The 115343-nt window shown below is 36.7% G+C and carries 105 protein-coding genes and 1 riboswitch; of the genes, 35 read left to right on the top strand and 70 right to left on the bottom strand.

All coding sequences use genetic code 11. The annotated features are described in order from the left end of the window. The first annotated feature begins 166 nt into the window (after positions 1-166). Complete coding sequence (yhfH, locus tag AC6CHV_RS12805; RefSeq protein WP_341332437.1) at positions 167-295, top strand: protein YhfH; 129 nt, start codon at positions 167-169, stop codon at positions 293-295. A gap of 30 nt (positions 296-325) precedes the next feature. Here the strand turns inward: yhfH and hemY are convergent, their stop codons facing one another. The 4 genes from hemY to AC6CHV_RS12785 all read right to left on the bottom strand — a co-directional run bounded on the left by hemY (position 326) and on the right by AC6CHV_RS12785 (position 6473). Beyond that, positions 326-1756: a protoporphyrinogen oxidase gene (hemY, locus tag AC6CHV_RS12800; protein ID WP_440274290.1), complete on the bottom strand. Its 1431-nt coding sequence runs from the start codon at positions 1754-1756 to the stop codon at positions 326-328. Between the two features lie 379 nt (positions 1757-2135). Further along, entirely contained in the window at positions 2136-3068 is a 933-nt protein-coding gene (gene hemH, locus AC6CHV_RS12795) for a ferrochelatase (protein ID WP_498078998.1), read from the bottom strand. A 17-nt stretch (positions 3069-3085) separates the two neighbouring features. Further along, entirely contained in the window at positions 3086-4129 is a 1044-nt protein-coding gene (hemE, locus tag AC6CHV_RS12790; RefSeq protein WP_440274287.1) for a uroporphyrinogen decarboxylase, read from the bottom strand. 205 nt (positions 4130-4334) lie between these two features. Continuing rightward, positions 4335-6473, bottom strand: a complete 2139-nt coding sequence (locus AC6CHV_RS12785) for a PBP1A family penicillin-binding protein (RefSeq protein WP_498078997.1) — start codon at positions 6471-6473, stop codon at positions 4335-4337. 359 nt (positions 6474-6832) lie between these two features. On the opposite strand from AC6CHV_RS12785, the gene AC6CHV_RS12780 reads away from it, so the two are divergent. The 6 genes from AC6CHV_RS12780 to AC6CHV_RS12755 all read left to right on the top strand — a co-directional run bounded on the left by AC6CHV_RS12780 (position 6833) and on the right by AC6CHV_RS12755 (position 13550). After that, positions 6833-7339, top strand: coding sequence for an antibiotic biosynthesis monooxygenase family protein (locus AC6CHV_RS12780; protein ID WP_341332442.1), 507 nt, complete (start codon positions 6833-6835; stop codon positions 7337-7339). A gap of 113 nt (positions 7340-7452) precedes the next feature. Continuing rightward, on the top strand, positions 7453-8871 hold the full coding sequence (locus AC6CHV_RS12775; RefSeq protein WP_341332443.1) for a hypothetical protein: 1419 nt from the start codon (positions 7453-7455) through the stop codon (positions 8869-8871). A 169-nt stretch (positions 8872-9040) separates the two neighbouring features. Continuing rightward, positions 9041-10648, top strand: a complete 1608-nt coding sequence (locus AC6CHV_RS12770; protein WP_440274285.1) for an ATP-binding protein — start codon at positions 9041-9043, stop codon at positions 10646-10648. Then, positions 10648-11331 (top strand): response regulator, encoded by a 684-nt coding sequence (locus AC6CHV_RS12765; protein ID WP_498078996.1) that lies wholly within the window; start codon positions 10648-10650, stop codon positions 11329-11331. The genes AC6CHV_RS12770 and AC6CHV_RS12765 overlap by 1 nt, the downstream gene beginning before the upstream one ends. 245 nt (positions 11332-11576) lie before the next feature. Then, on the top strand, positions 11577-12026 hold the full coding sequence (locus AC6CHV_RS12760) for a tripartite tricarboxylate transporter TctB family protein (RefSeq protein WP_341332446.1): 450 nt from the start codon (positions 11577-11579) through the stop codon (positions 12024-12026). A gap of 15 nt (positions 12027-12041) precedes the next feature. Beyond that, the gene (locus AC6CHV_RS12755) at positions 12042-13550 is read left to right on the top strand and encodes a tripartite tricarboxylate transporter permease (RefSeq protein WP_498078995.1); all 1509 of its coding nucleotides are present in this window, start codon (positions 12042-12044) and stop codon (positions 13548-13550) included. Between the two features lie 64 nt (positions 13551-13614). Here AC6CHV_RS12755 and acnA read toward each other — a convergent pair whose 3' ends face one another. The 5 genes from acnA to AC6CHV_RS12730 form a co-directional block, all read right to left on the bottom strand. Then, the gene (acnA, locus tag AC6CHV_RS12750; protein ID WP_498078994.1) at positions 13615-16305 is read right to left on the bottom strand and encodes an aconitate hydratase AcnA; all 2691 of its coding nucleotides are present in this window, start codon (positions 16303-16305) and stop codon (positions 13615-13617) included. A gap of 81 nt (positions 16306-16386) precedes the next feature. Next, the gene (locus AC6CHV_RS12745; protein ID WP_498078993.1) at positions 16387-17526 is read right to left on the bottom strand and encodes a PrpF domain-containing protein; all 1140 of its coding nucleotides are present in this window, start codon (positions 17524-17526) and stop codon (positions 16387-16389) included. Positions 17527-17538: 12 nt separating this feature from the next. Continuing rightward, entirely contained in the window at positions 17539-18447 is a 909-nt protein-coding gene (gene prpB / locus AC6CHV_RS12740) for a methylisocitrate lyase (protein ID WP_121447051.1), read from the bottom strand. A gap of 88 nt (positions 18448-18535) precedes the next feature. Then, positions 18536-19516, bottom strand: coding sequence for a tripartite tricarboxylate transporter substrate binding protein (locus AC6CHV_RS12735; protein ID WP_440273660.1), 981 nt, complete (start codon positions 19514-19516; stop codon positions 18536-18538). 124 nt (positions 19517-19640) lie between these two features. Further along, positions 19641-20510: a LysR family transcriptional regulator gene (locus AC6CHV_RS12730; RefSeq protein WP_341332452.1), complete on the bottom strand. Its 870-nt coding sequence runs from the start codon at positions 20508-20510 to the stop codon at positions 19641-19643. A 134-nt stretch (positions 20511-20644) separates the two neighbouring features. Here AC6CHV_RS12730 and AC6CHV_RS12725 point away from each other — a divergent pair, with 134 nt between their 5' ends. Then, positions 20645-21787 (top strand): MFS transporter, encoded by a 1143-nt coding sequence (locus AC6CHV_RS12725; protein ID WP_498078992.1) that lies wholly within the window; start codon positions 20645-20647, stop codon positions 21785-21787. Positions 21788-22069: 282 nt separating this feature from the next. Here the strand turns inward: AC6CHV_RS12725 and AC6CHV_RS12720 are convergent, their stop codons facing one another. Further along, positions 22070-23491, bottom strand: coding sequence for an aldehyde dehydrogenase family protein (locus tag AC6CHV_RS12720; RefSeq protein ID WP_341332454.1), 1422 nt, complete (start codon positions 23489-23491; stop codon positions 22070-22072). Positions 23492-23654: 163 nt separating this feature from the next. Between AC6CHV_RS12720 and AC6CHV_RS12715 the strand changes: the two genes are divergently transcribed. Together AC6CHV_RS12715 and AC6CHV_RS12710 are read left to right on the top strand one after the other, a co-directional pair. Continuing rightward, complete coding sequence (locus tag AC6CHV_RS12715) at positions 23655-25736, top strand: transglycosylase domain-containing protein (RefSeq protein WP_341333565.1); 2082 nt, start codon at positions 23655-23657, stop codon at positions 25734-25736. Positions 25737-26230: 494 nt separating this feature from the next. Then, positions 26231-27133, top strand: coding sequence for a COX15/CtaA family protein (locus tag AC6CHV_RS12710; RefSeq protein WP_440273663.1), 903 nt, complete (start codon positions 26231-26233; stop codon positions 27131-27133). 14 nt (positions 27134-27147) lie between these two features. On the opposite strand, the gene AC6CHV_RS12705 is transcribed toward AC6CHV_RS12710, so the two are convergent. The 3 genes from AC6CHV_RS12705 to trhO all read right to left on the bottom strand — a co-directional run bounded on the left by AC6CHV_RS12705 (position 27148) and on the right by trhO (position 29115). Beyond that, positions 27148-27774 (bottom strand): NUDIX hydrolase, encoded by a 627-nt coding sequence (locus tag AC6CHV_RS12705; RefSeq protein WP_440273664.1) that lies wholly within the window; start codon positions 27772-27774, stop codon positions 27148-27150. Positions 27775-27794: 20 nt separating this feature from the next. Then, positions 27795-28061 (bottom strand): hypothetical protein, encoded by a 267-nt coding sequence (locus AC6CHV_RS12700; RefSeq protein ID WP_341332456.1) that lies wholly within the window; start codon positions 28059-28061, stop codon positions 27795-27797. A gap of 85 nt (positions 28062-28146) precedes the next feature. Next, complete coding sequence (trhO, locus tag AC6CHV_RS12695; RefSeq protein WP_341332457.1) at positions 28147-29115, bottom strand: oxygen-dependent tRNA uridine(34) hydroxylase TrhO; 969 nt, start codon at positions 29113-29115, stop codon at positions 28147-28149. Positions 29116-29339: 224 nt separating this feature from the next. Between trhO and AC6CHV_RS12690 the strand changes: the two genes are divergently transcribed. Next, complete coding sequence (locus tag AC6CHV_RS12690; protein ID WP_341332458.1) at positions 29340-30155, top strand: bifunctional hydroxymethylpyrimidine kinase/phosphomethylpyrimidine kinase; 816 nt, start codon at positions 29340-29342, stop codon at positions 30153-30155. Positions 30156-30455: 300 nt separating this feature from the next. Further along, complete coding sequence (locus AC6CHV_RS12685) at positions 30456-30701, top strand: helix-turn-helix domain-containing protein (protein ID WP_341332459.1); 246 nt, start codon at positions 30456-30458, stop codon at positions 30699-30701. Between the two features lie 79 nt (positions 30702-30780). Here AC6CHV_RS12685 and modA read toward each other — a convergent pair whose 3' ends face one another. The 8 genes from modA to AC6CHV_RS12645 all read right to left on the bottom strand — a co-directional run bounded on the left by modA (position 30781) and on the right by AC6CHV_RS12645 (position 38778). Further along, positions 30781-31557 carry a molybdate ABC transporter substrate-binding protein gene (gene modA / locus AC6CHV_RS12680; protein WP_341332460.1) on the bottom strand — a complete coding sequence of 259 codons (777 nt, stop codon included), beginning with the start codon at positions 31555-31557 and terminating at the stop codon, positions 30781-30783. 61 nt (positions 31558-31618) lie between these two features. Then, positions 31619-33112 (bottom strand): tagaturonate epimerase family protein, encoded by a 1494-nt coding sequence (locus AC6CHV_RS12675; RefSeq protein WP_498078991.1) that lies wholly within the window; start codon positions 33110-33112, stop codon positions 31619-31621. 75 nt (positions 33113-33187) lie between these two features. After that, the gene (locus AC6CHV_RS12670; RefSeq protein WP_341332462.1) at positions 33188-33832 is read right to left on the bottom strand and encodes a hypothetical protein; all 645 of its coding nucleotides are present in this window, start codon (positions 33830-33832) and stop codon (positions 33188-33190) included. Between the two features lie 56 nt (positions 33833-33888). After that, positions 33889-34725, bottom strand: coding sequence for a TIM barrel protein (locus tag AC6CHV_RS12665; RefSeq protein WP_498079029.1), 837 nt, complete (start codon positions 34723-34725; stop codon positions 33889-33891). A gap of 17 nt (positions 34726-34742) precedes the next feature. Then, positions 34743-35420, bottom strand: coding sequence for a GDSL-type esterase/lipase family protein (locus AC6CHV_RS12660; RefSeq protein ID WP_498078990.1), 678 nt, complete (start codon positions 35418-35420; stop codon positions 34743-34745). Between the two features lie 19 nt (positions 35421-35439). Continuing rightward, on the bottom strand, positions 35440-36102 hold the full coding sequence (locus AC6CHV_RS12655) for a YesL family protein (RefSeq protein ID WP_341332464.1): 663 nt from the start codon (positions 36100-36102) through the stop codon (positions 35440-35442). 255 nt (positions 36103-36357) lie between these two features. Continuing rightward, positions 36358-37659, bottom strand: coding sequence for a Gfo/Idh/MocA family protein (locus tag AC6CHV_RS12650; protein WP_341332465.1), 1302 nt, complete (start codon positions 37657-37659; stop codon positions 36358-36360). A gap of 3 nt (positions 37660-37662) precedes the next feature. Then, positions 37663-38778, bottom strand: a complete 1116-nt coding sequence (locus AC6CHV_RS12645) for a glycoside hydrolase family 88 protein (protein ID WP_498078989.1) — start codon at positions 38776-38778, stop codon at positions 37663-37665. Positions 38779-39074: 296 nt separating this feature from the next. Here AC6CHV_RS12645 and AC6CHV_RS12640 point away from each other — a divergent pair, with 296 nt between their 5' ends. Next, positions 39075-41378, top strand: a complete 2304-nt coding sequence (locus AC6CHV_RS12640) for a helix-turn-helix domain-containing protein (protein WP_341332467.1) — start codon at positions 39075-39077, stop codon at positions 41376-41378. A gap of 16 nt (positions 41379-41394) precedes the next feature. After that, positions 41395-42294 carry a pectinesterase family protein gene (locus AC6CHV_RS12635; RefSeq protein WP_440273667.1) on the top strand — a complete coding sequence of 300 codons (900 nt, stop codon included), beginning with the start codon at positions 41395-41397 and terminating at the stop codon, positions 42292-42294. Positions 42295-42322: 28 nt separating this feature from the next. On the opposite strand, the gene AC6CHV_RS12630 is transcribed toward AC6CHV_RS12635, so the two are convergent. The 13 genes from AC6CHV_RS12630 to AC6CHV_RS12570 form a co-directional block, all read right to left on the bottom strand. Beyond that, positions 42323-43879, bottom strand: a complete 1557-nt coding sequence (locus AC6CHV_RS12630; RefSeq protein ID WP_498078988.1) for a family 43 glycosylhydrolase — start codon at positions 43877-43879, stop codon at positions 42323-42325. Positions 43880-43927: 48 nt separating this feature from the next. Beyond that, positions 43928-45481 (bottom strand): family 43 glycosylhydrolase, encoded by a 1554-nt coding sequence (locus AC6CHV_RS12625; RefSeq protein ID WP_498078987.1) that lies wholly within the window; start codon positions 45479-45481, stop codon positions 43928-43930. 38 nt (positions 45482-45519) lie between these two features. Next, a complete protein-coding gene (locus AC6CHV_RS12620; RefSeq protein WP_341332471.1) occupies positions 45520-46533 on the bottom strand; it encodes an alpha/beta hydrolase family protein in 1014 nt (337 codons plus the stop codon). A gap of 33 nt (positions 46534-46566) precedes the next feature. Next, positions 46567-48099, bottom strand: coding sequence for a glycosyl hydrolase family 28 protein (locus AC6CHV_RS12615; RefSeq protein WP_498078986.1), 1533 nt, complete (start codon positions 48097-48099; stop codon positions 46567-46569). A 23-nt stretch (positions 48100-48122) separates the two neighbouring features. Then, positions 48123-49235 carry a prenyltransferase/squalene oxidase repeat-containing protein gene (locus AC6CHV_RS12610; RefSeq protein WP_341332473.1) on the bottom strand — a complete coding sequence of 371 codons (1113 nt, stop codon included), beginning with the start codon at positions 49233-49235 and terminating at the stop codon, positions 48123-48125. A 36-nt stretch (positions 49236-49271) separates the two neighbouring features. Then, a complete protein-coding gene (locus AC6CHV_RS12605) occupies positions 49272-50147 on the bottom strand; it encodes a carbohydrate ABC transporter permease (RefSeq protein ID WP_341332474.1) in 876 nt (291 codons plus the stop codon). Positions 50148-50165: 18 nt separating this feature from the next. Continuing rightward, positions 50166-51173: an ABC transporter permease subunit gene (locus AC6CHV_RS12600; RefSeq protein WP_498078985.1), complete on the bottom strand. Its 1008-nt coding sequence runs from the start codon at positions 51171-51173 to the stop codon at positions 50166-50168. Between the two features lie 204 nt (positions 51174-51377). Continuing rightward, positions 51378-52622: an MFS transporter gene (locus tag AC6CHV_RS12595; protein WP_498078984.1), complete on the bottom strand. Its 1245-nt coding sequence runs from the start codon at positions 52620-52622 to the stop codon at positions 51378-51380. A 132-nt stretch (positions 52623-52754) separates the two neighbouring features. Further along, entirely contained in the window at positions 52755-54236 is a 1482-nt protein-coding gene (locus AC6CHV_RS12590; protein ID WP_341333568.1) for an extracellular solute-binding protein, read from the bottom strand. Between the two features lie 272 nt (positions 54237-54508). After that, positions 54509-55975, bottom strand: a complete 1467-nt coding sequence (locus tag AC6CHV_RS12585; RefSeq protein WP_341333569.1) for an extracellular solute-binding protein — start codon at positions 55973-55975, stop codon at positions 54509-54511. 293 nt (positions 55976-56268) lie between these two features. Further along, positions 56269-57429 carry an acyl-CoA dehydrogenase family protein gene (locus AC6CHV_RS12580; RefSeq protein WP_498078983.1) on the bottom strand — a complete coding sequence of 387 codons (1161 nt, stop codon included), beginning with the start codon at positions 57427-57429 and terminating at the stop codon, positions 56269-56271. 181 nt (positions 57430-57610) lie between these two features. Further along, positions 57611-57958: a DUF2680 domain-containing protein gene (locus AC6CHV_RS12575; RefSeq protein ID WP_121447078.1), complete on the bottom strand. Its 348-nt coding sequence runs from the start codon at positions 57956-57958 to the stop codon at positions 57611-57613. 113 nt (positions 57959-58071) lie between these two features. Further along, on the bottom strand, positions 58072-58764 hold the full coding sequence (locus AC6CHV_RS12570) for a YjbE family putative metal transport protein (protein WP_121447079.1): 693 nt from the start codon (positions 58762-58764) through the stop codon (positions 58072-58074). Positions 58765-58931: 167 nt separating this feature from the next. On the opposite strand from AC6CHV_RS12570, the gene AC6CHV_RS12565 reads away from it, so the two are divergent. Together AC6CHV_RS12565 and AC6CHV_RS12560 are read left to right on the top strand one after the other, a co-directional pair. Next, on the top strand, positions 58932-61067 hold the full coding sequence (locus AC6CHV_RS12565; RefSeq protein WP_498078982.1) for a GDYXXLXY domain-containing protein: 2136 nt from the start codon (positions 58932-58934) through the stop codon (positions 61065-61067). A 100-nt stretch (positions 61068-61167) separates the two neighbouring features. Further along, positions 61168-62367, top strand: a complete 1200-nt coding sequence (locus AC6CHV_RS12560) for a M20 family metallopeptidase (protein WP_440274797.1) — start codon at positions 61168-61170, stop codon at positions 62365-62367. 47 nt (positions 62368-62414) lie between these two features. Here the strand turns inward: AC6CHV_RS12560 and AC6CHV_RS12555 are convergent, their stop codons facing one another. From AC6CHV_RS12555 to AC6CHV_RS12545, 3 genes are all read right to left on the bottom strand, one after another. Next, complete coding sequence (locus AC6CHV_RS12555) at positions 62415-63125, bottom strand: EcsC family protein (RefSeq protein WP_341332480.1); 711 nt, start codon at positions 63123-63125, stop codon at positions 62415-62417. A gap of 65 nt (positions 63126-63190) precedes the next feature. Beyond that, on the bottom strand, positions 63191-64420 hold the full coding sequence (locus AC6CHV_RS12550; protein WP_498078981.1) for an ABC transporter permease: 1230 nt from the start codon (positions 64418-64420) through the stop codon (positions 63191-63193). Beyond that, a complete protein-coding gene (locus AC6CHV_RS12545) occupies positions 64413-65153 on the bottom strand; it encodes an ABC transporter ATP-binding protein (protein WP_341332482.1) in 741 nt (246 codons plus the stop codon). Before AC6CHV_RS12545 ends, AC6CHV_RS12550 begins: the two co-directional genes overlap by 8 nt. 735 nt (positions 65154-65888) lie before the next feature. Between AC6CHV_RS12545 and AC6CHV_RS12540 the strand changes: the two genes are divergently transcribed. From AC6CHV_RS12540 to AC6CHV_RS12525, 4 genes are all read left to right on the top strand, one after another. Further along, positions 65889-66317: an HIT family protein gene (locus AC6CHV_RS12540; RefSeq protein ID WP_341332483.1), complete on the top strand. Its 429-nt coding sequence runs from the start codon at positions 65889-65891 to the stop codon at positions 66315-66317. Positions 66318-66467: 150 nt separating this feature from the next. Then, on the top strand, positions 66468-67550 hold the full coding sequence (serC, locus tag AC6CHV_RS12535) for a 3-phosphoserine/phosphohydroxythreonine transaminase (RefSeq protein WP_341332484.1): 1083 nt from the start codon (positions 66468-66470) through the stop codon (positions 67548-67550). A 118-nt stretch (positions 67551-67668) separates the two neighbouring features. Continuing rightward, the gene (locus tag AC6CHV_RS12530) at positions 67669-68187 is read left to right on the top strand and encodes a tryptophan transporter (protein ID WP_099353390.1); all 519 of its coding nucleotides are present in this window, start codon (positions 67669-67671) and stop codon (positions 68185-68187) included. Between the two features lie 257 nt (positions 68188-68444). Then, positions 68445-68642, top strand: coding sequence for a sporulation YhaL family protein (locus AC6CHV_RS12525; protein WP_121447087.1), 198 nt, complete (start codon positions 68445-68447; stop codon positions 68640-68642). 226 nt (positions 68643-68868) lie between these two features. Here AC6CHV_RS12525 and AC6CHV_RS12520 read toward each other — a convergent pair whose 3' ends face one another. Continuing rightward, positions 68869-69723 carry a peptidylprolyl isomerase gene (locus tag AC6CHV_RS12520; RefSeq protein ID WP_498078980.1) on the bottom strand — a complete coding sequence of 285 codons (855 nt, stop codon included), beginning with the start codon at positions 69721-69723 and terminating at the stop codon, positions 68869-68871. A gap of 304 nt (positions 69724-70027) precedes the next feature. On the opposite strand from AC6CHV_RS12520, the gene AC6CHV_RS12515 reads away from it, so the two are divergent. Further along, complete coding sequence (locus AC6CHV_RS12515) at positions 70028-70111, top strand: YjcZ family sporulation protein (protein ID WP_121447089.1); 84 nt, start codon at positions 70028-70030, stop codon at positions 70109-70111. 292 nt (positions 70112-70403) lie between these two features. Here the strand turns inward: AC6CHV_RS12515 and AC6CHV_RS12510 are convergent, their stop codons facing one another. Together AC6CHV_RS12510 and AC6CHV_RS12505 are read right to left on the bottom strand one after the other, a co-directional pair. Further along, a complete protein-coding gene (locus tag AC6CHV_RS12510; protein ID WP_099362463.1) occupies positions 70404-70583 on the bottom strand; it encodes a hypothetical protein in 180 nt (59 codons plus the stop codon). Between the two features lie 130 nt (positions 70584-70713). Further along, on the bottom strand, positions 70714-71253 hold the full coding sequence (locus AC6CHV_RS12505; protein WP_341332485.1) for a DUF3267 domain-containing protein: 540 nt from the start codon (positions 71251-71253) through the stop codon (positions 70714-70716). A gap of 249 nt (positions 71254-71502) precedes the next feature. On the opposite strand from AC6CHV_RS12505, the gene AC6CHV_RS12500 reads away from it, so the two are divergent. Continuing rightward, a complete protein-coding gene (locus tag AC6CHV_RS12500; RefSeq protein WP_341332486.1) occupies positions 71503-71844 on the top strand; it encodes a DUF1878 family protein in 342 nt (113 codons plus the stop codon). A 7-nt stretch (positions 71845-71851) separates the two neighbouring features. Here the strand turns inward: AC6CHV_RS12500 and AC6CHV_RS12495 are convergent, their stop codons facing one another. From AC6CHV_RS12495 to AC6CHV_RS12460, 8 genes are all read right to left on the bottom strand, one after another. Beyond that, the gene (locus tag AC6CHV_RS12495) at positions 71852-72430 is read right to left on the bottom strand and encodes an HTH-type transcriptional regulator Hpr (RefSeq protein ID WP_180271217.1); all 579 of its coding nucleotides are present in this window, start codon (positions 72428-72430) and stop codon (positions 71852-71854) included. 109 nt (positions 72431-72539) lie between these two features. Then, positions 72540-72899 carry a YtxH domain-containing protein gene (locus tag AC6CHV_RS12490; protein ID WP_498078979.1) on the bottom strand — a complete coding sequence of 120 codons (360 nt, stop codon included), beginning with the start codon at positions 72897-72899 and terminating at the stop codon, positions 72540-72542. A gap of 86 nt (positions 72900-72985) precedes the next feature. Continuing rightward, positions 72986-73828 (bottom strand): hypothetical protein, encoded by an 843-nt coding sequence (locus AC6CHV_RS12485; RefSeq protein WP_498078978.1) that lies wholly within the window; start codon positions 73826-73828, stop codon positions 72986-72988. 102 nt (positions 73829-73930) lie between these two features. After that, positions 73931-74875, bottom strand: coding sequence for a 3'-5' exoribonuclease YhaM (gene yhaM, locus AC6CHV_RS12480; RefSeq protein WP_440274782.1), 945 nt, complete (start codon positions 74873-74875; stop codon positions 73931-73933). A gap of 78 nt (positions 74876-74953) precedes the next feature. Further along, positions 74954-77971 (bottom strand): AAA family ATPase, encoded by a 3018-nt coding sequence (locus AC6CHV_RS12475; protein WP_498078977.1) that lies wholly within the window; start codon positions 77969-77971, stop codon positions 74954-74956. Positions 77972-77975: 4 nt separating this feature from the next. After that, the gene (locus AC6CHV_RS12470) at positions 77976-79208 is read right to left on the bottom strand and encodes a metallophosphoesterase (protein ID WP_498078976.1); all 1233 of its coding nucleotides are present in this window, start codon (positions 79206-79208) and stop codon (positions 77976-77978) included. Between the two features lie 149 nt (positions 79209-79357). After that, positions 79358-80611 carry an ABC transporter permease gene (locus AC6CHV_RS12465; RefSeq protein WP_440274816.1) on the bottom strand — a complete coding sequence of 418 codons (1254 nt, stop codon included), beginning with the start codon at positions 80609-80611 and terminating at the stop codon, positions 79358-79360. Beyond that, complete coding sequence (locus tag AC6CHV_RS12460; RefSeq protein ID WP_341332493.1) at positions 80604-81503, bottom strand: ABC transporter ATP-binding protein; 900 nt, start codon at positions 81501-81503, stop codon at positions 80604-80606. Before AC6CHV_RS12460 ends, AC6CHV_RS12465 begins: the two co-directional genes overlap by 8 nt. Positions 81504-81662: 159 nt before the next feature. Here AC6CHV_RS12460 and AC6CHV_RS12455 point away from each other — a divergent pair, with 159 nt between their 5' ends. Next, positions 81663-81845 (top strand): YhzD family protein, encoded by a 183-nt coding sequence (locus AC6CHV_RS12455; protein WP_341332494.1) that lies wholly within the window; start codon positions 81663-81665, stop codon positions 81843-81845. Between the two features lie 73 nt (positions 81846-81918). On the opposite strand, the gene AC6CHV_RS12450 is transcribed toward AC6CHV_RS12455, so the two are convergent. The 7 genes from AC6CHV_RS12450 to AC6CHV_RS12420 all read right to left on the bottom strand — a co-directional run bounded on the left by AC6CHV_RS12450 (position 81919) and on the right by AC6CHV_RS12420 (position 90547). Further along, positions 81919-82707, bottom strand: a complete 789-nt coding sequence (locus AC6CHV_RS12450) for an enoyl-CoA hydratase (RefSeq protein WP_498078975.1) — start codon at positions 82705-82707, stop codon at positions 81919-81921. Positions 82708-83164: 457 nt separating this feature from the next. Beyond that, positions 83165-84784 carry a long-chain-fatty-acid--CoA ligase gene (locus AC6CHV_RS12445; protein ID WP_498078974.1) on the bottom strand — a complete coding sequence of 540 codons (1620 nt, stop codon included), beginning with the start codon at positions 84782-84784 and terminating at the stop codon, positions 83165-83167. A 54-nt stretch (positions 84785-84838) separates the two neighbouring features. Next, positions 84839-85978: an acyl-CoA dehydrogenase family protein gene (locus AC6CHV_RS12440; RefSeq protein ID WP_498078973.1), complete on the bottom strand. Its 1140-nt coding sequence runs from the start codon at positions 85976-85978 to the stop codon at positions 84839-84841. Positions 85979-86206: 228 nt separating this feature from the next. Continuing rightward, a complete protein-coding gene (locus AC6CHV_RS12435) occupies positions 86207-87721 on the bottom strand; it encodes a coproporphyrinogen III oxidase (RefSeq protein WP_498078972.1) in 1515 nt (504 codons plus the stop codon). A 143-nt stretch (positions 87722-87864) separates the two neighbouring features. After that, a complete protein-coding gene (locus AC6CHV_RS12430) occupies positions 87865-88728 on the bottom strand; it encodes a Cof-type HAD-IIB family hydrolase (RefSeq protein ID WP_440274082.1) in 864 nt (287 codons plus the stop codon). A 178-nt stretch (positions 88729-88906) separates the two neighbouring features. Next, on the bottom strand, positions 88907-89263 hold the full coding sequence (locus AC6CHV_RS12425) for a YlbF/YmcA family competence regulator (protein ID WP_341332509.1): 357 nt from the start codon (positions 89261-89263) through the stop codon (positions 88907-88909). 147 nt (positions 89264-89410) lie between these two features. Continuing rightward, positions 89411-90547: a DUF445 domain-containing protein gene (locus AC6CHV_RS12420; RefSeq protein ID WP_341332510.1), complete on the bottom strand. Its 1137-nt coding sequence runs from the start codon at positions 90545-90547 to the stop codon at positions 89411-89413. Between the two features lie 406 nt (positions 90548-90953). Between AC6CHV_RS12420 and AC6CHV_RS12415 the strand changes: the two genes are divergently transcribed. The 8 genes from AC6CHV_RS12415 to AC6CHV_RS12380 all read left to right on the top strand — a co-directional run bounded on the left by AC6CHV_RS12415 (position 90954) and on the right by AC6CHV_RS12380 (position 99107). Next, entirely contained in the window at positions 90954-92330 is a 1377-nt protein-coding gene (locus tag AC6CHV_RS12415; RefSeq protein ID WP_341332511.1) for a YheC/YheD family endospore coat-associated protein, read from the top strand. A gap of 18 nt (positions 92331-92348) precedes the next feature. Continuing rightward, a complete protein-coding gene (locus tag AC6CHV_RS12410) occupies positions 92349-93410 on the top strand; it encodes a YheC/YheD family endospore coat-associated protein (protein ID WP_341332512.1) in 1062 nt (353 codons plus the stop codon). A gap of 139 nt (positions 93411-93549) precedes the next feature. After that, positions 93550-94908, top strand: coding sequence for a YheC/YheD family endospore coat-associated protein (locus AC6CHV_RS12405; protein WP_341332513.1), 1359 nt, complete (start codon positions 93550-93552; stop codon positions 94906-94908). Then, positions 94905-96089: a YheC/YheD family endospore coat-associated protein gene (locus AC6CHV_RS12400; protein WP_440274083.1), complete on the top strand. Its 1185-nt coding sequence runs from the start codon at positions 94905-94907 to the stop codon at positions 96087-96089. The genes AC6CHV_RS12405 and AC6CHV_RS12400 overlap by 4 nt, the downstream gene beginning before the upstream one ends. A 55-nt stretch (positions 96090-96144) precedes the next feature. Then, positions 96145-96357 (top strand): DUF5342 family protein, encoded by a 213-nt coding sequence (locus tag AC6CHV_RS12395; RefSeq protein WP_121447110.1) that lies wholly within the window; start codon positions 96145-96147, stop codon positions 96355-96357. A 375-nt stretch (positions 96358-96732) separates the two neighbouring features. Next, the gene (locus AC6CHV_RS12390) at positions 96733-96918 is read left to right on the top strand and encodes a hypothetical protein (RefSeq protein WP_341332515.1); all 186 of its coding nucleotides are present in this window, start codon (positions 96733-96735) and stop codon (positions 96916-96918) included. Between the two features lie 73 nt (positions 96919-96991). Then, positions 96992-97900 carry a PucR family transcriptional regulator gene (locus tag AC6CHV_RS12385; protein WP_440274084.1) on the top strand — a complete coding sequence of 303 codons (909 nt, stop codon included), beginning with the start codon at positions 96992-96994 and terminating at the stop codon, positions 97898-97900. Between the two features lie 109 nt (positions 97901-98009). Further along, complete coding sequence (locus AC6CHV_RS12380) at positions 98010-99107, top strand: sn-glycerol-3-phosphate ABC transporter ATP-binding protein UgpC (protein ID WP_121447113.1); 1098 nt, start codon at positions 98010-98012, stop codon at positions 99105-99107. A gap of 56 nt (positions 99108-99163) precedes the next feature. On the opposite strand, the gene AC6CHV_RS12375 is transcribed toward AC6CHV_RS12380, so the two are convergent. Next, entirely contained in the window at positions 99164-99406 is a 243-nt protein-coding gene (locus AC6CHV_RS12375) for a hypothetical protein (RefSeq protein ID WP_440274085.1), read from the bottom strand. 289 nt (positions 99407-99695) lie between these two features. Here AC6CHV_RS12375 and AC6CHV_RS12370 point away from each other — a divergent pair, with 289 nt between their 5' ends. The 3 genes from AC6CHV_RS12370 to AC6CHV_RS12360 all read left to right on the top strand — a co-directional run bounded on the left by AC6CHV_RS12370 (position 99696) and on the right by AC6CHV_RS12360 (position 100688). Further along, complete coding sequence (locus AC6CHV_RS12370) at positions 99696-99905, top strand: alpha/beta-type small acid-soluble spore protein (RefSeq protein ID WP_010283556.1); 210 nt, start codon at positions 99696-99698, stop codon at positions 99903-99905. Between the two features lie 144 nt (positions 99906-100049). Continuing rightward, a complete protein-coding gene (locus tag AC6CHV_RS12365) occupies positions 100050-100268 on the top strand; it encodes a DUF4025 domain-containing protein (protein WP_121447115.1) in 219 nt (72 codons plus the stop codon). Between the two features lie 30 nt (positions 100269-100298). Further along, the gene (locus tag AC6CHV_RS12360; protein ID WP_341332518.1) at positions 100299-100688 is read left to right on the top strand and encodes a hypothetical protein; all 390 of its coding nucleotides are present in this window, start codon (positions 100299-100301) and stop codon (positions 100686-100688) included. Positions 100689-100755: 67 nt separating this feature from the next. Here the strand turns inward: AC6CHV_RS12360 and AC6CHV_RS12355 are convergent, their stop codons facing one another. Beyond that, positions 100756-102024 (bottom strand): hemolysin family protein, encoded by a 1269-nt coding sequence (locus AC6CHV_RS12355; RefSeq protein WP_341332519.1) that lies wholly within the window; start codon positions 102022-102024, stop codon positions 100756-100758. A gap of 573 nt (positions 102025-102597) precedes the next feature. Between AC6CHV_RS12355 and AC6CHV_RS12350 the strand changes: the two genes are divergently transcribed. Then, positions 102598-102981, top strand: a complete 384-nt coding sequence (locus AC6CHV_RS12350) for a globin domain-containing protein (RefSeq protein WP_341332520.1) — start codon at positions 102598-102600, stop codon at positions 102979-102981. Positions 102982-103289: 308 nt separating this feature from the next. On the opposite strand, the gene AC6CHV_RS12345 is transcribed toward AC6CHV_RS12350, so the two are convergent. The 13 genes from AC6CHV_RS12345 to sigY form a co-directional block, all read right to left on the bottom strand. Next, positions 103290-105305 (bottom strand): ABC transporter transmembrane domain-containing protein, encoded by a 2016-nt coding sequence (locus AC6CHV_RS12345; RefSeq protein WP_498078971.1) that lies wholly within the window; start codon positions 105303-105305, stop codon positions 103290-103292. Next, entirely contained in the window at positions 105302-107059 is a 1758-nt protein-coding gene (locus AC6CHV_RS12340) for an ABC transporter transmembrane domain-containing protein (RefSeq protein WP_498078970.1), read from the bottom strand. Before AC6CHV_RS12340 ends, AC6CHV_RS12345 begins: the two co-directional genes overlap by 4 nt. A gap of 30 nt (positions 107060-107089) precedes the next feature. Then, positions 107090-107266, bottom strand: a complete 177-nt coding sequence (locus tag AC6CHV_RS12335) for a hypothetical protein (RefSeq protein ID WP_341332523.1) — start codon at positions 107264-107266, stop codon at positions 107090-107092. A gap of 534 nt (positions 107267-107800) precedes the next feature. Further along, the gene (locus AC6CHV_RS12330; protein WP_341332524.1) at positions 107801-108820 is read right to left on the bottom strand and encodes a thiazole biosynthesis adenylyltransferase ThiF; all 1020 of its coding nucleotides are present in this window, start codon (positions 108818-108820) and stop codon (positions 107801-107803) included. A gap of 105 nt (positions 108821-108925) precedes the next feature. After that, complete coding sequence (locus AC6CHV_RS12325) at positions 108926-109696, bottom strand: energy-coupling factor transporter transmembrane component T family protein (RefSeq protein WP_341332525.1); 771 nt, start codon at positions 109694-109696, stop codon at positions 108926-108928. Positions 109697-109716: 20 nt separating this feature from the next. Continuing rightward, a complete protein-coding gene (locus tag AC6CHV_RS12320; protein WP_341332526.1) occupies positions 109717-111180 on the bottom strand; it encodes an ABC transporter ATP-binding protein in 1464 nt (487 codons plus the stop codon). 13 nt (positions 111181-111193) lie between these two features. Beyond that, complete coding sequence (locus tag AC6CHV_RS12315; protein ID WP_341332527.1) at positions 111194-111778, bottom strand: ECF transporter S component; 585 nt, start codon at positions 111776-111778, stop codon at positions 111194-111196. Positions 111779-111803: 25 nt separating this feature from the next. Further along, positions 111804-112484: a thiaminase II gene (gene tenA / locus AC6CHV_RS12310; protein ID WP_341332528.1), complete on the bottom strand. Its 681-nt coding sequence runs from the start codon at positions 112482-112484 to the stop codon at positions 111804-111806. A 99-nt stretch (positions 112485-112583) separates the two neighbouring features. After that, positions 112584-112747: riboswitch (TPP riboswitch) on the bottom strand. 78 nt (positions 112748-112825) lie between these two features. Then, complete coding sequence (locus AC6CHV_RS12305) at positions 112826-113140, bottom strand: heavy metal-binding domain-containing protein (protein ID WP_121447125.1); 315 nt, start codon at positions 113138-113140, stop codon at positions 112826-112828. Further along, a complete protein-coding gene (locus AC6CHV_RS12300; protein ID WP_257215761.1) occupies positions 113121-113330 on the bottom strand; it encodes a hypothetical protein in 210 nt (69 codons plus the stop codon). Before AC6CHV_RS12300 ends, AC6CHV_RS12305 begins: the two co-directional genes overlap by 20 nt. Next, on the bottom strand, positions 113327-113530 hold the full coding sequence (locus AC6CHV_RS12295) for a sigmaY antisigma factor component (protein ID WP_121447126.1): 204 nt from the start codon (positions 113528-113530) through the stop codon (positions 113327-113329). The genes AC6CHV_RS12300 and AC6CHV_RS12295 overlap by 4 nt, the downstream gene beginning before the upstream one ends. After that, the gene (locus AC6CHV_RS12290; protein WP_341332529.1) at positions 113517-113876 is read right to left on the bottom strand and encodes a YxlC family protein; all 360 of its coding nucleotides are present in this window, start codon (positions 113874-113876) and stop codon (positions 113517-113519) included. The genes AC6CHV_RS12295 and AC6CHV_RS12290 overlap by 14 nt, the downstream gene beginning before the upstream one ends. After that, positions 113830-114390, bottom strand: coding sequence for an RNA polymerase sigma factor SigY (gene sigY / locus AC6CHV_RS12285; protein ID WP_341332530.1), 561 nt, complete (start codon positions 114388-114390; stop codon positions 113830-113832). Before sigY ends, AC6CHV_RS12290 begins: the two co-directional genes overlap by 47 nt. Between the last annotated feature and the right edge of the window lie 953 nt (positions 114391-115343).

The following is a 115343-nucleotide window of genomic DNA, read 5'->3' as shown; positions in this document are numbered from 1 at the left end:
CTCTCCCTTAAAATATCTACTCTTCAATGGTTTACCCTACCCACTACCACTATAATCGATACAAAAAAAAATTTCACTTTTTAAATAAATTGTTACAAAACAGTTATTGACACATTTGAAACTGTTATAGTACACTATAAATAACAAAGAAACGGAGGGGTTGTAAATGTTAGTAAATAGTACAGAGTTTTTTAAAAACTTACCACCAAAAAAATGTGTAGAGTGTGGCCATGATATCGAAGAGCAGCATGAGTGCTACGGCAACAAATGCGACCACTGTAACGAGATTAAATAACAAAAGGAAGGCCGAGGCCTTCCTTTTCTTTTACACTAAAACTGGTGTAGTTTCTTTTAAATATTCCATTACCTTGATAACCGCCTCTTCTCCTTGGTCAATACAGTCAGGCAGTCCTAGACCCTCATAAGAGCTTCCCGCTAAAAAGACACCAGGTAGTTGATCAGCGACATTTTTCTTAACTGATTCAATCCTGTCCTTATGCCCTACTGTATATTGCGGCATTGCATCTTTCCATCTTGTTACAATAGAAAATTCAGGTTGGTCTGTAATATTCATTGTTTTGTTTAAATCATCAAGAACTACTTTGACAATCTCTTCATCTGATTGATCAACGATTGCTTCGTCTCCCGCTTTACCAACATAGCAACGAAGGAGTACTTTACCTTCTGGGGTCGTATGCGGCCATTTTTTATGGGTCCAAGTAACTGCCGTAATAATATAATCATTATTCCGTGATACAACAAAGCCCGTTCCATCAATATCTTTTTTTATAGCTTCTTCAGGGAAAGCCATTGCTACAGTAGCTACTGATGTAGATGGCATTTCCTTAAAGGAATCAAAAAATGAGTATTGATTAAAAATGGATTGTGTTACATGATGTGGTGTAGCAACAACTACACTATCCGCGGTTATCTCTTTCCCATTGTTCAGTTTAATAACGTAATGGCTACTTTGTTTTTCAATACCTTCAACCTTAATCCCCTTAAAAACGGTACCAGGCTCAAGTTTTGCTTCAATTGCATCAATAAATGACTGTAATCCAGAAGTTACAGTTAAGAACTGTCCCTTTGGAGCCGAATTTGTTTCCCCACTTGGCTTTGGTTTTGGTGGTGTTGTTTGCTTCATTCCTAAGATTAAGCTACGGTATTTTTGCTCAACTTGATAGAATTGAGGGAAAGTCGACATTAAGCTTAGTTGGTCAATATCTCCAGCATATATCCCTGATAGCAATGGCTCAATAAGGTTTTCAACGACCTCATCACCAAGTCTTCTTCTAAAAAATTGACCAAGTGATTGATCGCCTTCTCCAGGTGTACGAGGTAACACAAAATCCATTGCAGCACGAAGTTTACCAAACGGGGTAAACAAACCTGTAGTGATGAATGGTCCAATTTGAGTTGGTATTCCCATGATGGAACCACCTGGCATTGGATGAAGCTTTCCGTTCACAAGAACATATGATTTACCAGCAGTATTGTTAACCAATTTATCCCCTAGACCAACCTCATTGACAAGCCGGGAGGCACTCTTTTTCCTAGCTAAAAAAGAATCTGGACCTCTTTCAATGACAAAACCATCACGTTCCACGGTTTGTACTTTTCCACCAAGTCGATGGCTTGCTTCTAAAAGGGTACAGTTTATGTCTAAGCCCTTCTCTCTTGCCTCTTTTTGGAGATAATAAGCTGCTGTTAAACCAGTAATCCCGCCACCTATTACAACTACCTTTTGATTACTCACTTAACATCGCCTTCTTTCAATAGGATGTCAAAAAATCGGATGAAAATGACACATCGATATCAGAGCTTCGACTAAGTGCCGACACGTCCTGTGTCGAAAGTCGAAGCACCACATCGTGTGGAAGCTCGTTGGCTTGCTTTTCCGTTCCTTGGAAAGGAAAAACACCCTTTCCGGCTTGCGAAGGGGATTCACTGAAGCAATTGCTTATGCTGACGTATTAATTGCATACGTACCGCTACTCAAAGCTGCACCGCCTCGAACTTTCAACGCACAGGACGTGCTAGTGTCGACAATGCCACAGGAAGTGGCGTTTTTGTCGACGCGGTCCTTTTCATCCTCCTTTTGAACACTCATTTAAATGTAAAAATTCAGTGACAATTTATTTTTTAAGTTCTTTTAATACAACTGTTGCCAAACAATCGATAAATTCTGGCTTTGAGTTTGGCATTTCAGGACGGTAATAACTGACACCTAGTTCTTTTGTAACAACTTTACATTCGTAATCATTGTCATAGAGAACCTCTAAGTGTTCTGCTACAAATCCAACTGGAATATAGACAAAAGCTTTGTAGCCTTTTTCATTGTAAAGGTCTCTAGTTAGGTCTTGAACATCCGGCCCCAACCATGGTTCAGGTGTATTTCCTGCACTTTGCCAGCCTATCTCATAATTCTTGATACCTGCTGCTTCAGCAATTAAATCAGCAGTTTCTTGTAACTGACTAGGATAAGGATCACCAGCAGCAATGATTTTTTCAGGAAGGCTATGTGCTGAAACGATTAATACTGCATTCTCACGTTCTTCTTCTGGCATTGAAGCAAAGACTTGCTTCACCTGTTTTGCCCAGTAATCAATGAACTTAGGCTCTTTATACCAACTTTCTACAGATGTAATTGTTGGGCCCCCAAGCTTTTCTGCCTCTTCTTTCGCACGTCCATTATAAGCTTTTACACTAAAAGTTGAAAAATGAGGTGCGAGAACTAGACTCACAGCTTCCTCAATTCCATCCTCATTCATCTGAGCTACTGCATCTTCAATGAATGGCTCGATATGCTTTAAACCTTGATAAAATTTAAACTCAATTTCATCTTGTATTTGATTTAAATGCTCTTCAAGTCTTTCACCTTGTTCTGTTGTGATTTTAGCAAGTGGTGAAATTCCGCCAATTGCTTCATAACGACTACGTAGGTCCTCTAAGCTTTCTGGTGAAGGCTTACGTCCATGACGTATATGCGTATAATAACGTTCAATATCTTCTTCTTTATATGGAGTACCGTATGCCATTACGAGTAGTCCCATTTTCTTTCTTGTCATTTAAAACACCTCAGAAGCTAGATTAGTTTTTCTTTCGAATATTCATGGATAAATGTAGTTAGACGCTTTAGTGTCTCTGGTTTAACATCTGGGAAAACGCCATGTCCAAGGTTGAAAATATAACCCGGTTGTTGCATTCCCTGGTCTAGAATTTCTTTTGCTTTTTCTTCGATGACTTCCCAAGGAGCTAGTAAAATGGCTGGATCAAGATTTCCTTGAACTGCTTTTGTAATTCCAAGTTCTCTTGCATTCATGATTGGCAAGCGCCAATCGAGTCCAACAACATCTAGTGGTAAATCATGCCATTCTAATGCTAAATGGCTTGCTCCAACTCCGAACATGATAAGTGGTACATTCTCTTCACGAAGTGCAGAAAAGATACGATGCATGACTGGTTTAATGAAATGACGGTAGTCTGCCACATTTAATGCACCTACCCAAGAGTCAAAAATTTGTACAGCTTTTGCACCTGCAGCTATTTGTGATTTCACATAGGTAATCGTCATTTCAGCTAGTTTATCCATTAAGGCAAACCATGCTTCAGGTTGGGCATACATGAAAGCCTTCGTTTTATTATAGTTTTTTGAAGGTCCACCTTCAATCATATAGCTTGCTAATGTAAATGGCGCTCCTGCAAACCCAATCAATGGAACGGAGAGCTGTTCAGTCGTTAATAGTTTAATTGTATCAAGAACATATGGAACATCTGCTTCAGGATGAATTTCACCAAGCTTTTCAACGTCCTTAACTGAACGGATTGGGTTACTGATAACAGGTCCAACTCCTGCTTTGATTTCAACATCTATCCCGAGAGCTGGGAGTGGAGACATAATGTCTTTATATAGAATTGCTGCGTCCACATCATATTGCTCAACTGGAAGTCTTGTCACATATGCACATAACTCAGGCTGATGTGTAATTTCAAACAGTCCGTATTTTTCTTTAATTTTTCGGTACTCTGGCTGGGATCTTCCCGCTTGGCGCATATACCAAACAGGCACATGTTCAGTTTTTTCACCCCTAGCCGCTCTTAACAATGTATCATTAAAACCCTTTTGCATATGTATTTACCTTCCTTTCAATATCTTCAAACAATAGTCTCTATAATAGCATAGGTAAGTATTATATATTAAATAGAACATATCCTCACTTTATCACTATAATTGTTTCTACTATCCTTGTATACAAAACCGGGGCAAATGTCAAAAATTTGACGAACATTAACGGCTAAAGGGTGGTGAAATGAACACCACCCTTAAACATGTTTTATTTACTAGAGAAAAAGGTAGGCTTAACAGCTTGAGATTTTGTTCCCTCTTCTTTCGTCTGGGAGTTAAAAGGTACTACAAAATAAGATGGTATCGAAAATATATTTACATTTTCAATCTCAAAGTCCCCACTCCCTCTAACAGAACCGACATATTTAACAGACTTTGTGTTCTCCTCATAAATTCGATATTCAACACGTTCATCTTCTGACGGTTTCCATTTTAGGGAAACCGTAAATAATCCAAGAGGTTTAAAGGTCAAGTCAGCTTTAACATCATCAATTTCTGTGAGCCGTATTGGTGGCTCAAGTTCCTCTACGTCCTTTGGAGCAGAAAAGGCAGTTACTTTCTTTAGTTCAGATTGATCAAGTATTTTTTTAAAGAGTCTCGTCGGTGAGCCACTTCCACCTTTTAAATAATGCATGGCATCTGTAGAATCATAACCCATCCAAATTGCCCCTACTACTGATGGTGTGAATCCGACAAACCAAGCATCCTTGATTCCATTCTCTACACCAGGTAAATTGGTTGTCCCAGTTTTCCCTGCAAGTGCACCCTGATAAGTTCCCACCCTTGCAGTACCATTATCCACAACGCCTTCAAGCATTCTTGTCATATACCATGCCGTTTGTTTTGAAAAAGCTTCCGTCTCATGTGTCGATGCCTCTCCAATCACTTTTCCTTCACGGTTTACTATTTTGTTAATGACATGTGGTTCAATCACTTTTCCTCCACGGGCAAATGCGCGATAGGCTTTTGCCATTGCAATAGGAGAAATGCCTTCTTTAAGTCCACCTAAAGCGATTGATAAGCCTTGATCTGGAATTGTGATACCTGCTTTTGTTAAATATTTTTTAGCTGTATCAATACCAACTCTATCAAGCATCCAGACCGCTGGAGCATTTGATGACTCGACTAAAGCATCATACATAGATATTTCACCTTTATAAATACCTGAATAATTGCTTGGTTTATATTCACCATAGGATAATTTTTTATCAACTAACATGGAATAGGGTTCAAATTCATCTTCTTCCAATGCCGGGCCGTAAACTGCCAATGGTTTAATCGTTGATCCTGGCTGTCGTTTAATTACAACGCGATTAATGCCTCGACTTACATAGCGTCTACCGCCAATGCTAGCTAAAACACCACCTGTATCATTATCTAACAGTACAAATGCACCTTCTACATTTTCATCAACACCCGGAAAATTCTTTTGATCCTTAAATAGCTCGAAAGCTGTTTTTTGAATCTCCAGGTGAAGAGGAACAGTAATTGTATAGCCACCTCTAAGCAATTCCTCATTTGATAATTGATAGCGAGTCTTCGCTTCATCAAATACCATATCGATATAGGTTAATAATGCGGGATCCCTCTCTACTTCATGGACATTTAGAGAAAGAGTCTTTCCCTGAACTCTAACAGCTTCCTCTGGCTGTAAAAACCCTCTCTTCTCCATTAAATTAATGACCAAGTCCCGTCTTTGTTTACTTTTTTCAGGATTTAGGATTGGTGAATAAGTTGATGGTGCTTTCGGTATGGCTGCAAGTAGTGCACCTTCTTCAACCGATAATTCACTTACATTTTTGTTAAAATAAAATTTTGATGCAGATTGAATTCCGTATGCACCGTGACCAAAATAAATTTGATTTAAATACATTTCTAAAAGCTCTTGTTTGCTGTACTCTTCTTCTAAATTAATAGCTATTATCAATTCTTTCGTTTTTCGCAAGAATGTTTTTTCATTCGTAAGGAAAACATTCTTGGCGAGCTGCTGCGTAATGGTACTTCCACCTTCTACCTTTCCACCGGCAATAATATCTTTATATATTGCTCTAGCAATTGCTTGAAGATCAATACCATGATGTTGATAAAACCGTGTATCTTCTACTGCAACAAATGCCTGCTGTACATATTCCGGAATTTCCTTAATCCGTACAATATCCCGATTCTCATAATATAATTTTGTAATAAACTGTCCATCTTCATCAACAAGTTTTGTTGCTGAGTTCATAACAAGTTTTTTGTCATCAATGACATAGTCACCTGCATATAAGATAAGCAAATACCCACACAATCCAAGGACAAACGAACCTATAATAACAAACAATGAGAGGAATAATTTTCTTTTCATACTGTGACCTCCTTGGAATAATTAGAAGCGGAAGCGACTCAGTCAACCCCGACAAGCATAAGAAAAGCCGGATAGAAGGATACATTTTATCCTTCTTGATGGATTAGCTTGTAACTTCATGGGGCTAGGTGCTGCAGCTAGATATAATTAATTCAATCTGAGTTGGTTATGTTATCTTTTAGTATAACTGTAAAAGTTTCTCACTATGTATGCCCTAAAAGAAAAGCGCAAGACACGTTGCATTAGGTGACAAGCATAAGACGAGCGGTGACAGAAGGTGCTCTTTACCTTCAGAGCGATAGACTTAGACCAGAGAGCCGATTGTGCATGAAGCTAGACATTAATAAAGGAGGAGTTACATGAACTTTTATATGGCGTTCGGTACAATAGATTTTTTGATAAAACTCCAGGAAAAGCACAGAAATGAAAACATGACTGCGTTTTATAATAATGAAACAGCGATTCTGCTTCATGAGACAACAAAGAAGTCTGTTTTTGCAGCACCACGTAAATATGAAGTCCTCACTGCCATAGGAGAAATTGAGAGTGCAAAATTTTCTGCATTCACATATATCCCTGTAACAGAGGAAGGCAAACCGTTATTTGAATACAACATCACCCAAATGAGTTCTGTGTTTCAAAACTCTCGAGGATTTATTGCCTTTCGCGCACTAAAGCCAATAAAAAGTGATACTTTTGTAGTGGTAAGCTTTTGGGAAAAGGAATCATTTTATTTAGATTGGACCCACTCCAATAGCTTTGAACAACTTGACCAATTCATTCAAAAAACGAAAGCGGGCCTAAACCAAACAATCTTTTCTGGACCTGTTTATACAAAAACTTATCACTCTATATCAGATGATTAAAATTTGTGTGCACTTCTCACACCTAATCCCCAGTGACATATTCTGTAATACAAACATAGGTAAACGTGTAGTTACCTCTGGTTGAATTTGGAATTAGGAATGGGGGTTTCACAATGTTAGTGGAATTAACAGCCCTGCATTGGATATATGTTTCGTTTATCCTCTTAATCATTGGTTTTATGGTGATGAGGAGGGACACATCACTTATTTGTATACTCGGTATCTTTCTACTTGCCATTACAGCTACTGGATCAATAAGTGCTTCCGTGAGTGGTGTCTTTAATAGCTTTATTTATGCAATAACCGAGTTACTCTCAACCATTCTTGTCATTTCAATTATTGTTTCGATGAGTAAGGCATTAACAGTAACTGGAATCAATGACATCATGATTGCTCCTTTTGCAAAACTTATCCGTTCCCCTGCTCTTGCTTATTGGACAATTGGTATTGTCATGATGGTGATATCATGGTTTTTCTGGCCATCCCCTGCTGTAGCCCTTATCGGTGCGGTACTTTTACCGGTAGCAATGAGAGTAGGTTTGCCTGCTTTGGGTGTGGCAATGGCAATGAACTTGTTCGGTCACGGTATTGCCTTGTCAAGTGATTTTATCATTCAAGCCGCCCCAAAACTTACAGCAGACGCTGCAGGTCTTGAGGTGATGGAAGTTGTGAAAGCAAGTATCCCTTTAGTTTTTGTGATGGGGATTGTAACGACAGTTGTAGCCTACTTTTTACTACGACGCGATATGCGTAAAGGAACTCTTTCTGTAGGTGGTAAAACTGACTATTCAAATCCGTTGACTAAGGATCTATCAGAGAAAGAAGAAGAACGTTTAAAAAGCTTACTTTCAACATCCGCAAAACGTTTCTTTGCCATATTAATCCCTATCCTTTTCGCCCTAGATGTTGTTGCCATGTCTGTCTTAAATCTTTCCGGTGGAGACGCAACAGCACTTGTTGGTGGGACCTCAATCTTTATTCTTCTACTAATCTCACTTGTTGCTCATAAAAATGCTGGGTTAGAAAAAACAACAACCTATTTAATTGAAGGCTTTCAATTCGGATTCAAAGTATTTGGTCCAGTCATCCCAATCGCCGCCTTTTTCTATCTCGGGGACTCTGGATTTGTAAAAATCATTGGCGACTTCTTGCCAGAGCATTCACAGGGAATAGTGAATGACCTTGGGGTTAGTCTTGCATCAGTTGTACCATTAAATGCCCCAGTCAGCGCGGTTACCTTAACCATTGTTGGTGCAATTACAGGGTTGGATGGTTCAGGATTTTCAGGAATTTCATTAGCTGGATCACTTGCCGCTTTGTTTTCATCCGCTCTTGGGGCTGGTGCTGCGACATTAACAGCACTTGGGCAAATCGCAGCAATTTGGGTAGGTGGCGGAACCCTCGTTCCATGGGCACTTATCCCAGCTGCTGCAATATGTGGCGTCGACCCATTTGAACTTGCAAGGAAGAACTTACTTCCGGTAACAATTGGACTGGTGGTAACAACAATTGTAGCGATGTTTTTAATATAATCGACCATAAAAGAAGCTCTTACCGAATAAGGGCTTCTTTTATTTTTAATAAATTAGTAATTTACAAAAGTTCCAATAAATTTAATGTTATGAATCTACACTATTTTTCGATATAATATTAGTAGATTCTACATATTCTTCCTATATTAATAACATCGGAGAGAGACACATGTTAAAGCTCTTTAACATTACTTTACAAACTAAAATTATCACATTAATACTTTCTTTAATTGTGTTTGTGATATCAGTCTTAACAGGAATGTTTATTTATTATGAAGCAAGAGAGACCAATGAGGACATGCAAAAGCTTTCTTTACAGGCATCACGTACACTTTCATTAATACCGGCATTGAAAGATGGTTCTCATGAAGACTTACAATCTGGTTCGATGGAAGCAATTACACAGCAAATTAGCAACCAAGTTGGGGCTAACTATATTTTTATCGAATATAAAGATGGGCTAAATTTCTCTTATCCCGAAGTTAGTATCGACCATACTGCTTTTGATGACGAAAACTTTAAAGCGATTGTTTTTGGCAGCTTTTACACAGTCGAAACAAATAATCAACTAGGGAATATTTTGTGGGGAAAGGCACCGATTATTTCAGAAGAATCTGGACAACAAATCATTGGTGTTGTAAGTGTTGGTTATTTAAAAAATGAGATAAAACAAAATATTAATCAGAAGTTACTGAAAACTTTATTTATTGCGATTATTGTTTTAATCGTTGGCTTATTTGGCGGAGTTCTATTAGCAAGGAGTATCCGCAATGACATAATGGGACTTGAACCACATGAAATTGCTTCCTTATATCGAGAAAGGAATGCAATTTTAAAATCGGTAAAAGAAGGAATTCTTGCAATTGATAATAAGGGACAGATTACATTACTTAATAAATCTGCAAAACAAATGCTTGGAATTTCAAGTGACAGTATTAATAAACCAATTGCTGAGATTCTGCCAAACACAAGGATGCTCCGGGTATTAGATACAAATATGGTTGAGACTGATGATGAAATGGTCATCAACAATCGAGTGTTAATTGTGAATCGCATGCCTATTATTGAGAATGGTAAAACAGTTGGAGTCGTTTCCAGCTTTAGAGATAAAACAGAAATTAAGAAAATGGTCGATACCTTAACCGAGATTAAAAACTACTCCGAGGATTTAAGGGCACAGACTCATGAATTCACAAATAAATTATATGTTTTATCTGGATTACTTCAGTTAAAGCAATATGAACAAGCCATTTCCATGATTCAGGAAGAAACAAATCAACTAAACTTTCAAAACGATATATTGTTTAATCAAATAAAAGATCCTAAACTCCAGGCTATTATACTTGGAAAAATAGGAAAGGCATCGGAAAAGAAGGTTAGTTTGATAATTGATGAAAATAGCTATTTGTCTAAATTACCGAGCCATATTTCAATTACGGATTGCATTATCATTATTGGAAATCTGATTGACAATGCAATTGACGAAGTTATGCAAGACGAAGGTGAAGTAACATTTTTCGTAACCGACATCGGAAACGATATTGTCTTCGAAGTGAGTGATAATGGAAACGGGATTCCAACTGAAAAAATGTCCCTTCTCTTTGATAAAGGAGTATCCTCTAAAGGTGAAGAAAATAGGGGCTTTGGACTGTGGAATGTTAAGACAATAGTTGATAAGTTAAATGGTTCTATCGAAATATCAAATGGAAAGAATGGCGGCGCAATTTTTACTGTTTTTCTACCGATAAAAAGTCAGATTAATAAGGAGGAAGACTGATGATAAATGTACTTATTGCTGAGGATGACTTTAGGGTTGCATCGATTCATGAACAATTCTTACAAAGAATTGAAGATGTGAACCTAATCGGTAAATCCACAAACGCAAAAGAAACCCTTGATTTGTTAAAAAAACATCAAAATATAGACTTGCTTTTATTGGATGTCTATATGCCTGATAAAATGGGTACTGAAATTTTACCAATCATTCGAAATCTATATCCTGATGTAGACATCATTATGATAACTGCAGCGACGGAAAAGAAACATTTAGAAGAATCGCTCCGTGGCGGAGTTTTTCATTACCTCATAAAACCCGTAACTTTTGAAAAGTTTACGGAAACGATAGAAAAATATATTGAAAAGAAAGAACTGCTAAACAGCAGGAATGAAGTCGATCAGACTATTGTAGACCACTATTTCGGGAGCAAACAAATACAGCCTGTTGAAAAGAAAGTACATTATCCAAAAGGGATTGACCCCCTTTCTCTTGAAAAAGTACGAGATATTATCAACCGGATGGATACAGGAATTACTGCTGAAGAAATGGGTGAACGGATGGGAGCATCCAGAACAACCGCTAGGCGCTACTTAGAATACCTTGCATCAACTAATGAAGTAATGGCCGAACTTGAATATGGTATTGTCGGTAGACCAGAACGCAAATATTCAAAACAAAAATAATCACAACGGGCAAGCATCTTGAATCTCTTTCAAGATGCTTTTTCATGAACAAAATGAACAAAAAGATTTTATCGTATTTTATATTACTTATTTTGAAAACGGTTACAAATTTGTGTCTGAACTTTTAAAATAGTTTTATGAGTAATATTAGAACAACTAAGAATTTGCTCTACTATGAAGGGTGTTTAAAAGGGCAAGAGAATGAATCAATAATAAAAAAGATTTAGAGAAAGGAAGGTAATAAAATGGGGGCAACTAGATTAATTCTACCGATTATTTCAATTCTAATTAGCATTTTCTATTTAATTTCAGCTATTAATCTACCTAAAGCCAAATTGGGAGACCCAAATGGTCCACTCTATTTTCCAATGATGGTTGGTATTTTTCTATTTATTGTGAGTGTTATTTATCTCATAAAAGAACTTAAAAACCACTATCCAAAAAATGATGAAATCAAACTTTTGTTTAAAGGCAGAGTTCCCTTTCTAATTATATCTACATTAGTATTATCATTAATTTACACACTCATTTTTGAAAGAGTAGGGTTCTTAATTTCAACAATTCTGTTCATGGCAGCTGTTTTATTCATCGTTAATGGTAAAGAAAAATGGAAGGTCAATATTAGTGTAGCTGTTTTATTTAGTTTGGGATCATGGTACGCCTTTTCTCAACTTTTAGATGTCAGCTTACCATAGATTAGGGGGGATAACATGGATATCCAAGGAATTCTTGAAGGATTTGCAACAGTACTTAGACCGGAAAATATACTATTCGTCGTATTTGGAGGATTTTTAGGAACCATTGTTGGGATGCTTCCAGGTTTAGGACCGGCAACAGCAATTGCAGTATTAATCCCGGTTACATTCGGAATGGATCCAACAAGCGCATTAATACTAATGGCAACGATCTACTATGGTGCCATGTATGGTGGATCATTAAGTTCAATTTTGATTAACACTCCTGGTGACGGATCAGCTGTTGCTGCTACATTTGATGGTTACCAAATGGCAAAAGCAGGTCGTGCTGGCCCCGCGATTGCGATTACAGCAATTGGTTCACTCATTGGTGGTTTTGTCGCAGTTATTGGCTTTATGTTTTTAGCAAAGCCACTCTCTAATTTCGCTCTACAGTTTGGTCCAGCGGAGTACTTTTTACTTATGCTTTTCACTTTATCAGCTGTCGTTTCCTTATCCATTGGAAATATGACAAAAGGGTTTATTTCGATGGGGCTTGGTTTAGTTCTAGCTACAGTTGGTATCGACCTTCAAACTGGGGTACATCGTTTCACTTTTGGCAATGTTCATTTAAGTGATGGCATTAACTTCTTAGTTATTATCATTGGAATTTATGCAGTTGGAGAAATTCTATATAACTACTTAACAATTGATAGACCAGTTGGTAAGAAAAATAAACTTGGACGAGTTTGGATTACAAAGGATGACTGGAAACGTTCAAAGTGGCCAATGTTCCGTAGTTCTCCACTAGGCTTCATAGTTGGTATTCTACCAGGTGCTGGTGGCGCGATTGCTTCATTAATGGCATACAGTACGGAAAAACAACTTTCCAAGCGTCCTGAAGAGTTCGGTAAAGGAGCAATTGAAGGATTAGCTGCACCCGAAACAGCTAATAACTCAGCAGCGGTTGGTGCTTTCGTTCCACTGTTAACCATGGGTATCCCTGGTTCTGGAACAACAGCAGTAATGCTAGGAGCTCTTGTCATGCTTGGTGTAAAACCGGGTCCACTTCTATTCGAAAGTGACCCAAATATGGTATGGAGTTTAATCGATAGTCTATTCTTGGGTAATATTTTCTTATTCTTAATTAACGTATTAATGGTTGGTGTTTTTGTAAAAATCTTAGATGTTCCGGCAAAGGTCTTATATCCAATTATTTTAGTCCTTGCATTTATCGGTGCATATACAATGAACTACACAATATTAGACTTCTATATCTTAATTATTTTCGGTGTTATCGGTTTATTCTTGAAACTCTACGACTTCCCGATTGCTCCAATGATTTTAGCATTAATTGTTGGTACAGATATGGAACAAAACTTCAGAAAAAGCATTGTAGCTGGTCATGGTAATTTAGATATCTTTGTTAGTTCACCTATTTCGATTACACTATTAATCTTGACACTTTTATCACTTACTTATCCAATATTCATGAACAGAAGAAGAAAGAAAAAGACAGATCTAAACGAAAGTACTTCCCTTTAAGATGACTAATTGACTTAAGTAGTATATTAAAACCCTTAGTAATTTTACTAAGGGTTTTTATCGTTTATGAAAGATTTTCAAGTACGGATTGTAAAATACCACCGTTTTGATAATATTCAATTTCAACTACACTATCCAAACGTACATTAGCGGTGAATTCAATTGGTTCTACTTGGTCTTGTTTCCTTGCAATCACTTGAACCATTTGTCCTGGTTTGATTTCTCTGTTTAGATCTTGTATTTCAAAGTCTTCTCTACCATCTAATTGTAAGGTTTCGGCGCTTTCACCTTCATTAAATTGAAGTGGCAAGACTCCCATCCCTACTAAATTGCTACGATGAATGCGCTCGAAGCTCTCTGCTAGGACTACTTTAACACCTAATAACGCGGTTCCTTTAGCAGCCCAATCACGTGAACTTCCCGTGCCATACTCTTTACCTGCAATGATTAGAAGGTTATGATTTTCTTCTTTATACTTCACTGCTGCATCATAAACTGGCATGATTTCACCAGTTGGAAGATACGTGGTAAAGCCTCCTTCTATTCCGTTAGCTAATTTATTTCGAATTCGGATATTCGCAAATGTCCCCCTAACCATGACATGATGATTTCCCCTTCTTGAACCATATGCATTGAATTCTCGAACTGGAATACCTTTATCTGTTAGGTATATACCGGCTGGGCTTTTTACTGGAATTTGCCCAACTGGAGAGATATGATCTGTTGTAATGGAGTCACCTAACATTAATAAGGACTTCATGTTTTTGAAATCTGAGTCTGTCTTTACAGTTGAAAGCTCTTCAAGGAAATACGGCGCTTCTTGTATATAGGATGATTGATCATCCCATTTATAAAGCAACCCTTCTGATGATTCAATCGATGACCATGCCTCATTTTCAAAAATATGTTCATACTCCTCTTTAAATAGCTCGTTCGTAATAGTAGAACTGATCACTTCATTAATTTCTTCTGTAGTTGGCCAAATATCTTTTAAATAAACTGGATTTCCATTATTTCCGAAACCAATTGGCTCTGAGTACATATCCAATTGAACTGAACCCGCTAAAGCAAATACAACCACCAATGGCGGAGAACTTAAGTAATTCGCTTTTATTAGTGGATGTACTCGTCCTTCAAAGTTTCGATTTCCACTTAAAACAGAAGTGACAAGAAGATTATTCTCTTTAATTGCCTCTTCGACAGATTCAAGAAGGGACCCACTATTTCCGCAGCACGTTGCACAACCATAACCGTCAACATAAAATCCAATCTCCTCTAATGCCTTAAGTAGGCCCGATGCTTCAAGGTATTTTGTTACGACACGTGATCCTGGTGTTAAACTTGTTTTTACAAACTCGGGCTTCTTAAGGCCAAGTTCCAATGCCTTTTTAGCCACTAGCCCTGCAGCTACCATCACACTTGGATTTGAGGTATTTGTACAGCTTGTAATGGCTGCGAGTACGAGTGAACCAGTACTAATCACACTACCGTCCTTTAATTCAACCTTTTTATTAAGTTCGGATACACCTAAACCATAACCTCCACTTTCAACCGGCTTTGTTACGACTTTAGTAAACTCGTCTTTCATCAAGCGTAATTCAATACTATCCTGTGGTCTTTTCGGACCAGCAACTGTTGGTTTAATTGATGATAAATCTAACTCTAGTGTTTCAGTAAAATTCGGATTAGGGGTATCATCTGTTCTAAATAAACCTTGGGCGTCATAATATGCCTTTATCAATGATCGGTTTTCTCCACGACCTGTTAGCTCGAGATAATCTAATGTCACTTCATCAATCGGAAAATACCCCATAGTCGCTCCATATTCAGGAGCCATATTGGCAATTGTTGCTCGGTCAGTTAAAGAAATACTGGATAATCCTGTTCCAAAAAACTCAACAAACTTGCCTACTACTCCTTTTTTTCGAAGTAAATTTGTAATTGTTAATGCAAGGTCTGTTGCAGTAACGCCCTCTTGAAGCTTACCTGAAAGCTTTATTCCTACTACCTCAGGAATCACGAAATAAAGTGGTTGTCCAAGCATGGCTGCTTCTGCTTCGATTCCACCAACACCCCATCCTATTGTACCAAGGCCATTAATCATGGGTGTATGAGAATCTGTCCCTACAAGAGAATCTGGATAAACAACATATTCTCCATTTTCATTTTTTGTGACAATCGATGTAGCCAAATACTCTAAATTAACTTGGTGAACAATCCCGTTTGATGGTGGTACTGCCCTGAAATTAGAAAAGCTAGTTTGTGCCCACCTAACAAAGCGATATCTTTCTAAATTTCGTTCATACTCAAGCTTAAGATTATCAGACAGGGATTGTTGATTCCCAAAATAATCAACAATCATTGAATGGTCAATAACTAAATCTACTGGAATTTGGGGATTAATTCGTGATACATCTCCACCTTTTCGTTTCACAGCATCTCTCATGGCAGCTAAATCCACGATAGCAGGAATTCCTGTAAAATCCTGAAAGACAATTCTAGCCGGCTTGAATGGAACTTCTTTTTTCTCCCATTGTGTCTTCTCCCAGTTTGCAAGTTGTTCAATATGTGAAGTGGTGATTTGCTTTCCATCTAGATGGCGAACAGCAGCTTCTAGCAGCATTTTAATAGAATTAGGTAATGATGAAATAGGATACCCACTCGATTCTAGTTCTTTTATTCTATAATATTGATATTCTTTTCCATCCACATATAATGCTCTTTTTAATGTAGATAGATATTCCGTTACACTCATGAATTTGCCTCCCTTGTTGTTATTAAACATTGAAAAAATAGTCTAGTTGATGGCAATCATCTAGACTATTTATGATTAACACTATTTTTCAGGGATATATAAATCACCTTTTATTATTCTTCGGGCTGTTCTATCTAAGCCAACAGAAGCAACATCTGCCTGCTCCTTGGTTAATGCAACGCGAACCTCTGCGATACCCTCTGGATGACCGATTCGAATAATTTGTTCAACACTTCCATCTTTCTTTCTGGAGTATTGATTTGGAACGGTGCCCTCAAGCAATGCAGATGAAGCTAAGTTATATAACCCGCTCCCTGCAAAAGTACGGTGAAATTTCTTCATAGAAACCATTTTTGCGACAATATCAATATCGTTCGCGTTAATATGCTTTCCTGCTGAAGTCACATAATCGTGTGGACTAGCAACTATAGCAATTTTCGGTATGGAGGGAATGTTTTTTGCTTCATCCTCGTTTTTTGCGATACCGCCGGCAACTGCCATTTTCAATCGAATTTCCTCTAACTCAGACAATAATTCATGATTCGCTCCTACAACATGATTTAGCTCTGAACCTACTATCCCAAATTCACTTGCTGCTACATACACAAATGGATTAACAATATCAATAAATGATGCTTCATAGATTCTTTTACTAGTAACTATCTTTGTTTTCAGACCAATTGGAATTGTTTTCCCAGTCTTTCCCCCTCCAGGCGAAAGAATATTAACCATGACTTTTGCTCCAGGGGTAACAACTCCTGGCATCAAATAATCTCCTGATACCTTTGCTTTACCGTTTGATAGAGGAACTTTCATTTTTATCATTTTATTTATATTTTTATTAAAAGCTGATACAGTCACAAAATCATCGTTTGAGTTCGTTGACACAAGGCCTTCATCTACTGCGAATGCTCCTATAGCCGCCATTAGATTTCCACATGTTCCTTTATCATCAACAACTTGCTCTCCAATGCCAATTTGATAAAATGTATAATCAAGGTCCGCACCTTCAACAGACGGCTCTGAAATAACCATGATTTTACTAGTGTGAGATGTACCACTTCCTAAGCCATTTACTTGTGAGGGATTGTATGCATCAATTCCCTCTAAAAAAATTTTGTGCTTTAATTCTTTATTTTTTGGTAAATCTTTTTCATGAAAAAGGATACCTCTACTTGTGCCACCTCTATAAACAACACAACGCACAGAGAATTGAGACATTATTCTTCCTCCCTACTTCATTTCAGGAACAATGGTTTTAGCTATTTCTTGATCAAGATCCTCATAGTCATGAAGTTTAATGGTTTCATATAGTTCCTTACGTGTTTGCATCTTATCTAACACATCACGCTGTGTACCTTTCTCGAATACTTCAGAGAATACAATTTCATATGCTTTCGCTGCTGCTCTCAAAGAGGTAACCGGATAAATAACCATCGAGTAACCAAATGATTCAAATTCTTCAGCTGTAAAGTATGGAGTTTTTCCAAATTCGGTCATGTTTGCTAATAAAGGAACCTCAAATTCTTTGCTGAAAGCCCTGAAGTCTTCTTCGGTAATTAATGCCTCAGGGAAAATAGCATCAGCTCCTGCTTCTACATATTTTTTTAGTCTATGGATAGCAGCCTCTCTACCTTCAACAGCAAGTGCATCTGTTCTTGCAACAACAACCAATGAAGGAGCAACTTCTTTAATGATTTTAATTTTTTGGGACATTTCATCAGCTGTGACCAATTTTTTTCCATTTAAATGACCACATTTTTTTGGTAAATCCTGATCCTCAATTTGAACGGCAGCTACACCCGCTTCCACCATTTCTTTAGCCGTTCTGGCAACATTTAAGATTCCGCCAAAGCCAGTGTCAATATCAGCTAATAATGGCAAATTTGATGCACGAATAATTTCACGTGCTCTTTCGGCAACCTCTTGTGAATGTAATACACCTAAATCCGGTAGCCCTCTACTTGCCGTATAAGCCCCACCAGATAAGTACAATGCTTTAAAGCCAACCTTTTTAGCCATTAATGCAGCCATGCCGTCATGTGTACCCATAATCTTCAAGATTGGTCCTGCCTTTATATAATTTATAAAGTCCTCTGCTAATTCTTTTTGACTCTTTTGTTGTTCAACAAGCCATGTCATGATATTCCCTCATTTCATTTTTCTAATAAGTAAAACCCATGGTCATGAAAGAACGAAGGACCCTACTAAATAGGGCCCCGTCTTTTCATTAGTCAACTAAACCAGATTCACTAATTAAATCTTTATACATTGTAGTTTGTTCTTCCAAGAATTTAGTTGTTTCACTACTATTCTTGTAGAGTGGAGTCCAGTCATTATTTTTCACTAGGTCTTTCCAAGCATCGGTTTCAACCATTTCTCCGATTACTTTATCCCAGTAAGCAATTTCTTCTTCCGTCATATCTTTAGGTCCCATGATACCTCTCCAGTGAGGGAATACCATATCTACACCTTGTTCCTTCCATGTAGGAACATCCTCTAAACCTTCTATTCTTTCATCAGAAGAAACGCTAATTACTCTGAAGTTGCCTGCAATATGCTGATCCTTAGACTCAGAAACTGCCATTGTTGCAACATCTACGTGACCACCTAAAAGAGCTGTTACTACATCTCCACCACTCTCGTATATCATGAAATTTAATTTAGATACGTCAACACCGTATGTTTTTGCTGCTTGTACAAATGACAGGTGATCGTTGTTACCTAATCCTGGCGCAACTGCAATTGTTAAAGATCCTGGATCCTTTTTCAATTGTTCCATAACATCTTTTGCAGTTTTGAACTCGGAATCATTTCCAACTGCAATTGAAATCCACTCAGTTGTTAAAATTGCTAGTGGAGTGAAATCTTCATAAGTTAATTCACTTTGGCCTAATAAGTTATTTGTAATAAGTAGACTTGAGTTAATAGAAAGATGGTGTGCGTCTTTTGTAGAAAGATATTGCCAGCCTACTTCTCCACTTCCCCCTGGCTTATTAACTACATTAATGTTTTGGTCTACAATGCTTTCATCCTTAAGAATCTTTTGGATTGCTCTAGCAGTTGCATCCCAACCACCCCCTGGAGTTGCTGGTGCTACAAGTTCAATATTCCCAGTTGGAAATGATTTTTTATCACCTGATGCACCAGAAGAACATGCTGCAACAAATAGTAATGATAAAATTGCAATAAACGAAAAAAGCTTTTTCATTTTCCCACCCCTTTTTTAAATTTTCACAACCTTATAATACTTTTAATATACAAAAATGTAATCGTTTTCAATTTAAAAGAAATTAACAACAATAACCCTATTTTGTTCATAAAGTTCACAGAATTTACAAATCTCGCAAATCTAAGGATGATATAAATGAAACGAATGCGTTAATTACATTTACCTCTAGTGATTCATTATGATAAAGCATCCATGTATTACGAATTAATGGATTATTTTCTTTATCCGTAATAAACACTTTATGAATATCTTCATTTCCTTTTAAAATCATGCCCGGCATTATTGCATACCCAAGTCCATTTACAACCATTTCTTTACAAGTATCCACTTGATCCACCTCCATCGTAACCATAGGAGGTCTTGTAAAGTTTTCAATCCACCAATGATCAATTATAGATTTTAGTAGATTATCCGTTTTATAATCAATGCGAGGTAGATTTGGCAAATTGCTGATATCAATTTCCTCCTTTGAAGCAATACATAATTGATCTTCAAATAATAAGTGTTTTTGCTCAATCCATGTATATTCCCCGCGAACAAAGGCGATATGGATATCCTTTTTATATAGTGAATGGAAAAGATCTCGGCTCCATCCTGTCGTTACTTTGAACTCAACATTTGGATAGTTGTCTTTAAATGCCCTTAATAATTGTGGCAGTTTATATTTGGTGAAAAAACTGGATACACCCAAATTTATTGTTCCAACAACCTTACTCTCCATATTAGTCAAATGATCCTTTATTTGTTTTAATTTTAAGATCATTTCCTCTGCACTTTTCGCCAAGTACTCGCCCTGTGGAGTAAACTGGACACCTCGTCTGTCCCGATTAATTATTTTGATCCCAAATTCTTTTTCAATTTGTTTGATACGATTTGTTAGGGCCGGTTGTGAGATAAATAATTGTTTACCTGTTCTTGTAATATTCTTATTTTCATAGAGGACCTTAAGAATTTCCCAATCCTGACTTCGCATTTCATTCCCTCCTTTTATACATTAGATATTCATAAATCTTATGGCTATTAATTCAAATACAATATTTTACTTATATCTATCAATATACTATATTTATCATTACAAAATAAGAAATTTTTTGGTGAGGGAGAAACATGATTCTTTGGATAGTCATCATTATCTGCACTGGTTTTCAAACAATCTTAAATACAACAAGACCGATCATCACGTTATATGCCTCTGAAATGGGGGCAAACACATTTGATATTGGAATTCTTACAGCAGCGTATGCTTTTTTTCCACTAATTTTCGCAATCCATGCTGGCAAAATTGCCGATAAAATCGGAGACCGATTACCTGTATTTCTTGGTTTAGCCGGAATATCACTTGGAATGGTCATTCCTTATTATTTTCCTTCAATGGCAAGCTTGTTTGTATCGCAATTAATAGTCGGTACAGCTGCTGTTTTTATCACAGTTTCTTTACAAAACATACTCGGAAATATTGCTTCCGAGGAAAAACGGGATCAATATTACAGTCTATTCGGAATTGCAACCGCGATGGGAGCGATGATTGGTCCGATAATCGGCGGATATTTAGGAGAAAACATATCTTATTCTTCTGTATTCCTTGCTTCGATTTTTATTAATATCATTCCTATTTTGATTTCCTTATTTATTCCTGTCCTAAGGAAGCAAAAAACGAAGCAAAAAATGAGCATAGGTGCCTCAGTTGGATTATTAAAAATGCCTTTATTAAGAAAAGCATTAATATCAAGTGCGCTTGTCCTATATTCAAAGGATATCTTCGTTGCTTATTTCCCACTATTCGCAAAGCAGTATGGGATATCTACCTCAACAATTGGCTGGATTATTTCAATACAGGGGTTAGCGATTATTCTCGTTCGGTTCTTATTACCCGCATTAACAGAAAAACTTGGAAGAGACAAAGTTTTAATTGCATCCGTTTTTATGGCAGGTATCTCATTTTTATTAGTTCCGTTTACTGGAAGTGTGATTTTATTAAGTGCGCTAAGTGCTCTCATGGGACTTGGACTCGGCTGTGGCCAGCCTCTTTCAATGACCACTACCTATAATGCTTCACCAAAATCAAGAACTGGTGAAGTACTGGGACTGCGACTTGCCTCAAATCGTTTATCACAATTAATAGCCCCTGTCTTCTTTGGCTTAGTTGGTTCCTGGGCTGGTATTTTTTCCGTATTTTTTATTAGTGGGACGTTTTTACTTGGTGGATTATTTGCTATTAAACCCGAAAAGAAAAGAAAACTAGCTTCATAAAAAAGAAAAGCCTACAGCATAAGAAAGTTGCTGTAGGCTTTGTTCGTTTATAGGATGTTCAAAAAGTCAGTCCAAAATGACACATCGAATTTCTGTGTAAATCACTCCAAGAATATAGTGAATTACTAGGTTATGTGCTTGCGTCTACTTGTTTTTTCACGAAGTCAATTCCTCAGCGCAAGGCTGCAAGGGAGTTAACTCAAGGAGTTGCCACACTCCGGTACTCGGGAGCTACACAGCCTTGAACTGCTCGGTCCTTTTCACCTCCTTTTGAACTCGTATTTATAGTTTAAAGGATACAAATTTCAATTCTGTCATTTCTTCTGTCGAATATTTGATACCTTCTTTTCCAACTCCACTGTTTTTAACTCCCCCATATGGCATATTATCAACTCTAAAGGTTGGAATATCATTAATGATGACTCCTCCTACCTCTAATCTGTCAGCTGCCTCAAATGCTCTTTGAATATTTGTGGTATAGACTCCTGCCTGCAGCCCATATTCTGAGTCATTTACGAGACTGATAGCCTCATCCCATGTTTTATACGAATTTACGGACACAACCGGACCAAATGCTTCATTACAAGAAACGGAAAGTTTTTCGTTAGTGTTTACTAAGATTGTAGGTTGGAAGACAGTTCCATCTTGTTTACCACCATAGACGACTTTTGCGCCATCTGCCTTCGCCTCTTGGACCCACTTATCGATTCGATCCGTTTCGTTTGGATTGATGAGAGATGATACATCTGTCGTTTCTGATTTTGGGTCACCAAGAACTAGTTGTCTAGTATAGTACTTCAATTTTCCAACGAACTCTTCAAATACATTTTCATTCACATAGATACGTTGAACCGAAATACATACCTGCCCAGCAAAATTGAATGCTCCCTCTGCACAACGAGCTGCTGCTGTCTCCAAATCATCAGTACTATCAATGATGACAGCAGCATTCGAGCCCAATTCGAGAGTAACGCGCTTAAGTCCTGCTTTCTCTTTAATTCGCATTCCTACTGGTACACTACCTGTAAAAGTAATCATTTTCACACGATCGTCCTGAACAAGTAAATCTCCTACCACACTGCCTTTTCCTGTCACGACATTCAGAGCACCTTTTGGCAGTCCAGCTTCTTCAAATAGCTTCGCTGTCATAATTGCACTTAAAGGTGTTTGTGATGCAGGCTTTAATACGACCGTATTTCCCGCCGCAAAGGCTGGGCCAAGCTTGTGTGCAACTAGGTTAAAAGGAAAGTTAAACGGCGTGATTGCTGCGATGACACCCAGCGGTTCTCTTTTTGTGTATCCAAATCTTCCTTTCCCGCTTTTTGCAGCATCAAGTGGTACAGTCTCCCCGTGAAGGCGCTTGGCCTCTTCTGCAGCAAATTTGTAAGTTTCAGCAGTTCTAACAATTTCTCCCCTCGCAGCTTTTAGTGGTTTGGCATTTTCAGAAGCTAGGATAAGAGCACATTCCTCGAGCCTTTCAGTAAACAGATCAGATACCTTTTCTAAGATTTCTGCCCGCTCAAAAGCTGTTAAATTTCGCATTGTTTTTGTCGTTTGTTGGGCACTTGCAATTGCGTTTTCTACCTGTTCTTTTGTAGCTAAAGGGATCATTGAAATGACCTCTTGATTATAGGGTGAGCGTAATTCTTCGTACTGGACGCCTTCTTCCCATTTTCCATTGATGAATAATTGTTGTTTTTCCATTTTTTACCCTCCCATAAAACACTTCATCTATTCGTACAACTTATAAATATAATCTATAAATTGATTATATTATATTTTTCTTATTCGAATAACTGTTATAAAATATAAGTTCAGTATCCTAATGAATGGAGAAACAAATATGAGAGGTATTTTTGAAAAGATAATGCCGTATATAAAACGACTTTGGGAATCTATTAAACGTTTTTGGCGAGATAAGCATATTACTAAAATTTTATTACTTATTGTATTGGTGTTTATCTTATTGTCTATGCTCTTCTTTGCCTTTATGGCTACTCAGGCAAACGTTCAATCATTGAAAGACGGTTTGCGTCAAGCAACTGTTATTTATGATAAAGATGGTGAAGTCGCAACCAATATTTCAACAAATCGAACTGAGGGTGTCTTGGTAGAAGAACTTCCTGAGCATGTAAAAAATGCGGTTATTGCAATAGAGGATGAGCGCTTCTATTCCCATAATGGTTTTGATATTAAAGGAATCACACGCGCCTTTTTTAATAATTTATTTGCCGGAAGAATTACAGGTGGAGGCAGTACGATTACTCAGCAACTTACAAAAAATGCGCTTCTCTCTCCTGAACAAACCTATAAACGTAAAATCGAAGAACTCTTTTTAGCATTGGAAATTGAAAAGCATTATACCAAGGATGAGATTTTACAAATGTATTTAAATCAAGTCTTCTTCGGAAATGGATCATGGGGCATTAGCCAAGCTTCGAAAAAGTACTTTAATAAGGAAATTGACAATGTATCAATCAGTGAGGCTGCAATGCTTGCTGGAATTCTCCAAGCACCATCAGCTTTAAATCCTTATAAAAACTATGATGGTGTGATTAAGCGAAGAAATACAGTTCTGTTAAAAATGCATGAGTTACAGATGATTTCCGATGATGAATATGCACAAGCGAAACAAGAAGAAATCAAGCTTGAAGATGGTGGTGGAAGCTATATAGAAAGAAACTATCCTTATTATGTTGACGCAGTGCTAGATGAGGCCATTAAGAAATATGGGTTGACGCAAGAGGAGATTCTGACTCGTGGCTATCGCTTCTATACTGAGATGGATCAAGACATTCAATCTGCCCTTGAAGATGTTTATAAAAAGGACTATCTTTTCCCTAAGGGGAGGGACGTTCTTGTACAAAGTGGTGCTGTAATGTTACATCCAAAGACTGGAGGTGTGCTCGGTTTAGTCGGCGGCCGTGGTGAACATGTATTCCGTGGTTTTAATCGAGCAACTCATTTGCAGGCTCAACCAGGGTCAACACTAAAGCCATTAGCAGTATATACTCCTGCACTTGAAGAAGGGTATGAAGTCACTTCCGTATTAGTTGATGAGTTAAAAACATATGGAGATTACACACCTGAAAACTTCTCAAAATCGTACCAAGGTGAAGTAAAAATGTATGAAGCCCTTGAGCACTCTTTAAATGCACCGACCGTTTGGCTGTTAGACCAAATTGGACTTAATAAAGGACTTGATTCTTTACGAAGATTTGGTATTCCATATTCAGAAGAAGATAAATATCTAGGTATCGGACTGGGTGGAATGCATAAAGGGACTTCACCTTTACAACTAGCGGAGGCTTATTCAGTCTTTGCAAATGAAGGAAAACGACCGGAAGGACATCTAATCTCAAAAATAGTAGGACCAACAGGAAATGTCATTGCTGAACATAAGCATAAAACAACTAAGGTTACATCAAAAAAAGTGGCAAACGATATGACTTCTATGCTACTAAACGTTGTTGAAACAGGTTCAGGTAGAGGCACAAAAATCCCTGGAGTTGAGCTAGCTGGGAAAACAGGTTCTACCCAGCTCCCTTATAAAGAGATTAATGGAACTAAGGACCAATGGTTTGTTGGATATACACCTAATTTCGTCGGTGCCGTTTGGATGGGCTATGACAAAACAGACAAAACACATTATATCCAAGGTAGTAGCTCTGACTATATTGTTCCTTTATTTAAAGGAATAATGGACGAAGTACTTCCTACAATGGAAGTAGACTCCTTTGATGTTGTTTCTGTTAATGCGAAGCTTTCGGGACAAGAGGACCGAAAAACGATTACCAAGGAAGAAATTAAAGAGCAAGCTGAAAAAATCGAAGAAACATTAAAAGAAGAAAGTGCCAAATGGAAGATCGTATTGGAAGAGGCAAAAAAAGACATTAAGAATGTCAGTGAAAAGGTTGAAAACAAACTTAGAGATCTACTAGGAAACTGACATATAAACTTGAAAGAGTATTGGGAAACCGATACTCTTTTTTTGTGCTATTAAGATGATTGGAGTGCTATCAACTTCCTAATTTCTGGAACACGATGTATCTTCACGACAGTTGAAGTGCTATCATCCTCCTAACTTCTGGACATGATGTATCCCCGACACGATTAGAGCGCTATCAACTTCCTAATTTCTGGAATATGGTGTATCTCCACGACGGGTGGAGTACTATCAACCTCCTATTTTCTGGAATTCAGTGTATCTCCACGACTGTTGGTGTGCTATCAACTTCCTAATAACTGGTAGGAGGCATATTTATACGATAGTTGAAGCCCATCTACTTCCTAATTAATGCAATCCGATGTATTCCAAGGAAAGTCTGACTGCTTTCATCCAAATCATGAATGCCAAATTTTCTAAAAAGTGTGATTAAAACCACTACATTCCGAAATTCACGTTGGTACACTAATACTATCAAATAATTGGGGGTATGATTGTTGGGCATTCGGGGTCTTTCTATCTTATCTATTCTTGTAGCTTATTTTTTAATTGTGTTTGGTGGTTATGTCGCTTCATCTCAATCAGGTATGGGCTGTGGGCCAGATTGGCCATTATGTAACGGTGTATTAATACCTGTATTAGAAGGTGAAACACTCATTGAATATGCACATCGTGTAATTGGTGCTCTGCTTTTTGTTCTTTCTGCCATATTATTTTTAAAAGTTAAGCGAACTGAAACTGAAAATCATGTAAAAACAACAGCAAATTGGATGATGCTTCTCCTTATCCTTCAGGTTATTCTTGGTGCGATTGTTGTTTTACTTGATTTGCCAGCAATTGTTGTTACCATTCATCTACTTATTGCAATGGCCTATTTTGCATGCTTGCTTTTTATATGGAAATGCCAAACAAGTTCAACAGTCAGCGTAAGTAATGCGTCACCCTTAAAGAAGCACTATTTCATCCTTATATTACTGCTAACTTTCACCTTAGGTTTTGGCGCTTATATAAAGCATCAGTCGTATGGTTTAGCATGCGAATGGTTATCTTGTTCAAACTCTTTCCTTCCATTAAATAAAGCTCAGATTTTACAATCCTTACATCGGTTCTTTGCGTATGCTTCAGCTATTTACATACTTATTCTGACGTTTTTTGCATTCACTAAGAACTGGAGTACAAGCATTCGATTAAGACTTGTGCTAACTTCACTAACCGTTTTATCACAAATTATAGCAGGCATTTTCACAATCAAGACGGCATTATCTATTCCTTGGGCAGTTATTCATCTAGCGATTGGTACCGCACTTTTTGGCATCATTGTAGAATCCTGCGTTACCTTACACTTTTCGCATACATCAATAAAGGTAACGAATTGGAGAAGCACTAAATTTACAAAGTAAAACACAAAAGCCCTTTATATAGGGCTTTTTTCAATTACTTCTAAAAAGTGTTTTAGGATTCCGGCTGTTAAACCCCAGATGACACGGTCTTCATAATAATAGAAGCATTCGTCCATACCTCTTACCTGCCATTTATAATTTTCCCCTCCAATGATATCGTTAAAAGGAAAGTTTTCTTCGGGCTCTACATGAAAATTCACTTTAAAAATCTGTGGAGGATTTGATTGTAAGAATGACAGTGGAACCGTAAATATTTCTCCAACTTCTGCTGGATTCGGTTGAATCTCATCAGGATTATTGATTACACCTACGTATGGATAAATAATTGTACCAAAAGGGGAAACAAAATAATCTAGTGGACTTACATTTGTAATATCACTTTCATTTAGCCCTAGTTCCTCCATCGTTTCTCTAATGGCTGTATGCCGCTCATCTCTATCCGTTGGGTCCATTTTTCCACCTGGAAAGCATATCTCACCTGGCTGTCGTCTTAATTGACTTGAACGAACCTCAAAAAGGATATGAACTTCATTATCTTTTTTTATTAAAGGAAGAAGAATGGAAAAGCGCTTAAAATCTCCACGGCCTAATAGAGAGGGAGTGCGTTCCTTAACTATATTGACAATTTTATCGATTTCCATAGTTCACCTCGAAACGTTATTTACTGTTTCAAACCTTTAAAAGCTTTAATAAAATCAATTGGGTCTTCTTTAATATTATAGGAGAATACTCCTTGGTTTGTGTGGAGATATAAAAAGCTCGCTCTGTAGGAAACATCATACACATGATCTAGATGAAATTCATTAGCAGAAGAAAGGATTCGGTCTTCAAACAATCGCAACTGATGATGGTTTTCAATATACTTTTGCACATTCCACTCTATTTTTCTTTGTATAGTGATATACGGTTGAGATGCAATAATTTTCACAATTCTCCCCTTTCTTTTCCTATATTGTACCAGAATTATGTATTTGAAAAAACCACAGTGGTTTTTCACACTGTGGTTTTCATAATTATTGTTGCACTAATTCTTTTTCAAGGTTTTGTAAACGTTCTGCTACTTCTTCCTCAGTTAACCCGTTCTCTTCTACATAACGGTTACGTGGGTGTACGCGACATTCATGTGTACAGCCTCTTAGATATTTATGCTCATTTTCTTCAGAACAAAGTATTTGTTCATTACATTCAGGGTTTGCACAGTTTACATAGCGTTCACATGGTTCTCCAGTAAAATGGTCTTTCCCTACAATCACATGCTCTTTTTGGTTTACTGGAACAGCAATTCTTTCATCGAATACGTAAAGCTGGCCGTCCCAAAGTTCACCTTGTACCTCAGGGTCTTTACCGTATGTTGCAATTCCTCCGTGAAGCTGGCCAACATCCTCGAAGCCTTCTCTTACTAACCAACCAGAGAATTTTTCACAACGAATACCGCCAGTACAGTACGTTAGTATCTTTTTTCCATCAAGCATTTCTTTGTTTTCTCTTACCCATTGTGGTAAATCACGAAAAGTTTCTACGTCTGGTCTAATCGCGCCTCTGAAATGTCCTAAATCATATTCATACGTATTTCTTGCATCTAAAATAATTGTATTCTGATCTTGCATTTTTTCATAAAATTCTTTTGGACTTAAATATTTACCTGTTAATTCATGTGGGTTAATATCATCCTCAAGGCTTAAGTTGACAAGCTCAGGACGAGGTCTAACATGCATTTTCTTAAAAGCATGTCCATCTGCTTCATCAATTTTAAAAACCATTGTTGCAAAACGAGAATCTTTTCTCATTTCTTCCATATACTTGTCGGTTTGTTCAATAGTTCCAGAGACCGTTCCATTAATACCTTCTGTCGCTACTAAAATACGACCTTTTAGACCGATTTCTTTACAGAAAGCAAGATGCTCTGCTGCAAATTCTGCTGGATTTTCAATTGTTACATATTGATAGTAAAGTAATACTCGATAAGGTTTTGTTTCTGTCATTATTTTCGACCGCCTATCATTAATATTTGCAAGATATGAATGTGTTTAGGATCGAATTACACTTTTCTCTTACATCAGTGTATTGTATCAAATTCTTTATTATTAAATCAACGTTTTATACCTTCCTTATATTGTAAAGTCGTTTTTTTATTGCATAAATATATCTATTTTTATCAATTGATATATAATAAGTCTGTCAAACTTTTTAGATGGGGGTTTCAAATATGAGTTTACCAAAAGCATTAACGATTGCAGGTTCTGATAGTAGTGGTGGAGCTGGTCTCCAAGCTGACATAAAAACCTTCCAAGAACATGGAGTTTACGGCATGTCTGCCTTAACTGTAATTGTTGCGATGGACCCGCATAATCGTTGGAATCACCAAGTTTTTCCGGTTGACCTCGATATCATCAAGGCACAATTAGCAACAATCCTTGATGGAATAGGTGTCGATGCGGCAAAGACTGGTATGCTTCCTACTGTCGATATTATTGAAATTACTGCAGATGCGGCTAAAAAACATAATCTTCAAAAATTTGTAGTGGATCCTGTAATGGTTTGTAAGGGAGAAGATGAAGTTCTATTCCCGGATCATGCTGTTGCCCTTAGAGAAATACTAACTCCACTTGCAACAGTGATTACTCCAAATTTATTTGAAGCAGGTCAACTAAGTGGAATCGGTTCAATCACAACTATTGATCAAATGAAAGAAGCTGCTGTGAAGATACACGATCTTGGTGCGAAATATGTACTCGTAAAAGGTGGCGGAAAGCTAAAACATGATAAAGCAGTAGATGTTTTATATGATGGAAAAGAAATAGAGATCCTTGAAAGCGACCGATTTGAAACAACATTTACTCACGGTGCCGGTTGCACCTCTTCAGCTGCAATCGCAGCAGGACTTGCAAAAGGATTAGAAGTGAAGGAAGCCATATATGAAGCGAAGAAATTCATTACAGCTGCCATTCGTCACTCCTTCCAACTAAATGAATATGTTGGTCCAACAAATCATGCTGCACGCCGACTTTATGGAGATAAGTAATTCTCTATTACAGCTGTAGACAGGTTCTACAGCTGTTTAAATTCTTAGGCAATGTGAAAACGCAAGGCGCCCTTCTATTGGTGAATAGCGTAAGATGAACGCTGACTTAAAGTGTTTTTTTCCCTTCTGAAGCGATTCGCTTATTGTCTCGAACAGATGGCGCTTGAAGCTGGACATCCTGAAAACCTGCCTAGACGAATTTTATATATGATGGTAATATTGTGAATATCATAGAATAATAGATACGCAATCATATATATATTCCCACATGTAAAAAGCCATAGGTAAGGAGTGTGTAAAATGCCTAGGATAAACAAAGATATTGTAAAATTTTTACGCAAAAAGAACAACATGACTCAACGTGATTTTGCTAAAGCAGTAAATTGTAGTTTTGCACTTATTGCCCTTGTTGAAGTTGGTAAACGTAGAATTACGAATAATCTTGAAACAAAAATCAAAGATTCTTTCAACTTAGACGATCAACAAATCTCATCCCTTGCAACCATCGTACAGGAGATTGCGAAGGGTGTACATCCGTATATGTAAAAGCAAATGCACAGGGGGCTAGGTGCTTGAGCTAGACCTAGAACAAAAAAGCAATTGGACATCATGCTCCAATTGCTTTTTACTTTATGTTTGAGAACCCATATTCCTCTAAAAGAGCAATAGCTTCATCGCTCAATAAGTATTCATAAAATAATTTTGCTTCATTTAAATGTTCTGATGATTTTAAGACTCCGATCGGATAAATAATCTCTGAATGATACTTAGTATCCACACTCATCACAATCCGAATTTGATCTGATAATTGTGCATCTGTTTTGTAGACAAACCCTGCATCAACATTTCCAGTCTCAACATATGTAAGGACTTGCCTAACATCTTTTGAAAGCACTAACTTATTTTCAATTTCATTCCACATATCCATGCTTTCGATTGCTTCCTTCGCATACTTCCCTGCAGGAACAGATTCTGGTATACCTATTGATATCCGTTCAGCCTTTGTTTTCAAATCTTCTATTCCCGTAATCTGCTTTTCGTTTTGTTTTGGAGCAATTAACACAATCTCATTGCCAGTTAGATTTTGCTGGAGATCTTCGTCAATAAGTTCCTTATCAATAAGTATATCGAACTTTTCTTTAGAAGCCGATAAAAAGATATCAACTGGAGCTCCTTGAGAGATTTGTTGTGCAAGTGCACCTGATGCGCCAAAATTAAAGGCGATATCAATTGTAGAATGTTCCTTTTCAAAATTGTTCTTTAATTCTTGTAAAACATTCTGCATACTTGTAGCAGCAGAAACCGTTAATTCTACCTCTTTAGTAGACTCCTGATCGGTACCTTGAGGCCCACAGCCAGATAAAAAAAGAGCAAAAAAGAGTATAAGGATAAATTTATGCATAAAAAACACCTTCCCTTAGCCAGTATAGCTAAAAGAAAGGTGTTTTGAAAATAGTCATTTTTTATAGGTTTAATAATTCAACGTGCTTGCCAATGTGTTTAACAAGGGCTTGACGATATTCATCTTCATTATCATTCAAAGTACCGAAAAATTCATCTTTGAAAATGAAGTTTCCGTTTTCATCTTTTACAGTTAACAATAATCCGTATGTTACATGGATTACTTGTCTTGCTGCATCATTATTCATATATTCTGGAAGGTTTTCATCAGAAACTGTATCAAGTGGTACGATTGTATTCATATCTGGTGTAATATGGTAATACTTAAGTGCCTCATTTAAATGTTCTAAAGCATATGCATGCATTCTTCTATATAATCCAGGATTTACCTTTGCAATTACACGTACAGCTTCAAGCCAGTTTGTGCCAGCTGTTTTAACATGAAGAACTCCATTCGTATACTTCGCGATAATTGGGAAAGCTGTAAATTTATCACTTCCAGAGTGGATACTTAATTTGTATTCAAAGTATTCAGCGATTAGCGCGTGTTCACGTAATTCTTTTTCGAATTGTTCTATATCACCGATATAATCAATTCCTTTTTGGAATTCACCACAGAATCTTGGAGCAAGGCTTGTTACTGTTACGCCACGTTTTTGTAATTCATTTGCTACAAAGAAATGTGCTGCTGGAGATGTAACTGTTTCAGTTTCATCAATCGAAATTTCAAAATCAATATCACGATCTGCTTTTTCGATATATGTTTCATGTACATGGACCATATACTCTAAAGCTTTTCCGTATAACAATACAAATTTCTTTAATGTATTTTCATCAAATCCGATTTCAAGACCTTTTACATCGAATTCTTTGTTTAAATATAGCTGATTATAGTGATTCTTCGTTTCTTCAGGGAGGCTATCAAATTCTGCAATGATTTCCTCTACTGTTAAGCCCTCAACTCGGTTTTGAATATGGTCTGAACAATCTAATGTTAGCATTGACATACCAAGTGATAATGCCATTTTAATATCTTCTTCTTCTTTTAAGTGGTCACCGTCTGCACCAAATCCACCTGTATATCCTTCTTGGAATACTGCAAAGCTTGCTGCGTCAATTACATCATTCATTGTACGATTCGTTAATGTTAATTCACGAATACTTTGTTGAGCAAGAATTGGCTTCACATTATGGTCGCGAACAGTTTCAATATGTCCTGGTGAAGCTAGACCTAAGCGGTCACCTAGACCCATTGTTGCAATTTTTGTACCAAATGCTCTTGGAACAGTATATTCAAAGTAACGATTTAATACTAAACGATTTTCGTGTGTTAATGGACAAGCCTTTCCATTTTCGGAAATCACTGTACCCTCTAATTCTTCAAATAAAGCTCCTTCGCCTGATGCAAGGATCCATTTTTGCTGTTGGTCCCTTACCATGACAAGGCTTACATTATCATGATGAGTTAAGGATTTCTCGTAAACTTTTACTTCACTAGAATTTTCGAAAACGTTTCCGTTTTTTAATGCTTCAACTAGTTGCTTCATATGTTCCATGGATATAGCCTCCTAATTAAATTGCCTTCAAATTAAATAATATCGTAATATACTAATATTGCAATGAAAAAATAACTATTCTTCGAATAAAATCTTGAAAACTTTTTCTATATTTTCTGTTCTTTGGGTATTTACAATGACACCCATTACCACATTTGGATCATCTATTGCTTCGTTAAATAGTGGCAATGCTTGCGCATCGATTCCAGTAGCCTGATTTTCAGAATCATAATACATAAATTCCTTATCAACTGGTAGTTTTTTATCTATTAATTTATCTAAGCTATAAAAATATTGTTCCCCATTCATAATCTCGAACTGTTCTTTATCAATGAACAAAACATCGAGTTCTCCAGTAGATATTTCTCCAGTTACTCGTTGTAGAGCTGCCATAACAACATTTAAATCTGCAGCATCCGGTGCATATGGGATTACCTGAATCGATACCTCATGTGTTTTTCTTTCTTCTTCAGAAAGAATTCCTTCATTTAGCCTTTGTTGAATATTTTTAATTTCATTTGAATCTACCAAATCTCCTAAAACAAGAACTGAAAGTGCAGTATCCTTTTTGGGCGAATAGTCGTTTACTAGAAAGATAGCGGCAATTAATACAATAACAAAAGCAACTAGATAATATCTATAGTACTCCCAAATATACTTGGCTTTTTCAGCTGTACTCATGGCTGCAAATAATTCTTTGACCTTTCCTTTATCTCTCAAAGCCCTTTCATCCTTTCTGATGTGTATACGAGGAATATACTACGTATTATCCCATACTAAGCATTTTCGTATTTTTCTTGTAAAAATGCAATACTATCATCTATAAAAGGTTCGGTTGTACTTTCTAGTAGAAATTGGATATAAGGTTTTCTATGCTTAATCAGTTCCATGACTAAATCGTAGTTTAATAGCCCTTTACCAGGAGGAGCAAACTTTAACTTGCCATTCTCAATAACAAAGTCTTTACAATGAACAATGATTATACGATCTCCAAATAGTTCGATTGCCTCTTTGAAAATTTCATCTTGATAAATGTAATTTTCAACAGTTAACAAATTTACCGGGTCAAAGATAATTTGTAAATTATTTGAATTTACTTCATCCAATAACCTTTTTAAAAGCATTGGATTGTAAACAGGATGGTTAACTCCCGCTTCTATTCCCACAATAACTCCAAATTTTTCTGCTTCATTTACAAGTTCTTTCACACTATCTACAACATCTAAAAAAGGTTTCTCTCGAAAATTATCTACAGTAAATCCCATTTTAGCATGGACATTTCCTGTTTCCGTTCCAACAACACTACAACCAAAATCTCTTGCATAACGGATATGCTCCTTGAAACGGTCTAATGCTTTTTGACGTTCTCGTTGATCTGGGTGAATCATATTAATATAGCAGCCTAATACTCCGATTTGGATGTTCATTTGTTGAAAAGCATTACCTATATACTTTGCAAAACCCGGTGAAAGACTTCCTAAACTCGTATTTAGTTGTGGAAATGATTTTGCTAAGGCCAATTGTACAGAAGATAACCCTTTATCTTTTACTGTTTGCACAAGTTCATCTAAAGAGCTAGCCTTCACATCATGGGCGCGAATACCTAGATTAATCACATGTACACCTCACTTTAATCCTTAAGATATAACGCTAAATCTGGGATTGTTTTTTTAATTTCTTTGGCAATAATTTCGGCAATTTTATTTGCCCCATCCTCTCGAAAATGCGTATCATCACTAATTCCATCAGGGTAGTTTCGATGTTCACCCGGCTCAAACCAAAAAAAAAGATTTTTACATTCTTCAGGACCTAAAGATTCATATAAATTCTTCGAATCACTCCATAAATCGATGATACTCACTTGTTTTTCTTTTGCTAGGGCGACCATCGCTTCCGGATACTCTCCTAAACTATTCATTATTTTTCCGTTTTCATCGAAGGTTCTTCGATGCATCGAAGTTACTAAAATCGGGATTGCCTCTTTTGCTCTAGCGCCTTCGATATATTTGCTCAAATATTCTTGATAGGTTGAATATGGTTCTGTTCTACGATGGTCCTGTTTTTGATCGTTATGACCAAATTGAATAAAGAGGTAATCATTCGGTTGAATTTCATTTAGTATTGATTCTAACCTCTTTTCATCTATAAAACTTTTTGAACTTCGACCGCCAATTGCGAAATTGTGAATGATAACATTTTCTTTAAAATATTGGTTGATTACCTGTCCCCATCCTGCACGCGGTTCTTCGTTCGGTGGGCAATCAGATACTGTCGAATCTCCGGCAATATATATATGAATGTTTTTCATTGAAACACCTTCAATTTGTCTATTTACTAAAACTTGGTTCTCTCTCATTTGATTTTACTTCGTCTTTCCCATTTACTTTTTCTTCAATTCTTGCAAATACTTTCAGCGCTAGCCACATAATAAAATAGGCTAGTATACTTACACTTAGAAAAGGTATAAGAGATGGGACATAAGTAAATCCCATATAAAGTATGAAAATCCCTAATACCATCGCAAAAGTAACGAGTGGGTAGGATAGACCGTACATGACGGCATTTTTTATATACGATTTTATATTCCCATTAAAATGTACGTAGATTGGGAAAATATATAGTAGAATTACGATGTAAACTGAACAAATTGCAATTAGTGCATACCTTACCACAATAAAAAACATGCTTGTGGTTGGAAGAAATACAAGATCAACATATAAGATATATCCAGCTATGAACAGGGTAAGCCCTAGGAGGTTGGATTTTAAGAATTCTTTCTTATATACACTCCAAAATGTTGAAAAGACAGGGATATCTTCATCTCCCATGATCCACTTTCGAGTTACTGCAAAAAGCGCTACAGTTGCGGGTACAAATCCTGCAACAACTAGTCCCATTATTGTAAATAGAAGCCATAGCATATTTAAATAAATCAAACGTGATATAGCCCCACACCAACGGTAAAATGGACTGTCCAATCCTCCTAGCATATGTCTTTCCCCTTTCTATTTTTGTTTATTAAGGAAGTTCAAAAAGTCATCAAATGATAAACTGCGAATCTCGGTAGTTTATTACAAAGATAGAACAAGGTCCTTGTATGTGTGCTTCGTATACAAGTTAATTCAAGGATGTATATTCCTCAGTACAAGGCAACAAGAAAGAATAATGTTGTTGCCTCGTACCGTTCCTCAAGCGACGAGTTCCTTGACCTTCTATGCTTCTGACTTGTCGACTTATTGTTACACTTATTCCGATAGTTGTCCTTGGTAACTTTTAAGTAATTCTTTAATCGAAATTGGTTTCTTCTCTTCGACTGATTTCCAAACCGCTTCTCCAAGTGCGATTGAGTAAGCTCCAGCTTCCGCACCTGCGAGTATTTCATATTGGCGTCTTGGATCAATGCCTTGATAAAGATCATGAATTAACACAGGATCTCCACCGCCATGACCCCCAGCTGTTTGGACAACATGAATAATTTCTTTTGAACCAAATAAAGGATAGTAATCAATTGTTTGCTCAGGCACTTCGAAAGGTACCCGACTTGGTGCATGAAATTCTTGAGTTTCAATTCTTCCCTTAGTACCATTGATAGCTAAGCGATAGCCCTCAAATGGTGTAGAGAAATTAATAGAATAGCTTAATAGAGCACCTTTGTTGTATTTTACACTAGCTGTATACGTATCTTCTATGTTTATCTCGGAGTCAAAGATACATGCATCCGGTCGATAATCCGTATATTTGTTTTCTTTTTTATCGCCCATGTTTAAGTGATCATCTTCAATTACTTCAGAAAATTCACGAGGATTCCATCTTAAGTAATAATCACAATTATCTTTTACATCGCATGTACCACAATATCTGTTATCAGTACTTGGGTCTGGGTTGAGCTCTCCATTTGGCCCATAATAATGTAAGGCTCCATGTGCAAAAACCTCTTCTGGATATTGATCAATCCACCAATTTACAAGATCAAAATGATGTGTTGATTTATGGATTGAAAGTCCACCAGAAAGTTCCCTTTTCCGATTCCAGCGTTTGAAATAGCTCGCCCCGTGGTATGTGTCGATATACCAATTCAAGTCAACCGAAGTCACTCTCCCTATTTTACCTTCTAAAACGAGTTCCTTGATTTTTCGATGGTACGGACTATAGCGATAATTAAATGCCACAGTCACTTTACCTTTACTATGTTGTTCTGCTTCAATGACCCTGTTAGCATCTTTAGCGGTTGTAACCATTGGTTTTTCTGTGATGACATCAACATCATGTTCAAGTGCTTTTAAAATGTAATCGATATGTGTGTTGTCACGGCTTACAACAATGATACAATCCGGTTTAGTTTCCTCGATCATTTGATCAATCTGATTTGGAAGATATGTCGGTGTTTGAGCTAATACAGGAAATTTCTCCTTGCATAATTCAAGACGGTATTCATCGCTGTCTAGCAAACCAACAATCTCGCTTTGTTTTGCAAACTTTTCAACTAATGGTGGAATAAACATTTTTAGTGCTCTGTTACTTAATCCACAAACTGCATATTTTTTCATTGATTATTTTACCCCCGGATGTTCAGCAAGCAATTTCTCCATCTCCATACTTGCCATAATAAAAGCACCTGCACCATGTAAGTCGTTATGGCTGCGCTCACGATTAATATAATAGTCATATACTCCAATTGAAGTACCGATTACAATATCATCTATAATAAGAGTGCCTTCTTCAGTTTCTTGAACTTTATACTTGAGCAGTCCCTCATATGCCTTTGTTGCATATTTTTCAAATTCCTCGCCTACATATTTCTTAGAAACAGCTTTGGCAATGACATAAACGAATAGACTGGAAGCAGATGTCTCAAGCCAGTTATCTTCATTGTCTCCCTTGTCCACAACTTGGTACCATAGGCCAGTCTTTTCATCCTGATATTTGACGACATCACGAACATAATCTCGAATGAATGCAATCCACTCTTTCTTATGTGGATGGCCCTCTGGTAAAATATCAATCATGTCTATGACTGCTAATCCATACCAACCAAGAGCGCGCCCCCAAATCTCTGGAGCTTTACCATCAGGACGAGCCCATGGCTGTACCGCCTTTTCGTCCCAACCGTGATGATATAAACCGGTCGCTTCACTCTTTGTATGCTTTCGCATTAAGTTTTCCTGATGAATGACCATCTCGATTAAATTTGGCTCATTGAAATCATTGGCATAATGTAACGCAAATGGTCCACCCATGTATAAGCCATCTAGCCACATTTGGTACGGGTATTTATCCTTATGCCAGAATCCGCCTTCGCTTGTAAGATTTAAAGTTGTAAAAATATTGCGTAAGCGTCGTGCTGCTATTTCATATTTTTTTAATCCAGTAGCTTTATATAATGGGAATAATAACAGTCCTGCTTGAATTGAATCTAACTCATCTCTAGCAAATAATAAGTTTCCATTTTCATCGATATTGTGATCAACATATGCCTTTAAGTAATTAAAATATTTGTCTTCACCTGTTTTGTTGTAAACTAGATCCATTCCACATAAAAATACGCCTTGGTGATAGTGCCAACGTCCTCCAGGTGGAAGCTCCTCTGGAGTAAACTTTGTCATCAAAGTGTCACACATTTTTTGTGCAAAATATAAAGGTGATTTTTCAACTATCGTCTTATTCAAGAATATTCATCCTTTCTCACATTGAAATAGGTAAAATTTGAAAACGATAACAACTCTCCTGCCTTTATGATAGGATACTATTATAATAATAACTATAATCATTTAATTTACTTTTAAATAGGCCAGTATACCCTTGAATTCATTAGGAATGTTCTAATAATATGAACACAATGTAACAAAATGATTATTCAAATTATGCACGCTTACATTTATAATTAATAGACATTCGAATATTACAGGGATGTTACAAACTTAATAATCATCCCCTCACATTTGAATAGATTTGGAGTGATTACATGAAACTTAAGCTACCCGGAAGCTTCTTCCATAGGATGATTTTATTTGTAAGTATTTTGGCCATTATTCCCGTCATTATTGTCGGAATATTTTCATTCCTTCGCTCAACCTCTGTTGTGGAGAATTATGTTGCAAAAGAAAAAGAACATAGTGTGGACCAAATCCAAACAAATGTCGAGCAGGTTATTAAGTCAGTGGACCAATCCCTGACACAGTTAGCATCTTCATCAAAAATTATAGAATCATTAAGAGAACCACTTACTACAAGACAATTCCAGTTGTATAACCAGTTAAGAGACGATCTTAGTCATCAGCAAACATTCGATACACGTCTCACCGATGTTGCTCTGATTAGTCTTCAAAATAATTGGCTCGTTAATAATTACGGACTACAACGATTATCTGAGGGACAGCTGAACGAAATCTCCGATCGTTATCTTTCACTAAAGACAAGCTCTGTCTGGCTTTTAGAAAAAAAATCGAAGGAACCTTTGTACAAACAAGCTGCTTCCCGTGCTTGCGGCTATAATTTGAACCTAATTAAGAAAATACCTGCAATTTCTTCAAACAAAACAGGGATGATTATTGCGAATATACCGACATGCAGTTTTCGCGATATTTTAAAGAAGGACAACTCTTTAGAAACTTTTTATATTCTAGACAAAAATGGAACCGTTGTCTTACAAAGCGATACAAATAATGTAGGACAAGCTTTTGAATATAGTGATGTATTGTCTGAAAATACATCACTTGAAGAAGACACTGGGCAATTTACGATTGCATCCGATAGTACAGACTATCTTTTTACCTATCGAAAATCGTTCTATAATGGTTGGACTTATGTTTCTGTCGTTGAACTTGGTGAACTAACAGCTCAATCAAGATCCATCGGATGGCTAACACTTGCCATCACCTTATTAATTGCTGGCGTTTCATTATTACTAGCTTTATTTGGTAGTAGAATAATCTATCAACCTATTAAACAATTACAGAATGTAATTTTACACTCATTAACCAATAAAGAAGAACGAAAAGATATGAATGAATTTGTCTTTATAGAAAACCATGTAAAAGACATGATGAAACAAAATGATATCCTAGAAAAATCATTATCAAACCAAATTAATCAACTCAAACAATTTTTCATGCACCGACTCTTAACTGGAAATGTTACTGATGAAGAGTTAGAAGGTCGAATGAAATATTTTGGCTATAACTTAGATTATAAATGGATCAGTGTTCTAACAGTTCAAATCGACAGTCTTGATGGGACTTCTTATAAGCCAAAAGAAGAAGATGTTCTATTATTTGTTATTAATGGACTGGTTGAAGAAATGATTCCGAGTGATGAGCGAATGCTGCCAATAGTTAATAAACAAACTCAAGTTACCCTCCTATTAAGCAACATAGAATCGAAGGATGAGTTTAATCAATATGTAAATGATCTTGCTGAACAAATTCAGAAAAAAATAAAAGAGGAATACAGTGTCCCTGTAAGTATTGGGATAAGTGAACCATTCATAAATGTTCTTGAGACGAGAAATGGTTATAAGGAGAGCCTAGAAGCTCTCAAATACACTCTAAAATATGGTACTGAATCGATTATTTTCTTTGAAAACCTTGAAATCGGAAAAGGTTTGCATACCTACTTCCCTAAACGACTTGAAACTGAACTATTCGACTCGATCAAAGTGAACGACAAAGAGAAAGTCTATCGTTTACTCAATGAGCTAATTGATGAAATTTTCTCTGAGGATCTGAATCATATTCAATACCAAATTTCATTAGTAAGATTATTAAGTGATTTAATTGAACTTATGCACACATTGGCAATCAATGTATTAGATTTAGAAGACAATCGTTCAATATTTGAAAAAATCTATGAACTGAAGTCTAGAGAAGAAGTAAAGGACTGGTTTATCACAGTCATCATTGATCCCCTTCTTCAAAAAATTGATGACCGTGCTGAATCCCAGTACAAAACTATTTCAGAAAACATTGTTCATATCATTCATGAGGAATTTGAATCCAATATTACACTAGATATGATTGCAAATAGGTTACATTACAATCCGAATTATTTAAGCAGTATTTTTAGGAAAGAAATGAACATTTCATTTAGTGAATATTTATCCATGTATCGAATTAATATGGCAAAAAAATGGCTTGCTGAAACTGATATTTCCGTGAAAGAAATTTCAGATAAACTTAACTTTAATAACTCCCAAAACTTTATTCGCTCCTTTAAGAAAATTGAAGGAACGACACCTGGTAAATATCGTGAGTCAATAAGAGCTACCTAAGAAAGGAATTGTGTTCATGCAAAAACTAGTAGTTTCTCAACAGGGAGATGGTGATTATTCCACGATTCAAGCCGCGATTGATGCGGTTCGGGTCTTTCCTCTGGAACCAGTAACCATTTATGTAAACAAAGGTATATACGAAGAAATCATAACTGTACCTGAAAATAAACCCAATATTACCATCATTGGGGCTGGAGAATACGAAACGATTATTTCAGGTAGTAAATTTGCCAGAATGAAAAACGCAGATGGGAATGAAATTGGGACATTTGAAACAGCTACTTTCCAAGCGTTTGCAGATTTATTCCAATTGAAACATCTTACAATTCAAAATGTTGCCGGTTATGGTGAGGATATCGGCCAGGCACTTGCACTTTATGTAGCTGGTGATAAATGTACATTTAACCATGTTAGGTTATTAGCAAATCAGGATACTCTTTACACATCTAAGGGAAGACAATACTTCTCAGAGTGCTATATTGAAGGACATGTAGATTTCATTTTTGGCTCTGCTGTCGCTGTTTTTGAGGATTGTACGATTCATAGTCTTCGCAAAGGCTATATTACCGCTGCGTCAACTCCTAGGGAAAATGAATATGGGTATGTTTTCAAAAATTGCAAACTAACTGGAGCAAAGGGTGTCTCTGAAGTATACTTAGGACGCCCTTGGCGACCATTTGCCCATACAGTCTTTATCAATACATGGATGGGTCAGCATATTCATCCCCTTGGATGGGATAATTGGCGAAATGAAGACAATGAAAATACAGCTCGGTATTCCGAATGGAATAGTACAGGACCTGGAAGTGATTCCCCACACAGAGTTAGCTGGGCAAAATCATTAAGTGAAGAGGAAGTTTCAAAATACTCTTTAGGGACTATTTTCCATACGAATGATAAATGGTTACCAAAATAAGCTCCCAAATCGGGAGCTTATTTTTTCATCAATCATCTAATCCGATGTACTCAAAATAATCGAAATCAGCATGGCGTAACGACTCAGTGCCATTTGAACTTGCATACATTCCTAAATAAGCACCTGTAAAGCCGCCTGCAACATCTGTGCTTAATATTCTTCCATCCACATCTTCTTTTAAGACTTGCCACTGTTCAGGCTCTTTTGCTACATAAAAATGATAGGACTGACCATATGCCTCAACTTTTAAATAAACTTCATTTTGTTGGTAAGGACATGACGCAATAATTTCTTCTTGTCCCGCTTCTCTCTTTATCAATTTGATCTCAGATTGTGTGTATTCTACTCGATAATGAAAGTCCGAGTTTTGTAACAATACAAGTCCTGCTGCCTCATACTTATTGTTTGGTGAGAATTCCATTTTTGTTCGAGCTGCAAAATTTATATGGCGCTGTCTAAGACCAACAAAGGCAGGATTGACGGTTTCTGTGATCGTTTCAGCCTTCAATCGTAACCGCAAATAACCTGGGCGTTCCGTTAATGACCAAAAATCACCTCTTGGTGTTCGGATGAAATTCCACTGCATCTGTAGTTCCGGTAAATCAAAATGGTCACAAGCTGGTATGGTTGGCCATCTTTTCTCCTCGATATTAGGCTTGATTCCTTCCATTTCAATAATGCCTTTTCCTGGATTGACGACAGGCCACCCTTCTTCCCATTTAAGTGGAACGAGGAAGGACTCCCTACCTAGGTTTCGATATTCACCACCGTATGGACGTGAACCTAAACAAACCATCCACCATTCACCATTGTTTGTATCAATAATATCACCGTGACCTACATTTGAAATCGGGTATTCTCTTCCTAAATGCCGATGTGTCAATATGGGATTCATTTTAGCACCTTCATACGGGCCGGTAACGGATTTGCTCCGTGCAACTGTAATGGAATGAGTAAAACCAGTGCCACCTTCTGCAATGATTAAATAATACATGCCATTGACCTTATATATATGTGGTGCTTCCTGGGCATGAACATTCTTTAAAGCCCCATCCCAAAGACTGTATTTCTCCCCGATCAATTGCTTCGTCTCTAAATCTAGTTCCTGCAACCAGATTTCCATATGTTTTGGATAAAGCTGCCCTCCTGGAGGTCGTCGATTTGCTGTCACATATACTTTTCCATCATCATCAAAAAACAATGATGTATCAATGCCAGGACAGTCCTCTAGCCAATATGGATTAGACCAAGAGCCTTCAGGTTTATCAGCTGTTACAAAAAAGTTTCTTCTAGCACCTGTTTGACTTTCTACAAAGGTTGTAATGACATAGAAGACACCCTCGTGGTAACGTATGGTTGCTGCATATATTCCCTTTGAATTAGGTGTTCCATCAAGATTCAATTGACTTGGTCTGGTAAGCACATGCCCGATTTGCCTCCAGTTTACCAAATCCTTGCTATGAAAGATGGGTATACCAGGAAAGTACTCAAATGTAGATGTGACTAAGTAATAATCATCATCTATTCGACAAATAGACGGATCTGGATAGAATCCTGGAATAATTGGATTTTTAAATGTAGACAATTTGTTCTCCCCTTTCTTCAAAACAATAAAAGGGCATTAAATGCCCTTTTAATTGTGAACTGAAAAATAGTCGAAATCTGCGTATCCTTTGCTATACTCATGGTTGTCGTTATAACAATAAATTCCGATTTGAGCACCAACCCATTTTCCTGGTGTAGCTTCAAAGATGTCTTCTGCCTGTGCAAAACTGATCCCATCCTCACTAAAGCTAAATCTACAAATCGCACCTTCATTGACTTCTACTTGTAAAAAAAGTTTATTTCCTTTGATTTCGCCGATACATTGTACGTTTTGAAGATTTTTCTCATTTCCCCTGACATAAAAAACACCAAGTTGACCATCTAGTTGCCTCACTTCAATTGAAGCATACTGTTCTCCTAGTACAAGCAAACCACAGTGATCTTCAGGGGATTCAGGAGAAAAAGTCAGTTTTGTTGTTACTTTAAAAACTTCTGCCGGGAATTTCTGTGTCATAACATTTGGAATATGATAAAGATTGGTTTCCCCAGACTGGCCAACAGCATATAGCCTCAACATTTGGTCTTTTATATTGTACCAATGGGATTTACGATTTGCTTGCCATTGCCACTGAAGCCCTAATTTATTCGAAGTAAAATCATCACTCATGTCGGGAACAACAACCTCTGAAGATGCTTGTGCTTTTGGTTTTTCCCATTGAATCACAGGCTCTCCGATTCCTGCCTCATTTTGATTTTGCCCCATTACTGGCCAATCATTTTCCCAATACATTGGTTGAAGATGAACAATACGACCGTATGCTTCCTTATCTTGAAAGTGGAGAAACCATGATTCACCAGTTTCAGTCTCAACCCAACCTCCTTGATGAGGACCATTAATATTCGTCTTCCCTTGATGTAGAACAATCTTATCCTCGTATGGGCCAAAGATATTGCTTGAGCGCAGTATTGTTTGCCATCCGGTTGGAACCCCACCTGCTGGAGCAAAAATATAATAATAGCCATTTCGCTTGTAAAATTTAGGACCTTCGATTGTTGGATGATGCTGTGTTCCATCAAATACATGAATACCCTCATCTAAAAGCTCTGTTCCATCTGGTTTCATCCGACTTACATGGAGAATGCTTTTGAAACCAGTTCTGCTTTTTGCAAAAGCATTGACCAAATATGCCTGACCATCATCGTCCCAGAATGGGCATGGATCAATCCATCCCTTGACTTCTTTAACTAAGTGTAATGGTGTCCATTCCCCCGCTGGGTCTACTGCCGTACTCATAAATATGCCTTCATCAGGTGCACTAAAAAACACCCAGAATTTTCCGTCGTGAAAGCGAATACTAGGAGCCCATACACCCTCCCCATGTCGTGGTTTATCGTAACTAGCGTAAGGAAATGTTTGTGCCACATGATTAATAATCTTCCAATTTACAAGATCAGTAGAATGTAAGACCGGTAAACTTGGTGACATATGAAAGCTTGAAGAAACCATATAATAATCTTTTCCTACTCGTACAACATCAGGGTCTGAATAATCTGCATGTAAAATCGGATTTTGATAAAAACCATTCTCTAAATCTGCTTGCCAAACCTTCCGATCAACAACACTTTTTTTTGCTTCCGTCATGTAAACAATCATCTCCATGCTAATATTTGGATTTATTGTTACCTAACATCCAAGGTAGAACAAAGCCATTCAAACGATTGATCTCCACATATCTCATGTCCACCGTCAAAAAGATGTGATTCTACTAAGTGTTCACTTTTACGTTCTGTATAGATTCTTTTAATCTCCTTAATTGCTTTTTCAGTTTCTTTAATTGGAAAGAGATGATCTTGTTTTCCTGCTTCAATAAAGAGTGGTCGTGGAACAATTAATGAAATTAACTCAGGCATTTCCGCGTCTTGCAAGATGCCCGGTACATAATTATCTAGACAGTGCCTTCTGTGTATGATACTACCTTTAAATGTATTCGCATAACAGGAAATAACAGTTGCAGTGATTCGTTGATCGAAAATAGAGGTGTAGGCGGCAACAAGTCCGCCTCCCGAAATTCCCATACAACCAATGCGGTTTGAGTCGATTTCTTCTAACCCCTCCATGAAATCTAAAACTTTTTGACATTCAAAAACACGAAGTCCTGCAAGTGTCTTTCCATAAAGCAATAACTGACTCGCCAGTGAATAACAAGAATTATCAGAAGGGTTCGTACGGTCATCATTTGAATAGGTTCGTTCCCCAAAACCAATTAATTCTGGAGCCACCACAATAAATCCCCGTTTGACAAGTTCCACCGCAAAATCCTTATGTAATCCTGGTTCCCCTTTTCGATCATTTCCAGATGGGTCTAGCCCCACAATATCTTTGTTTCCATATCCGTGACCATGTAAGGCAAGTATTGCTGGAGCTTTTTTTCCGTGAATATTATTTGGTACCAACACATACATCTGCATCCTAACATTTGGTAGAGTTGTAATCTCAGCACTATACCTTGTATAGTGCTCATATTGCTTTTGCTCGACCAAAGTAGGCTGAAGAGGCTCGTCATTTTTAAAAGTACCGATTCGTTCATGAAATTTTTCTTTTAATACTGTTTGCCATTTTTCATCATAAGTTTTTCTATCACTTTTAACAGTGTCTTGATATAATTCATCCAAAAATGGATGGGTTACCCACATGTAAATCCCCCCAATCAAATTAACCTACATGTTTTATAGATCCTGTTTTAATAAATTGCTCTGCTCATCTATTTGTAAATAGTTTTTATTTGCCATTTGTGAAGCATATCCCTCAACATTTTTATGTTCAACTCGTTTTAATATAACTGCTGGGGAGGAGTCATGCTGCTTTCTCATAGTAAAATGGTCGATGTTCACATGCTGACTATCTTCAATTTGAAGACCAGTACCTTGACGCGTTTCTACACGAACATGATGGATATCTAAATTTGAAATGTATTTTCCAAAAATTCCTGCTCCAGCCATTATTAATTCCTCTTGAACCATATCTGGCTCTCCGCCCTCTTCATTTGGGTCCATCGTCATTTCGATGGTAGAATGAGAGATTGAAATATCGTTAATTGGTCTTTCCGGAAGCCCATATATAAAACCAGCAGCTGCTCGGCAGTTTCTAGCAGTGATATGACTAATTTGGATATGTTCGATTTCTGGTGTCTTTTCAGTGATTGGCTGTGCCTCAGGGCTATTTACTGTTGGATCGTTTTCATTTACACCATGGCGATAGAATGAATTAATCGCAATTGGACAGAATACATCCTCCATATAAATATTGTTCACAAGGATATTTTTCACGTATCCGCCGCGTTCTCGGTTTGTTTTAATCCGTACTCCACGATCTGTTCCAATAAACGTACAGTTAGATATCGTCACATTTTGGATACCGCCAGACATTTCACTACCAAGGACAATTCCACCATGTCCATGGTGCATAGTACAATTGGTTACAACCACATTTTCGGTCGGCTTACCCACTCTTCGTCCATCCTCATTAATGCCAGATTTTATGACAAGGCAATCATCTCCTACGGCAAAATGACAATCTGAAACACGTACATTTGTACAAGAATCAATGTCAAAGCCGTCACCATTTGGTGTATCAGCGGGATTTTCAAATGTCACATTATGAACGGTTACATGATCGCAATATACGAGGTGTGTATTCCAAAAAGGTGAATTTTTTAAAGTGACACCTTCAATTGTGACATGTTTACTGTTCATCAATTGTAGTAAAGGTGGACGTAGGAATTGAGAATCCCATTCTACGAGATTCGTCTCAATAGGTTCCATAAAGTTCTGATTTAGTTGAGCGATTTTTTCTGTTGTTTTTGAAGAATATGCTTTACTATCTACACGAAGCTGTCTATTAATTAGCCACCATGCTTTTCCCTGACCGTCAAAAGAACCTTCTCCTTTTATGGCCACATTCGTAAGGTTATCTCCGTAAATTAGTGGAGAATACCCATAACATTCATATCCAGACCAGCGTGTCTTGACAGGCTGATAACGATCAAATTCATCCGAAAAAGTAATCGTTGCTCCCGCTTCTAAATAAAGGGTAATATTACTTTTAAGTACGATTGGACCGGTCAAATAGTTGCCAGATGGTACAAAAACAGTTCCCCCTCCGTTTTCTGCACACTGATTAATTGCCTGAGCAATAATTTCCGTGTTATCTGTACGATTATCTCCAATCGCTCCTAATTGTGTGATGTCTAAAAACGCCATTCTATTACCTCCAACAATTATTGCTATACTTGTAATCTATTTATTAATAGGTTAAAAAAATTCTCAGAACCCTTAATTGGTTCTGCCGTTATCCCTACTAACTTGTGCAATTGCAAACGAATGAGTGTAGCTTGGGTACTAGCGTTCATATCCCCTTCGTATAATCCTTTACCAAGATGTACCGCCACAGGCATATCTGGATAATACTCATCAGATTTTACTTGGGCAATATTTGGTGCAGTTGGTGAATTCTTAATTTCCCTTGAAAACCCGCCATCCGGACGTTTAAGCTTTTCCATATTATCCACTGTGATTTGAATGATTTCCTCAAGTTCATGAATGGGTATATCAAGATTAATATAGGATAATAGATCAATAGGATTTCGAATGTAGCACATATCCTTTGCTAACTCAGTCCGTAAACAACGAAGAATACTTTGATACATCTTTTCAACTCTCGGCATAGGTAAACCAAACTTATGATAGAAGGTGTGCAGTTTAAATGTCCCTGAGATGCGGACATACATGCTACCTTCTCCCCATAGCCCTGTCTCGGGATCTTGTATGCTTTCTAAGTAATTTGCAGCGACTTTAATCATTTTTTCCTGCCTATCTTTATCCATTTGCCCAATATACATGCAAGATGATGCTAATAAATCGCAGCCACGCCAACTATTCACTAAACTAATACTTTTCCATTTATTTAAATATGCATCTTCGGAATACACATAGTTTGGTGCTTTATTGAGGTCTACTGGTGACGGATATAGTGGCTTACCGCCCAATCGATGTAGAGAATTTAATGAATAATTGATGGCTCTGCTAACCATTACTTCATCATTCTTCATATTAGGATCTTCATCCAAAAAATAACCTGATTCTGAGTCTTGTTTATCTTGGAAAAAAGAAACAAATTTTGCCCGTACTTCTACGGGCATTTTAGTAAATAATTCATTTCTTGATAAGATGTTTAATGCTTGGGCTGTTGATTCGATATCAGGCGTAAATGAGCTATCAGAAACAGAACTTTTTGCATAATAAAAACCGCCTGTGACCGGATCGTATTGTCCCGCCAGCCATTCAAAGAATCCATTGAATAAAGAATCTAATTTGTTAAAGGAATTGGTATAATACATCTCTGTAGCTCACCTTCTATATTTAGTTTGTATTGACTACTCCTTCATGGAGCCAAGCATAGCTCCCTTTGTGAAGTATTTTTGTAGGAATGGGTAAACCATTAATACAGGTATTGTAGCGACAACAATTACTGCCATTTTGATTGTAATGTCTGGCGGTGGAATATTTGTAAATTCAGAGCTATCGTAGCTAAGCCCACTCGCAAGAACTACAATTTGTCTTAATAAAACTTGAATTGGCCATTTTGCTGCATCATTGATATATAGGATTGCATGCATATATGTGTTCCAGTATGCAACAGCATAGAATAAAGAAACAGTTGCAAGAGCTGGTTTTGAAATTGGCATTACGATTCTAAATAGTACTCCAAAATCGTTACAACCATCTATTTTAGCTGATTCTATTAACCCTTCTGGTAATCCCATGATGAAGCTTCGTAAAATAATCATGTTAAATACATTGATTGTAACAGGTACAATTAATGCTGCATAACTATCAAGTAGACCTGTTTCTTTTACAATTAAGAATGTTGGTATCATTCCACCACTAAATAACATTGTGAATACGAATAGGAACAAGATTTGTCTTCTACCGACTAGATCTCTACGTGATAATCCGTAAGCTGTTAATAATGAAATGAACATACTCCAAAGTGTTCCGATAAGAGTAACGCCTATTGAAACGAACAATGCCTTAAATATTGTATTAGTTGAGAAAATATACTTATAAGCATCTAAACTAAAAACAGTTGGAAATAAGACAAAACGTTTATCTGCTAACTCCGCACTTGTTGTAAAGGACGCTGCAATTACATGTATAAAGGGCAGGACCATTGTCAGTGCAATTACTATAAGTAGTAAATAATTTCCCCATCGAAAGATACGACTTCCGATCTGTTTTTCTCCAACCATGCTCTCACTCCTTTTGTCTTAATAGATACCTTCTTCTCCGAATTTCTTAGCCATTCTGTTTGCAAAGACAACTAGAATCAAACCAACTAGTCCTTTAAACAAACCAACTGCTGTACTATAACTGTATTGTCCTTGTAATAATCCAGTTGTGTATACATACGTATCAAAAATTTCTGCGACATTACGGTTTGATGCATTTAATAATAGGTAGACATGTTCAAAACCAAGCTCTAGAACGTCACCGATTTTTAGAATGAGAAGAACAATAATAACTGGACGAATAGCTGGTAAAGTAATATGCCAAATTTGACGTAGTTTACTAGCCCCATCCATTTTTGCTGCTTCATATAAACCAGGATCGACCCCAGAGATTGCAGCTAAGTAAATGATTGTTCCCCAACCGGCACTTTGCCACACAACTTGTATGATATATACTGGTCTGAACCAATCAGAGTTCATTAAGAAGTTAACCTTATCCATTCCTAAACTTACCAATAATTCGTTTATTAGTCCGCCATCCATTGTTAGGAGTACAAAGCTTATCGAAACAATAATTACCCAACTCATAAAGTGCGGAATATAGATAAGTGACTGTATCGTTCTTTTAAAGAAAAGATTTTTGACCTCATTTAGCATTAATGCCAAAATAATTGGAATTGGAAACGCTATAAAAATATGCAATCCAAAAAGTACAAGTGTATTTCTAAAAATCATCCAGAAGTCTGAATCTGTAAAGAGACGAGTAAAGTGTTCAAATCCGACCCAATCACTTCCAAGGATCCCCTGATATGGTTTGTAATCTTGGAATGAAATCACGAGACCGAGCATAGGGACATATTTGTAAATGAGAAGGTATAATACACCTGGTAGGATCATTAAGTATAATAGTTTATTCTTAAATATCCGCCTTTTTAATTCGGCCTTAAAGCTCCTTTGCAAATCGTTACTAGAAACTTGCTTTGTTTTATTCAATGCTAGTTCCGTTTGGTTGTTTTGTTCAACAACTGTTTCTGACTTCACCCTCATCTTCCTTTCATCTTATAATCGTAATCTTGAATGCATTTGCCTTTAAAGGCTTGTCATGCAAATACATCATACATTAGGAGATTTCATTGTTACCGTATTTGAAACAAACCTTATACCTGTATTTTCTAAATCTTTCTTCATATCGTAAATAATCAAAGTTTCATATACTCAGTAGATAATGAGAGTATATGAGACTTTGAAGATTTATCTTAGATTATGATTATACGGACTACTTCTCTTTTTTGTTAAAAATGATTGTTTATTTATAGCTAAATATGGGATAAACCATTGGAAAACCGCTAGTGAAAACAGAACGATTGGTATACTATCTGCTTCAATGCCATTAACAAAAATTAAGAAAATGATTATCCCAAAACCTCTACCTAAATTGATTATTGTCTCCCTCAATACAACTGCTTCTGTCCTAAAATTTGACTTTAAAGGGAGATGTCCAATCATATTATAGTAAAAAGCTTCGTATGCATTTCCTTGCAATGGCTTGAATATGGAATAAATAGACATGAACAAAATCACCGTTAAAGCCGATAAATCTGCTAGTAAAAATATAGCTGAAAGTGTGAAGCCCACTGCAGAAATAAGTAAATACTTTACCGTACCTTCGGCTTGAGCAAACCTAGAAATGAAATAACTCGCTATTATTGATAACGATAGGAAAACAATGTTTAAGTTAGCTACTGTTTGTTCCTGAAGGAAGATCTCATATAATAATATCGATGGAATAAATGATAATATCCCATGTGGAAAACCTAATATAAACCAGCCAAATAATGATCTCTTAAACCCTGGTTCCCTTTTAATTATTATTGGTAGGTATTTCATATAATAGGATGTATGATGATTTTCTTCTTTTTTCATTTTTAAGCTTCCCAATGCAGCAATTGCAAACATTACAAATGCCTCTCCAAAGACAATCATATAACCTTGGAATCCCGAATATAGGCCAATGATAAATCCTGCGATTGCCGGTCCTGAAAGATTCGTTCCATTCATAACAATGGTATTTATTCCTAATACCCTGAGGCGATTTTCATCCGTTGAAACCTCATGTACAATCGTAAAATATCCCAGCCAATATAAAGCCTGCGAAATGCCTTTCATGATTGCAAATAGGATATAAAACGTCACGATTTCTTCTTGGGCTAGTAATATAAAAAGATAAAAGAATGCAGTTATAAAGATACCTAATCGATACGCGAGTAGTTTTCCCTTCCTTTTAGCAAACTTACCAATTGAGAATGTTGTCATTGCCTGGGCAAGAATTGCTACTAAATTGAAGATTGCATTGATTAATAAACTATTGGTTAATCTCCATAAATAAATATTGAGAAAGATTAAAGACATCGAATTTCCGAATTGGTATATGGCATGATTCACAAGGGAAATTACCGCTTGTTGATTTAATCTCCTCGCCTTTTCAATGCGTAACATATGGTACACTTCCCTAAACTACAGATTAATAGAATAATAGGTATTACCATTACCCATTTATTCATTTTGATGTTGTAATAAAATAAAAGGCTGTATGGACAGCCTTTTATGCTAGTAGTAAGAGTTAAAGTATTATTTAGACTTCTTATAAGACTCGTTAAATTCTTTAATTACATCGGCTCCGCCAGACTTCTTCCAATCCTCGACTGCCTTTTCAAAGCCCGCTTTATCAAGATCTCCTAAGATATACTGATACGTTGCATCTGTAATTTTTTGAGCAAGAAGTTCTCCTTTTTCCGCAAAAGTGGCAGAGTCAAGTGCATTTGTTGGATTATGAATCAAGTAATTTTCATTATCAATGATTAATTCTTCCGCTTTTTCCTTAGCAGGTAATGTAAATACCCCTTCATATCTTCCGTTTGTACTAGGCTCACCAATTTCAATTGCTTGGTAAGGTTTTACTTCACGGTTTGTTAAATCTTGGTCCTCAGATGCTAAAGCTCTACCATCTTGTACTTCATAGTGTTCACCTTCAACACCCCAGAAGATTAGGTTCGCAATTTCAGGAGTAGCTAATTTATCAAAGAAACCTAAAATTCCTTTTAATTCTTCTTCTGATTCGACAGCAGATTTAGGGAATAATACTACGTTACCGTAACCAGGGATTGCCCATACACCAAATTCTCCATTTGGACCCTTAATGTTATTATGAACATCGTACTCAATGTCGGGATTTAGCGCTACTGCATCCTTGTGAAGGCTTACAACGTCAGCCATTGAACCAATATACATTCCTGCAGTACCGTTTTTGAAGAATGCTTGTTGATCTTCTTTACTTGTTACTGGGAAGTCTTGATTAATATATCCATTGTCACGAAGGTCTTTAAAGAAATCCATTGTTTGCATATACTCGTCAAACATAAATTCAGGAAGAAGTTCTCCATCCTTTTCTCCCCACTCATTCGGAGTTCCAAACCAAGAAGAAACAGTTTTAAATGCTCCATATACTAAATCACTACGGTCAGTTAAACCAAATGTATCATCCTTACCATTGCCATCTGGATCTTTTTCAGTAAATGCTTTAGCCATTTCATAAATATCCTCAGTTGTTTCAGGAGTTCCTAGACCTAACTTCTTAGCCCAGTCGCTTCTATAAATTAAACCTTGGCGAGATAATGGTCTTCCTTGATAGATTGAATAAATCTTTCCATCTACAGCTGTATTAGCTAAGATTTGTTCATTTAATTTACTTAAATTTGGAAACTCGTCTAAATATGGACCGATTTCCCAGAACTGACCATCACGGATTGCTTCCTTAAATTGAATAAAAGTTGTTTGGTTTTTCAAGAATACAGCTTCTGGTAAAGTTTCTGTTGCAAACGCTGTGTTCAGTTTTTCCTCATAACTTGTATCAGGAGTCCACTGAATAGTAAGATCCACACCCGTTTTTTCCTCTAACAACTTCTCAATTTTGTCGGATGGAACTTCTGGTGTGTGAAGGTTAGCCATAAGTGTAAAGCTAACTTTCTCATTGGATTCTTTTGGCTTATCAGAACCCTTGTCTCCTGAAGCGCTTTCATTTGAACAAGCAGCTAATCCGCCAACCCCTAACATTAACGCAAGGGATAGGCCTAAAAACTTCTTACTTTTCTTCAAAGGTAATTCCCCCTATTTATTTTTTTAGTACACCTTAAATTTATCTCCATGTCCTAATAATGTGAATAATCAAATTCTCACATATACCTATAATATCAAGGTTTGTAAACACTTTCATTGGCGATTATTAGAAAATGATTATCACATTTACAAAATTTTAATAACCTTCACAAAATGAATATGAAAAAAAGTGAAAGCATCATTTCAGCCCTCACTTTTGTACTTTGAAACTACTTGTTTAAATTCTGGTAAGCTTCATTAAATTCTTTAATGACATTTTCCCCACCGGATTTTTTCCAATCTTCAATTGCTTTCTCAAATCCAGCCTCATCAAGATCACCGAGAATATATTGATATGTTGCATCTATCATTTTTTGATTCAGAAGTTCTCCTCTTTCTGCAAAAGTAGGTGAATCAAGTGGGATTGTTGGGTCATGAATTAAATAATTTTCATTATCTACAATTAGTTTTTCAGCCTTTTGTTTAGCAGGAAGGGTATGGACTCCTTCATATCTTCCATTTGTCTTTGGTTCACCAATTTCAAGTGACTGATATGGTTTTACTTCCCTTGTTGTTAATTCAGTATCCTCTGAGTTAAGTGCTCCACCATCTTGAACGGTATAGTGTTCTCCCTCAATTCCCCAGAATATCAAGTTTGAAATTTCAGGTGTAACTAATTTATCGAAGAAACCAAGGATATCTTTTAATTCTTCTTCACTTTTAACAGCTGATTTCGGGAATAATACAACGTTTCCGTAACCTGGGATTGCCCAGATACCGTATTCACCATTAGGACCTACAATTTTATTATGAACATCAAATTCAACATCTGGATTAAGTTGTTTCGCATCTTTATCAATACTAATTACGTCTGACATTGATCCAATGTACATACCAGCAGTTCCGTTTTTAAAGAATGCTTGTTGATCTTCTTTACTTGTCACTGGAAAGTCTTGGTTAATATAACCGTTATCACGTAGCTTTTTCATAAAGTCCATCGTTTGTTTATACTCATCAAACATAAACTCAGGGAGAAGTTGTCCATCCTTTTCACCCCAGTTGTTTGGAGTCCCGAACCAAGATGCTACAGTTTTAAACGCACCATATGATAAGTCAGCACGGTCTGTTATTCCAAATGTGTCATTTTTACCATTTCCATCTGGATCATCTTCCGTAAATGCTCTAGCCATTTCATAAATATCATCTATTGTTTCTGGGGTTCCTAAGCCTAATTTTTCTGCCCAGTCTTTTCTATAAATCAAACCTTGGCGAGATAATGATCTACCTTGGTATAACGAATAGATTTTACCATCAACAGCAGTGTTTTCTAGGATTTGTTGATTTAACTTACTTAGATTTGGAAACTCATCTAAATATGGGCCAATTTCCCAAAACTGTCCATCACGGATTGCTTCCTTAAATTGGATGAATGTTGTTTGATTCTTTAGGAAAACAGCCTCTGGCAGTGTTTCGGTGGCAAATGCTGTATTTAACTTTTCTTCATAGCTCGTATCTGGAGTCCACTGGATAGTCAAATCAACATCTGTCTTTTCCTCTAGAAGCTTTTCGATCCTATCAGATGGAACTTCTGGTGTGTATAGGTTTGCCATAATCGTGAAACTAGTTTTACCGTCTTTATTTGTGTTGTTAGAAGCACCAGAGCTTGAACATGCAGCTAGTCCACCTGCTCCTAGCATTAATGCTAAAGACAAACCTAAAAATTTCTTTTTACTATTTTTCAAAACTATTTCCCTCCTAACAGGAATGTATATTACTCTCTCAATTTATTTGATTTAAAGGGTTCCGTAAATAATCACTATCTTAGTTACTCTTATTATATAAGGCTCTATAGGCATTTACGAGTTTTGATAGTAAGAAATTGATTACCTATTTATAGAAATTAATATTATTCTAGTCAACATATTTTTTACTATTAAAATAAAAAAAGTAGCCGCGAACAGCGACTACTTTCTCATTCAATTAGATTTAGTTAATTTTCCATTTCTTTAAATGCTTGATCCGCTAATTTTGCGATTGTCATGTCATCCATTGGGGGATTATGGAGTCCCGCTCTTACATCTCTATAATAGCGTTGTAACGGATTGGACTTTTGAAGGCTCTTTGCCCCAACAATCCGCATTGCTTTATCTACAACGGAAATAGCGCTATTTGTAGCAATATATTTTGCAAGTCCGAGCTCCGAACCAAGCTGACTTCGATCATCTGTCTTATCCCATTTGTCAGCAATTGCATATAGAATATGGCGTGCCTTTAAAAGCTCTGCTTCCATTTCTCCCACATTCCGCCTTACATTTGGAATCGTTTTAATCGGTCCATTTAGACTGTTAGGTGAATATTCGTTTGCAAATTTCACAGCATAGTTTCTTGCCGCCATTGCAATTCCCAAGTAGCAAGCCGGTATATGAAGTAGCCAACCATTTGGAGTTGCTTTTTGCTCAGGTGTCACCATTTCAACTAAATCATCTTCTTCCAACACAACATTTGTAAGGACAAGATCGTGACTCCCTGTACCTCTCATGGAAATTGTATTCCAGGTTTCTTCGATCATTACTCCGGGCTTAGACCTTTTCACTAAAAATTCCCCGATTTGGTCCGTTCCATCTATTGAGGCAATTACCCCAAAATAATCGAGGACTGGAGACATAGTCGTAAAAGATTTTCTTCCAGAGAGGACCCACTTATCCCCTTCTTTCTTAGCAGTTGTTTGAGGTTTACCTCCCCTCGTTGGACTACCCGTTTGAGGTTCAGTTGCCGCGCGATTATAAAGAGCACCTTGTAAGACCTCTTTTGCATAAAATGATCGTTTTTCTTCCTTCCAACGCTTTTTATCAAATAAATCCATAGTTGCCCCTAAATGCCAGCCAATTGATAATGCGGTAGAGCCATCACCTACTGCAAGTCTTTCTTGAAGTAAAACAAGGTCATATAAGGAAAGCCCCTCTTTCCCACCATATTCCTTAGGAACGGAAAGGCTAGTATAACCAGTATTTCTTAGTTCCTCTATATTTAATAGAGGGAACTCGCCTGTTTCATCATACTCAGCTGCTCTTTCATTAAACCTTTCTGCTAATTCACTCACCAGCTTATATAATCGTTCTTGTTTTTCTGTTTTAATAAATGAAATGGGCATTTTCACCTCTCCTTTTGCAAATACCCTTAAGTATTTAATGTTTTTATTATACTATTCCTATTGGAATAAATAAAAAAGGATGCCTAAATATGAGGATGTGATACCAAATGAGAAAATGATTATTTGAATTTAATAAAAAAAGCTAGACAAAACAGAACATGTTTTACCTAGCTTATTATTATTAATTTTTGTCATTATCATTTCTATCGTCATCATCTTTGTGCTTTTTATGATGATGCATTGGAATGTATCCGTGTTCTTTGATCTTTTGATAATGTTCGTCTAACCAGTTTAGTTTTTTATCCGCTTTTTCTTTTGTAAGGACACCATATTCAACGTATTTGTTAATAATCTCCTTTTTTGTATCAAGAAGATCAAGATACAGCTTATCAAGCTCTTGCTTTTGCTGATCCGTTAATTCTACCTTTGGCTTTTGGTCGACGTTCTCCATTTCAGCAGATACTTGAATTTCACCTACTAACAAAAAACTTAGAAATAATGCTAAACCGGTAAAAATTATCCTTTTCATAATAATACTTCCTTTCTGCTTATGTACAAAACTCGTTTTTAGTATCCATTATTATCCATTATTTATACTAAATATTTTATGAATATCAAAAGGCAGCCAAATGACTGCCTTTTTTAAGAAGCTTTTTGTTTTTCTTTAATTGAATGTGATTTCGTTTTCTTCACCTTTGTTCCAATTAGTACAACCGCAATAATGATTATCGCCTCAAATGTGTACCTAAACCAAGGATTATCAAAGAAGTCTTGTAGAATTGGCTCTCCTACAATCATTTTAGCTGCAGTATAGGAAAGGATAGCTGCACCTATTGTAACAATGATTGGAAAGCGGTCAATTAATTTAATGAAAAGCGTACTTCCCCAAACCATGATTGGAACCGATATGATTAACCCTGTTATGACCAAAACAAAGTTACCATGAGCGGCACCTGCTACTCCTAGAACATTATCGAGTCCCATTAAAGCATCCGCTACGATAATCGTTCTAACAGCGGCTGCAAAAGAACCCTTGGCTTCTATTTCATGTTCATCTTGGTCATCAACAAGAAGCTTATATGCAATCCAAATGAGAAGAATGCCGCCAACTAGGTGCAAACCAGGTAACTCTAAGAGCCAAACAACAGCTAATGTAGCTGTAGCCCGGATAATAATTGCACCAACAGTTCCCCAAAGGATTGCCTTCTTTTGTTGTTCCTTTGGTAAATTTCTTGCCGCTAAACCGATAACAATCGCATTATCACCAGCTAAAACGAGATCAATTACTATAATCGCAAGTAGAGCTGAAAAAAACTCTGCTGAAAAGAATTCCATAAGTAATTCACCTCAAGATTAGGTTTCCCTAAGCTTTTATGAATTTGTTCATTAAATATTGGTATTGGAACTGGCAAAATATATTATAATCAATACAACGATTCATCTTAACCACATATAGTATGAGTAGGATATTTATTTTTCCTTGAGGAAATGGGGAGTATGATATGAAGAAGTTGATTCCTTTTGGTTACTTCGCTTCGATAGTTTTGATATTATCTGGAATTCTTTACTTTTTTGCTGCTAACTGGCCTGAATTTTCACGGTATGAAAAGCTTTCGCTTTCGGTTGCGGCTATGATTTTGTTTTATATCTTATCAGTACTTTCCACAAAACTACTTTCACAACAAGTATTTTTAGGAAAATGGTTTTTAGTGGGTGGTGCGATCACCTTTGGTTTATCTATTGCATTAATTGGTCAAATTTATAATTCTCATGCCGACAGTTATGTACTATTTCTTGTTTGGCTAATACCAGTTATACTGCTTGCAATAAGCACAAATTATGCTCCTTTTTCCATAATGAGCTTTATCCTTTTTCATCTCGCCTATTGGTTCTATATGAATCCATCATCATATTTCATTGTTCGCACAGATTTTCAAGAGTGGCTCATATATCTTGTAATTGCAGTACTTAATCTCATTCTCTTTATCCTTACTTTTACTCCGGTATTGGATAATAAAGCAATTCGCTACATGTCATATACCATGACACATATTATGTTAATCGGAATGAGTATTTTCGAATTATATGAACCATATAGTGGCTGGACGAATATCTTATATATTTTGTTTGCTGCTGTTTGTTATTTTTATCTTGCATCAAAGAAAATTGATAAGTATCTTTTCATTATTCTTTTTACAATGGTCAGTATTTATGTCTGTACAAAGATTATTGAAATTCCATTTTTATTCGGAGAATCAATTGGATATCTTGGCTTGCAATTACTAGGTTCAATTGCCTCTATCGCTTTAATTATCGGCGGAATATTGTTGGCTAGGCATTTATCATCCAAGCATTCTGAAGCTCCTATAGGTCAAGCGATTAAAGGTACGTTAATCGTGATTGTTACACTCATTGGTTCCTTCATGTTTTCAATAAGCTTTGGAGGAGTTCTCTTCCTAATATTCTCTAGCTTCTATGCTACGGTTGTTTTAAGTTTATTATTTATTTCTATAGGTTTATTTGTGAAAAAGCTTGGGCCATATGTCCGAAACACGCTTCTGTTTATCGGATTTTTCTCAGGTCTACTGGAAGCATTTTTCCTATCTGCACCCATTACGATTTTCTTTTTAAGCGTTTCTATTGTCGTAACAGTTATCATGAAAGATGGAAACATAAGATTCTTAAGCTACACTACAACCATCGGATGTTTAATAAATCTAATATTAGATGAATTAGGAATGTGGGTCCATTTAGAATTTGTATTCATAGGTATTGCACTAGTCAATGCAATAATCTATTATTTTGTTCGAAAGCAAGCTACATTAAAACGAATAAGTTTGTTTTACGCCTTACTCTTTTTCTACGCTCTTACCTTTTTAGATAATTTACTTTGGCAGGAAATAATCTATAGCTTTTTGTTTTTTATCATAACAACAGTACTTGTTCTTTTCTTCTCACGAAGAGACGATTTATTTTTATTTAGAATGACTTTAGTGTTCTGGATTGCACTATTTATATCAACTTATTACGACCTTGTTTGGTCTCTTGTACACAAATCACTGTCACTACTATTGATTGGACTTATTTTCTTCATAATCACTCAATTCTTTGAACGAAGGACTGATAAAAGTGAATTAAAGAAAGTAAAGGTTTTTTTAAAAAAGCAGTGGATTCTTATTGGACTCATTCTTCTTTTGCAGTTGACGATCGCGGGATACCAAATTGGGACTAGTGAGTCATTATTAAATAACGGTAAAGAAATTACACTTGAGTTAGCACCTGTTGACCCCCGTTCGATGCTTCAGGGTGATTATGTGATCTTGCGTTACGAAATTGCAGAAGTCAATGAATTAAAAAATGTTCATTCAGGAAATAAAGTGTTTATTCTGGCAAAAGAAGACCAACATGGTATCTATCAACGGGAGAAAATACTCACTTCTATAAATCCTCGTGACTATCAACTCGCTCAAGATGAGGTCCTAATTGCTGGTAAGTACAATGGCTATAATGGTATTATCATCGGTATAGAAAGTTATTTTGTTAAAGAAGGTACAGGTTTAGACTTACAGCGCAATGCAAAATACGCTAAAGTAAAAGTTTCGAGAACCGGAAATTCAATACTACAGTCAATTGAGTAGGAGGCAAACTGTCCTCCTTTTTTTATGCAAAATTACAATACGATACAACTTATCATGATATAATTTATAAGTATTATAATTTGAAGGGGAGAATCGAGAAATGTTACAAAACCTATATGAATCTTTAGACAAAAAATATTCAGAATTGGTTGAAATTCGACGTTATTTACATCAACACCCAGAAGTTTCCTTTAAAGAATATAAAACCGCTGAATACATCTCGAATTTTTATAAAAGTTTAGGAATTGAAGTGCGTACAAATGTAGGTGGTAATGGTGTTGTTGCGAAAATTCATGGTAACAAACCAGGTCCAACTGTAGCTTTACGCGCTGATTTCGATGCTCTTCCAATTCAGGACGAAAAGGATGTACCTTATAAATCAACTGTCCCTGGTGTGATGCATGCTTGTGGACATGATGGACATACTGCTACATTGCTAGTATTAGCAAAAACACTTCATGAAATGAAGGAACAACTCGCAGGAACAGTCGTCCTTATCCACCAACACGCAGAAGAATTTGCTCCAGGTGGTGCTATTTCTATGATTGAAGATGGGTGTCTTGAAGGTGTAGATGTCGTATTCGGCACTCATTTATGGGCAACAACACCGACTGGAACGATTGAATACCGCGTTGGTCCAATCATGGCTGCTGCAGATCGTTTTGAAGTTAAAATTCAAGGATCAGGTGGCCACGGAGCACATCCACATACCACTAAGGATGCCGTTGTTATTGGCTCTCAGTTAGTTATGAATTTACAACAAATTGTGAGCAGACGCGTTGACCCAGTTGAATCTGCAGTTGTATCAGTAGGCTCTTTCGTTGCAGAAAATCCGTTTAACGTAATTGCAGACTCAGTTAAACTTGGAGGAACAGTGCGAACATTTAGTGAAGATGTTAGAGACCAAATCGAACATGAAATAGAGCGAATTGTAAAAGGAACATGTATTGCAGCAGATTCCACTTACTCCTATGCCTTTCATCGTGGTTACCCTGCAGTCGTTAATCATAAAGAACAAACGGATTTCCTAGTTAAAGCTGCTGAAAATGTACCTGGTGTTATAAATGTTACGGAAGCTGCTCCTCAAATGGGTGGCGAGGATTTTGCTTATTATTTACAGCATGTACCTGGAACTTTCTTCTTTACAGGCGCGAAGCCCGCTGATGAAACAAAAGCTTATTCACATCATCATCCAAAATTTGATATTGATGAGAAAGCAATGCTTATAGCTGCCAAAACATTAGGAACAGCAACATTAAACTATCTTTCAGTCGAAAAATCAGAAGAAGCTACAGTATAAAAATAAAACGCAAGAATGATGTATTTCGCACCATTCTTGCGTTTTTATTATTGTAGTATTCGAATACGATAACAATTTTTCGCAACTTCTCCTAAGTGATCAAGTAAATTGTAATTGGCATATGCCCCAACAACAGCTCCAACACCTGGAAGTAATTGAAGCATTTTTACAAAATCAATATAATCACGGTATTCTTGTTGGAAGACACGCCAATCCATTTCGACTAGGCTCTCTTTCTCAAGTTCCCAATTCTCGATAATGTGAAATGTTTTCTTTTTATGTTCATCACTAGAAAAAGCCAATTGAAACACATATAACAAGAAAAGACGTTCCTCATATTTTTTCGTATCAAATCCATGTATCGCTGCTACTTCAAATAAAAATTTCATCTTTATTGAAAGAAGCAAAGGAAAATCGGCCAAGGCTAGAAAAAAACCTCCTGCCCCTGTACCTGCTCCTTCCGCAGCTGCAGTTCGTCTATAGACTGTTAATTTTTCTTCTATTAGCTTTTCTTTTACCTGCAATGTCATTTCATCCGGGTAGTTTCCCTTTGTTGTATATTCTGACCCAACTAACGTAGCTTGAACCATCTTCTTGATGCTCTCGGTAATGACAGTGTGGGCTTTTTCGGGAATCATTTCGTTCACTTTTGTTTGAGCTTTTTTTGAGACACGTTGGAGCATAGTAGATTTTTTAATCAGCTTTTTTCGCCATTGAAATAATTCCTCTTCTACTTTTAACAGATATGAATCATCCATGCACCCTCTACCCCTTTATTAATTTAATACTTACTACGATTTAAAATAGGGATAGGTTTCAAATATTAACTATACATCCGGTCAAGCTTTTTTACCTTCCCCTTTGTATATACAAATACAAAAAGATACACGAACACTAGACCAACAACAAATAATAAGATTGTTATCGAGAATTCAACTGTAAGTAAAAGGATTATTGTAAATAAGACACATTGAACTACTAGCAGCTGAAATAGAAACTGTAAATAAGAGGATAATTTCGATTCTTCACTTACCGGATATAATCGAACCCATATTTTAAAACTATGGTGTCTCCATAATGTCATAAGCTGATAGCCTGTTAAATATAAAAATAATATCATCACAAACGCTTTACCATAATGAAATGGGACGAAATAAATAATCAATCCGCCAATGATGGTTAGCCTCGCATACAAACCTAAGTAGTCGCTTGTCCGCAAAAAGGTACGCGTATATAGATAGCGAAATGTATTTTTCTTAGAGTATGAAATTAGACCGGTAACCCAGTTAAGCCAAGGTCGTTTTTTCACCTGCTCCTTTAGTTTAGGAACATCTGTGAATAAATTAGCAATTCGATAAAAAGTAAGCATTCTCTTTGACTCTAACTCGATTAATGTATTCCATTTTAGACCTTTACCCTCGACTGCTTTATGAAAATAAAGAAGTAGCCCAAGCATGAGTATCACGACACAACCCATAAAAATGATCGATGCATCAGAAAATAATAAATACATTAGCACGATATTTAAAATAAGCCGAATTACGTTGTCAGTATAATAAGTTGAGTTTTCTTGGTCATGCTGAGTTAACCATGTCATGAGCAAGTTCCACGCCTTGCTCAAAAGAACAATTACAAAAATAGCTACTAAGGATGAAAATGTTTTATCTGTGACAGCAAGATATAAAGGTGCTGCAATTGCAAACACAATTAATAATAAGTAAATTTGAGAAAACAAGCTATACCAAAATGCCTTTTGAAAATAAGGGGTTAACTTCGTTTCAATTGGCAATAAGAAGACAAGGTCTGGCTCTTTCACTAAGGATTGAACTCGACTTCTAGTCAGTATAGCTCCTAAAGCAAGTGCAATAATAATCGCGTAAGGAAATTCCTTAGGAACATCCTGTAGCCAATAATTATAGTAGTATGCCCCTCCGCCACCTAAAAAGAGGAGAGCGATTAACAAATGGTCATTTAACATATACCGCAAATAACGGCTAATTTCTTTAAAATGTTGGACCTGGCGTTTTTTCCATAGTTCTTTGATATCAATCATTTTCTTCTTCCTTTGTCAGGCTGATATAAATATCATCGAGTGATGCGTTCTCCATTTTGAATTGCCTGCGGAGATCTTCTAAGGCTCCTGAAGCCTTTACTTTTCCGTTATGTAAAATAATAAAGGAATCACAATACTTTTCTGCAGTCGCTAAAATATGGGTAGACATTAAAATGCCCGCACCTTGATTTTTCTTTTTATTCATTAGCTCTAACAAGGATTGAATACCAAGTGGATCTAAACCTACAAAAGGTTCATCTATGATATACACATCCGGATCAACTAAAAAGGCACACATAATCATGACTTTTTGCTTCATTCCTTTTGAGAAATGAGCTGGGAAAAACTTTACCTTTTTTTCCATTCGAAATTCTCTTAATAAAGGTTCAATTCTTTCTTCAAATACTTTCTTATCAAGTCCATAAGCCATTGCGGTTAATTCAAGATGTTCATAAAGGGTTAACTCATCATAAAGAATTGGTGTTTCTGGAATAAAACTAAACTTGGATCGATAGGCTTCCATGTCATCTTGAATCGTTTTCCCCTGAATATGAATAGACCCTTTCTTTGGCTCCATTAAACCAATTATATGTTTAATTGTCGTGCTTTTCCCCGCACCGTTTAATCCGATTAATCCTACAATTTCGTTTTGATTAACTTTGAAGGAAACATCCTTAAGAACAGGATTTTTTGTGTAACCACCGGTTAGATTTTTTATCTCTAGTAGTGCCATGTAAAGCTCCCTTCTTATCATACAAGTTTTTTCGTTTTCTGATGTCTAGCTCCAAGCGCCATCGGCTCCAGGGCCTAAGCCATCGCTTCCTTCTTTTTGCTCAACTTAAGCTTGTTGCCTATCGCTGAGCGCCTTGCGCTTTTCTTTTTATCATATCAAAAATTGCCATTTTTACATAGTTAAAAAAATTGAATAGAACATTTTAAAACGGCCATACTAATTTTTGAAGAGGGCAAGAAAAAAAGCCTTTGATGTTAATCATCTACCTGGAATGAGGTGTTTGTTAAAGACAATATCCTTGTTTTAGACGACAGCTTTTTATATCTGTTATAAGGGGATGGTTACTTTGGGAAATGTGAGAATAAAGTAAGTTCGAAACAAATTACCACTAACAAAATAACAATATTTTGTAAATGAGGTGTTTGTTAAAGGCTACCTAGTCGCTTTATAAGTTGTATTAACTTATAAACATTAGACAAGGGGATGGTCCGCTTGAACTACGGAATTGACTCACTCCATTAGATAAAGACTTTCATTCCTAAAAAAAATGAGGTGTTTATCAAAGATACCGTTAACCTATAACAAGAAAGCCTTCTTCAGAAACAGGATGCATCCTTTGCGATTGCATCCTGTTTTCTTTTTTAAAAATTGGTTACAACATGAAAATTTTAACATCGTATGAACATGTGATAAAATACTAGTTATTAACTGAATTATTGAAAGGAATGGACGTAAATGAGTGATTGTATTTTTTGTAAAATCATCAATGGAGAAATTCCAAGTGCAAAGGTGTTTGAAAATGAACACGTGTATGCCTTCCTAGACATCAGCCAAGTATCGAAAGGACATACTCTTGTTATCCCAAAAGTACATAAAGAAAATGTATTTGAATTAACGCCAGAAATTGCCCAAAATATCTTTGAAGTTGTACCATCTATTGCAAACGCAATAAAAAAAGAATTCAATCCAATCGGTATGAACCTTTTGCAAAATAACGGTGAGCAAGCTGGACAATCTGTATTCCACTTTCATTTACACCTTATCCCTCGTTATGGAAAAGGCGATGGATTTGGCATCGTATGGAAGTCTCATGAAAGTCAATATTCATCGGATGATTTAAAAAATATTGCCTCAAGCATTTCAAAAACAATTGAACAGAATTAACCTCTAAAAAGGCAAGACTTAGGTCTTGTCTTTCTTTATGTCGTGAAAGCGCTATTCTGTGTTTTTTCTAAAAATTTCACTTTTTTTTTCATAAAAACATGATAAGATAACTTTATTCAACTAAAGCAACAAAAATAGGAGGATTCAATTATGCAACGAGCTTACAATTTTAATGCCGGTCCCTCTGCTCTTCCAATTGAAGTATTAAATCGAGCCCAAGCAGAACTTAATAATTTCAAAGGAACTGGCATGTCTGTAATGGAATTAAGCCATCGAAGTAAGGAATATGATCAAGTACATCAACAAGCTATTTCTGATTTACGTAGTCTCATGCGAATTCCTGATGACTACCAAGTATTATTTTTACAAGGTGGCGCAAGTTTACAATTCTCAATGATTCCCATGAACTTTCTCACTCCAGGTAAAATAGGTGACTACATATTAACTGGTTCTTGGTCACAAAAGGCACTTGATGAGGCAAATAAACTTGGTGAAACCAATATAGTCGCTTCCAGTAAAGAAGATAAATACAATTACATCCCTGAAATAGGTGCAAACGCTCATTCAGAGAACTCAGCTTATGTTCATATCACATCAAACAACACCATATATGGTACACAATGGGAAAAGTACCCTACCTATACAAATGTGCCATTAATTGCAGATATGTCCAGTGATATTTTATGTAGAGAAATTAATGTAGAACAATTCGGGATGATCTATGCTGGTGCTCAAAAAAATCTTGGTCCATCTGGGGTCACCGTTGCTATTATTAAAGATTCCTTATTAAAAGAAGGCAATAGCAATCTACCTACCATGTTGGATTACAAAACACACGTAAAATCTAATTCACTTTATAATACACCACCTACTTTTTCAATTTACATGCTTTCGCTTGTGCTTGAATGGGTCAAGGAGCAAGGTGGCGTTCCTGCAATTGAAGCGATGAATAATGAAAAAGCAGCTCTTTTATACCAGACAATTGATGAATCTGATGGTTTCTATAAAGCTCATGCTAAAAAAGGCAGTCGTTCCACGATGAATGTATCATACACACTTCCAAGCGAAGAGCTTACTAAAAAGTTTTTAATACAAGCTAAGGAAAAAGGTTTCGTAGGGTTAAATGGACATCGCTCTATCGGTGGGTGCCGTGCTTCCATATACAATGCGGTACCTTATGAGTCTGTTGAAGCCCTCGCTTTATTTATGAAGGCATTTAAATCAGATAATTAGAACTGTAAATTGGTCTAATAGTCTGATATACTGATAGATAAGATTCTTGCAATAGGCAATGAGTGCACTATTGGAGAATCCAAAAATATAGCTTAGAAAAGCTGAGGAGAGATGAGAAATGAATACAAAAGTTTTAGTATTTTTAGCATTATTAGTTGGAATGGGTGCTGTACTACACACAGTTATGCCGGGAATATACCTAGGTATGAAGCCTGACTTATTGTTAATCTTCATGTTTTTAGGAATTATGTTATTCCCTGAAAAGAAATACGTATTGCTTGTAGCAATTGTCGGCGGTGTGATTTCAGCATTGACAACAACCTTCCCAGGTGGTCAAATTGCGAACCCTGTCGATAAATTAGTATCAGCATTCGTATTCTATGGCATGTTTACAGTTGCAAGAAAGCAGACACAATCACTAGTAATGGTATGTGCTATTACTGCAGTAGGAATTTTAGTTTCTGGATTTGTTTTCTTAAACACTGCACTTATAATTGCTGGTCTACCTGGAACATTCATCGGATTGTTCATTGGTGTAGTCATCCCAGCAACTGTAATGGGTACAATTGCAATGGCGATTATTTATCCAGTTGCACAACAAATTATAAGACGTACAAACTTTACAGTTAGTGCATAATCATGAATCTCCGGTGTCCGACTTATTGGCGGGCACCCTTTTTCTGTCCAATTTTGTAAATTAGTTAAAATCGATAGAACTGAAGTAAAACTGATAGAATGAAAATATATAATTCATAGAAAAGAAATAATGTCGATAGAATCAAGTGATCCATCGTTCCTACTCCTCATCTCCATCAAAAATCTATGAAATTAAGTGATATCTAGTCATTTCTCATCATATAGTAGAAGTAAAAAGTGGGACAAGGAGTGGAATCTATGTTAACAGTACCTTGGTTTGTATATGTAGCGTTATTTGGAGTTCTTTTTAGTGCATATATGGTGATTAGGACATCTAGAGAGGAAAAGAAGATTGAAGACTCCTATATTGAACAAGAAGGTAATGTATATATCGAACGTATGAATAGCGAAAAAGAAAAACGTTCTAAGCAAATGAATAAACCAGAGGCCATGTAGAAGTCGAAAAGCGCAAGTCCTTGAAAGAGGAACATCGACTAACTACTACTGCAACGTCCTGTGGCAAACGTCGATGTCAGCACTTCCTGTGAAAGTCCGACAAGCATAACAAAAGCCGGCTGAAAGGATCTCTTTTATCCATCTTGCCGGCTTGGCTTGAACAGAGAGGGGCTAGCGCTGAAGCTAGACAATATAAAAAGGACCGTTTAAAAACGGTCCTTTCTCATTATTCTGCAGCAGGCGCTTCAAATAAATCTTTAAAATCTTTATCTTTAATTTTTACATCTGCATTATCAATTGCTTTGTCTAAAGCAGTTTGAAGAGCAGCTTGGTCTGCTTGAAGTAAAGCCTTGCGAATCTCGTCCTTTTTCTCTTGTTCCATCTTATCAAAACCTTCAGTAGTTCCAGTTACTTTAATGATGTGATAACCGAATTGTGACTCAACAATATCACTTGTTTCGCCTTCTTTAAGAGTAAAGGCAACTTTTTCAAATTCAGGAACCATACGTCCTTTTCCAAACCAACCAAGGTCCCCGCCATTTTGAGCAGAACCATCTTCAGAATATTCCTTTGCTACATCTTCGAATTTTTCACCTTTGTCAAGCTTAGCCTTCGCTTCTTCAATTTTCTTTTTAGCGTCTGCTTTTTGCTCTTCTGTTGCATCCTGTGGAACTTGAGCTAAAATATGGCTTGCTTTAACCACTTCGCCTTCTTTTACTTCAACTTCTTCCAATGCAGCTTTTTCTTTTAACATGTCTGATTTAAGAAGTTCGCGTACGAATTCCTCACCATTTTGCTCAACAATGGCATCAAACTGGGCACCTAGAGCAGCTTGCATTTCTTCATATTTTGCATCTATTTCTTTATCTGTTACTTCATATTTCTCTGATAATACTTTAGTATAAACTAAATCTTTAAGGATCACTGCGCCTGCTTGATCCTTCATGGCATTATATAATTCGTCTTTTGTAACATTTCCAGCTTTTGTTTCTACAAGTACTGCTGAATCGTCGGCATTGTTACATGCACTTAGACCAAGAATACCTACAGCAGCAGTTAAAGCAATTATTGATTTTTTCATTACACACACTCCTACTATGTACAATTTTTATATACGGTTTGTCCAAGGGTACAAAAATTACTATAACATACTTTTAAAAAAGAAAGAAAACATTTTCGCAAGATTATTCAAAAATCTGGGACATTCGCACAGTCATATAGGCTTTATGCGAATAGGATATAGTGAACTGAATAAAAGGCTTTTGCCTTTCAAGTTCAAAAGTTTAGTTGATTGTGAAAAAGAATTCCTAAAGGCGTGACAATCGCCTATTCGTTCACAAATGATTTCGCATAAAATACCGTACTAAGATATAGGAGGTGTAACTATGAGTCACGGATACGCTGGTGGATTCGCGCTAATTGTCGTGTTATTCATCCTTCTAATCATCGTTGGTGCTGCTTGGTTCTAAGAAAAGCTTAGCTTATTGATTGTCCACGTTAGCCACGTCCTGTTGCTAACGTGGACATCAGCACTTCCTCGAAAATGCTTTGCATTTTCTTCGTGCGATGTATATGCTGCCGAAGTCTTTCCTGTCCTGTGCAGGTCCGACAAGCAAAAGAAAAGCTAGCTAGAAGGATGCCTTTTATCCTTATTGACAGGTTGTCTTGACCTGAGAGGGGCCTGGCCCTTTAGCTAGACAAAATAAAAACATTCTCAAATAAGAAAAAGGATGGCCGAAAAATCGGTCATCCTTTTTCCATTTACGTAAACAAGACCTCTACATAGGAGGAAATAAGTAAAATGGTAATCAAAATATTAATTGTTCGATAAACTTTTGGCTGGCGGTCATCAGGAATTTCTTTTTGCTCACATAGCCGGTAAGTCATTTGATTAATGTAAAACAAAATAAAAGCAGCAAATGGAATATAAAATAAGAGCACTCCTCATCCCCCCATCTAAAATCAAATATGCCGTAGCATTTTTCCCCCTAGATTTGTTCAATCATGAAAATCTAAGACTCCCAGAAGGCTCAACTTTATTCATTACTCCAAAATTTCATATGAATAAAGTTTATTTATGAATTAAAATATCATAGCCATCCTCTACTTCTTCAACAGTACAAGATCTTGGTGCCTTAATAAACTGACCTAAATAGATAAAATCAGGAACACATAACCCAAAATTGATCGCTGCAATAATGGAAAAATAATGAATATAGACCGGAAATGCAACACACGCACCAAGCATAAGTGTAGTAATCAATAAAAATGGTGTACTCATTACTAAAATGATAAACGGCTTAGAAAGTGCATCTTTTGAACGAGTAGAAACAACTGGAATAATTCCATATAACCATTTAAATGTTACTTTTATTTTTTTACCAGTTACCCAAAAGGGTAAAACATGCAAGGTTGCATGTAATGGATAAATCAACAATAAAGCTAATAAAAAATAAATTGATCCATCTTCATTTAGTTTAATTGAAGAATACAGAAGATTCATTGGCAAATAAAAAAGAATAAATGCAATGAACATTGATATCAAGGATACCAATACAATTCGATGGAATCCATAATCCTTTGAAAGATTAATGGTTTTCCAACATGTCATACAAAATCACCATCCACAATCATAAGAAGTAAATAATTGGAAGTCGCATCCAAATCGAAGTAAAATTTTTTTTAATTTAGTTACTCTAAACTTACTAAACTACTTTACTTTGTTTCTAACAAAAATGCAATAGGTATCCAAAAGAACGATAAAATACATGTTTTTTCGACTTTTTTCGCTATTTTTGGGCATATTATTTAAAAATAAACGTAGAGTATTCATTCAACTAAAGTATTTGGGGTGTTAACTATGGAGTCAATTGAAGATCGTTTGGAGCGACTTGAATATTATCAGTCGCTCATCTTACCGTTGTTAGAGGATAAGTTATCACCGTTTCATCAATTAATAATGGAAGCAAAATTAACAAAAAAAGACGTCGAAGACTTATTGGAACTATGTGAAGAAATGAGCATTACATATAAAAAACAAAAAGCGGAGGGACTTATATGTTTCACGCCGCTTTTAACTCAATTTGTAGGGATGCTTCATCCCCACTTAGATCCAAAAACAACAATCGACGTATTAGCTAAAGAAAGAAAATATACCCCTTTAATGAACGAGTTTAAAGGGATACTCAACGAAATAAACTAATTCCAGATTACAACTCTATTTTTTCTTCTACTCGTTTGTAAAGCTTTCCATCTACTTCAATAAAATCATCTTCAATATTTCGGAATGATTTCTCGAATATTTCCATATAATCGTCTCCATATATGTTACGGACAATGCTCATAACCTCAACGATTTCTGGGAACTTTCCGTAAAGCTTCTTAAGTGGAATTGCTCCTTCCAAAACTCCATTTTTACTCGGATTATAGCTTTCCACAATTTTCAAAAAGATTTCTTCCCCTTTTGGTGTCAACTCGATATACGTGTTACGCTTATCATTTTCCTTTTTTGAAAATTGTAAAAGTCCACGTTCCTCTAACTTTTTAGAAAAGTTAAATGCAGTTGAAACATGCATAACTCCAAACTTAGCAATCTCTGAAATTGAAGCACCTTTCAAATGATACGCTATCCAAATAATATGATGTTCATTAATATTTAAATCATAAGGCTTGATCCATTGTTGCCAGTCCTTTTCAATAGATTTCCATAATGCCTTACTTAGCTGTGCGATTCTCTGACTAAAAAGGAGCGCTTCTTTGATGGAGGCCATTTTTTCTTCATGTTTCATAGATTCACCCACTTTTCTATTTTCTCTTATTACTATTATGCCAATAAAATAAAAATTAATAAAGATGTAAATTTACGAAATTTTTAAATTAGGTGAAAAAAATTTGATTCTATGGGGTTGTAACCGCTTTTTCTAGTTTTTCTAAAGCGCTTTCTATTTCTGAAAGCTCTTTTTGAATATTTTTTTGATTACCTTCAATCTCTTGTTTCCAATGATTTAGTAAATAACTAATATCACCAGAAACCTCAGATATTGTATTCACCGCCTGTTTCGTTGACCTAGAAACCTGTTCTGTTAAGGATTTCCCATCGGAAACAACCTGAGACAGGGAATTAGAGATTTGTTTTTGATTATTTTTTAACGCCTTTCTTAATTCCTTGCCTGAAGTAGGTGAACTTAAAAGGACGGATATACCACCAATTACACTTCCAATTAATACACCAATTAATAGAGACTTTGTTGATGTCATTTTAATCACTCCAAATCAGAACTATTATTTACAGATTTCTACAAAAACTAAAGAAATCCTTTTCAAACTTCATATTTTTTACAAAATTACAGTTGCTGTAATAAGTCATTTTGTTGGATATACCAACGGTCAACAATACTATTCCGAACCAGTACAAAAACGATTCGTTTTCGTTCCTTCCCTTGATTTTCCCTGTATATTTCGACTTCAACTGGTATTTCCATACTTAATAGTCCTTTTAAATCGCTTAATGGTAAATAGGACATGTTTGTTATTGAAAAAATTGTAATTTGACTTAAGGTTTTGTAAAGCATCTTATTTTTTGAATTCGGCATAAAGGTTTGTTTGATTATTTTTCGATCCGATTGATTAATACCGGCTACAAATATTTCAATTAGGTGATAAGGGTCCGCATTATTAATGTAATCGTCTAACCTGCCTCCCGCCTTTAATAACATGAGTTTATGAGCAAAATCTGGTTCTTTTGAACTGTGGGTGGTACTCCCTAAGAAATGCACACAAAAATGACCAGGAAAGCCGTTTTTTAAAGCACCTGCACCATGTGGCATACCGTGCATTGAGGCGGCAATCATTTGATCTCCATATTTTACAATAATCGCCCTTCGCTTCCAGCTCCATTTCCCGCTATAAATTCTTTTCATAATTTTTGTGTCTTCAATTGTGATTGGTTGAACATCGGCATGTCTGCTTCCAGCCCTTCTTTGCACACGAAATTGAAGGCCCGTTTCAACGTCAATAATAGTAAAGAAGGATTTTCTAGGAAGAATCTCATTTACAATGTCCCAAGGAACCATTTCAACTTTAAAGCTTATTGGGCTATCTCTCTCATCATATTCATTTGTAACCGCAATGGCTGTATTATGAAATGCAAATAAAAAAAGAAAAAATAGAAGTATTACTTTTGTCATTCTTCAGGACCTCTTTTTTTTTTACATAGCTTTCCATAAATGATGAAAATCTATTTATAAAAAAACTCGACTCATAAAAAAAGTGAGTCGAGTCTTGATTGATTACTTATGAAAGGTTGGTTTATAGAAACTTCGATTATCCAATGCAAAGACTCGGTCTGAGAATTCGCCTGGTTTTACACGTTCTAATGCACGATCTAACATATTCATTTTGGCATCAAGATTATCTATATAATGTAGAACTTCCGCTTCCTTAATCATTGGTGGCTTAGGGCTTCCCCATTCTGCCTTTCCATGATGGCTTAAGATAATATGCTGCAATACCGTAACTTCTTCACCTTCAATACCTAGCTCCTTTGCTGCTTGTCCGATTTCATTTACCATAATTGAAATATGGCCTAATAAATTTCCTTCTACTGTATATGTTGTTGAAATAGGGCCTGACAGCTCCGTAACCTTGCCTAAGTCATGTAAAATGATGCCTGCGTATAATAAGTCCGTATCAAGTGATGGATATAGATGAGCAATTGCTTTAGCTAAGTCAAGCATTGAGACAACATGATAGGCTAAGCCAGACACGAATTCATGGTGGTTCTTGGTTGCTGCTGGATATTCAAAAAAGGCAGCTTGATGCTTTTTCAGTAAATGCCTCGTAATCCTCTGGATATTTGAATTGTTCATTTCAAAAATATATTGTGTGATTTTTGAAGCCATCTCATCCTGCGGTACTGGTGCAACTTCAAGAAAATCGGAAATAGTAACCCCATCTAAATCAGTTATAGGTCGGATATTTCTGATTTTCAACTGATTTCGTCCTCGGTAACTATTAATCTCGCCAGCAAGTCTTACGATTTGTTGAGCAGCATAGTTAGTCTCATCTTCAGGTGTTGCATCCCAAAGTTTTGCTTCAATTTCTCCACTTTTATCCTGAAATACTAAAGTTAAGAATGGTTTTCCATTACTTGCAATGCTTTTTGTTGATGATTTAATAAATAAATATACATCAACCTGCTGTCCCACTTCATAATGAACAATACCCTTCACCATATTTTCTCCCCCTGCTTATCTATTTACTCTCACTTCTAAAAAATGAGGACTATGAAAATAACAAATTTCTTACAAAAATTATAGCATACTTTTTTGGTATTCTATGATACCCTCATTACTTAGTATTATAGGTTTTGCTTCACCAAATCCTTCCAAAACGTGTTGGTGACAAGTAAATAGGAGGACTTGATTTTCTATTGACAGTTCTTTAATTAAAGAGATGACATTTGATAAACGACCTGAATCAAAATTAACAAAGCTATCATCAATAATAAATGGAAATGATTGACTGGGATGCATCGTATTAGCAAGCGAAAATCTGAGCGAAATATATAATTGCTCTGAAGTTGCCTGGCTAAGTTCAGACGGCTCATAGCGTACACCCTTATTATTCTCGACTAGAAAACCATCGACTTCATTGTCAAGGTAAATTCTTTTGTACTTCTTATCTGTAAGAATAGAAAAATAATGCTCAGCCCTTTTTATTACCTTAGGTAAGCGGAGCGTTCGATAGTGGTCTACTGTTTTGGTTAGAATATCTTTTGCAACTGATAGTATTGCCCAGTTTTTAGCATAGTTTTTTACTAAAGAATTACTTGCCTCGTAAGAATGAAGTAAATCTGCGTAGGTTCCACCTTCTTCTAGTTCTTGTATCCGATGGTTTATAGCTGACAGTTGACCTTGCCTTTCTTTTTCAATTGCATGAAGTCTAGTGGTTTCAGCTGACATCTCCTCAATTAGAACTTCATAATCAGTTTCTATATTACAAATCTTAACTAACTTACCAAAGCGTTCTAGTTGCGCCATTAGGAGATTCATTCGCTCTTTCAGTTCTCTTGCGGTATCATTTGCTTGTCCCTTTGCCCGATACTCTTCTTCATTCGAAACTTTCGCAATATCCCAGAGAACTTGAATTTCCTTTTGAAGATGCTCGATTTCCAAACTAAGCTTTAAGATTTGTTCTTCTGAATCCTTTATTTTCGCATCAATCTGTAATAACTGTTCATATTTCTTTTTTTCTACTTGTAATTGGATCGCTATCTGGTCAACTTTTATCGAACTTCGGTCTTCTATGTTTAACTGTTTTGCAACTGTATAAATTTTAGATTGGAAGTTAGAAATCTCATTTTGAAGATCTACTTTTGCTTTAGAAAGCTTTTGTTTATTTAAAGCTTTCTCCTTAATCGCTTCAAGAATTTGAAAAACATCCAATAATCGTTCATTTGAAATTTGCAGTGGAAGTCCATATGTTTTCTTGATGTTTGTTGCTTTTTCCTCTAAGGAATACTCTGTTTTCTCCCATTCCTCAAAGTCTTTAAATACCTTATCTAATGCACGTTCATTTTGTCGATGCGTGGCTTTTTCAATTTCAATCTGTTGTATTAAGTGCTTATCACGAATAAGTATTGCTGATAGCTCTTCATGATCTGAATAGTTGCTATGTGTTAGTTGCTCATTTATAGCCTCCAGCTTTTTCATTAATCTTTCTCTATCATCCTGGAGTTCATGAATGAATGAGGATGTCATCTGGGAAGTTTCTGTTTTCCCAACTGGCCACATGAGAGCACCTAGGATAGTTAATATCCCACCAATTATCCAATCTTTTGTAACATAGAAATAAACCGAGATAATCAATAAGGTAAAACCAATTCCATAAAACAATCGAGTATACTTTTGTTTGTTTTCAGATTCTTTTGCTGTCATTCTTTGCATTTTTTGATCAATTCTTTTTATCTCATCCTCAATTAACAGCTTTTCACTTTCTAGGTTATCCTTCGAAGTATATTGGCTTTTCTTTTTTTCATAGCGTTTTCGTTGTTCCTCTGGGAGCACCTGTTGCTTTAAGTCTCTTAACTTTTGTTCGCTATTATCTAGAGCTTCTTTTACTTGTGTAAAACTGTTATCTAAGAAATGCTTCTGTTGCCTATGTCGTGCTGTCTCAGAAACAACTTCAGAGAACATATCTTTTGCAGTAATGCTTAGATTTAATTTCAAAACATCTTTCTCTGGTAATGTAAAATTTATTCGATCTATTAGTTGATTTAATTCATCTTCTATCTCTTGAAGTTCTATCGTAACTTGCTGAAATCTGTTTTCTTTTTCATAAAATAGGTTTTTATTTTCAACCAATTCCAATATCCGTTGTTCGTTAACAATGTATTGTTTGGCAAAATTGATTTCACTTTTTTCCTTGTTCCATTCTAGAATTTGGCCATTTATAGCAGCTAATTGTGCCTGATACGGTTTTATTTGCGCCTGCAGTTGTTCTAAGCGATTCAGCCCATCCTCGGGATAAGGTTCAAACACTGGTAAACTTTGCAATCGATTTTGTAATGTTTGATATTCTTCTACGATTGGTTGAATGGATCGGAGTTTTTCTGATTCTTGAATTTTTTGCTTTAAAGAACTTATCTTGGAATCATAGGATACAAGTTCGTTTTCGAGTTGCTGTTGTTCGTTCAGGAGAGATTCATATTCATTATTTTTCTCCTGCCACTTCGTAACTTTTGCATGTTCCTCCTTTAGTCGGATAAGTTCCATATTAAGTGGTGGATTCTTTCCTTTTGGTTTATATAATCCATCCATTTCCTTCACCAATTTAGTTTGTAATTCAAGTAAGGCGTCTGTTCCAATTGTCCCCGCAGAAAATAAAAACCTTCCTACGTCCTCTCTCTTTAAATTATGTACACCCTGTAGTCCATGAATATTAAAGGAATAAACATTCTTAAACAGGTTTTTATCCATTCCTTGGAAGAGCTCTGATATAAACTCTTCTCCGTAAACTGAACCATCTGGCATAAATACTGATACTTCTCCTGTGGCTTTACCTGGTAATCTTTCAATCAAAATTGTTCCATACTCGTCAGTTTGGAGAATGAGCTTTCCACCATATTTGGCTCCTGCTTTAGGGATATAACGTTGCTCATTTTGTTGTTTCGTTGGAAATCCAAATAAAATACTATGTATAAACGACATAAGTGTTGATTTTCCAGCTTCATTTTGACCAAAAAAGACCTGAAGATGTGGAGAAAGCTCTCCGAGTTCCAAGTTTTCAAGTTTTCCATACCCATAGACCTGAATTCCAATGATTTTCATATCGTCACCTCCTATTTGAAGAATAGAGTTCTCGTAGAATTAAGTTCTCCGCATCATGAAGTATTTCCTGTAGTTCTTCATTTGTAAAAGTATCAATATGCCTTCGGAAGCTTTGATTATTCCGTAAAGGGAGTAGTGCATGATCAAAGTCCTGATAGGTTTCCATGTTTTCCAATAAATCACCAAAAAAATGTGAATCCTGCTTTAACTTTTGACGATTGATCTGTATTTGAAAATTTTGTTTAAGTCCCACCACATAGACAAAATTCTTTTCTGAGATATCATCGTTTAAAAGAGATAAGAGATCTTCTTTTATTGGATTCTCTTGAAGTTGTGTTAGCAGTGGTCCGGTTCCTATATATTCAATCGTTACAAATAAGCCTTGGGTTTCTTTACGGAGAGATTCAAGATGAGAAAGTGATTTGTCAACAAGTTGGTCAAAACTAGTAAGCTCAGAAATATCGATGGTCGTATTTTCCCAAACTAAATCGGATGTTGGAAAAAATGTATATTCTGTTTTAGCTTTTGAAAGTTTTACGAGATAACCACCCTTTTCACCTGTTTCCTTTTTATGCCTACCTTGAATATTGCCAGGATAAATAATAGGAGGGTCTTCAGCTAAAATCTCCCTTGTATGAATATGTCCAAGAGCCCAATAGTCAAATCCTTTTTTCTGTAGGTCAGAAAGCAAAAACGGAGCATACCGACTATGTGAACTCTCCCCTTCTTTACTTCCATGTAAGATGCCTATATGATATGTGGCACCGTCTTTCTTTTCATAAAATTTGGTTTTGTTTTCAAGCACAGCTTTTTTGGCATAGCTAAACCCATAAATATTCGCAACGGTTTCTCCATTTTTTATATATGGAATGACCTCGACATTTTCATTTTGAAACACATGGACATTACTCGGCCATTCAAAATGTGGCCAATTTCCACTAAGATGGTCATGATTACCGTGCGTGACAAATGCCTCAATACCATGTTCTCTAAGTCTTTCCATTTCTTTACGAAATCGTGATTGTGCACGGAGGCTTCGGTCTTCTCCATCGAATAAATCACCGGCAATGATGATAAAATCAACCTTTTGCTCAATCGCAATATTGATTAATCGAGCAAAGGAGGTAAACGTACTCTCTTGTACACGCTTAAAAACTTTCGTTGGCAGATTGGTTAACCCTGAAAACGGGCTGTCCAAATGTAAATCCGCAATATGTAAAAAGGTAAGTGCATCCATTAATTAGCTCCTTTAGACTCTTTTACCTATATTCTATCACCTACTCAATACGAATGCACGTTCTTATTAATATGAGATTATCAGGGTGTATATTGGTTTTAGATCATATAAAAACCGAGGTAAATTACCCTCGGTTTAATTCTTGTAGCTTATTTATCATTCTTTGTAATTTGTAAAGCCTTTTTGATGTCTTTGAAGGAGGATGATTTACCGTACATTAGTACTCCTCCGCGGTAGACTCTAGCTCCAAATATCGCTAGTAAAGTTATTGTTATAACTAGTAATCCAATTGATAATGCAATTTCCCAGGTTGGAAGTGTTAGCATACCAACTCGAAGAAACATGATCATTGGTGCGAAAAATGGAATATAAGAAGTAATTGTAATCGCGGATGATTCCGGTTTTGTTAGCCCAAACATTGCAATCATAAATGCGGCTACGATTAACAAGGTCATCGGTGTGATCATTTGTTGAACATCTTCAATTCGACTTACTAAAGACCCTAAGAAGGCCGCAAGTGTTGCATATAAGAAGTATCCCAAAATGAAGAAAACACCAGCGTAAACAAAGGTTGATACGGGCAAATCGCCAAAACCAAATACTTCAAAAAATCCGCCCTCCATACCACCCATGCTTTGCTTTAAGGAGCCATATCCGACCAATAAAATCACAGCAAATTGAGTTAGGCTCAATAATGCAATACCAAGTATCTTACCGAACATTTGCTTAATAGGAGAAACACTCGAAATCAATATTTCCATAACACGAGATGATTTTTCAGTAGCAACTTCCATCGCAATCATATTTGCATACATGATGACTGCAAAATAGATAACAAATAAAAGGACGTATACTAAACCACGCGCTTGATTAAGTTCTTCTTCCGATTTTGCGTTTTCTTCAAGGGCCACTTTATCAAATTGGACGGGTGCATACAATTGATTAATCTGATCTGGAGTTAATCCCGCTTTTGTGGTTGCGATTGTCACCTTCAACTGTTGAAGAGCCTGTTCTAGTTGCCCAGTGATTTCTGAATCTGTTATCGACGGTGCCTTATAAACTCCCTCTGGTAGACCCTCTGAACTTTCAGTTAGGATAAGATAACCGGTTAATTCTTCGTTAGTAACCCGTTCTTGGGCATTCTCTTCTGCCCCTTCCATTTTTTCAATGACGATATCACTAGACATAGCTGATAAAGTCTGTTCATACGCTTGATAAAGCTCATCTGACTCGCTAAGAACTGCTACATGGGTTGTCTCATCTTCATCAAATTTGTCAATGATGGTTTGAATATTTGCTAGACCAAAGATAATGAGTGCCGTTATCAATGTCGTAATAATAAATGATTTTGTTTTTAATTTACTCACATAGGTGTGAAAAAGGATAATCCAAAACTTATTCATAAGAAGCACCTACCTTTTCGATAAAAATATCATTTAAGGAAGGTTCCTCTAATACAAACTTTCGAACAAAGCCTTTTCCTACTATAGAATCTAGTATTTTTTGTGATATTTGTTCACTTTCAACCTGTAAATTGAGTCCCTCCGCAGTTTCCTTCACCCTTGTTACACCTGCTAATGTTTTTAAATGACTGATATCAAAATCGGCATGTACGATGACATTTTTCTTTCCAAAAGAACGCTTAATTTCTTTTAGAGAACCATGGACAACAGGTTTACCGTGATGCATAATGCATAAATGTTCACATAATTCCTCAACATGTTCCATCCGGTGACTTGAAAATACAATTGAGGTCCCTTCATTTTTCAAATCCACAACGGCTTCTTTTAGAAGCTCTACATTCACAGGGTCAAGCCCGCTGAATGGTTCATCAAGAATTAGCAACTTCGGCTTATGAATAACAGATGCAATAAACTGTATTTTTTGCTGGTTCCCTTTTGATAATTCCTCAACTTTTTTTGTCGCATATTCAGGAACCTTAAATCGTTCTAACCAGTAATCAATTTGTTTTAAAATATCCTGTTTTTGCATACCGCGTAGTCTCGCAAGGTACACAAGTTGATCACGCACCTTCATTTTTGGGTAAAGTCCTCTTTCTTCTGGTAAGTACCCAATCATATGGCTTGTATCGTAATTAATCTTTTTTCCATCCCAACTAATTCGGCCATCACTGGCATCTAATAATCCAAGTATCATTCGAAATGTTGTTGTCTTTCCTGCCCCATTGGCGCCTAGAAATCCAAACATTTCACGCTCAGGAATTTCGATTGATAGGTTATCTACTGCTGTGAAGCTACCGAATCGTTTTGTCACATTTTCTAGCTGTAATGCCATTTCGACTCCTCCTTTTCCTGTTGTTTTTTACGAATGAGTTAGGAAAAAGTTTCAAAAATTATCATAACACATTTATTTATTGTATATATTGCGCTGGAACTTGCAATCAACTACACTTTAAGTATCTGAATTTTAACTTTATTTATGGGGGACTCTGATATGAACTATGTGTTAACAGTGTTTGATAAAACGGGAGAAAAATTACTCGAAGAAACATTTGAAGCTGCTACTGAAAAAGAGGCAAAGGAAACTGGCGAAAGAATACTGATAGAAAAAAACTATTTAGAAACAACACATCGTTGCACAAGCACAGCAGGAAAATTAGTGTTATTTCATCGTTAGGCAGGCACCCAATTTGGGGTACCTGTTTTTATTTATTAAAAAATCCCGCTGTGCTTTCAACGGGATTTTTTCATTATTCACCTTTAAAAACTGGTTTTCTTTTTTCTAAAAAGGCTTGAATGCCCTCACGGTGATCCTTCGTACTTCTCATTGCATACTGTCCGTGTTTTTCTAATTCCAATATTTTTTCAAGCTCTGGTAAGTGCATTTGATTGTAGATAGACTTAGTTTGAATCATGGCAAGTACAGGTTTCTTTTTCCACTTTTTCACCTTATGAATGACTGCTGTTTGCAGTTCTTCCTCTGCAACCTCATCAATTAATCCGAGGTGCAAGGCTTCACCAGGAGACAATTGCTTTCCTTCCCAAATTAAATGTTTTGCTCTTGCTTCGCCAAGTCTTTTTTCAAGAAAGAAATGTGCACCACCATCAGGAATTAGGCCGATTCCGATAAAGTTCATAGCTAATCTGGATTGTCGATCAGCTATGATGTAATCAGCACCTAACGCAAAGCTTAACCCAAGGCCAGCAGCGGGTCCATGGATTGCGCTGATTACTAGCTTCGGTAACAAGTATAGCGTTTTCATTATTTCTGAAATAAGTTCCATCACAGGTGCAAAAGCACTTTCGTCAGTTGAACTTAACATTGTTTTAATATCTCCACCAGCTGAAAAGCCTCGTCCACTACCAGCCAATACAAGGATATCCACTCCATCGTTGGCAGCTACTTCTTTTAAACTATGTAAAATTTGGTTAAGCATTTCAATATCCATCGAATTTAGTGCTTCTGGGCGATTTAGAGTAAGATAGGCTACTCGCTCATCAATATGAAGAAACACTTTTTCTACTTGTTCGATTGCCATTATTAAGCCCCCTTAGTGGTGTTTCTACTATTATATAATGATATTACCTTAAAAGAAACCGTTTTCAACAAATTGATAAGGTCATCCAAAGTTTTTGGATGACCCTTTTGCAAGTTAGTTATCTACTAAATTTACCCAGAATTTTTACCTCTATATTGGGTTTGCGAATTTCCGGGTTCGCTATCTCCTAAAGTTATCCAGTTGTGAACCTCTTTTCTATCTTTGCGGGTTCGCTATCTCCTAGTTTTGCCCAATACCTAACCTCTTTTCCATCTTTGCAGGTTCACAATCTCCTAGTTTTGCCCAATACCTAAACTCTTTTCCATCTTTGCAGATTCACAATCTCCTAGTTTTGCCCAATACCGAACCTCTTTTCCATCTTTGTGATAACGCCATCTCCTGGTTTTATCTAGTTCCGAACCTCTTCATACAGTTTCTTTCGAGGTGTCCTATATGTTTACTTAACTTGTGATAGATGGTCTTTCAGTTGGTCTCGAAGGGCCCTTTTCAAGAACTTTCCTACTGATGTTTTCGGGATATCATCCATGAAGATGATGTCATCTGGCAACCACCATTTCGCAAATTGTGGCTTTAGAAACTCAAATAGCTCATCCTTTGTAATTTGGTCCTTTGCAGCATCTTTTAACACTACACATGCAACTGGCCGTTCTTGCCATCTTTCATGCGGTACTGCAATAACCGCCGCTTCAAATACTGCCTCATGGGCCATAAGTGCATTCTCAATATCAACAGAGGATATCCATTCTCCACCACTCTTGATTAGATCCTTTGTTCGATCAACAATCTTCACAATTCCTTCTTCATCTACTGTGACTACATCTCCGGTATGTAACCACCCATCTCGGAACGCTTCGTTTGTTCGCTCATCCTTATAATACTCATCCGCAATCCAATTTCCTCTTAACAATAACTCTCCCATTTCTTTACCGTCATTGGCCACTTCTCCATTTGCCCCTACAACTTTCATTTCAACGAGGGGGACGATAGAGCCTTGTTTCGAGCGTATTTCTAATTTTTCGTCTTCTGATAGATTATTTTGATAGCTTTTTAGACGCGACAAAACAACAAGTGGCGTTGTTTCTGTCATCCCATAAGCATGGATAAACGGGATTTTGTATTTTGATTCAAACGCTTTAATAAGCCCCTTTGGAGCTGCAGAACCACCACATAAAATACGAGTTAGACTGCTTGTATCGTAGCTGCCTTGTTCTAGTTCATTAAGAAGACCAAGCCAGATTGTTGGTACACCCGCAGTCATTGTTACTTTCTCGGAATCTATTAATTCAGCCAATACCTTTGGAGTAAAATAGGGTCCCGGCATAACGAGAGTGGTTCCAAACCACACCGCCGCAAAAGGTAATCCCCAGGCATTTACGTGGAACATCGGAACAACTGGCATCGCAATATCACTTTCCGTCAATCCTGAACCATCAGCTAAACCTAGTGCCATACTGTGTAAGACAACTCCGCGATTTGAATAGACAACCCCTTTCGGATTACCAGTTGTTGCAGAGGTGTAGCACATCCCTACAGGATCATTTTCATCAAGGTCTTTCTTAAATTCGAAAGTAGGGTTCCCTTCATTTACAATTTTTTCATAATGATAAAGTGGTTCTAGGTTTGTTTCTGGCAATTCATCCTTATCAGTCATAATGATGAACGCCTCAACTGTTTTTAATTGATCCTTAACCTTTTCTAATAATGGAAGTAGATCTTCATCAAAAAGCAGTACCTTATCTTCTGCGTGATTGATGATGTAGACTATATGCGCAGGTGAAAGGCGGATATTGATGGTATGAAGAACTGCACCAATACCAGGTATCGCAAAATAAGCTTCTAGATGACGATGATGATTCCATGCTAATGTTCCGACACGCTCACCTTTACTTACCCCGATTTTGTCAAGTGCACTTGATAATCTTCTTGTTCGTTCACCTATCTCTTTATAAGTATGAGTTACAATTCCATTTGAAGTTCTCGAAACAACGGTTTTCTTTGGAAAATACCTCTCTGCACGCTCGAGCATTGATGAAACTAGCAATGGTACATTCATCATAATCCATTCCCCCACTTCAAAATTATTTGAAAAAGGCAAGTTACTCTCGTAAACTTATAGCCCCATATTTTTTGCGATTATCGTTTTCATGATTTCATTTGTCCCTGCATAAATCGCCGATACTGGTGTGTCACGATACCGTCTCGCTATCTCGTATTCCTCCATATATCCGTATCCACCATGTAGGTGCATACATTCGGCTGCCACTTTTTTTGCCATATCGGTTAACCACCATTTTGCCATGGAAACCTTTGTCACCACATCCTTTCCTGCGATATGTTTCTCAATCAAATCATCTAAAAAGGTTCTACCTATTTCAACTTCAGTTGCCATCTCTGCAAGTCTAAATTGAATATGTTGGAATTTACTAATTGACCGTCCAAAAGCATCACGCTCTTTAACATATTTCATTGTTAGCTTTAGCATTGTTTCAGCTGCAATTTGAGCGGATATTGCAACAATTAATCGTTCTTGCTGGAGCTGTTGCATCAAGTAATAAAAGCCCTTCCCCTCAATTCCAATAAGATTTTCAGCAGGAACAATTGCATCTTCAAAAATCAGTTCTGCTGTATCTTGGGCATGAAGACCAACCTTATCGAGTTTCCTTCCACGAGTAAATCCTGGGGTATCTTTTTCAATTGCTAACAAACTAATTCCTTTATGTTTTTCTTTCGGATCTGTTTTACAAACAACAACGACTAGATCCGCATGAATGCCGTTTGTTATAAATGTTTTCTGACCGTTTACAATGTAATGGTCACCTTTCTTTACAGCAGTCGTTTTAATCCCTGCCAAATCAGAACCAGCACCTGGCTCTGTCATCGCTATTGCTGTAATCATTTCACCTGATATACATGTTGGCAACCATCTTTGTTTTTGTTCCTCTGTGCCATATTCATTTAAATAAGGGACCACGATATCACTATGAAGTCCTATTCCTATCATGCTTGCTCCAACTCGTTCAAGCTCTTCGTTAATGACGACAGTATAGCCAAAATCAGCATTAAGGCCTCCATATTTTTCATCAACCCATGGACATAAAAAGCCATTCTCTCCCATTTTCGTCCAAAAAGAACGAGGGATTATCCCGTTTTTTTCCCAATCGTTATAAAAGGGATATGCTTCTTTTTCAAGAAACTTTTGAAAGGCATCCCGAAACATATGATGCTCGTCTTGTAAATAACGTGCCGTCATTATTATCCCTCCTAGTAATAAGGGTTTGTTTTTATCAATGTATGTTTCATGATGGGTAAATATAATGTGGTATTTTTGTGAAAGTCTTGTCTAATAGAAACAAAATAGAAAGCGTTTACATTTTAATGAAAAGGAGTCTGTTTAACTTTATGAGTTCCAGTACTTGAATAATTCCTCATTATTAAGAAAAATCCTCCTTTTTGAACGAAAAAAAAGAGGCATAGTTTCCTATACCCCTTTTGCTACTCCAAACAAATCGTCTAAAATCTCAATCTTTTTGTTCGTGTATTCAATAAAATGATCATTATAGGATTTCGGATCCTTCGGGTTTGCAAATTGAGTAATCTTCCCTGTCATAGGATCAATAAATTTGCTAGCTGCCCCACAGCCTAAGCCGATGATTGTTTGCATTTCTTCCATAATCATAATATTGTAGATACTCTCTTGCCCTGGTAGTGAATAGCCAACATTCTCTAAGTTTCCAAGTATGTTCTTCATTCGATATAAATAATATGGGACATACCCGTGTTCCTTTGTCCATGTTGAAGCATTATTCATCATCTCTGTAATTTCCTCACGGCCGGCAACCTTATATTTTTTCTTATTTCGTGTCATTTCAGACGCACGCTTAAAGGATAAAGTATGAACAGTTAGTGACTCTGGCATAAGCTTTTTTGTTTCTGAAAGGGTATAATTGAACTCTTCTACTCCTTCGCCCGGAAGGCCAATGATTAAGTCCATGTTGATATTGTTCATCCCCATATTTCGTGCAAGATGAAACTTTTCTACTGTTTCTTCAACCGTGTGATGACGGCCAATCGCTTTCAGTGTTTCCTGTATATAGGACTGAGGATTAATACTGATACGGTCAATATTCCACTTCTTTAGGACGTCTAGTTTTTCCGGTGTAATTGTGTCCGGTCTTCCCGCTTCAACTGTAATTTCACGAATGTTTTTCACATTTGGGAAGGATTGGTACATTTCTTCATACAGCATGTCCATCTCTTCTGCCGTGATACTTGTTGGAGTTCCGCCACCATAATATACGGTTGTAATATTAATGTGATTTTCCTTCAACCAACGCCCCATCTCACGCATCTCATAATGAAGTCCACCTAGGAAGGAATTAACCGAACCTTGTCTTCCATTGATCGCATAGGCAGGAAATGTACAATAGGCACATTTTGTTGGGCAGAAAGGAATCCCAATATAAATACTTACTTCGTTTTGTAGTTGATATAAATCAGGAACCATTGTGAGTTGGCGGTCAACAATTTGGAGCATTAATTCAAGTTTTTCATCTGTAATTAAGTAATCTTCTTTCAGCTCTTTGTGTGCTACCTCATGAGATTTTCCCTCTCGAACCTTTTTGTGTAACAGTTTTGTTGGACGCACGCCAGTAAGCATTCCCCATGGCTGAGTAATACCTGTAAAATCTTGCATCACCATTACATATACATGTGAGACTGCATTTTTAATCTTTTTAAATAGTTCTTTGTCATTCTCAAATGGAGGAAATTCCTTACGATAGCTTCCCTTAAATTCGTTCCCGGATTTGATGTCAGTCAGTTTGGCATATGTTGTTATGACAGGACTATTATATTCATATTGGAAGTCTATTAATAGCTCAGGATTATCTAACTCACTAATTGAGAGTTCACTTTCTTCATAAAAAAGATTCGTGATGAGCTGTAGTGGTCGTAAAAACCTGTCATCCCCGAGCCCTTTGAATAATATTCGCATAATTTGTATCACCTTTTCAAAAAAATACTTATTTAAGTGTACAGAATGTACCTTTTTTAATCAATATGAGAATTTTGGGTAGTTTTTGTTTCTGCATTCTCCCTATAAAAAAACCCCCACAAACCGTGGAGGCAAGCCCAACTCTATTTTTCAATCTTAATTTGTTTTAAGAAGTCAATTCTTTGCTGCTTACGGAAATGCTCTTTAATCATATAGGAGACGCCATTCATATTGTTGGACCGAGTCACCCAGTCAGCAGCAAATTTCACTTCCTTCGGTGCATTCCACATTGCAACCCCTAAGCCAGCAGATTCAATGATTTCAATATCATCTATTGAATCTCCAATAACAACTGCTTCATGCAAAGGAATATCTAAGTGATTAGCTAACGTTTTTAATCCATTAAGCTTAGAAACCCCAAAAGGAGTGATTTCTAGCTTATGTGGTTCTGTTAGATCCACTTGAATGTCATTGAAATGCTCAGTCACTGTTTCTCTAATTGCCCTCAGTTCATTTTCACTTTGTGAATAGACCTCAATCTTAGGTGGTGCAACAGGATTGTCTGTTAAATAATCCCCAAGCGAATCGACAAACTGCATTGGATAAAAGAGTGGATCACCAGAACCAAACATTGCTTTTGCGATTAAATTACCAGGGAATCTTACGCGATTGCCAATTGAAAACTTTTCATGTTGGAGGCGAATGCTACATTTAAAGTTTTCTAATACCTGGACAATATTAAATGTTTTCTCTTCTGAAATACGTTTTACATAAATAGGTTCATCAAGGTTATCACTGATGAATCCTCCATTATGCGTAATTAGCAATGAGTTCAGCTTTAATGCTTTTGCGATTTTTTTTGTCGATGGGAAGTGACGTCTTGTTATGAGAGTCACATAAACTTCCTTTGCACGGACGAAATCGATGGCTTCCTTTGTACCACTTTGAAGCCGACCGTTTGGACGTAGTAATGTGCCATCCACATTTATTGCTAGTAACCTATACATATGGCAGGTCCTCCTTCTCAGTTGGGCGTCCCCTATACATATGGTTATGAAAAAATGAAACTGATTAGAACAAAAGACTAATATAGAAAAATGGACGACAACATGTGAAACTTAATGTTTCACATATATGAGCAAAAAAAAGAACCCTCACCATATTGGCGTAGGTTCCAAAGAAGTCTTATTGTTGATCCATACTTCCGTATAATTCTTCAAGTGGTTTAAGCATGATTTGATTTAATTCGCCGATAACAACGCTCATTCGCTGCTCTGCTTCCATAAGTTTTGCAATTGTATCATGTTGTTGAACAAGTGCAACTTGTCTCTGAGCCTGTTCTACTTCTTCTTGTGAAATATCTTCACCCATCATTTGTTTTTGTTGAAGGGATAACTGAATATTTCGAAAGCTTTCAAATAATTTCTTCGCACCTTCGTCGTTATTCACTTGATCATATAAATGCTTTAGTTGTTTAAACTCATCACTCTCACGAATCGCCTTTTCAACACCATAAGCAACATCATATAAATTTACACCCATTTTACCTACCTCCTTTATCCAGATTTATTACGAGCAAAATGGTTCTTTTCCACTATAACAAACATTTCCATATAATTCACCCTCATCTAAAAAATAGAGTGGATATTTTAAGATATTCTATACAGAGCGATTTGCTTATGTTTATGTTTATTGTAGAAACTGTGCAATAATCCCTTGAAGAATTCCAATGATTCCACCTAGAAGTGCTCCTAAATAGGTAATCATCTTGAATTCTCGTTTAGAAATACCTAACACCATTTCCTCTAGTCGCTCTACAGAAAATGTTCCAACCTGATCCTTTACAATTTCCTCGAGCTTTAGGCTTTTCATCATTTTCTCAATACGATTTGCCACAAATTCGCCGGCCATCTCAATCCCTTTAGGAACTATCGTCTCAAGGATTCTTTCTTTGTAAGGTAGTAATACCTCATTTGCAGGAGTTTTAAGATACTTCTTAACAGGGAAGATGTTTAGAGACTGTTCCTTTAGGAATGAAAGAATTTTTTCTGACCCTACCTGCTCAACAATTATATTAACCTCCCAGGATTTTACCTTATTCCACTCTTTTTCAATCAAAGATTGTATAAGCTCCTTTGTCCCCGGGTTTGATAGAAATTTTATAATTTCAGGTTGGATCTTATCTATTAAGCTTGTGTTTCCTAAAAACATTTGTACCATATTTCCAAGCATTCCACGGGTCGATAGGAACTCATCGATCATTCTTTTTAGTCGAAGTTTCCCTTCCTCACTTTCGAAATACTCTATACCTTTTTCGGTTATATATTCCGCGACCGCTGGAAATCTTTTTTCGATAGTTGAAAGTAGCTCCTCAGGAATGACATTGCCTATTTCCTTTTGGCCCATTTCATGTAAAAGACTTTTAAATTTGGTTTCAATAAGGTTAGTTAGTTGCTCCTCTGCACGTTCATCAAGATTATATATCCCAACTTGTCCAGCAATCTCGACTAAATTTTTCTCAGTATCCAGCAGTTTAGAAACCTCTTCTTTCGCCCAACCTTCGATGTTGGCAACAAAACTTTCATCCAGTAATTTTTTCTTTAGACTTTCTGGAGTTAAAAGATGCTCTACCACGGTTCTTCCCATTTGCCTTGCTAACTCATCCCTACGCTTCGGGATTAATCCAGGAGTAAATGGAAGGCGTTTTCCACCAATATAGATGGCTTTATATGGCCGAAATAACATCTTAATGGCCAATGAATTCGTAACTCCTCCAATAATGGCTCCAATCACCATCATTAATACAATCATTAAAAAAACGTTCATACAGATCACCCTTTGTTAACTTAATATCAAATACACCAAGGCGGTATTTGCCCGATTTTTTTAGGCTCACACGCTGTGGGTCAAAAAGACGTTACCAAAGAACTTGGCATTTTTAGTCTTTGATCATATGCTCGGAAAATGTCCTTTTAAAAATCGTGGAATCCGCCGAAGGCTTAACTTTATTCTGCAAGGAATAATTTCCACTATATTGTTTACCCCAAACTATTTCATACCACTTATAGAAATAAAGGACTTCTACTGAATAAAGTTAATTTTTTTTCACAGTTTTTATTGTCTTTTCATACGATACGATATCAGACATTTGCCTATATATTGAAACAAAATTGTTTTTCACCTTATCAATTATAGTGTTTGAACGTCAAGTTACGCAAATGGGGTTATCATGATGACGAAAAAAATTCTTATCGAGGTGATTCCTGTTTCTGACGAGCAGGATTCCTTTTTACAAATAAAAATGAGTGACATCATTATTAAGAAGTTTGGCTTACAAAAGGAACAGACAATTGAATTATACTGTAACAGGAATAGTCTTATGGTAAATATCGTATCTATTAATGAGAGCGAGCCTGTCATTCAATGTCCAACTTTCATATTAAAAGAATTACAGCTTCCTCCTGAGAACTTTTCAATAACGTTATTCAAAAAAGCAAATGACAAACTAGAAATGGGTCCCGTTATCGGGCTATTAACGGAAGCAACAGAAAAAAACAACCAGGTATCATTTGGTTCAATCGGAGAGTTTTGCGAGGAAATTTCACTCTACGCAAGCGAAATCGGAGTGCTTTTCTACGTTTTTACCTTAAATACATTTTATGACCAAAAAGGGTACATCTTTATCGATGGAATATGGAAAAAATCTTCTGTTCCCTACCCTCATGTGGTTCACAATCGGATTCACTCACGCAAGCGAGAGCAACACTCGAGTTTTATCGATTTTACAAATGAACTGCAAATGAACAATATCCCATATTTTAATGATCATTTTCTGAATAAATGGGAAGTACACGAAATGCTATATGATAATGAGCATCTCCATTCATACCTACCTGATACCATGCTTTTAACAAATAAAGATGTTCTCTTTGAAATGCTTGAAAAATATCAATGTGTATTTGTAAAACCGGTCCATGGGAGCCAGGGGAGAAATATTTTTCGGATTCAAAAAACGGATGAAGATACGTATTTTTTAGATTATACAACGTTCTCAGGTGACATCGAGACGGTCCATCAAAGCTTCCCTTCCCTCTTTCAATCTTTATTCTCAAGGCTAAAACAGCATACTTTCATCGTTCAACAATGTATTCCGCTTCTTTCCTATAAAGAAAAGCCATTGGATTTTCGGGTACTTTGTCAAAAACAAGCCAGTGAAAAATGGCAACTAACCTCGATTGTTGCACGTGTATCTTCAAAGGATGAATTTGTTTCAAACCTGGCAAGAGGTGGAGAAATTCAAAAGGTCCACAGCGTCCTTCTCGAAAACTTTGAAATGAAAGAGATTCCGCATATTAAGAGATTAATAAGAGACTTAGCACTTGAAGTTGCTGAAATTATTGATGGAACAGCGGACGGATTATTTGCGGAGTTAGGGATTGACCTTGCTCTCGATGAAACTGGAAAGCCAACAATTATAGAGGTTAATACGAAACCATCAAAAAATCAGGAACAGGATAAATTATCTAACAAAATTCGCCCAAGCGCAAAAGCGCTTCTGCAGCATTGTCTCTTCCTTTCCAACCAACATGATCAATCAAAAATAGGATAAAAGAAAGGGGAGAATCTTGTGATTTCACTGGGATTTGTTACTCTTTATCCGAATCAGGAAAAAGGTTATGCAACGGAACTTGCTAAACGTGCGCCTGAATTCGGGATTCAACTATTCCGATTTACACCAACCTCTATCGAACCAGCCTCTGAAATGATTCAAGGAGAAAAATACAATGAGATTTCACATGCATGGGAAAAAAGCCTGTTTGAACTTCCAACATATTTATATGACCGCTGTTTCTACTCAGATGATGATGTCTCTAAGAAAAGTCAACCAATTATGAACTGGTTAAAAAGGAGGCCGGGCAATCTATTTCTAGGGCAAGGGCTGCCAAATAAATGGGAGATTTATAAAATTTTAAGTCAAGATGAGAAATTATCACCTTATATCCCTTCAACTGAACAAGCACTCTCCGCCTCTTCTATCCTTCGAACCCTAATGAAAAAACATCGACTTATTCTAAAACCAGAAAAAGGGTCGATGGGAAAAGGGATTATTGGTCTCTTTCTTCATCAGGATTATGTTGAAGCGATCTATAAAGATGCAAATCAACTAAAAAAGCAGCAGTTTAAAACAAGAGGGGAATTAAAAAAGTGGCTTGATAGTGTCATTTCTCACCAGCCCTATTTAACTCAAACCTATTTGCCTCTCCATGATGCAGACAACCGACCTTTTGATATTCGAATTCTTCTTCAAAAAAATGCGCAAGGGGTATGGATTGAACAAGGTCGTGGAATCCGCCTAGGATTGCGTGAGCATCTTATCTCAAATTTAGGTGGCGGTGGGGAAACTCATTCCTTTGAGAGTTGGACAGAAAAAATGTCTTTCAATCAAAGGCAATTACTCTCGGATAATATTCATACAATTATTAATAGGTTACCAGATGTTCTTGAAGGACATTTTAATCCCTTATTCGAACTTGGAGTTGATTTAGGTCTTACAAAGGACGGTGCCCTCTGGATATTAGATACAAATTCAAAACCAGGTAGAAAGGTAGTTATAGAAACGAGACCGGAACAAGAAGAAACTCTTTATACAACATTATTACAATATTGCACGTATCTACATTCTAATTAGAATAGCAAAAGGCGCACGCTATTCGCGACAAACATAAGTCGAGCGCTGACAGAAGGTGTCTTTTATCTTCAGAAGCGATTGGCTAGACCAGAGAGCCGTGGCGCATGAGGCTAGACACTTTAAAAAGGAGTTGTAATAAATGCGAACACCGCTTCCAATGAAAATTACGGAACAAGTAACAGGAACCGTGAATATTCCTAAAGCTTTCAAACTAAAAACACCAATCAAGCGTATCTTTTTTGGAACGTCCTCCTGTGAATGTAAGGTCGTTCAAACTGACCAACAGGAAATTAAAATTTCCCAGGATATTTTTAACAACTTAAAAATTCCTTATACAAGTACAACGCAAGTGATTATCCATGAGGATCATCTCTATATTGGTCCTTTGGTCGGAATTTTCACAGCTGGTTTTAGTGAGTCGATGATTCGCCCAATCGGGGAACGAACACTGTTTTTCGCAAAGCTATTGGCCCAAGAAAAAGCTGTCGGAGCATATGTATTTATTTTTGGTGCGAAACATATTGATTGGGATAAGGGTACCATTCATGGACTTTTTCATAGCCATAACGGCTGGGAAACGATTGAAATTCCATTTCCTAATGTTGTCTATGACCGTCTTCCAAACCGACGGACTGAAAAACATAAAACATTAAGTGAAATAAAACAACGTTTACATGATGAATACTTAATTCCATGGTTTAATCCTGGATTTTTTGATAAATGGGAAATCCATCAGTTATTAGAGGGTGATCACCGTGTCGCTACGTATTTACCTGAAACCCATAAAAGTCCGACCTTTTCACTAATTGAACGAATGCTTTCTAAATATCAGCATGTATACATTAAGCCAGCAAATGGAAGTCTTGGTTTAGGTATCTATCAAATTCTGTTTGATCGTGAAACGGATGAATATTATTGCAGATTTCGTGATACGGACGGAAAAAATCGTCTCCAACGTTTTACTTCCATTGAGTCATTTGTTAACACTCATTTCCGTAATAGACGATTGGAACATTATATTGTCCAACAAGGGATTCATTTAATTCGAAGTGATCATAAAACGATTGATTTTCGTATTCATACGAATAAAGATGAAAAAGGAAAATGGCAGGTTAGCGTGATGGCTGGAAAAATTGCAGGTCGCGGCAGTGTGACAACACATTTAAATAATGGTGGCGTGGTCCGAACACTTACTGAAATTTTTCCTGATGCCGAAGAATGCAAAAAAGTCACTGATTCACTAAGCCAGGCAGCCCTTTTATTAAGTGAAGTTATTGATTCTCGACAAAAAGGGCATATAGGGGAACTTGGTTTTGATTTAGGTATTGACAAGAATGGAAGTGTGTGGCTTTTCGAAGCGAATTCAAAGCCGGGGCGTTCGATTTTTTCTCATCCAAAGCTAAGAAAATACGATAAACTATCAAGCAGACTCCCACTACAATACGCTGTTTACTTAACAGAAACGACGATTAAAGCCCCTGAGGAAGTGTTCAGATGAGCACCATTTACTATCACACCGTAAAACAGGAATGGTATCAATGCGAGGAGGAGAATGGGCTTTATATCGGAACGGAAAATACAATCATTTCTTATGTTGGGAGCAGGCAGGAGCATTCGCTCCCTTTTTCTGTTTCGAAAAGTGGAAAGCGTGTTGGACCATTGATTGGGATTCTTACCGGTTCTTCCAAGGACAATTCCTTTGTTGGAAATCTCAAAGATTTAAAAAGAATTCTTTCATCCTTACAGTCCGAAGGGGCCTTAGGAATCGTTATGACACCAAATTCTTTACAGGAACATTCAGTTGAATGCTTTACCTTTTACCAACCCATACAAAAATGGATCAAACTCCGGACACCCCTTCCTGACGTTGTGTATAATCGTGTTCCTTATCGTCACATGGAGAAATCAAAGCATTTTATTGATATCGTTTCTTTTTTTAGAACAAATGGTATTCCCTTTTTTAACCCGTTCTTTTTTTCAAAATGGTCTGTTTATCAAATTTTACGAAAGAATAAATTTGTTTCATCATTTCTTCCGGATACTCTACTTCTTAAACAAGAAAGCGACCTTAAACAAATGATAACAAAACATCAGGATCTCTATATTAAAAGTTCAACTGGTCATAAGGGTATTGGCCTTTACCGAATAAGAAAAAGGAAAAGTCTTTTTATTGTTGAAACACCAAACGAAAAACAAAGCTATTCATCCCTTGCCTCATTTTGGGAGAAAATTGAAGAATCGTTTATACAAGAGGAATATCTATTGCAAAAGGCCATTCAGGCTGACACTTTTAAAGGCAAGCGGTACGACCTACGTCTATTATGTCATTATGACGAAAGTGGGTATATCATTAGCGGTATTGGAGTACGAGTTGCGGGTGAGAATGGGGTAACCACACATGTTCCAAATGGCGGGGCAATCATTCCGTATGAATCGGTATCCAGCCGTTTTAATGAAGCCATTTTACAAAAACTTGTTTTTGAGATTGGAAAAGAGCTTACAGAGCAAATTGACCAATTTATCGGGGAATTCTCAATTGACCTTGGACGTTCCGTTGATGGCGAAATTTATATTTATGAAATCAATTCAAAACCAATGGTATTTGACGAGACTTATATTCGTGAGAAAGGGCTTGAAAATTTAACCAAACTCCTTATAATGAAAGGGACAAAAGTGTAAGCGTATTAAACTGTTTTTACTAATCCTTCAAATACTACCTAAGGAGAACTTATTGATGATCTCACATTTTCAGTGGAAACCTCTTTATCATAGCAGTAAAATTCCTGGCTGGAGTTTTTCTTTCTATTATCAAGGAACGAAATATAATGGAAACTATAATAAGGATGGTAGCATCGATTGGCACGGCAATCATCCTGATTTAAAAGTAATAAATGATATAACCAAACAAATTCATGAATTAATGCTTTTTCATGTTTATGATAATTAACAGGATATTCTATTCACCTCCTTCACAGACTAAGACTACAATTGCGTGTTCAAAAAGGAGGATGAAAAGGACCACGTCGACAAAAACGCCACGGCCTCATGTCTTGTGACACTAGCACGTCCTGTGTGTCGAAGGTTCAAGGCGGTGCAGTTTTGAGTAGCAGAACGTATGTAGTTAATACGTGAGCAGATGTTCTAGCACGTAGGAAAAGTGATTTTCTTTTCCAAGGAACGGAAAAACAAGCCAACGAGCTTCCACAGAATGTGGTGACTTCGACGTTCGACACAGGATGTGTCGGTACTTAGTAGAAGATCCGATATCGATGTGTCATTTTCACCGGACTTTTTGAACATCCGCTATAAAGGAGGTTTTTATATGGAAAACAAAGGAAAAGAGCGCGAAGACCTTCAATATGAAGGTAAAGATGAGGTATTCATGGATGTCGATCGCTTCATAAACGAAGGGATGGCTGGTGGAAGTGTCTATCGCTTTCATGATCAAACCAATATAGAAGAAGCTCGCGATTTTGTAGAGGAAGAACCACCGAAAGAAATTGAATAGCAGTTATACAGACTTTCTCCTTCTGTTATAATGGAAGGAGATTTTTTATGTTCGATATAAGGAGTTATTTTACATGATTGAAAATCTAAAGAATCACTATAAGGATGCGTTTGTAACGTCCGAATCGCCATATAATACAGAGAAATATATGTGGTTTCTAACAGATTCTGGACCTTTGTTTGGGATAAAAAAGGAGCAACTTTCGCCAAAAGAGGCCTCCCTTCTGTCTTCCCTTTTTACACCGTATGGTACACATAAAAATGATATGACGGATACTCAGGCGTTCTGGTATAACCTTTTGTTTTTGCAACAAGGAAACATTTCTTCAAATCAAATGTCTTTTACACAATGCCGATTTATTCAATTCTATGCTGACCAACCTATTACCGACAAACTTGAATTCCAGGAAGCCATACAAGCGCTTTTACCACGGGATACAATCTTCTTATGGGAAAATGACTCGAGTGGGGTTCTAATTGAAACAAGAAATGAAGAAATGATTGAGGAAGTCATTTATGATGAAATTACTGTTACATTAACTAGTGATTTCTATACGGATATGAATTTATTCATTGGACAAACCCATCCCCTCACTGACAATCTCGGTTCGCTTTTTCAAAATGAAAGGGAATGGTTTCGTAAAGGGATGCACTTTTTACATAAACAGAAAGTCTACCGACTTCATGATGTTTTGCCATTTATACTGTTAGAAGGATTGGATAGAAGTTTTCGAAATCAACTTAAAAATATAATTCCCGAGGAACTTCAGGGCGATCATGAATTACTTGAGACAATCAAGGTTTTCTTTGAAAGTGATTTAAACGTATCCAATGCAGCTAAACGTTTATATATGCACCGGAATAGCTTGCAGTATCGTATTGAGAAATTCATCGAAAAGTCGGGAGTCGATATAAAGCATTTTCATGGTGCAGTTACGACGTACTTAGCAATTCTAGAATTAGAGCACTATTCAGATTTGTAGACATGCACGAAAACCCTTTCAAAGTTTTGTGCAATTTATACATTTACGATTTTGACCTCTCTAAAGTAAACTTTAACTATCGAAAACGTTTACACTAGGAGGAGAAACAATGGCTGAATTAGTATTAGACCATATTTACAAAGTATATGACAATAAAGTAACAGCAGTAGAAGATTTTAACCTTCATATTCAAGATAAAGAATTCATCGTATTCGTAGGTCCATCTGGTTGTGGTAAATCTACAACTTTACGTATGATTGCAGGATTAGAAGAAATTTCCCAAGGTGATTTCTTCATTGATGATAAACGTGTGAATGATGTTGCTCCGAAAGACCGTGACATCGCGATGGTATTCCAAAACTATGCATTATATCCACATATGAGTGTATATGATAACATGGCTTTCGGATTAAAGCTTCGTAAGTTCCCTAAAGACGAAATTGATCGTCGTGTGAAAGAAGCAGCAAAAATTCTTGGCCTAGAAGAATACTTAACGCGTAAGCCAAAAGCTTTATCAGGTGGTCAACGTCAGCGTGTTGCGTTAGGCCGTGCGATTGTTCGTGACGCAAAGGTATTCTTAATGGATGAGCCTTTATCAAACCTTGATGCAAAGCTTCGTGTACAAATGCGTGCTGAAATTTCTAAACTTCACCAACGTCTGCAAACAACTACTATTTACGTAACGCATGACCAAACTGAAGCGATGACAATGGCTACTCGTCTTGTTGTTATGAAAGATGGTATTATTCAACAAGTCGGTGCACCAAAAGATGTTTATGATAACCCTGAAAACGTATTCGTTGCTGGTTTCATTGGATCCCCTGCGATGAACTTCTTCCCAGGTACTTTAAAAGATGGTACATTTACCATCGGCAATGTAAACATTGCTGTTCCTGAAGGTAAAATGAAAGTTCTTCGTGAGCAAGGCTATGTAAACAAAGACATCATCCTTGGTATTCGTCCTGAGGACATCCATGATGAGCCTGTATTCATCGAGTCTTCTCAAGGATCTAAAATTAATGCACTTATTGAAGTATCTGAATTAACTGGTGCAGAAACAATGCTTTATTCACAACTTGGGAATACGGATTTCGTTGCACGTGTAGATTCTCGTACACAAGCAAAACCAGGTGAAACAATCGAACTTGCATTTGATATGAACAAATGCCATTTCTTCGATGCTGAGTCAGAAAAAAGAATTCGCTAATTTGAAAATAGAAAGTCGCCCACTTGGGCGACTTTTTTTACATTCATGCAGATTTGCTATTCTTTAATTAGGATCGTTTCTTGGTTGTTACAGTTTGGACAATAAAACAAATGAGCACATTCATTATTTTGTAAAGTTGTCTCTATCCCATCTATTTTCTTCATGGAATCTATCTGCATATAAGCACTGTAGGGACCAAAATAATCAATAATACGTCCTGAATCCTCTAAGGAATTCCCACATTGTGCACATGAGAAGCTAGCATTGTTAAAGCCATTACATAATGGACAAATTGGCATGGTCTTCTCTCCTATATTCTTAATTACTTACCGATAGTTTTTGACGAAACAATACTGTTATGCTTTCTTTTTCATAGGAATTATTTGGTAGATAAATTCTAGAATATATTCTTCTCTTCGTCACATAATACTTAGTACAAACACAGCAACAGCAACTCACCAAGCAACACCGAAACATCTTTAAACAGTTTTTACTCGGGTTAGCCTAGAGGCTAAGGAAACCCTTATATCTGGTGCAATTCCGGAGTAACCCACCAAATAAAAATCAGTTTAAGGAGATGAAGGAAAAATGGCAAACAACAATAGCAACAACAGTAACCAATTATTAGTACCAGGTGCAGAACAAGCTATCGACCAAATGAAGTATGAAATTGCTCAAGAATTTGGTGTTAACTTAGGTGCTGACACTACATCTCGCGCAAACGGATCAGTTGGTGGAGAAATTACAAAACGTTTAGTATCTTTCGCTCAACAATCTATGAGTGGTCGTCAAGGTTAATAAAAAATTAAATATTATGGCTTAAGAGGCACCCTTTAAGGGTGTCTCTTGTTTTATATAAGGTTTCCAACTTTTGACTTGATTTATTAAATATTGTTGTTGAGATACTAAGAAAGAAGATATTATTTTTAGGAGGAATTCGCTTTGAAGGATAACGTACAAAACAATACGAATGAATTAGCTGCAAGACATTATCAACCAGAAGATTACGGTAAGAATGATCAATTATCACAAGGATTAGCTACAACACATGAACAAGTAAGTGATTCTTATATGGAAGGCGAGATTACAGCCCCTTACAATAGCACGAATGAAAAAAAGGCTGAATCATCAAATGAAGGCTATCAGGATTACTACTCATAAGACTAGAAATCCCTATAGGAGAGATCCACATTGAGTGAAGTAAATCAAATTATTCGAGACATAACAACAAAGGCTAAAGATACATTGACAACAACATCACAAATGGTAAAAGAAAAAATAAACACTGTTTTGAATCGGCCAATGTCAACGATAGATGAACTTGCCAAGTATATTTCTACGCACCCAGACACCCGTTTTGATGTCAAAGAATTTCTTGGATTCCAGTATCATTTTTATCATCTAGAAATTGCAGATACTACCTTTTATCTAGAGACAAAAGGTGATCATGGCGACTACATTCTTGACCTTGCCGTGACTTCACCTGAAGGTACACTTTTTGAATATCACTCGTTTGAGAAGAAATATGGCGTTGATGACAAAGTCCCCATCCCACAGACTGTGGCTAGTATTATCCAATAAAGTACAAAGGGACGGTTCTACAGGTTTCCACTTTTATGAAAACCAGAAGAACCGTCCCCTGAATATGTTAATTTTCGATATCTAATATAGGTTGATTTACTTCTACGAAAGCCTTTCTAATCCTGCGGTTTTCAACCTCAGTAACTTTTATTGTGAGATGCAAATAGTCAAACGTATCTCCGACAACTGGAATTTTTTCAAATGATTCAAAAATCCAACCACCTACTGAATAGTGTGAGCTTTCAGGCTCCTCAATTCCAATGATATCGGAAAAATCGTCAAGTGGCATATCTGCATTTATTTCATAAGTATTTTCATCTATTTGTGTAAAATATTTAATCTTTTCATCATGTTCATCCCAAATTTCTCCAACAATTTCCTCTATAATGTCCTCTAGCGTAATTAAACCGGAGGTACCACCAAATTCATCCACAACAATTGCTAGATGTGTTTTACTTTTTTGAAGTTCAGGTAGTAGTGTAGAAATTTTCATCGATTCAACAACAAAGAATGGTTTGCGAATAATTGAACGGATATTAATGTTCTTTTGTTGAACAAGAAGACTTAAAAATTCACGTTCTGATAAAATTCCAATTATATTATCTATGTTGTCCTCATAAACCGGTACACGTGAAAAGCGTTCCTCTAAGAACATATCTCTAATATTTTCTATCGAATCATTGACTTCAACGGCAATCATGTCAATGCGGGGTGTCAATATTTCTCCGACTAAAATATCATTAAAGTCGAGTGATCGATGCACTAATTCTTTTTCTTTATTGTCAATAACTCCTTCTTCCTCACTTAAATCAACCATTACTTTGATTTCTTCTTCTGTAAAGGACGGAGTCTCATTATTACTTTTGATGAGTTTAGCTGCCAATGCTTTTAATAGTCCAAATAAATATGTAATTGGTGTCAGAATTTTCATTAATGTAAATAATATACCGGAGACTCTTAATGAGAAGCTTTCCGCATTTTCTTTTGCAAATGATTTTGGAAGAACCTCCCCAAATATTAAAATAAGTAATGTCATCACAAATGTACTGATAACAAGTCCCGTATTCCCACCAAAGAGATCGGTTGCTACTTTTGAGGCGATTGATGCAGCAGCAATATTTACGATATTATTTCCAACTAAAATTGTTGAAAGGGCGTTATCAAAGTTCTCCGTAATAAAAAATGCTTTCTTACTTCCGCGTCGCTTTTCATCCACATAATTCTTCAGTCTTATTCGATTAACACTTGAATAAGCCGTTTCACTTGCTGAGAAAAACGCTGATAACATGATAAGAATGAGTAACAAAATAATGGTACTCAGTGGCAAATCGTCCACGTAATTTTCACACTCCTAATTGTAATTACCTTTGTATTTGTTTAAGATAAAACAAAGGTATTTGTTAAATGATAATACAAATTCTTCCGGTTATTTTTATAATAGCAAACATTCTTTTATATGGGAATCATTATATCTAATCAAATTCGCCTTGGCGTATTTGCGCCCGATTTTAGTCCCACAGGAAGTGGGTCATAAAGACGTTGCCACAGGATGTGGCGTTTTTAGTCTTTGAACTTACTGCGAGATACAGTGAAACTTCAATCGGTGAAATTTTTTCTACCGATTGTTAGTTGAACCAATCGGGCATTTACTGGTATTTGCCCTCCATGAGGGCTTAGTACCAGTAAATGCGGGAAAAATTACCTTTGAAAAATCGTGGCATCCGCCGGAGGCTCTAACTTTATTCAGTCTAGGTTTAAACACTCAACTGAATTGTTAAGTTTTTTGCATTAATACTTTCCTATATAAGTAGGAGCTTAACTGAATAAAGTCAGTTGTGATTCAAATCACACCATTGTGTTTTTAGTATTGATATAGTACTAATAAAGAAAAATTAGCGGCGGTGATAATATGGACTTCAGACTTAATACATTATATGAAGAGATTGGTGGCGCAGAAGCCATTCATGATTTAGTCAATGCATTTTATCCAAAGGTTTATGCAGATCCAGATTTAGCTCCTTTATTCGAAGGGGATATTGAAGAAATTAAACGTAAGCAATATATGTTCTTAACCCAGTTTCTAGGTGGACCAACATTGTATAGTAATGAATTTGGACCTCCAGCCATGAGATATCGTCATATGCCTTTTGAAATCACACCAACTCGAGCAAATGCTTGGCTACGTTGCATGAAAGAAGCATTCGAGGAAACAGAACTTACCGGTGAGGTAGCAGATGCCTTCTATGCTAGACTTCAACAAGTAGCGGGCATCATGGTAAATACACCAGACTAAAAAGAAAAATGGAAGGCGCGCGGCTTTAGTAGGGAAGCTTAAGTCAAGCGCTGACATATTGTGCCTTTTTTTCTTCCAAACAAAAAAATCCACGAAAACCGTGGATTTTTTTATGATTCAATCAATATTGCACCGATAAAGAATACTAAAACTAATGCTGCAGCAATATTAAATGTAATTGATAATTCTTCCATATTGACTCCCCCATTATCTTTAGATGATTTTATAGTATCATCTAATGTGGAAAAGTCAGGCTTATTTTATGGCGGATTCTTGTCAAAGGAATGAACATTTTCTGACTCCTTTTCTTAGCCAGCAATTGAATTTTTACCTTGCTGCAGTTGATACATTTGATAGTACTTCCCTTTCCTTTGCATCAGTTCATCATGGTTTCCTTGCTCAACGATTTGGCCTCGATCAAGTACGAGAATTTGATCCGCATTTTTTATCGTCGACAAGCGATGAGCAATAATGAAGGTTGTTCGTCCCTTCTTTAATACCTCTAACGCATCTTGGATAATTGCCTCTGTTTCAGTATCAATACTTGCCGTGGCTTCATCAAGAATGAGGATTGCAGGGTCGAAGGCAAGTGCTCGCGCGAAGGAAATAAGCTGTCTTTGTCCTGATGACAATGTACTTCCTTTCTCGATCACAGGCTCATCGTATCCTTTAGGCAAGCTTTTCAGCAGTTGGTCTGCCCCAACATCCTTCAATGCCTTTTCAACCTTTTCTCTTGATATTGAAGGGTCATCTAGACTCACATTCGTTGCAATCGTACCAGTAAAAAGGTAAGGATCCTGCAACACAATTCCCATGTGCTTACGCAGTTGCTGTTTCGGAATATCATTTATATTTTTCCCGTCAATCAATATTTGTCCATCCTTAATATCATAAAAGCGGAACAGTAAATTCATGATTGAGCTCTTTCCAGAACCTGTATGACCAACAAGCGCTACGGTCTCTCCTTGCATTGCTTCAAAGGAGATATCTTTTAAAACATATTCCCCTTCTTTGTAACCAAAATTAACATGATTAAACTCAACATTTCCTTTGTAGCGAGGTAGTTTCTCCTCATTTACATCGACACCTTCTAAGTCGAGAAGCGTAAAGACCCGTTCACCCGCTACTAATGATTGTTCTAAAATCGCCAATTGGTTGACCATTCCAGTAATTGGCTGAAAGAGTCGATTCAAATAATCAACAAAAGCATATAAGACACCTAAAGAAATAACGCTGTTTGCAGACAAAGATGCTCCTCCAAAATACCAGATTAATGCTACGAATGATACATTTCGGAGAACCCCAACAAGATTGAAAGAAGTTAAAGCGTTTAAACTTAGTAGCTTATTTTGATAAGAAAAATGTTTCTCATTAAGCTCTTCAAATTCCTTTCGGGATTCTTCCTGCCTTTTAAATGCCTGGATAATAGTCATCCCTTGAATGGATTCGTTGATCATTCCATTGATTTCACTTAACAGTGAGCGAATCTTATGATTATACTTTGAAGCATATTTCCGGTAGACCTTAATCCAAATAACTAAGATTGGAACAAGGATTAAACAAATTAGAGCAAGCTTTACCTCTAATAAAAATAACGCGATAAATATCCCAGTGATGTAAATAATACTTGAGAAAAAATTAGCTAAAACAGTTACATACAGTTCTCGTATTGCTTCCGTATCATTTGTGATTCTTGAAACCACTTTACCAGCTGGCAATTTATCAAAATACTGTATCGGTAACCGCTGTATTTGCGCAAATACATCCTGGCGCATCTTTTGAATAATACGATTTGAGGATGTCTGCAATAAAAAGCGTTGCCCAAAGTGAAAAATGGATGCAACTACTAAGAGACCGAAATAGGCCACAATTAATTTAATGAGCTTTGGAATCTCAGGTCGATAAAATGCGAACAACTCATCAACGGATAATTTTGATGCAGGGTATACTAGTGTTTCACCATTTCTTCTAATTTCAAGATTCCCGTTTTTTACTGTTCGTTCCCCATCAAACTCGATTGGCCTATCCACAAAATAATAAGAACGGCCAACCTGTAAAATACGTGATTCGTCACCCTTATCCTCACCCTCTGAGAAATTATCAGAGCGTTTATACCAAGTATTGTTGTATTCTACAGCATCCATGCTTTCAGTCGTTACATACCATTTATTCTCGATTCCCAAAATATGGTCATCTATCATGGTCTTTGCAATGAATGGACCCGTTAATTCAGCTGCTACTGCGAGCGACAGCATTAATAGTGCTGAAATTATCATTTTCTTATAAAGGAGTGCATAAGATACGAGACGTTTTCCTACGTTCATGCTGTCACCCCATTTTCTGTTAGTTCCTCTACCCGTTGTCGGTCAAATTGTTCTTTGTACCAACCGTTCATGGCTAATAGCTGTAAGTGAGTTCCCTCTTCAATTATTCGACCATCCTCTAGTACAACAATCCAATCCGCGTGCTCTACGGCAGATAATCTGTGAGTCGTTATAATAGTTGTTTTACCTGCACGCTCTTTTCGAATATTCTCAATGATTTTAGTTTCAGTTTTCGCATCAACTGCTGATAATGAATCGTCTAAAATAAGAATTTCCGGATTAATGAGTAAAGCACGTGCTATTGAGATTCTTTGCTTTTGCCCACCTGATAACGCTACCCCTTTTTCACCTACAAGGGTCTGCAAACCTTCTGGTAGCATTGTTAAATCTTTGCTAAAAGCTGCAAGTTCAATCGCCTTTTCAAGCTCATCATTTGTTGCATCTTTATTGCCAAATAGGATATTCTCACGAACTGATCGCGAAAATAAAATATGGTCTTGCGGTACATAACCAATCCAACCGTGAAGTGTCTCCATTGGAATGCGGTCAATTGGTGTTCCGGAAATCATAAGTTCTCCTTTGCCAACAGGATACTCACGAAGCAACTGCTTTACAAATGTTGTCTTCCCGCTTCCTGTTTTACCTACAACCCCTAAAGTGCCCCCCTTATTTATAGTAAGATTAACATCTTCAAGGTTTTTCACTGTTGATGTAGGGTATTGGAAAGTCACCTTATGAAATTCGATTTGTTCAGGCAACTTGATTTCTATTGTATTTTTGTGATTTGCAACATCTGGCTGATAGGCTAGTGTTTCATTCACACGGTCGAGTGATGCATTTCCCCGCTGCATGATGTTGATGAGTTCACCAATTGCTAACATCGGCCAAATCATCATTCCAAGATATACGTTGAAAGAAACCAGTTCCCCAAGGGTAATTACATTATGAAATACGAGATAGGCCCCATATCCAAGGCCAATTAAATAACTTAATCCCACCAATATCTTCATTGTTGGATCAAACAAAGCATCAATTTTTGCTACCTTAATATTTTTTCGAAAAACATCTTCAGTCAAATGACTGAAACGTTGTTCATCCGCCTTTTCTTGGACATACGCACGAATTACACGAATTCCTGCAATCGATTCGAGTACTTGGTCATTCAAGGTCCCGAATGAGTCCTGTGCTTCCATAAACCGTTGATGAATTTTCTTTCCGTAAATATTCATAATGATCGCCATAATCGGAAGAGGAATCAGTGCAGCAAATGTTAGCTTCCAGCTTATTAAAAATCCCATCGTAAGAAGAATGGTCAGCATAAATATACTGGAATCGACTAAAGTTAAAATCCCAAACCCGGCTGTTTGAGAAACAGATTTTAAGTCATTCGTTGCACGAGCCATCAAATCACCGGTTCGATTTTTCTCATAAAAACTAGGCTTCATGATTAGCAAATGCCTCATAAATCGCCCTCTCAAGATTCTCTCAACGAGATAGGCACCGCCAAATAATTGATACATCCAAATATAAGTGATTCCGTAAATAACAATTGCTAAAGCTGCTAAGAATAATAGATATTGGACTATTTTTTCTGAGGTTAGTGTTCCGATATGAATTTCATCAATCGCAAGACCTATTATCTTTGGAGGTATGATTTCTAAAATACCTACTATTGTTAACAATATAATTGCAACAGTGTATCTTTTCCAATATTGTTTAAAAAACCATCTTAATTTTCCTAAAACTGAAAACATATGTGTCCTCTCCCTTCACGTTCCACTGTTCTAACCGCTTTCTGGATCTCCGACATATTTCAATGCAATAATCACATTCATTTCAACTTCCTCCCTTAGTTGTTGTTCAAAAAGTGCGGTGAATATGACGCTTCGAATTTCTGCAAACATTTCTCCGAGAACATGGTAATAACTAGGACATGCGCTTGCGTCTGCTAGTTTATTCACGAAGTCAATTCCTCAGCGTAAGGCTGCATGGATGTTAACTCAAGCAGTTGCCTCGCTCCGGTACTCGGGTGCTCGCGTCGCCTTGAAATTTCGACGCACAGGACGTGCTAGTGTCGACAAGACATGAGGCCGTGGCGTTTTTGTCGACGCGGTCCTCTTCATCCTCCTTTTGAACACTTATTCTTTTTGTATTTTTATAGTAAACAACCTTGAGGTTGTTGTACCCAAAAAGACGCAAAAAGGGCATACCGGCGCAAGCGCGATATGCCCTAAAAAGCACATAAAAACACACGTCCGCATAGCGTGACCTGTGTATCCTTTGTGTAGATGTTAATTTTGATAGTCGTGGACTATCAATCTATATTTACAATAGGAAGGGTCACGAATTGTATAAAGTTAATTGGATAAATCTTTTGCTTTTTCATTTCGTTACCCTCCCTTCCATTTTGTAGTAATCTTAATACTTTGTTAGATTACCATCATGGACATGTTATTGTCAATCACTAGTTTTTCGACAAGTTCCTCAATTTGAAATTATCCCAAATATCGATGGTAAAGGCTTTTAGCCTCTAATAAATCCTTTGTTCCATGGATGAGAACACGCCCATCTTTGAAAATGACCATTCGGTTTTGTCCTTTTTGAAAGGATAGTAAGTATGGGTTTCTTTCGACCTTGCCACCTTGGGTGGATAAAAGCTCCGCAAGTGAATCTAAATCTCTTTCGATTTTTTCACTAGGCCGTATTTGAACAGAATCTCGTCCACATAAAACAGCTGACTTTGTTTGATTCTCATAGGATAAAAAAGGATAGGTTGGATTTGTTCCACAGGAAAGACAGCTTTCCTTTTTCACACGATCAACCTTAATCGCGGTATGTTGATTTTTCCATAAATCAAACGAAACCAATTTACTGCGTAATGCATCGTAATCCTCAACCAATATTTTTAAAGCTTCGGTTACCTGATAGGCTACCACCATCTGTACAGCTGGACTAATAATTCCCACCGTATCACATGTTAGTCCACCCATGGGTACAGTTTCTAAGAGGCAATGCAGACATGGTGTTTGACCAGGAAGAATAGCATAGCTAATTCCATAGCTCCCAACGCATGCCCCGTAAATCCAAGGAATCTTATACTTTTGTGAAGCATCATTTAAGAGCATTCTTATGTCAAAATTATCGGTAGCATCGATTATTAAATCAACATGATCAATGATATTTTCAATCTCTTGAATGGAAACATCCATGACATGAGCCCGGATATCGACCTCTGAATTTATTTTTTCTAAGCGTTGTTTTGCTGCAACAGCTTTTGGTAAACGATTTGCCGCATCTTCTTCACTATATAATTGCTGTCTTTGTAAATTTGTCCATTCTACATAATCACGGTCTACAATTGTTAACTTTCCAATTCCAGCTCGAACCAGTCCCTCAGCACTGCCCGTACCTAGTGCACCAGCACCTACAATTAACACATGCTTACTTCTAATCTTCTTTTGTCCTTCCAATCCAATTGGAGTAAATAACTCTTGGCGAGAATAGCGTTCAGTCACCCCACATCAATCCTTCCTTCAAACTCCTAAATCCCAAAATATCTTATTCCTTAACTTAAAATTATCGTAACACATCTAGTTCCCTTCCATGAAGTAACCGGACTCCTAAATCAAAAATAATGGACTGGAGAGATAGTAACCAAGACTTACCATAATCACGAAATATAGAATAAAAACCAAATCATACTTTGAAAGAGTCAGTTCATAATAGAATGTACGATTATTATGATTCGAAAAGCGCTTTGCCTCCATAGCAACTGCTATCCGATGTGCTCGCCTAATACTTTGTGATAATAACGGAATAGAATATGCTTTTAGTTTAATAAAGATAGAGCGAATCCCTTTTTGGTGTTCAATCCCACGAACGCGCAATGCATTTTGAATCGTTTGGAACTCTTCTATCATAATGGGAATCAACCGTAATCCAGCCATAAAGCTATATGCATATTTAGGCGGCAACTTTAGCTGCTGCATCAACGAATAAAAAAGAAAAACAGGCCGTGTCGTTAAAGCGAACGTTAAGCCTAGACCTGCAAATATAATTCCTCTAAAACCAACAACTAACCCTTTATAAATGCTTTCCTCGGAGATTGTTATAAGTCCCCACTTAAAAAGTACCGTCTCTCCTTTACCAAATAGAATCATAGATGATGAGGTTGAGAGAAAAATAAGCAAAAATGGCAAAGTAATAAGAATGATTCGTTTAAATGAATGTCCTGTGAATCCAAAGAATAAGATAAAAACGACCAATGAAATATGAATAAGAAGCTGAAGAGTATCAATGAATAATACTGCAATACATAAACTGATTAGTACGAATAGCTTTATACTTGGATTTATTCGATGTAGCCATGTATCTTTACTTAAAAGTTCCATGAGTAATTTCCTTTCCCTGTTTACACTCTCAAGAGGCTAAGATTTACTTTCACTTGATTCAACAATTGATCTTTTACTAATCTCCCATTCTCAATGGTCCAACTTCTTGTCGCAAAATACTCTTCAATTTTTTCATCGTGAGTAACCATAATGATTGTCTTGTTCTTTTGTCTATAATTTTCTAGTAAAGTAAGAAGGGCAAACGTATTTTTTGAGTCAAGTCCAAATGTGGGCTCATCTAGTAAAAGTATTTGCTGATCCCTTACAATAGAGGCTGCTACACTTAATCTTCGTTTTTGTCCCATAGATAACTGGTAAGGATGTTTGTTTTGATGTTCTATGAGGTGAAAGATTCGTAGAAGTTCCTCCACGGTCTCAGATATTTCTAGTTCACTTCGTTTATCAATCCTTAACGAATAAGCAATTTCCTCATAAACAGAGTTTGTTACAAATTGAAGCTCCGGGTTTTGAAATACAAATGTCATGGCGTGATCTAGCTTTTTTGAGGTTGTAACTACTTCTCCAAATAATGAATAGTGACCTTTTGTTTGAATGAATTGCATGAGGGAGTGAAGCAGGGTACTTTTCCCAGCACCATTTCTCCCCTTGACCACAATCCACTCTCCTTCCTGAACTTGAACATCGTTAATATATATTTTTTCCTTTTTCTGTCTATATCCCTTAAATTCCTCTAGTCGAATAGATGGGGGATTAAACTCTGCTGTATTAATAGATTGCATCCATTTAAAGTCTTGAACAAAGTGATCCCAGACTCCTGGATACCAAATACCTTGTTCGTTGATGACCGTTTTATAATTAGAAAAAATTTCAGTTTTAGATCCATCTGCAATAATCTCTCCAGCTTCGTTGAAAAGGATTATTCGATCAACAATTGGAAGGACGTGCTCCAGTTTATGCTCTACGATGACCACTGTTTTATCCACCATAACATTTCTTATCACTTCCCAAATTTCCTGTGTCCCAGCTGGATCAAGCATGGATGAAGGCTCATCTAAAAATAATACGTCTGGCTCTAATGCCAATACAGATGCTATGGCTAAACGTTGTTTCATTCCTCCTGACAAGGTTTGGATGTTTGTGTGGATATCTTCCAAATCTAATCCAACTTGCTCTAAAAGACTTTTTATCCGTTCATCCATTTGATCCCTAGGAATTTGTAAATTTTCTAAGACAAATGCAAGTTCCTCATCAACATAAGGCATGCAAAACTGTGAATCAGGATCCTGAAAAACATAGCCCCATGCTTTGGGGATCTGTAACTTATCTACCTTCATTGGTAATTCTATCGAGTTTGGGATAATCCCGCTTAACACTTGAAGAATTGTTGACTTTCCACAACCTGAAGGCCCGAGAATTAATATTTTCTCCCCTTTTTTAATATGGCAAGATAAGTCCTTAAAAAGCAAGGACTTATCTCCAGGAAATGTTAAACGTAGGTATTCTACAAAGGCAATTGATTCCATATTCGATCCCCTTTTATTTTTGATCTAGTGCATCAAAATCACTGCTGGATAGTGGGCGTACAAGTTTTGTTACCCCTGTCATTTCCAAGGCACTAACTAGGTAATAAGCAAAAACACCAGCAAACAAGATGGAACCTACGAATCTAGCAACTAGGAACAAAATGAGATTCCAGGTAGCTAAGTCACCTATTTCTCCATACGCAAAATCCATTATTACTGACCCTAGACAAGAAGCTATTGCTGCCAAGACGACCACAGCAAGATTATATTTTCTATATCGAAAGAGCATAAACACTGCTTCAGCAAACAGCCCCTGTACAACACCGTACAGCAGAACGGTTAGGCCCCATGGAGACCCTAAAATAAATTCACCTGAGGCAGCTGCAATTTCTGCCAGTAATGCAACACCAGGTTTACGAATCACAAGATACGCAACAGTCGCTGCAATAAACCACATTCCATAGATTAACTGATCGGCGTGCAGCCCAATCGGCTTTACAACATAATATAAAGAACCCCAAACAATATAAACAATTCCAAATGCAATGGCGATTACGATCGTAACCAAAATATCAGTTAGTTTTAATCCTTTGCTCATTAATACCTCTCCTCTTCTCCTTCGTTCAGACAGATAGTTTTGATTGAACTGGCCAGTTCTCTAATTTGTACGCCATTTCCCAAAAGGAGTATTCATATTGACTACTAATCATAAAATGTTCCTTCATGCGGTCACGATCCTCTTGCGTCGCTTTTTCTGCCAATTCATTTACTCTATCGATCTGTTCTTCAACTAGTTCTTTAAACCAATCCCCACCATACGCCGCAATCCACTCCTGATAAATCGGCTCTTCTGGTTTGCAACCTTTAAGTCTTTCACCAATTTCATAATATAGCCAATAACATGGTAATAAAGCAGCAATTACATCACCCAAATGACCTGAATATGCGGCTCTATACAAGTGTGATGTATATGCATATGCTGTCGGTGCGGGTTTAAAGTTTTTTCTTTCTTCCTCCGTAATCCCAAGTCTTCCGGAAAAGCTTTTATGCAGCGCTAGTTCGGCCTCGTAAGTTCCTTGAGCGTGAATAGCAAGCCTGTTTGTTGTATGTAAGTCCTCCGCCTTTGCTGCGCCTAAAGATTGCACTTTTGCAAAATGAGTTAAGTAATAGGCATCCTGCATGACATAGTAACGGAAACATTTAATTGGTAATGTACCGTCTCCAATCCCTGTGACAAATGGATGGTCAAAGCTTGCCTCCCAAATATCGTTTGCCTCTTTACGTATTTCTTCTGAAAATAACATGTTCAATTCTCCTCCCTTTACTGTTATTTGCAAAATAAAAAACCACCTTCTTTACCAACGTAAAGAAAGTGGTTTGGATTTAGACAAATAAAAATAAAGAGACCCGTCTACCCACTTCCCTACGCTGGTATCAACCAGATCAGGTTCTAAGGGTCTCAAGGTTATGATAAAACAATCCTCAATCTCAGCCTTCCGGTAAACGATTCAAAGGTATAACACCATTAATACATTTACCTTATTTAAAGGCACCCCTAGTGGAATAATATTATTTATGCAATTTTTCTTATTTCCAATCATAACATGTTGGAAATAATTATCAAGGCTTTTTTAAGTTTTACTAGTTACTCTACATAAACTGCTGTTCCATATGCAATAATTTCAGATGCATTTTGCATAACAGCTGAGGTTTGTAATCGCATCCCGATTACTGCATTTGCTCCTTTTGCTTTTGCATCTTCCACCATTCGACCAATTGCTTTTTGGCGGGCTTCTTCTAGCATTTCAGTATAATCGGAGATCTCTCCTCCAACAATTGTTTTTAATCCAGCCATTATATCTTTACCAATATGCTTTGACTGAACTGTACCTCCTCTTGCAAATCCTTTAAGTTCTTTTACTTCTTTTCCAGGTACAAAATCAGTAGTCACGATAATCATTTTCGTCATCCTCCTCTTTCTCACGTTTTCGTTCCCATACTAATAGGGCAAATAATAGAATAATGGCAACCATGTAAAAGGCATAGAATGTTAGTGCCTTTGAAATATCAATAAACAAAAATACAATTCCTACGATTTGTCCAACAATGGCTATCATTAATACAATATATTTTGCAATATTCCTCATCATTCCCTACCTGCTTTACGTCGATAAATTTTTCTTGCAATAATAAGATAACAAAGAAGGGGCAACGGTGATTGAATTAATCCCCATATTCCCCAAAACCAATAATTATGCCCCCGCTTTCGAGCATCTAAAAACAACCAAAAGCTTTGAATAAGAAGGGCAATCACTGCCACCATAATAAGTAGAGTATCATTCGTATTCATGTACAATCACCTTTTTTCGATAACGAAAGAAGCTATATACTGGAAAGCTAATTGTTGCAATACCTTGAATCACAATAAATGCAAGAGGAAGACGGAAAAATGACGTTATTAAAGCCGTCATGATGAATAATGCAATCAAAATAAATGCGGTCAGTTCTCGTCTAAACTTCTTCTTTTGTTTTTGTTGTGCAGTTGCTACCATTTGTTCAAATACTTGTAGGTCCGGAGTGAAAACCGAGTAATGATGATCTATTTTAGTGAGTGCTTCATTTATATCTTGAATCGTTTCTGGATCCTCTTCAAGTCGTTGTTCGTTTTTTAATAGAGTTAGCTTGTTTTTCTTCATTAGGTCTCAACTCCTTTCTCACTGTATGAATTCCATTATGTATTCTTGATTTAACAGTACCGATGGCGATATGAAGCATATCAGCGATTTCTTCATATGAATATCCATAATAATGTTTGAGAACAATTGGAATCCGAATTTCATCTGAAAGCCTTCCCAGTGCATCAAGAACATCATTCCAATCCTCAGAATGGTTCTCGAATTGCCACTTCATTTTTCGTAATGCTTGCTCCTGTTGATAATTTTGTTCGCGTTTCTTTTTGCGGATAGTGTCTATGTATAAGTTCGTAGCAATTGTTATGAGCCATGAGGAGAATTTTGCTTTACCGTTATACATATTAATTTTTTCCATGCTTTTCATCATTGCCTCTTGTGCGATGTCTTCAGCAATATCAGGTTTCATTGTAACTTTTATTAAATACTTAACTAAAAAAGGATAATGTTCTTTAAAAAGCATTGCAAACGCGAGTGAGTCACCACGCTTTGCACTGCGAATTAGTTCCTTTTCATCCATGCATTGAATTCTCCCCCGAGAAAATTTGTTATTTTTTATTTTTCGCTAATAATACGTATGAAGTCATTAAAAAGTTCACTCTCAGTTAAAAAAATTTATTATATACGTTTTCAACAGTTTAACCCATCCTATAGAAAATTACATTCCCCATTTTGACTCAAAATGGAGTTATCCTCGGATCTTGCCCAAATCATGCTAAATTAGGATTCATGCTTGGAGATTTCTTTTGGCCCTTGCCTGTATCACACCTTTATTCAGACTCATGACTGGGGATTTCCTCCGGCCTTGTCTGAATCACACCTTATTCCGACTCATGCTAGGGGATTTTCTCTGGCATTGTCTGAATCACACCCGCATTCCGACTCATCCTTGGGGATTTCCTATAGACTTGTCTGAATCACACCCGCATTCGGACTCATGCCTAGAGATTTCCTATAGCCTTGTCCGAATCACACCCTTATTCAGACTCATACTTAGTGGTTTCCTCTGGCTTTGTCTGAATCACACCCGCATTCGGACTCATGCCTAGAGATTTCCTATAGACTTGTCCGAATCACACCCTTATTCAGACTCATACTTAGGGGTTTTCTCTGGCATTGTCTGAATCACACTCGCATTCGGACTCATGCCTAGAGATTTCCTATAGCCTTGTCCGAATCACACCCTTATTCAGACTCATGCATGAAGGTTTCCTCTGGCCTTGTCTGAATCACACCCGCATTCAGACTCATGACCGGAAATTCCCTCGGTTGTTGTCTGAATCGTACCATTTTTCAGACTCATGCTTGGAAATTTCCTGTTGCCTTGTCTGAATCACACCCCTTATTCGGTCTCATGCCTAGAGATTTCCTCTGGCCTTGTCCGAATCACACCCTTATTCAGACTCATACTAGGGGATTTTCTCTTGCCTTGTCTGAATCACACCCTTATTCAGACACATGCATGAAGATTTC

This window comes from Ferdinandcohnia sp. GQ5 (assembly GCF_059759275.1).
This window is presented reverse-complemented; position numbering and strand designations above follow the sequence as displayed.

Coding starts and splice junctions, on each gene's coding strand:
- AC6CHV_RS12685 (WP_341332459.1), top strand. CDS start 30,456: ATGCCTAGGATAAACAAAGATATTGTAAAATTTTTACGCAAAAAGAAC.
- AC6CHV_RS12755 (WP_498078995.1), top strand. CDS start 12,042: ATGGATATCCAAGGAATTCTTGAAGGATTTGCAACAGTACTTAGACCG.
- AC6CHV_RS12325 (WP_341332525.1), bottom strand. CDS start 109,696: ATGGAACTTTTAAGTAAAGATACATGGCTACATCGAATAAATCCAAGT.
- AC6CHV_RS12300 (WP_257215761.1), bottom strand. CDS start 113,330: ATGATGAGGAATATTGCAAAATATATTGTATTAATGATAGCCATTGTT.
- AC6CHV_RS12305 (WP_121447125.1), bottom strand. CDS start 113,140: ATGATTATCGTGACTACTGATTTTGTACCTGGAAAAGAAGTAAAAGAA.
- AC6CHV_RS12490 (WP_498078979.1), bottom strand. CDS start 72,899: ATGACATCAACAAAGTCTCTATTAATTGGTGTATTAATTGGAAGTGTA.
- AC6CHV_RS12485 (WP_498078978.1), bottom strand. CDS start 73,828: ATGACAAAAGTAATACTTCTATTTTTTCTTTTTTTATTTGCATTTCAT.
- AC6CHV_RS12385 (WP_440274084.1), top strand. CDS start 96,992: ATGATTGAAAATCTAAAGAATCACTATAAGGATGCGTTTGTAACGTCC.
- yhaM (WP_440274782.1), bottom strand. CDS start 74,875: ATGGTGAAGGGTATTGTTCATTATGAAGTGGGACAGCAGGTTGATGTA.
- AC6CHV_RS12395 (WP_121447110.1), top strand. CDS start 96,145: ATGATCTCACATTTTCAGTGGAAACCTCTTTATCATAGCAGTAAAATT.
- AC6CHV_RS12445 (WP_498078974.1), bottom strand. CDS start 84,784: ATGATGAATGTACCATTGCTAGTTTCATCAATGCTCGAGCGTGCAGAG.
- AC6CHV_RS12390 (WP_341332515.1), top strand. CDS start 96,733: ATGGAAAACAAAGGAAAAGAGCGCGAAGACCTTCAATATGAAGGTAAA.
- AC6CHV_RS12560 (WP_440274797.1), top strand. CDS start 61,168: ATGTTACAAAACCTATATGAATCTTTAGACAAAAAATATTCAGAATTG.
- AC6CHV_RS12570 (WP_121447079.1), bottom strand. CDS start 58,764: ATGGAATTCTTTTCAGCAGAGTTTTTTTCAGCTCTACTTGCGATTATA.
- AC6CHV_RS12770 (WP_440274285.1), top strand. CDS start 9,041: ATGTTAAAGCTCTTTAACATTACTTTACAAACTAAAATTATCACATTA.
- AC6CHV_RS12495 (WP_180271217.1), bottom strand. CDS start 72,430: ATGAAACATGAAGAAAAAATGGCCTCCATCAAAGAAGCGCTCCTTTTT.
- AC6CHV_RS12370 (WP_010283556.1), top strand. CDS start 99,696: ATGGCAAACAACAATAGCAACAACAGTAACCAATTATTAGTACCAGGT.
- AC6CHV_RS12705 (WP_440273664.1), bottom strand. CDS start 27,774: ATGGAAATCGATAAAATTGTCAATATAGTTAAGGAACGCACTCCCTCT.
- AC6CHV_RS12590 (WP_341333568.1), bottom strand. CDS start 54,236: ATGTTAGGGGTTGGCGGATTAGCTGCTTGTTCAAATGAAAGCGCTTCA.
- AC6CHV_RS12375 (WP_440274085.1), bottom strand. CDS start 99,406: ATGCCAATTTGTCCATTATGTAATGGCTTTAACAATGCTAGCTTCTCA.
- AC6CHV_RS12315 (WP_341332527.1), bottom strand. CDS start 111,778: ATGAGCAAAGGATTAAAACTAACTGATATTTTGGTTACGATCGTAATC.
- serC (WP_341332484.1), top strand. CDS start 66,468: ATGCAACGAGCTTACAATTTTAATGCCGGTCCCTCTGCTCTTCCAATT.
- AC6CHV_RS12650 (WP_341332465.1), bottom strand. CDS start 37,659: ATGAAAAAATATGCAGTTTGTGGATTAAGTAACAGAGCACTAAAAATG.
- AC6CHV_RS12530 (WP_099353390.1), top strand. CDS start 67,669: ATGAATACAAAAGTTTTAGTATTTTTAGCATTATTAGTTGGAATGGGT.
- AC6CHV_RS12605 (WP_341332474.1), bottom strand. CDS start 50,147: ATGGTTGGAGAAAAACAGATCGGAAGTCGTATCTTTCGATGGGGAAAT.
- AC6CHV_RS12520 (WP_498078980.1), bottom strand. CDS start 69,723: ATGAAAAAATCAATAATTGCTTTAACTGCTGCTGTAGGTATTCTTGGT.
- AC6CHV_RS12455 (WP_341332494.1), top strand. CDS start 81,663: ATGAACTATGTGTTAACAGTGTTTGATAAAACGGGAGAAAAATTACTC.
- AC6CHV_RS12435 (WP_498078972.1), bottom strand. CDS start 87,721: ATGCGAATATTATTCAAAGGGCTCGGGGATGACAGGTTTTTACGACCA.
- AC6CHV_RS12505 (WP_341332485.1), bottom strand. CDS start 71,253: ATGACATGTTGGAAAACCATTAATCTTTCAAAGGATTATGGATTCCAT.
- AC6CHV_RS12715 (WP_341333565.1), top strand. CDS start 23,655: ATGCCGTATATAAAACGACTTTGGGAATCTATTAAACGTTTTTGGCGA.
- AC6CHV_RS12550 (WP_498078981.1), bottom strand. CDS start 64,420: ATGATTGATATCAAAGAACTATGGAAAAAACGCCAGGTCCAACATTTT.
- AC6CHV_RS12470 (WP_498078976.1), bottom strand. CDS start 79,208: ATGGATGCACTTACCTTTTTACATATTGCGGATTTACATTTGGACAGC.
- AC6CHV_RS12540 (WP_341332483.1), top strand. CDS start 65,889: ATGAGTGATTGTATTTTTTGTAAAATCATCAATGGAGAAATTCCAAGT.
- AC6CHV_RS12500 (WP_341332486.1), top strand. CDS start 71,503: ATGGAGTCAATTGAAGATCGTTTGGAGCGACTTGAATATTATCAGTCG.
- acnA (WP_498078994.1), bottom strand. CDS start 16,305: ATGAGTGTAACGGAATATCTATCTACATTAAAAAGAGCATTATATGTG.
- AC6CHV_RS12780 (WP_341332442.1), top strand. CDS start 6,833: ATGAACTTTTATATGGCGTTCGGTACAATAGATTTTTTGATAAAACTC.
- AC6CHV_RS12525 (WP_121447087.1), top strand. CDS start 68,445: ATGTTAACAGTACCTTGGTTTGTATATGTAGCGTTATTTGGAGTTCTT.
- AC6CHV_RS12785 (WP_498078997.1), bottom strand. CDS start 6,473: ATGAAAAGAAAATTATTCCTCTCATTGTTTGTTATTATAGGTTCGTTT.
- AC6CHV_RS12775 (WP_341332443.1), top strand. CDS start 7,453: ATGTTAGTGGAATTAACAGCCCTGCATTGGATATATGTTTCGTTTATC.
- tenA (WP_341332528.1), bottom strand. CDS start 112,484: ATGTTATTTTCAGAAGAAATACGTAAAGAGGCAAACGATATTTGGGAG.
- AC6CHV_RS12290 (WP_341332529.1), bottom strand. CDS start 113,876: ATGAAGAAAAACAAGCTAACTCTATTAAAAAACGAACAACGACTTGAA.
- AC6CHV_RS12675 (WP_498078991.1), bottom strand. CDS start 33,112: ATGGAACATATGAAGCAACTAGTTGAAGCATTAAAAAACGGAAACGTT.
- AC6CHV_RS12460 (WP_341332493.1), bottom strand. CDS start 81,503: ATGGCATTACAGCTAGAAAATGTGACAAAACGATTCGGTAGCTTCACA.
- AC6CHV_RS12465 (WP_440274816.1), bottom strand. CDS start 80,611: ATGAATAAGTTTTGGATTATCCTTTTTCACACCTATGTGAGTAAATTA.
- AC6CHV_RS12660 (WP_498078990.1), bottom strand. CDS start 35,420: ATGAAAAACATTCATATATATATTGCCGGAGATTCGACAGTATCTGAT.
- AC6CHV_RS12690 (WP_341332458.1), top strand. CDS start 29,340: ATGAGTTTACCAAAAGCATTAACGATTGCAGGTTCTGATAGTAGTGGT.
- AC6CHV_RS12720 (WP_341332454.1), bottom strand. CDS start 23,491: ATGGAAAAACAACAATTATTCATCAATGGAAAATGGGAAGAAGGCGTC.
- AC6CHV_RS12640 (WP_341332467.1), top strand. CDS start 39,075: ATGAAACTTAAGCTACCCGGAAGCTTCTTCCATAGGATGATTTTATTT.
- AC6CHV_RS12380 (WP_121447113.1), top strand. CDS start 98,010: ATGGCTGAATTAGTATTAGACCATATTTACAAAGTATATGACAATAAA.
- AC6CHV_RS12765 (WP_498078996.1), top strand. CDS start 10,648: ATGATAAATGTACTTATTGCTGAGGATGACTTTAGGGTTGCATCGATT.
- AC6CHV_RS12320 (WP_341332526.1), bottom strand. CDS start 111,180: ATGGAATCAATTGCCTTTGTAGAATACCTACGTTTAACATTTCCTGGA.
- AC6CHV_RS12425 (WP_341332509.1), bottom strand. CDS start 89,263: ATGGGTGTAAATTTATATGATGTTGCTTATGGTGTTGAAAAGGCGATT.
- AC6CHV_RS12545 (WP_341332482.1), bottom strand. CDS start 65,153: ATGGCACTACTAGAGATAAAAAATCTAACCGGTGGTTACACAAAAAAT.
- yhfH (WP_341332437.1), top strand. CDS start 167: ATGTTAGTAAATAGTACAGAGTTTTTTAAAAACTTACCACCAAAAAAA.
- AC6CHV_RS12430 (WP_440274082.1), bottom strand. CDS start 88,728: ATGTATAGGTTACTAGCAATAAATGTGGATGGCACATTACTACGTCCA.
- AC6CHV_RS12405 (WP_341332513.1), top strand. CDS start 93,550: ATGCGAACACCGCTTCCAATGAAAATTACGGAACAAGTAACAGGAACC.
- AC6CHV_RS12625 (WP_498078987.1), bottom strand. CDS start 45,481: ATGACGGAAGCAAAAAAAAGTGTTGTTGATCGGAAGGTTTGGCAAGCA.
- AC6CHV_RS12295 (WP_121447126.1), bottom strand. CDS start 113,530: ATGAATACGAATGATACTCTACTTATTATGGTGGCAGTGATTGCCCTT.
- AC6CHV_RS12585 (WP_341333569.1), bottom strand. CDS start 55,975: ATGCTAGGAGCAGGTGGACTAGCTGCATGTTCAAGCTCTGGTGCTTCT.
- prpB (WP_121447051.1), bottom strand. CDS start 18,447: ATGACATGGCTTGTTGAACAACAAAAGAGTCAAAAAGAATTAGCAGAG.
- AC6CHV_RS12400 (WP_440274083.1), top strand. CDS start 94,905: ATGAGCACCATTTACTATCACACCGTAAAACAGGAATGGTATCAATGC.
- AC6CHV_RS12580 (WP_498078983.1), bottom strand. CDS start 57,429: ATGCCCATTTCATTTATTAAAACAGAAAAACAAGAACGATTATATAAG.
- AC6CHV_RS12345 (WP_498078971.1), bottom strand. CDS start 105,305: ATGAACGTAGGAAAACGTCTCGTATCTTATGCACTCCTTTATAAGAAA.
- AC6CHV_RS12450 (WP_498078975.1), bottom strand. CDS start 82,707: ATGGCAATCGAACAAGTAGAAAAAGTGTTTCTTCATATTGATGAGCGA.
- AC6CHV_RS12555 (WP_341332480.1), bottom strand. CDS start 63,125: ATGGATGATTCATATCTGTTAAAAGTAGAAGAGGAATTATTTCAATGG.
- hemE (WP_440274287.1), bottom strand. CDS start 4,129: ATGCAAAAGGGTTTTAATGATACATTGTTAAGAGCGGCTAGGGGTGAA.
- AC6CHV_RS12575 (WP_121447078.1), bottom strand. CDS start 57,958: ATGAAAAGGATAATTTTTACCGGTTTAGCATTATTTCTAAGTTTTTTG.
- AC6CHV_RS12340 (WP_498078970.1), bottom strand. CDS start 107,059: ATGTTTTCAGTTTTAGGAAAATTAAGATGGTTTTTTAAACAATATTGG.
- AC6CHV_RS12615 (WP_498078986.1), bottom strand. CDS start 48,099: ATGGCGTTTTTAGACATCACACAATTAGGAGCGATTGGAGATAATCGT.
- AC6CHV_RS12515 (WP_121447089.1), top strand. CDS start 70,028: ATGAGTCACGGATACGCTGGTGGATTCGCGCTAATTGTCGTGTTATTC.
- AC6CHV_RS12655 (WP_341332464.1), bottom strand. CDS start 36,102: ATGCTAGGAGGATTGGACAGTCCATTTTACCGTTGGTGTGGGGCTATA.
- trhO (WP_341332457.1), bottom strand. CDS start 29,115: ATGACAGAAACAAAACCTTATCGAGTATTACTTTACTATCAATATGTA.
- AC6CHV_RS12475 (WP_498078977.1), bottom strand. CDS start 77,971: ATGAAAATCATTGGAATTCAGGTCTATGGGTATGGAAAACTTGAAAAC.
- AC6CHV_RS12730 (WP_341332452.1), bottom strand. CDS start 20,510: ATGCGAAGTCAGGATTGGGAAATTCTTAAGGTCCTCTATGAAAATAAG.
- AC6CHV_RS12745 (WP_498078993.1), bottom strand. CDS start 17,526: ATGTCTCAATTCTCTGTGCGTTGTGTTGTTTATAGAGGTGGCACAAGT.
- hemH (WP_498078998.1), bottom strand. CDS start 3,068: ATGACAAGAAAGAAAATGGGACTACTCGTAATGGCATACGGTACTCCA.
- AC6CHV_RS12595 (WP_498078984.1), bottom strand. CDS start 52,622: ATGTTACGCATTGAAAAGGCGAGGAGATTAAATCAACAAGCGGTAATT.
- AC6CHV_RS12440 (WP_498078973.1), bottom strand. CDS start 85,978: ATGACGGCACGTTATTTACAAGACGAGCATCATATGTTTCGGGATGCC.
- AC6CHV_RS12725 (WP_498078992.1), top strand. CDS start 20,645: ATGATTCTTTGGATAGTCATCATTATCTGCACTGGTTTTCAAACAATC.
- AC6CHV_RS12760 (WP_341332446.1), top strand. CDS start 11,577: ATGGGGGCAACTAGATTAATTCTACCGATTATTTCAATTCTAATTAGC.
- AC6CHV_RS12420 (WP_341332510.1), bottom strand. CDS start 90,547: ATGAACGTTTTTTTAATGATTGTATTAATGATGGTGATTGGAGCCATT.
- AC6CHV_RS12350 (WP_341332520.1), top strand. CDS start 102,598: ATGGACTTCAGACTTAATACATTATATGAAGAGATTGGTGGCGCAGAA.
- modA (WP_341332460.1), bottom strand. CDS start 31,557: ATGCATAAATTTATCCTTATACTCTTTTTTGCTCTTTTTTTATCTGGC.
- AC6CHV_RS12620 (WP_341332471.1), bottom strand. CDS start 46,533: ATGTGGGTAACCCATCCATTTTTGGATGAATTATATCAAGACACTGTT.
- AC6CHV_RS12610 (WP_341332473.1), bottom strand. CDS start 49,235: ATGTATTATACCAATTCCTTTAACAAATTAGATTCTTTATTCAATGGA.
- AC6CHV_RS12415 (WP_341332511.1), top strand. CDS start 90,954: ATGACGAAAAAAATTCTTATCGAGGTGATTCCTGTTTCTGACGAGCAG.
- sigY (WP_341332530.1), bottom strand. CDS start 114,390: ATGGATGAAAAGGAACTAATTCGCAGTGCAAAGCGTGGTGACTCACTC.
- AC6CHV_RS12600 (WP_498078985.1), bottom strand. CDS start 51,173: ATGAGGGTGAAGTCAGAAACAGTTGTTGAACAAAACAACCAAACGGAA.
- AC6CHV_RS12735 (WP_440273660.1), bottom strand. CDS start 19,516: ATGAAAAAGCTTTTTTCGTTTATTGCAATTTTATCATTACTATTTGTT.
- AC6CHV_RS12565 (WP_498078982.1), top strand. CDS start 58,932: ATGAAGAAGTTGATTCCTTTTGGTTACTTCGCTTCGATAGTTTTGATA.
- AC6CHV_RS12635 (WP_440273667.1), top strand. CDS start 41,395: ATGCAAAAACTAGTAGTTTCTCAACAGGGAGATGGTGATTATTCCACG.